Genomic DNA, 92325 nt, shown 5'->3' with positions numbered 1-92325 from the left:
CACCACCGTCGAAAGCGGCTGGCCGGTCGCGTTCTCGTTCAACGCGGCGCGACCGTTCAGTTCGACGTTCATCGACTTGACTTGCGTGGTGAAGAGCCACTCGGCTGCGCTTACCGTGCTGTCCTTCGTGGCCTGCCACGCGCCGCAGCCGGCGATCGAGAGCAGACTGGCCGTGGCGAGTGCGGTCGTTGCGCTTCGCATCAGGCGGCCCGTGATGGAAGCATTCGAGTTGTAGTGATGCATGGTCGGTCCTGCCCTGCTTGATTTATTCGGCTGCGCCATCCCAGCGCCCCAGATGCACGCGCGTAGTGCGCGCAGGCTCGTCCGTCGGGGCCGAGCGGTCGAACAGTTGCGTCGTCAATCCCAGACTGGTTTGCTTCGGTTTCAGCACCGGATCGGGCATCAATTCGGGCCGAACGTGCATCTCCAGATGCGCCTCGGCCTCGTAGCCCAGATAGAAGCGCAACAGCGCCATCACCTCCCGATGCGCATGCCCGCCTGGCGTCAGATCGAGCACCGTCTCGCGTGTATCCGGCGTGATGATCACGCGTACCGCGTTCGAGCGATCGTAGAACCCGCGCCCCAGCAGACACTGCTCGCCGAGGGCGGCCGGTTCATAGTCGTTGACCTCGCGCCAGACCGGATGGAACTCCTCGACCGCAATCGACGCGTCCGGCACCGCGTGCTGCAGCACGCCAGCGAGCCCTTCCGCCGTGCGTGTCTTCTGCGCGGTGATGCCCAGCATCGACATCAGCTTGCGCGGATCGATTCTTGATGAGACCGCATGCGGCTTCGCGCTGAATCCCAGCCCGGCGAAGCTCAAAAGACACCGCGACACCGCATCGCTGCCGCCCTCACGATAGCCGACCGGATAGCGATACTTGCGCCACACGCGATAGTGCTGCGTCAAAATGCGGTGGTGGAATAGATCCAGAAACGCCGAGAGCGGCTCGGCGCCATCGCGGTTCTGCGCCACCTCGTCGACGAAGTAAGACGGCATACGTGCGTCCACGCCGTAAAGGCCAAGGAAGGTCGTGCGTACGGTCGGCGGTGCATCAGGGTGGTCGTCGTCATATTCGACGCTATCGATCTCACGGCTCGGAAAACCGAGCCGTCCACGCGAACGGAACCGCACCGGCTCGGTCATCGGTGAATCGGTCGTACCGATGGGTGCGGCATCGGGTGCGGCCAGCTCGATCAGCTCGCAAAAACGATAGAAGTTCATCCGTGCCGCTTCATCGAGCAGCGTTTGCAGCAGCGTTCGCTCGGCCCCAGGATTCATTGCGCCAAATACCTTCTCCGGCGCGTTCAAAACGGCGCTCCTTCGCCCTTCGTCTCCGGCCACTCGATGCGCGCGCCCGACGGCTGGGAGATGACGACCAGCTTCGTATAGAGATTCAGCGTCGCGTAGAGCGCAAGGAAGCGATTCAGCATGCCGCCGAACATGTCCAGATCTCCGTCGCCCGCGAAGCGCGTGCTGTCGAGTGTCACGCTCACTTCGACCCCGCGCATCAGTCCACCCTTGACGAGCTTTCGTAGCGGACGATGGCGCACGTCCGTGATCGCATCGATACGCCGGCGATTGAGTTCGCCCTCGGTCCAGTCATAGAGCCCGAGCGAGCCACGCAGAATTTCCGCGTTGAGCAGCGAGAGATAATTCGGCGCGAGATGCGACAGCACTCGCCACTGGAAGCGATCGCCTGTTGGCGGATACACCGGCAATGTCGGCGCAGTCAGGTTGCGCACCGCGCCCACGTTCGTAAAACCGCCACGCATGCGCGTGATGCCCGCCTCGCGCAGCGCCTTGCGCGGCAGCATGCCGTTGGTGCCCGTCACCGTCACCGAAAGCGTCTCCTTCGGCAACGTCTGCGCTTTCTCCCAAGCCTGGCCGCCCAATACGAGCCACGTATCGAAGCGACCGGAGGGGCCGCGCCGCATGCGCGTGTGGAAATAGCGCTCCGGAAGCTCGTGCCGAAGCATCCCGCCGCGATGCTTGAACGCCGCGAACGGCGCATATTCGAAGCGCCGGCCCTTCTCGAAGCCTTCGACGGTATCGACTGAATAGATGTCGACGAGCGACCCATACTGCTCGCGCGCCCGTACGCGGTATTCCGTGTCGAATTGCGTGACCGTAACGGGGTCGGCCGCAATTGGAAACAGATTGATGACCGGCGTGCAGTACAGCCGAACGTTCTCTTCGGTGAAGCGCATGTCGTCGGGATAGGGTTTGTCCAGCACCACTTCGACATCGAACGAGAATGCCGACTTCGGGATCGCCGCCATGTCGAGCCCCAGCAAATCGACGAACATGAACTTCTCGGGGAACGTGAAGTATTCGAGCAGCAGTTGATAGCCGCCAAACGCGTTATCGGCCTTCGGCCACAGGCGCTCGTCGGTGGCGAAGCCCGCTGGTGCAAGGCGCAAGCCTTCCATCGATTGGGGCATGCCCGGACGCTCTTCCGGGAACCCTGGCACGCGAAACTGCAAGGCGATCGGTTTCGCGGTCAACGCCGCATATAGCGCGTGCGCCACCGGGCGGTCCGCGTTCAGGTAGAAGCGCAGCCGTGGCACGCGCAGGCGGTCGCGCTGCGTTTGCGGCTGGATCGCGAAACGAAAGCGAATGACCGAGCGGCCATCCTCACGCGCATAGGCGCCGGCTTCTGAAAGCGTCAGCGGATATAGATCGACCGGCTGCGTGGTGCGATAGACGCATTCGATTTGCGCCTCGTCAGTCCCGTTCAGGCCGGTGGCGATCGGATCGGATGTCGCTTCGAGCCCAGCTTCGACGACTTCGTGCTTTTGCATCGCGCCCGCGTTTGGAGTGAGCTCCAGAATCGACAACGAAGGGATCATCCGAAGATAGTGCGGCCAAAGCATGCTGACCAAGCCTTCGGTGAGTTCCGGCAGTTCATCGTCGAGCTTGTGACGCAAGCGGCCCATCAGGAACGCGAAGCCTTCGAACAGGCGTTCGACGTGCGGATCGCGCTCGCCGATGCGGTCGATATCGAGTTCTCGTGCGCGATCGGGAAACGCCCGGGCGAATTCCTTGCCTGCCTCGCGCAGATAACGCATTTCCGCTTCGTAATAGCGCAGGATTTCGTTGTCCTTGGTCGGGGACGACATCGTGGTGATTTCCTTGTTCTTCTTAAGTCAGCGCCACCGCGCGGGCGCGTCGATTGTGGTCAGATCGGCAGTGAGGCTGTCGATGCGCCGACGACATCACTTTGTGGGCATCCTTGCGGTTGAAACGGCTCTTGGGAATGCGCAGCAGATGGTGTTTCGCTTCGAACGCCAGTGCCGGCTCCCAGCGGTTGATCTGGAAACGTTCGATGTCTGCATCGAGTGCGCCGAGCAGCGGCAGCGCCGTGTCGGCGCGCTCCGCTCGCTCGCCGTATTCGACGACGTCGATGTCGCATCGTTCTCGGATGGTGACTCAATGCGACCTTCGAAACGCCCGAACAAAGGCGCGAGCACCGGACGCGCATCTTCCGGCCACGACTCGATGCGGTCGGTGATCAACGCCAGCGCCGACAGCGCGCGTTCGAGCAGCGGCCCGTTGAATCCCTGCACGGCATCGAGCCGATCGGCGAAGGTGCTGCCGCACAGCCATTCGAACGCCGCACGACGCGAACCGGCGCGCGCGGGCAAGAGCGTGTCGTCGAAACGCTCGACCAGCGCCGCGAGCATTTCGAAACCGGCGGCGAGGCCTTCCGCGCCCTCGCGGCGCAGACGGCCATAGACGTAATACACCGCGAACCGCACATCCTTCGCGCGGGACTTGATGAGCCACTCAGCCGCGTCGATGATCAGCGCGTCATCGACATTCGAGAGCTTGGCGACTTCATCCTTGATGGCGAGAAAATCGTCGTCGTAACCGGGGTAGTCACCGACGGGCGCATCGGCGCGAATCGGCAGGAGCCAGTCGTCCCATTGCGGCAGCGCTTCGATCGCGCGATCGGACGGCTTGCGTGCGCCGAACAGCGCGTTGAGTAGATGGGTGAACATAAGAAATCAATGTGTGGATTGACCGCTTTTGCCAAGCGTATCGGCGAATCAGCGTGGGGCCACCGGAGCAAGGTCCGGACGCTCGAATTTATAGCGTTCCTCGGCCATTGGGTAACGGCGTTTCAGCTTGCTTGGCCGCCTCGATCGCGGCCTTGGGCAGCGGCGGCGGGCCATCGGTCTTCGTATTGCGCCCGGCCGTCTCGCGCTTCACGAAGATGCGCGTGGGCAACGTGAAGCCGCGCAGATCCAGCAGCTCCAGCGGCCCCTTGCCCACATCCGTGCGCAGCATGTAGGTGAGCGGATACGCCATGTCGGCGGGCGCCGGTGCAGATGGGCCGTGCGCGTTGAGCGCGTCCTGATCGATTGCTTCGTTCGTCTTCGCAAACTTGGTGCGCGTGTCCTCGAATTGCGCCTTCGCCTGCCACGTCACCTGATACGTCGCCGTGTCGATCGGCTCGACATGCGCGCGCTCCAGCATTCGAACGAACGCCCAGCGACCGGCAAATTCGAAGCGCTTGTTGGTGCCCGCCGTTTCGGTTTGCCACTCCAGACGCGTGCCGGCGCTTTGCGGGTCGCTCGTCGGCCACGCCATGCCGCTCCACGTTTCCATCTGGTTGTAGTAATGCAGCTTTTGCGCGTCGATCGTGAGCAGCGTATCGGTGATGCCCGGGGTCGGCACTGGCTTCAGTTCGAACCGGTACGACGGCTCGCCCTGAGCGAGCAGATGGGCCGCGATGCGTTGCAGCGTATTGATCGCCTTCAGGAACGCCGGATCGACGGCGCGTGCGGCGCTGCTTGTACCGGTGGCGGCTGGCACCGGCACCCATTGGTCGCCCTGTAACTGGATCACGCCCGCGAGTTGCGTGGCGAGGAACGTGTCGATGAGCCCGCCTTGCGGACGCAGAAAACGCGCGAGTTCCGGCAACGAGGCGTCGTTGACGGTACTCGCGAACGGATAGCGTCCCGCGAACGAGCGGTTCCAGTTTGCGACGATGGTGTCGTTCCACGCATCGTTCAGACTGGCCTGTGCCGGTTCGAGCACGGTTTGCGTCGCTTGCGACACGGGGCGCACGAACAACTCCGCGCCCATGCCAGCCCATTGCTCGCCGAGACTCGCGGCGATCAGTTGCGCGTAGGCGAGCGTGTCGGCCAGATCCGAACCCTTGCCGAGAAGGAGCGACTGCGCCACCTGTCGCGCCTGCTCGTCGGAGTCGGGGCTGTCGCTGATCTGTTGCAGCTTCAGGCGCAGGCTCGTGATGCGTTCGGTGAAGCGTTCCAGGCTCAGGTCGCTACGGGCACTTGCGCTAACGTTTGCGTTCGATTGCGCAACGAGGCGCAGCACCGGACCGAACGTTGAGCCCAAGGGTCCCGCCGGATCGGGTTTGGCGGCTTGCGGGGCGTCGTCCTTCTTGCCGAGGATGTTCTGCGCCTTGTTCACCAGCGTATCCGAGAGCGAGTCGCGCTGTGCGCCTGCCCCGCCCTGATAGTCGAGCGCCTTCATCAACGCGATCAGGGGCGACTGACGGGCATCGGCGATCAGCTTCAGTTGGCTGATGGCTGCGGGCAACGTCGTCGCCGAATCACAGCGCAGGCTGTTCATGAACGACTGCCAGTGCTCGGCGTAGTCGGCGAAATAACGGGCGCGCAAGGCGGTGCGCAGCGCTTCGGGCGTTTGCGCCGATGATGTCTTGTTGCCCTGGCTGACATTGCCCAACACCCAATCGCCCGCCACGCCGTTGTGTTTGGCGGCATCGTCGATGGCGTTTTCGATCGAGCCTTCCCACGCCTGACGCGTGTACACGCCCGGCACCGCGGCGGCCGTGCGGAACAGGCCGCGAGTGTCGGTGCCGGCGGTAAGCGTGGCAAGCGTCTGGTCCGGATATTTGTGACCGACCGAGGCGAGTACGTTCTGGTAGACGGTGTCCTCGGAGTTTTTCACCCCAATCACCGCGAGCAACGTCTGACGCGCGACGGCGACTAGGTCCTGGCGCGGCTGGATTCGCCAGTCGGGATGCGACTTTAGATGATCCGCCCAAAAGCCGAGCAGATGCTCCGACAGGTCGATCTTCTCGCCGGCCGTGAGACTGGCGGCGGTGTTCCAGAACTTAGGAAGTTGTTGGGTGAGGAAGCCTGCGTCCGCACGCTGCGGATCGGCCATCATCAGATATGTTTTGAGCGCCCCTTGACCGTCCTGTGCTACGTGCGTGAGTTGATCGTCGACCTGCGTGGTCGGCATCTGGCCGAGATCGACCAACCGCGCCTCGAGGTCCTGTTGTATCGGGGCGGCAAGCAGCGCACGGCTTTCGCGGGCGTAGGGCGTCCAGAGCGCTGCGAGCGCTTCGCGGTCGTGGTTCAGGCCGAAGCGGGAGAAGAGCGGTGCGTGATGCTGCGTGCGGTATTCGTAGAACTCTATGCGTTGCTGAAGGGCGCGAAGTGCGCGCAGGCGAGCGGCGGTGTCGGGCGTTTTAAGCGCGGCGAGCGCTTCGTGGGTCTGCACGATCTGATGCGCGTTCGACACGCCCGAGACGAACATGCCGGAACTCCATACGCCGAGCGCGCCAAGCGCCACGGCGCAGAACACCGTGACCGGATGAAGACCCGTTCTGCGGCCGCGCCGCACTCGGGTGGCTTCCGCAAAATAGCGCCACAGCGGCAGATCGACGCCGTGGCCTGAATCGGACGTTTGTGTATCGATAACCGGCCACGGCGCGAAGAACGCACCGGTCACCGGCAGCGGACGGCGCTGCCACATCGACAGATCGGTTATCCACTGCGCGAGCGCCGGGGCGCGCGTGTCGAGCCGCGCCGACAGTTCGGATGCGAAGCGGTCGCTGCGGTCTTGTCCCAGCCGCTTCGTGCCCAGATCGGCCAGACGATCGCGCAGCGTGAAGAGCGCCGCTTTGAGGGAGGCGGTGTCCGCTGCGTCCGCGAATTCGCTGCCCATGACCGGCGTGATGCCCTTCGCGCTGACGTTGCCGTCGAGGTCCAGCAAATAAATCGGCGCAGACCATCGCAATTCGCCAGCGATGCGCGCGAGCGTCGTGCCCCATCCCATATCGCCGCGTGAGGTGCTCGGTAACGCCGCCGCGCCATCGAGCGCGAGGACAATCGCATCGACGGGGCGGCTGCCGCGCATTCTACTGACCTGCTTGAGCCACGCCTGAGCGGCGCCCTCCGATGCGTCCTCGCCCCACAACAGCACCGCGTGATCGGTGATCTGCCAATACTGCTTGATGAGCTCCGGATGCAGGCGCTGCACGCACGCGGCATCGCCCGTCACGAGCAGCCACGGACGATCATAGGCCCAGCGAAACCAGCGCATTTGTCGAAGCTGAAAGCGCAGCGCTTGGGCCCGATCGGCAGCGCTTGCGTTGCGAATTTGTTCCGCCTTCTGTGCCTCATCGATGCCCGCGGCCGGCGCCAAGGCCTGTTCCTCGACGGCGCGACGAACACCGTCGCGCGCCTGCTTTCGTCGTTGCAGAACGACGAAAAGCGAGGCCGCAATGAAGAGCGCGCAGCCAATGATGACTGTCTTATATTGGGTGAACCATGCTGCGACATTGCCTGTGCCAATGAACAAGACGACGCCCGCCGCCACGATGGCGAGTACCGCGGTGACGGACAGCCACCGGCCCCGAATTTGATCTCTCACTTACCTTCCTCGACCTGCTCTTAATTTGGGTACGACGATGAAAACGTTTCTGCGACATCCCTACTGGTTAGGGAACACAGCCCCCCGCCCGAGCGGCCATGCATCAATAAAACGTCTCACGAAACGTTCGCGTGTCGTGCTCCCGATCGAAGAACGCCAAGCCGGCCTGAAACAGGATGAGCACCATAACTCCGATACATAGCCAGATCGTGAAATCAACACTCATCACGCTCGGCGCGATTTTGTGCAGGCACAACACGAAGCCTGACAGGAACATCATGCCCAACGCCCACACCACGGACAGCAGCGGCACATCCCGATCCTGCGGATACGGCACGGGCGGCGGAGCGACGCTCACCAGGTTCAGCGCCACGCCGCCGCGCTGTGGCGTGGCCACGAGCTGCGCACCCTGCCCGTGCTGAACCATCTCCGCTGCCAGCGCTTGAATGAGCCAGCCGGTGATCGGTCCGGGCTTGCCGATCGCCCGATCCAGATCCTGCTCGCGCACCTCGAGTTCCGCATCGCGTGCGGCGGCGGCCGTGGAGTTTTTCTCTAGGCTATTTAATCGGCTGAACCACAGATTGCGGATCTTCTTTTGCGGAACCTGTTCCGCACGCAGCAGGGTGGCGACTGCGGCACCCACCGTATCCGGCTCGGCGAAGATCGGCCGCAGAATGCATGCGCGTGCCTTGTGATTCTTGCTATGCGCGAGGACTGAAGGCCTCGTGAAGAGAATGGCGACGGCTGCTTCCGAGAAAGCCGGCACGTCCTCGCCCTGATGTAGCTGCAAGGCGATCAAGAGCCGATAGTCCGGCACAGATTGACCGGCGAACCATTTCCCTAGAAGGGGTGACTCATCGTCGAACGAAAGCCAAGTAACGTCGGGCAACCCCGGTAATCCGAGCTTACGCCAAGCACGCTCAATCGATAGCTTGTGCGCTTCGTCAGATGCGTGGAGCATCACATCGATCTTGCCCGCCTGTGCAGCAAACTTAATCGAATCAACAAGCGAAGCCATCAAACGCTCTATGAGTTGTTCTTGCCTAGTCTGGCTCATCGATGCATCAATCCCTGCGAGTTGCAGCGCTTTTTCCGGATTGATCGGTACAGACGGGGCGAGACCAAGCATCCGCTGCGCGAGTTCCTTCTCCGGCGTCAGCACGGCGCTATCGAGCAAGACAAGGTGGGCGCGCGCCCAACGTTGCCAGTCACAAAATCGCGTTCCGCAAAGAAGATTCCACCATTGGGCTTTGCTGCGCGAATCCTCGAACGCTCGGCTGTAGTATATGCAGCACAGTGCAAGCCAGATCAGGACCGGCGCCACGACGATCTCAAGTAGGAACTCGGCCGACGCTGTAGGTTGCCCTCTAGGCCATACCCAGATCGTCGCGACAACGGCAATGAGTTCCACGACCACGTACAGCAGTCCATAAACCCAGATGGAGGGCGGCTGGGCCACCGCCCGTTCCCGCACGTTTGACATGCTCCATGTCATGCTCATGCGATGCTCATTCCTGTAGCACTGGCGATCACAAGGCTGCCGCACTGCGTACGGCCGTGGTGAACGACCCACCCACGTCCGCTCTCGCTATAGCCCGTTGCGCATTCAACGATTGGATTGTCCCCATGCTCGGGGCACCAGACAATATCGTTCAACAAGGCGACCTTTCTGCCATCAAGCGAGAAAGCCGAGGAGGCGGTTTTCACATACCCCCTATGTGTGGTCGCGTCACCGAGGCAGACCAGATGTTTCATGCTTGCTTCCTTAGTTGAGTGGCGCATCAGGGTTGGTCGGACGAACAGAAGCGTTACACGTGATGCGGTCTTCTCCCGACGGTGACCGAAGCCCCTCTGGAGGGGCTACACCGTACTCAATCTTGCGTCCTCCTGGAAACGGACCTTGCCCGTACGAGTACCCTTCTACGAGTGGAACTTTCTCCGTGAGCGTGTAACGTTGGTGCCGCTCCTCCACGTAATAAGCGTCTGACGTTACAGTAACAGCATAACGCTTTGAGTCTTCGAACGGATTGAAGCTGTGCTGATTATATGTAATTCCAGAGAATCTTCTGCCACTATCGGTCGAGTAAAGCAGACCCATTCCGCAGCCTCGATCACTGCAGGCAAACCGGGGCGGCGATGCACTAGGAATCACGATGTTTTTTCCTGTCGTATCCGCGTTAACTATGCGCCCCTGATAGTTTCCAACCTTTGCACGCCCGAGTGCGCTGCGGATTCCCTTCCTAGTATCGTTATAAAAATCCTCACCGTAGTTGCAATCGCGATAGTTCTCAAGCGATACGAAACAATTATCATCGATCTTATAAATTTGAGGGGCCGCGTCGTATGGGAGCTTGTTTGCCGCCGCGAGATCGGCATACGTGAACGGCTGCTCGTGTTTTGCAGCCGGAACCTGGACCGTACATGCCTGCAACATAAAAAGAACAACTCCAATCTTCATGTCACGAGGTCATTTGAGAGGGGCGTTGGGATTGGTGGGGCGAATCGAGGTGTCGCACGAGAAACGCTCCTGGCGGGATGGCGAGTAAAGTCCGCTTGGCATAGCGACGTTAGATTGGATCTTGTTGTTATCCGGCAACGTATCCCGTCCGTACTTAAACCCGCTGAGCAGAGGGAACCGATCGACAGATACGGCAGTCTCATCGATCTTCTTCCCCACAAAGTAAGCATCTTTTGTAACAGCAACTGTGTAACGTTTCGTGTCATCGAATGGATCAAACGAATGTATGAAACGAGTACCGTCAAATGTCCGTCCACTATCGGTTGAATAGAGTAACGAAACCGTACAGCCCCTGTCCCCGCACACGAGATGAGGAGGTGCTGACGAAGGAATAACAACGTTCTTCTCTGTCTGATCTGCAATGATGAGCCGTCCTCCATAACTCTCGATTCCACCTCGACCAAGATAAGTGCGGATCGATGCCCTTGTGTCGTTATAGTACGTGTCCCCATGATTACAGTCGAGATAGCGTTCGAGCGTAATGAAACGGTGGTCATCAATGCGATAGATCACTTGTGGTGGCGAATCGTACGGTAAAACCTTAGCGTCCTTGAAGTCTGCATATATGAAAACCGCCGATGCAGCAGGTTGCCCAGCGCATCCCGTTAAGCATGCCATAAGTAACACGGCGAAGAAGGAAAACCTTATCATGGCCTCGCATATCCCTCTTCGATTTTCTTAGCGTCCTCGATATTCACCTCGTCGCGGACTGTATGCCAATCAATCAATGACGGCTTCTCCACTGGATCGAATCTTCCCGTATTGAAATACCCGTCGAATCCTTGCGTCCAATCCGCCCTCAAAATTAGAGAAGCCCAGAACTCTAAGTCATCGTAGGCATCGCAGAAGCCGATCGGTAGGTCGTAGGCAACCACGCGTTCCATGAACGCAATACACTTCGGTATGGTGCTGTGGTTGGTAGGCTCGGGATGATAATTGTTCAGGAAATCCTCCTTTTCCTCTTCCGTTTCCAAGCTAAAAACCCGTCCATTTGTGTAGGGTTCTTGAGGGCGCTCTAATATTCGGTGCCGGTCTACTGTCGAGGCTAAATACGGGTAGGAACGATCTCGATAGAGACCCGTTTCTGGGTCGATGTCACCCTGCTTTAAAGCGTCTTTTCTTGACTCTTCAAAATCTTTCATTTCGTCCGGAGTCAGGGGCTTCGGCACCGCTTCGGCATTGATCCGGACCATCTGATCTTTCGGAGGGGTCACCCACAGATCGAAAGGACGTCCACGATTCCCGTTCCAAAACTCGTTCGGTTTGACTCCATCAACTGGCTTTTGAATTGGTGGCAACGTACCAAAAGATTTGACGCTCGGATCATCACCCACTGCTGTTCCGCGCGCGAGCATCCGCTGCTTGACTGTATCCTCCAACTCGTCAAGCAACTTGGGTTCAACACCCTGCCAACCAATGCTCTTGAGTGGCGTCGTCCCCATCACACGATCGTGCGGCGTGAAATAAACGTAGAGGCGTCCATGGTTATCGCGCTCTGGAAAATCGTGCGCATATAGGTGCGAATCAGGTCGCCAGAAATTCAAATCTTTTGTTGCGCCGACGTGCAACTGCTCCATTAACGCGTCGTCGAACGTGGCCTTGTCCTCTTTGATGCGTTTGGCTATCTTCCGGAATGTATTTGCCCTTGCTTCCTGCGTCGGCCGCTCGGTGCCACACGCCGCGGCGTCTAAAAACTTGTCCTCGAGCGAGAATGGTGAATTCATAACAAACAACGCATCGGGGGCGCGGGTCTTGCAGAGCGTCGTCGCGGCGAGCGCGATCATGGTGCCTTGACTGTGGGACATGATCGTAATAGTGTCGCGTGGCGAATGCGCTCGCACTTCATCAATTAGATCGGCAAGGCGCTTTGCAGCGTGCGAATAATAGCTACGGGGCGGTGCATCCTGAAGATATCGATCAGCCTCCGTATTTAACCACTGCAGATCAACGCCATACGCGTGCCGACTCAGACCCTTGTCGCTCCAGAGTTGTTGAATATTGTTTGTTCCATTCTGGAAAGGCCCACCACCCCAATACCACGGCCCTTTTTCGTGATTCAAGTCGGATTTCCAAACGTCGGCACCCTCAATGTTGCGAAGGGCCACGCGCCACTTCTTTTCGTTGCCGTCCGCAGCACGGTAGCCCCAATAGAATCGGATCACAGGCGAACGACCTTGGTTCTTGATCATGCGTCGACGCCCCCCTTTTCCACTGCTATCCAAGTCTACGTATTCGTTTGGACGCAGTTTGTGCTCACCGGTTAAGTTGAGACGGGCGCTCAATCCTTCACATAGTCCGGCTTCAGCGTTTTCATACCACTCTCCCTCGGAGTTCACCCCGTGCACGAAGATAATGACACCCGGTAGGTGCGGTCCGAGCTTCGCCTGAGCCCAGACCCGATAGCTATCGGGCGTCATATAAGACTCCCAGTAGGGGCGTCCGAAGGCGTCAGTCTGCCTCGGCACCTCACGCATCGCCTGCTGCGGTTGGCCGTTCGTTTCGGTCGACTGTTTGTTCTGCATCTGGTCTGTTCCCTGCGTCATTCCTAGATCCCACTCGCTTTCTTGAGCCGCAAAATCATGCCCTGCGCGACTTGATCCTGGGTCACCAACGTTTCGCCCATCTTGTTCGTCACACCCTCAATGATCTTTCCGTCGGGAAGCTTGATGAAGTACGCGCGGCCCGCAAGTGGCCGATCAGTCAGCTCATCGGTCAAAACAAATTTCTCGTTGTTGGCTATGTTGGTCTGATTGAACTTAGGCAAAGGCATCGACAGCGCCCCAGGGCCTTCCTTCTGAATCTCGATAATCTTCAGGATCAAATTCCCCGCCCCACCAATCTCCACGTTGTCGCCTTGCACCTTGATGTAGGCACTGCCGCCGCCACTGATCACGACGCCGTTCGCCGCGTTCGCAGTCATCGTCCCAGCCGCGCTGCACAGTTGCATGTTCTGCTGCGCCACCAACTCCATCGCATCCGATTGCGCCTGAATGCGCACCGGACCGCGCGCACTGTAGATTTTGACGCCGAGCTTTTGCGCAAACAATGACAGCGCGTCGGTCGCCGCCATCACCACGTTTTCCAGGGCGCTGACGTTAAAGCCCGCGCTGGTCGCCACGTTCACGTCCTTGCCAGCCCCAATCGTCACACGATCGGGTGTCGCCATTGCAATGCCCTTCGGAGAAGACAAGAGCATGACCGCTTCTTTAAGCTCGTTCACGCTGCTCTTGAGCCACTGGTTCTCAGCCTTCAGATCGGCAATTTCGGCGTTCGCGACCGCCGCCGCCTGCGCCAAGCCATCTGCCTGTGCGTTCACAATCTCCAGTTGGTTCATCGCCGCGGTCACGTCGAGCTGTTTGCCCTCGGCACGCTCTTGCTTGTCGGTTGACACGAGCATTCCCGAACCAGCGCGAAGTGCCCCGTGGCCATCGCTTCGAAGCTCGTATCCCGCACCTCTATGCTTCAAATTGGAATCGACAAGGTGCCCTAGACTAAGCTGCGACTTGCCCGAGTGCTCGGTGCTGAGCTTGATGCCCTCCTCTCCAGCCCAGTCTTCCATCCGCAGCTTGTTATTGCTCTGCGTGCGGATGACATTGCGCGACAGCCATCTGCGGTCATTCGTGATGTGATCGACCGCCTGACTGTTGTGATGGAAGCCCAATAGCTCTGGCTTGTCCGGATCGCCGTCCCGGAAGCCGATTACCACCTCGGTATCGTCCAGCCCGGGAAAGTGAAACCCTGTCTGCAACGCGCCCGCGAACGGCTTGGCGAGACGCAACGGCACACTTTCACCGCCTTTGGGCCACTCGTCGAAATCCACATCGAAACGGACCGTGTAGTAGCCGGCGGCCGTCAAATACGCATATTTGTATTTGTCAGGACTTGTCACGCGACCGCTGAGCGTACCCGCAATCTTCGGCCACTTCGATTCGTCGATCTTCAAACGGAAACGTCGGCTAGCCGGAATCGCCTTGAAGGTATTGCTATACGCCTTGTCTCGCGCACCGCCATGCGTCACTTCGACGACCACTAGGCCGTCTTCCGCATCCGGCAACTCGGCATCCGTACGGAAGACACGTCCGCAGCGAAGCTCCTGCACATTGCTCCGGCCTTCGAATACCACCTGCCAGCAAATCGCTTCCTCGTGATACAACTGCGCCTTGCGCTGGGCTTCCGCCTGATCGAGATGCGCCGTGCCGTAGATATAGGGCTTGCCATACGTGGTCGGATCCTGTGGCGCTACGTTCTCCTCCGCCTTGAATCGTTCCCAGGCCTTGTCCGGGTTATAGTCTGCGACGACCATCGCTTGCGGCACGACGAATGTGCGGCACGCCAGTTCGTACACCGACTCAATCGACGCTTCCATACCCGCGTTCTCCCGATACGGGACAGCGCGATCGGGATCGTAAATGTAGTGATCGATGTCATCCGCAAAGACGATTCGATCGCCGTACTCAGTTTCCTCTACATACAAGTAGATGCCCCACTTCGTCATGAGCATCTGGAGGTACGCCAGGTCATCCTGAGCATACTGAAAGCGGAACAGCGTCTGTGGATACACGCCCCGCAACCGAAAAAGGTACTGGTGCGGTTTGAACTTGTGACGAACCAAGATCGCCTCGAGGATTTGAGGGATCGTCTTGTGCTGATAGATTTTGGTGTCGCGAATGCCCTGCAGGCGCGCGAGATGAGATTTGACAACAATCTCATAGCTCACGAAGTCGTTTGTCGTCTTGATCTTTGAGAATGACGAGATGAACCCAGACCACTTACGCGTGGTACCGTCATCGGCGGTCAGCGAAAAGCTCGCCTCCTGGTTCAGATAGTCGCGACGGGAAATGGCACGGGGGTGGGAGACGAGGACCGTCAAGACCACTGGCTCGCCCATCTTCTCCGAGATATGATGCGCCGTCACTGACAGGAGCGCCGCACTGTCTGCGCTCGGCACTTCAAGGTGCTGCGACTGACGCCCCGTCACCAGGCTCGTGATCCGCTCTGCTGCGTCCAATAAGCTGGACATGGTCATACACTCCTTTCTCTGCAATGCTATCGATGCTTGCCAGAAAGCAAGCGGTGATCAGTCTTCGCATGGATGCGCCATTGGCATCGGACCATAGCTCATTGGCAATCGATCTGTAAGAGGGAAATGTCTTAGTTATCCGTATTCCTGATCTTTCTCAAAGCGCGATAGCATCTCACGTTCGGACGTGATATACGTTGCCGCCTCATCGAATTAACGGCACGCGGTCTCGCCTCTAGGGCGATTGCTCTCGTTACCGCGCTTAAAGCATATTCAAGCATGTTGGTGCATATTCCGTCCGATTCTCGACACCTCACTTCGCACGCGGTCATTGACGCGTCCGATCGATCTGCCTCCGCGCCGCAGCGATCATCCGAATTGCACATCGACATGGAGATCGCGAGTGTCGATCAACGGCTCGGCGATCAACTCGATGCGATCCTGCATCACCCCGACTTCCAGCGGCTCGAAGCGGCCTGGCGGGGCTTGAAGTTTCTGGTCGACCAAACAGACTTTCGCAAGAATGTGCACATCGAAGTGCTCGACGTCGACAAGGAAACGCTGCGGCGGGATTTCGAAGACGCACCCGACGTCGTTCAGAGCGGCCTGTTCCGACACACCTACACCGAGGAATACGACACACCGGGGGGCCAGCCGATCGCTGCTCTGATCTCAAACTACGCATTCGATCGCAGCCCGCAGGATATGGCGCTGTTGCGCGACATTTCGAAAGTGTCCGCCGCCGCACACATGCCGTTCATCGGCGCGGTGTCGCCTGAATTCTTCGGCAAGGCATCAATGGAAGATGTCGTCGCAATTCGCGACCTGCGCGGCCATTTCGAACGCGCCGAATATTTTCGATGGAACAGTCTGCGCAAGACGGACGATGCGCGTTATCTGGGTCTGACGCTGCCGCGCTTTCTGGCGCGTCTTCCGTACGGTGCTGATACGACACCGGTGCGCTCATTCAACTACACCGAGGCGGTGAACCATTCGAATGGCGCCGGATATCTCTGGGCGAACGCGTCGTTCGCTTTCGCCACCAATCTCGTGCGAAGCTTCGTGCGCAACGGCTGGTGCATCCAGATCCGCGGGCCGCGCGCGGGCGGGATCGTCGAGAACCTGCCCACGCAACTGTACGCGCTCGGCGCCGGCAATCTCGCCAAGATTCGCACCGATGCACTCGTGCCCGAGACGCGTGAGTTCGAGTTCGCTCATATCGGTCTGATCGCGCTGTCGCATTTCCAAAATCACGATGACGCGTGCTTCTACTCCGCGCACTCCGTTCAGAAGCCCGAGGACTTCGACACCAAGGAAGCGAGCGCCAACAGGCGCGTCAATGCCCGCTTGCCTTACATCTTTCTGCTCTCGCGAATCGCGCATCATCTGAAGATGATCCAGCGCGAGAACATCGGTACGACCAAGGACCGGCGGCTGCTGGAGCTCGAGCTCAACACCTGGGTCAAGACGCTCGTCACCGAAATGACCGCGCCTGGCGACGACTTGCAGGCCTCGCACCCGCTGCGCGAGGCGCGCGTGGAGGTGGAAGACATCGAGGACAACCCGGGGTTCTTTCGCATGAAGCTCTTTATCGTGCCGCATTTCCAGATCGAGGGCATGGACATCGGTCTCTCGCTCACTTCGCAGATGCCCAGGGCGAAGAATTGAACCCGTTCAATCCGGCGGAAGCGTGTCGAAACGCGCTCCCGGCGACATCAAGACCTTCAACCTTATGAAAATAACGAGACCCCTATGGGCACAAGGCGTCTTTATGACGCCGCAGCACTTCCAGCAACAAGCGTTGTGGGAGCAGTTCGCGAACGCGCGCATCGCCGAGATGGCGAGCCCCGATCCTTGGGGCGTGATCGACGTGGCAGTCGACAAACAGGCGCTGGGCATCGATCGTGTGCAGTTCACCAAGCTGGTACTGCGCTTGCCCGATGGGACGCTCATCGACAGCGACACGTCCGACTGGCTCCCGGCCGCGCGCAGTCTCGATGAAGTCGGCTCGCAATACGATGCGATAACGGTGCTCGCGGGTGTGGCGCTCGTCGATGCGCAAGGCGGCAACTGCATCGAGCCTGGGGCGAAACCCGCCCGGCCACGCCGGTTCGTGCGGGAGTATCTGCACGTCGCTGATTTGTACGGCGAAGGTAAGGAAGAAATCAGCGTCGAACGCCACGCCGTCTCTTTGCTGTTCGATTTCGAGGCGGGCGGCGATTACGTGACGTGCCCGGTTGCGCGCTTTATCCGCAATGCGCAGGGACGCTTCGAACTCGATGCGGCCTTCGTGCCGCCGTGCCTGTTCTTGTCGGCCCATACGATGTTGACGACACGCATGAAGCGCCTGTCGGAAATCCTCAGCGCGAAGAGCGCGAGCCTGGCGGTGCGCCGGCGCGAACGTTCGGACCAGATCGCCGACTACGCGGTCGCCGACGTCTCGCTCTTCTGGCTGCTGCACAGCGTGAACTCGTCCTGGCCGGAACTCGCGCGGCTGGTGCAGGCACCGAATCAGCATCCGGAGCGGCTCTATGCGCTGCTTTCGCGGCTGGCGGGTTCGCTTCTGACTTTCTCCACGACGGAGACGTTGCAGGCGCTCCCCGCCTACGACCATCGCGCACCGGAGCCCGTGTTCGCGGAGCTGGAGTCGCTCATTCGCAATTTGCTCGATACGGTCATCCCATCGCGCGTGGTGCCGATCGCACTAGAGCGCGTGCGCGGCACGGTCTGGACCGGCCAGATCGAAGACGAGCGGCTCGTCGAGGATGCGGATTACTACCTCTCGGTGCAGGCCGCGCTGCCCGCTCATGCACTCATCGAGCAGTTCCCGAGACTCTGCAAGGCGGGCGCGCCCGATGAAGTCGAACAGATCGTCAATTCGGCGCTCTCCGGCATTCCGATCAAACCCATGGCGCGTCTGCCCGCGGCGATTCCGGTACGCATCGAGAACCAGTACTTCGCGCTCGATGCATCGCACCCGGCTTTCAAACGCATGATCGATGCGCGCGCGTGTCGGTTCTACGTGCCTGCCTCAATTCCCGATGTTTCGCTCGAACTTTATGCGGTGCTACCGACGTGAACAGCATGACATTGAATGTCGACATCGATCTGCTGCCGGTGGCGCTGCGCGACACGGCGCTCACGGTCGCGGATTTTGCCGACGAAAGCATAGAGAAGTCTGCGGACGATTTGAAAACGACGTGCAAAGCTCAAATCGATGCCCTGACTGCCGAACTCAAAGCACGAGGGTATCCGCAAGACGTGATCGAGGACGCCCGATACGCCCAGTGCGCGCTGCTCGACGAAGCGGCCTTGAACAGTCTAAGAGGCGATGAACGCGAGGACTGGGAACGCCGACCGTTGCAGTTGGAGAAGTTCGAGACCAACGATGCCGGCGAAGAACTCGTGCGGCGAATCCGAGAGCGGCTGCGGGACCCCAGACCGGTGCTTGCGCTGCTCGCGATCTTCGGCGCGGTGCTGGATCTCGGTTTCACGGGGAGACTCGCCCTCGAAGGCGACGACGCGAAAATTCGCCTCCGACGGGCCATCGATGCTCAGCTTCGTGTCGAGCAGAGGCAGCAGAAGGATGATGGCTCCGTCATCGTCAAAGCGCCAATTATGCGTGCGTGGACGCAGCGAATCTCTCCGCTCGCCGGCATCGCAGTCGCTTGCGTAGTGGTCGGGCTGATCTGGTTTGGAATCAATGCGTGGCTGGATGCGTCCGTTGCCCGCATGACGCAATGAAAGGAGCGCAGGCATGAAACACGAGGTCAAACGATGATGCGCGCGGGACCCGGCCTCTTCGAGCGGATCACCGGACACTTCGCGGACGGAACGGCGATCATCGATCACTCGCCCGAAGAGCAGACTTTCTATTCGGTGCGGGACAACATCCAGCGAATTCTCAACAGCCGTCGCAAGGCGCTCGCGCATTTGCCCGGGTATGGGCTCGACGATCTGTCCGAGATATACCGGCACTTGCCGGCTTCCGCGCATAAGTTGAAAACCGAGATCGAGTCGACGTTGCTCGAGTACGAGCCACGCCTGAGGGCGATCGACATCGAGATCAACAAGCCCGAGCCGGGCATGCTATTGAGCTTCACGATGGCGTGTCACCTACGACGCGAGGGGCTTGTGCGCTTCGGCACGGACTTCATGCCGGATGGCAGGACGCGGTTGAGGATGCTTCAGCAGGCCCTCGATGAGTGAGCGTTCGACTGAGGTTCCCCTCGAATCGATGTCGTGGCTTCCGCAAGGAGCGATTCATTTCTGATCGCGCGTCCGAGCGCTGCACGCATCAGGCCTTTAGTTGGCGAACGGGTGGTAGAAGCCGCAGGCCTTTCGCTGATCCTTGATGCGACTCGGGCGCGCACGAGCGCGGTTCTGGCCGCGCGATTGACAAGGTGTATTTGCATTGAAAAGACAGACAACAAAAAACCCGCTCAAAGGCGGGTTTGATGGTGTGACGGCTTGCCGATATTGGTTGCGGGGGTAGGATTTGAACCTACGACCTTCGGGTTATGAGCCCGACGAGCTGCCAGACTGCTCCACCCCGCGTCCGTCGAAGAAAAGATTATACGTCATCGCTTACTTTGCCGCAACACCCTATTTTCTAAAACAATCAATCGATGCGTCCCATCCCTCGCGAAGCGCCTACAAACGCGCATGGCATAATCGCTCGTTCATCATCGTCCATTTATCGGCATGCATCACTTGCGTCGGGGCATCATCGGGAAGATCGGCGGGTTCGCTGCGATATGCGCGATCCTGCTGCTCTCGCTCGCGCCCGTCGCATCGCAAACGCTCGAACATGCGCGCATCGAATCGTTGCTCGCGTCCGTGTGCGCAACCGATGCCCAGTCATCGCGCGACACGCATCCGCAAAAGCATGACACCGTCGATCATCTGCAGGCCTGCGCTTATTGCGATCTCATCGCGCACGCGCCCACGCCGACCGTATCGCCGCATCGCGCGGCCGCCCTTCTCCCGCCGCGCGAAACCTTCGTCGCAAATCATCGCACCGACGCGCCTCGCCGAGCATCGCTCACCGCCGCACAACCGCGCGCCCCGCCCGCCTTCGCCTGATTCGCATCGGCAAACACAGACTTCGTTCATCGCCTCAAACCCCAACGGTTTCGGGCACGCAAGGACACATCATGCTTTCATCATCGTTGATGCGCAGCGCACTCGCGCTCGCGTTCATCGGCTCCGCGCAACTCGCATTCGCGCATGCATTGCCGAAGCTGCAACAACCCGGCCCCGGCGCGACCGTCAGCGCCCCGCACGAAGTTGCGATCGACTTCGGCGAAGCGCTCGAACCGACCTTCAGCAAGCTCATCGTCACCAATGCGCAGGGCAGGCAAGTCAACACCGAGAAATCCACAGTCGATGCACGCGACAAAAAGCACATGAGCGTCGCGCTCCCCGATCTCGCGCCGGGCGTCTACAAGGTCCAATGGAGCGCGTTCGCGGCCGACGGGCATCGCACGCAAGGCCACTACAACTTCACCGTCAAGTGAGGACACAATGAAAAAAATCGCTGTACTCGCGAGCGCGCTCGTCTGCGCATCGTTCGCTCAGGCCGCGACGCTCGAGGCCCGCGATTGCTGGGTTCGTGCGATGCCGCCGAACCTGCCGTCATCGGGCTACTTCACCGTCGCCAACAACGGCGACAAACCCGCGACCCTCACGGCCGCGGAAACGCCCGCGTTCGGCATGACGATGATGCACAAGTCGGAAAGCAAGAACGGCACGGCGACGATGTCGGCGGTCGATTCCGTCGATGTCCCCGCGCACGGCACCTTGAACTTCGCGCCGAAGGGCTATCACCTGATGCTCGAAGAGCCCGGCAAGCCGCTCAAGGTCGGCTCGACGATTCCGCTCACGCTATCGTTCGCGGACAAGTCGACGCTCAAGGTGAACTGTGACGTGAAGTCGGCAGCGACGGTCGGCCACTGAGTTTCGCGCCCCCCAAAGAAAAGCGCGCCGGATTGTGAAGTCCGGCGCGTTTTTTTATCGCTAGTGCTTGCTGAACAGATCCATGATCTGCTTGCGCTCGTCGGTCGTAACCTGCGGCGCGGGCGGCGCCTGCATGCCCGCCGGACCCACGCCGCCCATCGTGGTGGCATCGCCCGCCATCGGATTGGCGTTATCCAGCCCGATGCTCGCGACGAATCCCGCGCCCGGCGTCCGGTCGGCGTAAAAGAGTTCGCCATCGACCGTGGTGATGCCGTCCGGCCGCTCCATCTGCTCCTGCGGAATGCCACGCAGCGCGCGTCCCATGTACTCGACCCAGATCGGCAACGCGAGCTGCGCGCCGAACTCGCGGCTGCCGAGCGTCTTCGGCTGGTCGTAGCCCATCCACGCGACCGCGACGAGCTGCTTCTGATAGCCCGCGAACCAGCCATCCTTTGCGTCGTTGGTCGTGCCGGTCTTGCCTTGCAGATCGTTGCGCTTCAACACGTTGGTGCCCGAGCCCGTGCCCTGCGTCGCGACGGTATGCAGCAGGCTGTTCATGATGTACGCGTTGCGCGGCTCGAGCGTCTGCGGCGCGTTGCTCCCCGCGATCAGCGGATTGGCGCGCGAGATCACGGTGCCGCGCGCATCGGCGACCTCGGCGATCAGATACGGATTAATGCGATAGCCGCCGTTCGCGAACACCGAGTACGCACCGCTCAACTGCAACGGCGTGACGAGACCCGCGCCGAGCGCGAGCGGCAGATAAGGCGGCGTCTTGTCCTTGTCGAAGCCGAACTTCTGCGTGACGAAGTCCTGCGCGTAGCCCGTGCCGATATACGAGAGGATGCGGATCGACACGAGGTTCTTCGACTTCTGCAGGCCGACGCGCATCGACATCGGGCCGTCGGGCTGGTCATCGTCCTTCGGCTCCCACGCATCGCCGCCGCCCGCCGCGGGGAAATACAGCGGCGCGTCGTTGATGATGGTCGCCGGTCCGAGACCCTTGTCGAGCGCCGCCGAATAGATGAACGGCTTGAAGCTTGAACCCGGCTGACGCCATGCCTGCGTAACGTGATTGAACTTGTTCTTGTTGAAGTCGAAGCCGCCGACGAGCGCGCGGATCGCGCCGTCCTGCGGCGTCATCGAAACCAGTGCGCCTTCGACCTGCGGCAACTGCGTGATCTGCCAGTTGCCCTTGCCGTCCTTCGTGAGACGCACGATCGAGCCCGGCTTGATCGCGAGCGCCTTCGATGCGTTGTTGCGCAGCGCCGCCGCCACGAAGCGCAGGCCGTCGCCCGCGATCGTCGCAGTATCCCCGCCGACGAACTGTGCGCTCACCTGCTTCGGGCTCGCGGCCGTGACCACCGCCGCGACGAGCTCGCCGTTGTCCGGATGATCGACGAGCGCGTCTTCGATCGCCTCGGCGCGGTCATCCGCGTTCGACGGCAGATTGACATTGCCCTCCGGCCCGCGATAGCCATGCCGGCGCTCATAGTCCATCACGCCCTTGCGCACGGCTTTATACGCGGCGTCCTGATCGGCGGAATCGATGGTCGTCGTCACCGTGAGGCCGCGCGTGTAGGTCTCTTCCTTGTATTGGGCGTACATCATCTGCCGGACCATTTCCGCGACGTATTCCGCATGCACGCCGTATTCGGTGCCCGAGGACTTCGTGTGAATTTCCTCGGCGCTCGCCTGAGCGAACTGTTCGCGCGTGATGAAGTTCAGATCGAGCATGCGCTTCAGGATGTACTGCTGACGCACCTTCGCGCGCTTCGGATTGACGACCGGGTTATACGCCGACGGCGCTTTCGGCAGGCCCGCGAGCATCGCCGCTTCGGCAAGCGTGATGTCCTTCAGGTCCTTGCCGAAATACACGCGCGCAGCAGCCGAAAAACCGTACGCGCGCTCGCCCAGATAGATCTGGTTCATGTACAGCTCGAGAATCTGATCCTTCGTGAGCGCGCTCTCGATCTTGTACGCGAGCAGCATCTCGTAGATCTTGCGCGTATAGGTTTTCTCGCTCGACAGGAAGAAGTTGCGCGCGACCTGCATCGTGATCGTGCTCGCGCCTTGCGATGCGCCGCCGTGCATCAGATCGGTCACGCCCGCGCGCAGGATGCCGACGAAGTCGACGCCGCCGTGATCGTAGAAGCGGTAATCCTCGATTGCGAGCACCGCCTTCTTCATCTGATCGGGAATGTCCTGAAAGCGCACGAGGCTGCGGCGCTCCTCGCCGAACTCGCCGATCAGCACGTGATCGGCCGTATAGACGCGCAGCGGCACCTTCGGACGATAGTCGATGAGCGCATTGAGCGACGGCAGATTCGGCCCCATGACGACGAGCGCATAACCGACGATGAGCGCGCCGATCACCACGCCGATGGCCGCGAGTCCCGCGAACCAGAGCGCGATGCGTGCGAGCGGAGAGCGGCCCCGGCCGCCGCGGTCATTGCGATCGTTGCGGTCATTGCGGCCGCCACCGCCGTTGCGCCCGCCGCCGTCGCGGCCGCCCGAGTCATTGCGTGAGTCGTTGCGAGAGTCGTTCCAGCGGGGTTCGCGATCGTAGCGCGAGGAATTCGAGGAGTCGGGTCGTTTGATGATAGGCATGACTGGGTTCGTTCGGCGCGCCATGAAGCGCGCCCGCTGCCGCGCTGCGATGCGCCGAAAAACGACGCGACTGCCAAGACGGGACGAGCGAATGTGCAGGCCGGATCCGGCCGGAGGTAACAGCGCATTTTAAAGAATTCGCGCGGGCCACCACAAAATGCGCAGGATTTTTTTGTAAGTAAATTGCCGCGAGCCCGCCAGATGCGCGCCAATGTTGTGTTACCCACAGAAAGTGTTGAGAGCCTTGTGGACAACCGTATGAGAAAATGCACAAGTCGTTGATCGCGCGCCGTTTTTGCGCAACGCTCACCGCGTGTGATGCGAGGCCATTCACACGCACGGCCGCGCGCAAACCGATATGATGGATGAATGGATCGCGGGTTCCCGAAACGGCTCTCGCGAGCCTGCAATAACGATGTCGTGCAGTTTGATGAACCGAAGCCGCGGTCGTCCCCGTAGTCCGGTTACGATCGCCTTACTGTTTGTGAGCCGCCCATGACGACCAAACCCAGCGAACGCATCGTTGTTTTCGTGACTCCCGCGCAGAAGCTGGCCATCAGCAATACAGCGGACTCCCTCGGCATCAGCGTGAGCGAGCTCATGCGGCGCGCCGTGCTGAACTTCAACGCGACGAGCGAGCAGATCAAGGTCGCGGGCATCGTCGATCGGCTGCGCGCGCCCAAAGCGCCCGATGCGCTCAACGCCGCGCTGAAGAGCGTCGCTGCGAAAGCCGCCGCACGCGAAGCCCGCGATGCCGCCGCAAGCGCGACCAAACGCGCAGCGCAGGCGCGCACGCTTGCGCAGGCGCATCCCGAGCCCCCCGCATCCGAAGACGCACTCGAGCATGACGCCGATGAGGGCGACGACGCCTCGCTGACCGACGACACGCACACCGAGCGCTAGCCACCGGCGCCCTGCCTGCCTTTTCCGGCAAGGCGCGCCGTTACACTCCTTAACCTTCCGTTAAGTCCCGGTTAAGCCGCGGCATGATCTAATGAGCGGGTAAACCCGGCGTGCACGCGAAGCTCGCGTGCGCTTGCAATCCCGCGCATTGCGCCTCACATTCGAGCCGCGCGGCGCGTGGATCGAGTGAACGCCGCCGTCTTCCTCCAGGAGAAATACATGTCGCTTTTCGATTCCATCACGCGCACGGTCAAAGGCCTCTTGAACGACGCCGCCGACACCATGCAGGACCCTTCGCGCGACGCTCGCCAGATCGTGCGCGAACTCGACGACAGCATCGCGAAGGCGGAAAACTCGCTCATCGAGATCGAAGCGCAGGTCGCGACGCAGCAAAGCAAGCGCGACGCCGCCGCCGACAAGGCGAAGAAGTACGAAGACGGCGCGAAGCGCGCGCTGCAGTCCGGCGATGAAGGCCTCGCGCGCGAAGCCCTCGCGGCGCAGGCGAACGCCGAAACCGAACGCGACGCGCTCGCCGCGGAACTGCAGACGCTAGTGCCTTCGGTCGATCATCTGAAGCAGCAGATCACGGACATGCGTCAGCGCCGCAACGATCTGAACGCGCGCTCGAACATCCTTCAGGCGAAGCAGCAGATCGCGCAGGCGAAGGACACCGCGGCCACGGCGCTGGGCGGCATTGGCGGAAAGAATCTTTCGGAGGACTTTCAGAAGCTCGAAGACAAGGTTCAGCTCGCCAACGCCCGCTCGGATGCGCGCCTGAATTCGGCGGACCAGAAGTCCGGCAAGGCGCTCGATGACAAGCTCGCCGCGCTCAATCGCGGGCCTTCCGTCGAAGACCGTCTCGAAGCGCTGAAGAAGCAGTTGAATCCGCCGGCGCAATAAGTGCTGGCGAGTGCATGCGTGGCGAGCCGCCGGGCAAGCCACGCGTCGCACGAATATGCGTTACCTTGAGCAGTACACGATTGCATCGACAGGAGACGGACGTTCATCGCGTCCGGCCCGCATCATGAAAAAGTTCTTGACGGCTCTGGCGTTGTCGCTGTCGCTCGCATCCCCGCTCGCGTTCGCGTTGCCGACCGCGCAGCAGGTCGAGCAGTCGATGACGCAGGGCCACTGGCAAAAGGCCGACTCGCAACTGAGCGAAGTGCTTGAGGCGCATCCGAAGAACGCGCACGCGCATTATCTCTACGCGCAGGTTCTCGACCGCGAAGGCCGTTACAGCGACGCCCTTTCGCATCTGCAACAAGCGAAATCGCTCGATCCCGCATTGAGCTTCACCGATCCTTCGCGCTTCGCGGCCACGCAGGCCCGCATTCAGGCCGATGCGACGCGCGCGAGCATCTCGCCGCGATCGGACAACGGCGCGACTACGTCGAGCGCACAGAATCCCTTCAATCAGCAACAAGCCGCGCCCGCGCCGCAGACGCACGGCATCGGCATGGGCGCGTGGATCGGTTTGGCGATCCTGATCGCGGCGATCGCGCTCGTGCTGCGCTGGGGATTGCGCCGTGCGCGCTCACGCGACGACGGTCAGGCCGAGAACGATCGCCGTTCGCAGATCAAGCGCGCAACCGAACTGCTCAACGAAGTGCGCACGCTCAAACTAGACGTGCGGCTCTCCACCGCGCCGGGCCATGAAGCGCTGCTGAAGGACGTCGAAGGCGCGGAAACGCAGTTGCGCGAGATGGTCGAATCGCTGTCGAACTCGAAGAATCCGGTACCGCCGTATGCGATCGAAGATCTGGAGAATCAGGTTGCAAGCCTGAAGGCGCGCGCCGAAGGCCGGCCCGATCCGAACGCGAACAACTATGCGCAAGCCGGCGCGCCGAACGGCTCGCCATATGCGCAGGAAGCCGAGCGTTTCGGACGCGGCCAGCCGCAGTATCCGCAGCAAGGGCCGTATCCGCCGCAGCAAGGGCAGCAGCCGCCCGTCATCATCCAGCAAGGCGGCGGCGGGTTCGGCGGCGGCATGGGCGGATTGCTTACCGGCGTGCTGCTGGGCGAGGCGCTCTCGCATGGGCGCGATCGCGTGATCGAGCGTGAAGTCCCCGTCGATCGTCCGCCGCAGAACGATAACGGCGGTCTCGACTTCGGCAACGACAACGGCGGCGGCCTCGATTTCGGCAACGGCTCGAACGACTGGAACGATGGCGGCGGGGGCGGAAACCTCGACCTCGGCAGCAACGACGACAGCTGGCGCGATTCCTGATCTGCTCGCGTACGAAAAACAAGGGCTCCGTTTCGCGGAGCCCTTTTCGTTTCGTCGTGAAGATCAGCGCATCAACCGCCGCCGAGGAAGCGCAGCAGGCCCCAGAGAAACTTGAAGAAGCCGACGATGAATTCCCAGATGCGCTCGAGCTGATCCCAGCTCGCGACGCGCAGGATGGCATGCAGGATCATGCCGTCGGCGCCACGCGGCCTTGAAGAGGCGCGCGTTCATGCGTGAAAGATACGGCCATCGTGGAAAAAAGAAGGCGGCTCCCGCCGCCTACTGTCGCTATCGCAAAAACCAGATGATAACCGCTCGCGCGCCGGACCCCGCCGACGCGAGCCTCAACTCGCCTCGCCTTCAGGCGGGACTTCGTCCGTCAGCGCTTCTTCCAGCCGCTTGAAAATGCGCTTGGTCGCGCCGCGCGGCTGAAGCGCAAACAGGAGCAGCGAGCGGCCCGTCACCTGATACACATCGTCCGCGCCGAACTCCGGCAATTCCTCGCGAATCGGCGCGTTGGTGTCGATGAGACAGATCCACTCGTCGGGGCCCGGAATGTCGGGCAGCGTGAAATCGACCACGTCGTGATACGCGTTGACGATGAGCAGCAGCGTCGCATCCGATGCCGGCTTGCGGATGCCCGTCGCCTGCGCGCGCCCGTCCATCACCACGCCGAAGCAGCGCATGTTCGGATCGTCCCATTGCTCCTGCGTGAGTTCGTCGCCGGTCGTGCCGAGCCACCGGACGTCGGCGACCTGCAGGTCCTCGTTGTATTCGCCGGTCAGGAAGCGCTGGCGCCTGAGCACCGGCAGCGTGTGACGCAGCGTCGTCAGCTTGCGCACGAATTCCGTGAGCGCGCGGCCATCGTCGTCGATGTCCCAGTTCACCCAGCTGATGTCGTTGTCCTGGCAATACGCGTTGTTGTTGCCCTTCTGCGTGCGGCCGAATTCGTCGCCGGCGAGCAGCATCGGCGTGCCTTGCGAAAACAGCAGCGTCGCGAGCATGTTGCGCTTCTGGCGCTCGCGCAGCGCGCGAATCTCGGGGTCGTCGGTCGGACCTTCGACGCCGCAGTTCCACGATTTGTTGTCCGAATGGCCGTCCTTGTTGTCCTCGCCGTTTGCCTCGTTGTGCTTCTCGTTGTACGAGACGAGATCGTTCAGCGTGAAGCCGTCGTGCGCGGTGATGAAGTTCACGCTCGCCCACGGACGGCGCCCGCGCTTGTTGAACTTGTCGCCCGATGCGGTGATGCGCTTGCCGAGCTCAGGCGACACGCCTTCGTCGCCCTTCCAGAATTCGCGCACGGTGTCCCGGTAACGATCGTTCCATTCCGCCCAGCCCGGCGGAAAGCCGCCCACCTGATAGCCGCCCGGACCGCAATCCCACGGTTCCGCGATGAGCTTCACGCTCGAGAGAATCGGGTCTTGCCGGCAACTGTCGAGGAAGCCGCCGCCCTCGTCGAAGCCGTAGGGCTCGCGGCCGAGAATCGTCGCGAGATCGAAGCGAAAGCCATCGACGTTCATCTCCGTCACCCAGTAGCGCAGGCTGTCGGTGACCATCTGCAGGACGCGCGGATGCGACAGGTTGAGCGTATTGCCGGTGCCGGTATCGTTGATGTAATAGCGCGATTCCTCGGGCATCAGCCGGTAGTACGACGCATTGTCGATGCCGCGAAACGACAGCGTCGGCCCGCGTTCGTTGCCTTCGGCGGTGTGGTTGTACACGACGTCGAGGATCACTTCGAGGCCGGCCTCGTGCAGCCGGTCGACCATTTCCTTGAACTCGGCGACGACGCCCGGCCCGCGCGCGAAGTAGCGCGGATCGGCGGCGAAGAAGCCGATCGTGTTGTAACCCCAGTAATTCGTGAGGCCCTTGTCGAGCAGATAACTGTCGTTGACGAACGCGTGGATCGGCAAAAGCTCGACCGACGTCACGCCCAGGCTCTTGATGTAATCGACCACTTCCTTCTGTCCGAGCCCCTCGAAAGTGCCGCGCATGTGCTCCGGAATCGCCGGATGCAGCTTCGTGTAGCCGCGCACGTGCGTCTCGTAGAAGATCGTGTGCTCCCACGGCACGCGCACGCGCGTCGCATGCGTCCACGAGAAGTCCTGATCGACGACCTGGCACTTCTGCATGAAGGGCGCGCTGTCGCGTTCGTCGAAGGTGAGATCGTCGCCTTCGGCGTTGAGCGTATAGCCGAACACGGCCGGGTCCCACTTCAGTTCGCCGACGTGCGCCTTCGCGTACGGATCGAGCAGCAGCTTGTTGGGATTGAAGCGATGTCCGGCTTCGGGCTCGTACGGTCCATGCACGCGATAGCCATAGACCGCGCCGGGTTGCAGGCCGTGAACGTAGACGTGCCAGACTTCATCGGTGTATTCGGGCAGTTCGATGCGCTGCGTTTCCTTTTCGCCCTTCTCATCGAAGAGACACAGCTCGACTTTGGTCGCGTTCGCGGAAAACAGCGCGAAATTCACGCCCTGTCCGTCCCAGGTTGCGCCGAGCGGAAACGGGGAGCCTTCGGCAATGCGGATTTCGTTGGGCATGAGATGATGTGTTCGAAAGATTGACGCGAAGTGCGTCGGGATCGTGCGTTGGCATTGCGCGGCTTCAAGCCGATCGTAAAGAGCATATCCCGTGCCCGTGGCCCGGCCCGGCGTGCAGCTTGCTTCATGCGGTTCGCGCCATCGAGACGCACCCGCGTCATGCGCTGCGCGTGTAAAACCTTCCCGCCGGGAGCGCCGAATGCTCTGCGTTCGACGAACGCTCGACACGCCCTTTTATCGCCGAAGGAGAACGCGCCTTGTCCACCCGCCCTGGTTCCGCTTCGACGAATACACCCATCAACGGCGCGGCCGAGCAAAGCCGCGCCATGGGCCGTTCACTGCGCGACGCGGTTCCGTTCGACGCGCACGGCGCCTGGTCGCCCGAGCCGGACCGGCCCGATCCCGTCGAACGCGTGCTCGCGGGCAACGCGGGCCGGCAGGAGCGGCTCATTCCGCTGCGGATGCAGCGCATGGCCGAGTCGCCGTTCGCGTTCCTGCGCGGCTCCGCGACGGTGATGGCGTGGGATCTGGCGAAGTCGCCTTCGATCGGCCACAACGTCATCATCGACGGCGACGCGCACGTCAATAATTTCGGCCTTTTTCGCACGCCGCGCCAGGACGTCGTGTTCGATCTGAACGATTTCGACGAAACGCTCGTCGGTCCGTGGGAATGGGACTTGAAGCGTCTGACCGCGAGCATCAACGTCGCGGCGCGCGAAAATGGCGTCGATGCCGCCGGGCGCGAAAGCGCCGTGCGTTCGGCGTGCGCCGCGTATCGCACGACGATGGCCGGACTCTGGCAAGTAAGCCCCTACGATCTCTGGCAGATGCGCTCCTACGCGAGCGCGCTGCACATGGACGCGCCCACGAAGCTCGATTCCGACGAGAAGGCGACCATAGGAAAAACCGTTGAACGCGCGATGAAGCGCTCGCACGCGACGATGCTCGCGAAAGTCGCGGAGCCCGTCGGCAAAAGCTATCGCTTCAAGGCCGATCCGCCGATCCTGACCGCGCTCGACGCCGCCGAGAAAAATCATGTGATCGATGGCCTGAAGGCTTATCTGGAAACGCTCGCCGGCGAATGGCGCATGATGCTCGAACGCTACGACGTCGTGGATGTCGCGCATCGCGTCGTCGGCGTGGGCAGCGTCGGCACGCGCGCGTATCTCGTGCTGATGCTCGGCCGCGCGCTCGGCGATCCGCTCTTCATTCAGGTGAAGGAAGGCATCGTGCCGGCCGCCGCGCCGTTCGTGCCGCCGCTCCCGGAGCCGTATCGCCATCAGGGACGGCGGGTCGTGCACGGTCAGCGTCTGATGCAGAGTTCATCGGATGCGCTGCTCGGCTGGACGACCATTTCCGGCCGCGACTTCTACGTGCGCCAGATGAAGCAGATCCGCGGCTCGATTCCCGTCGACTGGCTGCACGGCGCGACCTTCGACTTTTACGCGTGGTGCCTCGGCCTCCTGCTCGCCCGCGCCCACGCGCGCACCGGCGATGCCGCGCTTATCGCCGGGTATTGCGGCAACTCCGACCGGCTCGACGCCGCCTACGCGATGTGGGCCGAGCGCTATGGCGCGCAGACGGTCGCGGATCACGCGGCTTTTTGCGCGGCGATCAGCGTGGGGCGCGTGCCGTCGGCCTGAGCGAATTCCGGCGCCCCGCGCGAGCCGCAATCGAATTGACTATCATTGTCGGTGCCCGCAACGAAACGCGCCGCGCCCGGCGTTTCGCGCGGGTTCCAACGGCATAGCCCTTGCTGCCGCCTTGGCCCGCACAACCGTCTAACGCACACTGGAGGAAGCCGCGCATGAGCATGATCGAAGAATTCAAGAACTTCGCCCTGAAGGGCAACGTCATGGACCTCGCGGTCGGCGTCATCATCGGCGGCGCATTCTCGACGATCGTCAATTCCGTCGTCAAAGATCTGATCATGCCGGTGGTCGGCCTCGCCACTGGCGGCCTGGACTTTTCGAACCTGTTCGTCCGGCTCGGGCCGATACCGCCAACGTTCAAAGGCAATCCCGATTCGTACAAGGACTTGCAGACCGCGGGCGTCGCCGTATTCGGCTATGGCTCGTTCATCACCACGCTGATCAACTTCATCATTCTCGCGTTCATCATCTTTCTGATGGTCAAGTTCATCAACAATCTGCGCAAGCCGGCCGAAGCCGCGCCGCCGCCCGCGACGCCCGAAGACGTGCTGCTGCTGCGCGAGATTCGCGACGAACTCAAGAACGCACCGCGCGTCTAGCCGGGCAAACCCGCTCGCATCGCAGCGGAACCCGCACGGCGCGGGCGGGTCTGCCTGATTGGCCACCCTATCCCCTTGGTGCGTCCACCCGCTTTTTTCTTCATGAAAGCTGTTCGCGTGGGGTGCAGCAGGACTATTATTGAGATAGATGCTCTGAGGGAAGCCAAGCGGGCCGCCAAACGGTCGTCGGCACGAATCGTGCGCCAGGAAGGAGCAGCGGCTCTTGCCGTTGCTAAAAACGAATGGCCCGATTCACCGTGACCTAATCACATCGATGCGCTATAAAAGATCGACGTGCGGCGCGCAAGACGGGAGTGGCCGCATGAGGACGCTGCGTTTCTTGCAATTCTTTTTCAGGCGAGTTTTTATGTCCTTCCCGAAAAAGCGTAAGCGCGTGAAGGCTGATGGCGACGAGTCTTTTCTCGCCGTGCTTCGGCATTTCAAGCCATTTGGTCAGCTAGACACCAAGATCGCCAGGGCTCGCGCCCAGGATGAACCGGTGCTGTACGCACATGTGTTGCCGGGACTCGATGTCCTTCTGTGCAGCGTGCGAGGCGCCCAGCCGCCCTACCCGGCGATCGACGAGCTGCACAGGCGTTGTGTCGAATCCATCACCAACGCGCTCGAACAGCCGCTCGACGGACTCGAGAACGGCGGTTACTGGTACGAGGGGAACGGTTTCGGTTTCCTTGTATTCGCGAGCCGCGCCCGCGCCCAGATCCTGAGCGAATTCGGCGCGACGGTTTCGGCGCGCAGGCGTCGCGGCACGCGCCGTCAGGACGCAGGCGACGCCGCTTCGCGACCGCTGCGCTGATCCTGCGCGGACCTCCCTGGTTCCTGCCGATGCACGCGGGCCTCGCTGACGAGGCTCGTGCGCCGAGCGCGCTTCGCGCAAACCCCGACTACTCCCGCACGCGTTCCTGTCCTTTAATGGAAGCCACGCGCGAAAGCGTGATGGCGCGTGCCTTGCTGCATCGGTATTCGAAGCATCTTGCGACGCCACGCGTCGCATCGCTCTGACCGATCCACCACACTACAAGGAGAACACCATGTCGGAACACGTCTACAAGCAGATCGAACTGACCGGCTCGTCGCCGCAATCGAGCGATGACGCCGTGCGCGTCGCGCTCGAGAAGGCGTCGAAAACGCTGCGCAACATGCACTGGTTCGAAGTGGTGGAAACGCGCGGGCACATCGAGGACGGCAAGATCCTGCACTGGCAGGTGACGATCAAGGTGGGACTGCGTATCGATTGATGCGCGTGGCTCATCGCATGAAAAAACCGCGCTTCGTTTTGCAACGAAGCGCGGTTTTACATTGCGGCGAGCGAACGATGCGTGCTTACTTCGGCAGCGAGCCGTCCACGCCTTCGACATACCAGTTGATGCGCTGCAGTTCCGGGTCGGTCAGCGTCTTGCCGGCCGGCACCTTCTCCGCGCCCGACTGATCCTTGATCGGACCGCTGAACACATCCCACTTGCCTGCGTGCAACTCGTCACGCTTCGCGGAGATCGCCTGCACTGCCTTCGCGGGAATCGCGCCGGTATTCAGGTCTTCGAGATCCACGGCCTTCTGCGGAATGCCGAGCCATACCGGATCGTTCTTCCACTTGCCGTCGATCACCTTCTGGATCACGTCGTTGTAATACACGCCCCAATGCGCGACGACCGAGCCCAGATGCGCGCTCGGGCCGAACTTCTTCATGTTCGAATCCCAGCCGAACGCGAAGACCTTCTTCTCGGCGGCGGTGTTGAGCGTCGCGTTCGAATCGGTGTTCTGCAGCAGGACGTCGGCACCCTGGCCGATCAGCGTCTCGGCTGCCTGCTTTTCCTTGCCCGGATCGAACCAGCTATTGATCCAGATGACCTTCGTGTGGACCTTCGGGTTCACGGAGCGCGCGCCCATTGTGTACGCGTTGATGTTGCGCACCACTTCCGGGATCGGCACCGACGCGACGAAGCCGAGCGTGTTCGTCTTCGTCACGTAGCCCGCGGCGACGCCCGCGAGATACGCGCCCTGATACATGCGCACGTCATACGTGCCGAAGTTCTTCGCCTTCTTGAAGCCGGTGGCCGTCAGGAAAATGGTGTCCGGAAAATCCTTCGCGACCTTCAGCGCGAAATCCTGATAGCCGAAGCTCGTCGCGAAGATGACCTTGTTGCCCTTGTTCGCGAGATCGCGGAACACGCGTTCCGAGTCCGCCGATTCCGGCACGTTCTCGACGCGCGTGATCTTGATCTTGCTGCCGTACTTCGCTTCGGCCTCCTTGCTGCCGGCGTCGTGCGCGAAGGTCCAGCCTGCATCGCCCGGATTGCCGAGATAGACGAACGCGACGCCCGGCGCATCCGCCGCCTGCGCGCTCAAGGCCGCGACGGTGGCGGACAGTGCGACCGTAGCGGTGATCGCCTTCAGCCATGGTTTATTCATTGTGATTCTCCTGGTCGATGTTGTGTGTCAAACGAATTGCTTTGACCCGCATCAGTGTGGTCGGTCAAAAATGAGAACGGAACCGCGATGCTGCGCGCGAACAACAGCGGCATCAGCTCGCCGCGAAGAACGGCTTGCCGAGCGATGCGGGCGCGTTGAGCCTGATCGTGTTCGGGTTACGCGAGATGAGCACGAGCACGACGATCGTCGCGATATACGGCAGCATCGCGAGAAATTGCGTCGGCACCGGGACGCCGATCGCCTGCGCGTAGAACTGCAGCGCCATCACCGCGCCGAAGAGCAACGCGCCGATGAGCAGCCGGCCCGGGCGCCACGTCGCGAACACGACGAGCGCGAGCGCGATCCAGCCGCGCCCCGACGTCAGTTGCTCCTGCCAGACGTGCAGATAGACGATCGAGTAATAGCCGCCCGCGATGCCGGCCATCGCGCCGCCGAAGAGCGTCGCGCCGTAGCGCACGCCGACGACCGGAAAGCCGACCGAATGCGCGACCGCCGGCGATTCGCCGACCGAGCGCAGCACGAGCCCCGCCCGCGTCTTGTAGAGGAACCAGCCGATCACCGCGAACATGATGAACGCGAGATAGCCGAGCGGCGTGAGCGAGAAGATCGCCGGGCCGAGCACCGGAATGCTCGACAGCCCGGGAATCGGCATCACGTCGATGGTCGAGCGCACCGCCGCCGACGTATAGGGCTTGCCGACATACGCCGAAAAGCCGATGCCGAAGATGGTCAGCGAGAGGCCCGTCGCGACCTGATTCGCGAGCATCGTGATGGTGAGAAAGCCGAAGAGCAGCGCCATCGCGAGCCCGGCGAACACCGACGCGACGATGCCGAGCCACGGGCTGCCCGTGATCGCGGTGACGGCGTAGCCGGTGACGGCGCCCATCAGCATCATGCCTTCGACGCCGAGATTCAGTACGCCGGATTTTTCCGCGACGAGTTCGCCCGCGCCCGCGTACATCAGCGGGATGGCGGCGATCACGGCGCTCGAAGCGAGATTGCTGGCTTGATTGATGTCCATGTTTTTCTCGACCTCGTTAAGCGGCGTGATGTGCAGGCGTCCTGCGCTTGATGCGGAAATTCACGAACAGATCGCAACCGAGCAGGCAGAACAGCAGCAAGCCCTGAAACACGCCCGCGAGCGCTTGCGGCAATTGCAGCGACGTCTGCACCGCTTCGCCGCCGAGATAAAGCAGCGCCATCAGCAGACTGGCGAGCACGATGCCGACCGGATGCAGACGCCCCACGAACACGACGATGATCGCCGTGAAGCCGTAGCCCGGCGACCAGCCCGCCTGAAGCTGGCCGATCGGACCGGCCACTTCGCCCATGCCCGCGAGACCCGCGAGGCCGCCGGAAAGCAGGAGCGAGGTCCAGATCGTCTTCTTGTCGGAGAACCCGGCGTAGCGCGCGGCGAGCGGCGCGAGACCGCCGACGTTCATCCGGAAGCCCGCGAAGCTCTTGCGCATGAAGAGCCACACGCAGGGAATCGCGATCGCCGTCAGAAACACCGACGCGTTGATGCGCGTGCCCTTCAGCCATGTCCAGTGCCAGTCGCCGTAGAGACGCGGGAAGAGCGCGTCGTCGCCGAACATCGCCGAGATCGGGAAGTTCATGCCTTCCGGATCGCGCCACGGACCGCTCACGAGATAGATGAGCAACTGCGTCGCGACGTAGGTGAGCATCAGGCTCGTCAGGATTTCGTTCGTGTTGAAGCGGCTCTTGAGCAGCGCGGGAATGCCCGCCCACACCATTCCGCCGACGATGCCGCCCACCATCATCAGCGGCAGCGTCCACCAGCCGGAAGCATCGCCGACATGGACCGCGATGCCGCCCGCGACGATGCCGCCGAGCAGCATCTGCCCTTCCGCGCCGATGTTCCACACGTTCGCGCGATAGCCGACCGCGAGCCCGAGCCCGATCAGGCACAGCGGCGACGCCTTGAGCACGAGCTCCGACCAGCCGTTGATGCTGGAGAGCGGCTCGATGAAGAACGCATGCATCGCGCGCAGCGGATCCTGTCCGACCAGGCTGAAAATCAGAAAGCCGATGACGAGCGTCGCGACGGCGGCGACCACCGGCACCGCGAGCTGCATGACGCGCGAGGGCGCCGGACGCGCTTCGAGTCGATAAGGGAAGATCATCGTTCTTTTAGTGCTTCTGAAGAGAGTCGGATTCGACGGCGGGCGCGGGCTTGCCTTCGAAGAGGCCGGCCATGAAGAGGCCGATCTCCTCCGCATTGGTTTCGCTCGTCTTGCGCACCGGCGAGAGCTTGCCGCGCGCGATGACGGCGAGCCGGTCGCAGATATCGAAGAGTTCTTCCAGTTCTTCCGAAATCACGAGAATCGCGACGCCGCGCGCGGACAGATCGAGCAGTTGCTGGCGGATGAAACCCGCCGCGCCGACATCGACGCCCCAAGTCGGCTGCGCGACCACGAGCACTTTCGGCTCCTGAAGAATCTCGCGTCCGACGATGAACTTCTGCAAGTTGCCGCCGGAGAGACTTTGCGCGAGCGCATCGCTGCCGCCGCAACGCACGTCGAACGACTTGATGCAGCGTTCCGCGAATGCCTTGACCGTGCCCGCCTTGATCCAGCCGCCGCGCACCATGTTCTCGCGATGCGCGGTCAGCAGGCCGTTATCGGCGAGCGACATCGCCGGGACCGCGCCGCGGCCGAGCCGCTCCTCCGGCACGAACGCGAAGCCGAGCCGCCGGCGGCCGCCCGCGGTGAGACGCGCGGCGGGCTTGCCGCAGATCGACACGGCATCGGCGGCGACGTGTTTATCGCGGATTTCGCCCGATAGCGCCGCGAGCAACTCCGCCTGTCCGTTCCCCGACACGCCCGCGATCCCGAAAATTTCGCCCGCGTGCACCCCGAACGAGACGTTGTCGAGCGACGTGCCGAACGGGTCCGGACTCGCGACCGACAGATTTTTCACCGCAAGGCGCACGTCGCCGGGATTGTGTTCGCGGCGCGTGTAGTCGGGCAGCGAATGGCCCACCATCAGTTGCGCGAGCGACGCATGCGTCTCCTTGCGCGGATCGACGTTGCCGGTCACGCGACCGCCGCGCATCACGGTGGCGTTTTCGCACAGCGACTGTATTTCGTCGAGCTTGTGACTGATGTAGAGAATGCTGCAGCCCTCGGACGCGAGGCGGCGCAGCACCTTGAAAAGCTTCTGCACGGCTTGCGGCGTAAGGACGGACGTCGGCTCGTCCATGATGAGCAGCCGCGGATTCTGCAGCAGGCATCGCACGATCTCGACGCGCTGCCGTTCGCCGACGGTCAGGCTGTGGACGTGGCGCTGCGGATCGACATCGAGGCCATAGTCCTTCGACACATCGCGGATGCGCTTGCCGAGCGCCTTCATGTCGAACTTTTCGTCGAGCGCGAGCGCGATGTTTTCGGCGACGGTCAGCGTCTCGAACAGCGAAAAGTGCTGAAAGACCATGCCGATGCCGAGCTTGCGCGCGGCGGCCGGGCTGCCGATCTCGACCGCCTCGCCCTGCCAGCGGATCTCGCCTTCATCCGGGCGCACCGCGCCGTAGATGATTTTCATCAGCGTGGATTTGCCCGCGCCGTTCTCGCCGAGCACGGCGTGGATTTCGCCCGGCATGACGACGAGATTCACGCCGTCGTTCGCCTTGACCGACGGATACTGCTTGCTGATACCGGACAACGCCAGGCGCGGTGGCGTCGTCGACGTGGAGATGGCGTCGCCCATTGAGATCCAGAGATGCGCCCGGCCACCGAGCAGGCCGGGCTGGAAAAAGTTACCGCTCGAGAGCGCAAGACAGCGTGATGTCGCACGAACTCATATCGCGGGCAGAATTTACAGAAATCGAGACGCTAAGTCGATAACTCAAAATTATGTGTTGCGCCCCGCAAACCCAGTCATCGCGGGTAACTCACATCTTGACGAATTTTTTGCAACATATTAAAAACGATATGTCGCACCCCTGCGTCGATCAGCCAGAACATATAGTGGAGATAACATGAGTCAGCAACGCGAGGCGATCGATACTTACTTATTGCGCGTCTTGCATACCCTCCTGATGGAACGCAGCGTGACGCGTGCGGCCGTCAAGCTCAATCAGTCGCAACCCGCCATCAGCGCTGCCTTGCGGCGCTTGCGCGACATCACCGGCGACCCGCTTCTCGTGCGCGGCAAGTCCGGCATGGTGCCGACCGAATATGGCCTGCGCCTGCTCGAACCGACGCAGAACGCGCTGCGTGAAATCGAGCGCATCAAGGTTCAGCAGCATAATTTCGACCCGTCCACTTCGGTGCGGTGCTATCGGATCGGCTGTCCGGATTATCTGAACGTGCTGTTCGTGCCGACTGTCGTCGAGCGCTTCAGGCAGGCCGCGCCCAACGCCACGCTCGAATTTCATTCGCTCGGTCCGGCGTTCGATTACGAACTCGCGCTGGAGGACGGCAAACTCGATATCGTCGTCGGCAACTGGCCGGAGCCGCCCGAGCAGTTGCATCTTTCGAATCTGTTCGTCGACAAGATCGTGTGTCTCGTCAGCAATACGCATCCTTTCGCGAAGCGCGGCGGGCTTACGCTCGATCAGTACCTGAACGCGCCGCATCTCGCGCCGACGCCCTATTCCGTCGGGCAGCGCGGCGCGATCGACGTGCATCTCGCGCGGGAACGGTTGAAGCGTCATGTCGTCGTTACGTTGCCGTACTTCAATCTCGCGCCTTACGTGTTGATCAAGTCGGATCTCGTGTTCACGACGACGCGGCTGTTCGCGGACCATTACGCGCGGTTCTTGCCGCTGGCAGTCGTGCCCGCGCCGCTCGATTTTCCGCCGATGCAGTATTACCAGTTGTGGCATGAGCGGTGTCATTATTCGGATGAAGTGCGATGGTTGCGGGGGCTCGTCGCCGAGGCGACGCGGTCGTTGATCGATCAGCCTTAACGCTTTCCTTGCTCGTTCGTGAAACCTGTGTTCGCGTCGGTCTATTCGCGTTGCCCCGGTGCGAAAAGACCGACGCGAACACAGGTTTCACGCAACGCCCCCAAGAAAGATCAAGAGCCCGAAGAAGCAGCCTGAACCAAGTCCCGCGCCAGACGATTGTGGCGCTCCACGACCGCGCCTAGATCCACCGTCGCAAGCACCCCATCCTTCACCACGATCTTCCCGTCGATAACACTGGTCGACACCTGCGACGGAGCACAGAACACCAACGCAGCGACAGGATCAGAAAGCCCCCCGGCAAACGCGACCTGCGAGAGGTCGAAGGACACGAAATCCGCCGCCATTCCCGGCGCAAGCGCCCCGATATCATCGCGATTGAGCACCCTCGCGCCCCCGAGCGTCGCAATTTCCAGCGCCTCACGCGCAGTCATCGCATCCGGCCCGAACCCAACGCGTTGCAAGAGCAAAGCCTGCCGCACTTCCGCGACCATCTGCGCGCCATCGTTCGACGCCGACCCATCCACGCCGATACCCACCGGCACGCCCGCATCGCGCATCGCGCGAATCGGCGCGATCCCGGACGCGAGCCGCATGTTCGAGCACGGGCAATGCGCGACACCCGTCCCTGTGCGCGCAAAAAGCTCGATGCCCGCCTTGTCGAGCTGCACGCAGTGCGCGTGCCACACGTCATGCCCGACCCAGCCGAGATCCTCCGCATATTCCGCCGGCGTCATGCCGAATTTCTCGCGGCTATACGCGACATCGTTCACGTTCTCGGCCAGATGCGTGTGCAGCGACACGCCGTATTCGCGCGCGAGCAGCGCCGCATCGCGCATCAATTCGCGGCTCACCGAAAACGGCGAACAAGGCGCGACCACCACGCGCAGCATCGCGTAACGGCCTTCGTCGTGATACGTCTCGATCAGGCGTTGCGAATCCTTCAGAATCGCATCCTCCTTTTCGACGACCGAATCGGGCGGCAAGCCGCCATCCTTTTGTCCGACGCTCATGCTCCCGCGCGCCGCGTGAAACCGCATGCCGATCTCGCGCGCCGCCGCGATGCTGTCGTCGAGCCGGCTGCCGTTCGGATAGATATACAAGTGATCGCTCGACGTCGTGCATCCGGACAGCAGCAGTTCGGCCATCGCGGTCTGGGTCGAGACATGGATCATTTCGGGCGTCAGATGCGCCCAGATCCTGTAGAGATTCGTGAGCCAGCCGAAAAGCTCGGCGTTCTGCGCGGCGGGAATCGCGCGCGTGAGGCTCTGATACATGTGATGGTGCGTGTTGACGAGGCCCGGAATCACGAGATGACCGCGCATGTCGAGTACGTCGTCGGCGGATTGCGGAAGTTCGCTCGTCGGCCCGACCTGCACGATGCGATTGCCCTCGATATACATGCCGCCATCGGCGATTTCGCGGCGCGCTTCGTCCATCGTGAGGAGCATGTGGGCGTTCTTGACCAGAAGACTGCGTGGCATAAGCTAACTCTCTCCAGAGACAGTTGGGAAACCAGTGAAAAGCCCCGGTTACCCAGCGTCTGCCGCCGTCTTCGGGACGCGGCAAATATCCATGGATATTGCGCGCACCGCTACTGTCCGCAGCCAAAAAATCGGACGCAATCAAGCGGCAGTCATAGTCATCTTCACGGCGGCAATATATTCCCGATTATTGGCGCGGGTAGCATCGGCAAAAAGCGATTCCGAGCGCGTGCGTCTTGCTTACGCGACGCTGTCATGCGTCAGGCATTATCTTTCCTATCGCGGCCGCACAGCGCGTCTCGAATTCCTACAATGCTGTACACGGCGCGCATCTGAAACGCCGACGGGTATGTAGCCACTGACGTGGAGCCTCGATCCGCCGCAGACGCACCTCGAGTAATCAGGTGCCGAATTTCGGATCGATGCGCAAAGCCGGATCTCGCACAACTCAAGGAAACTGCGAATGGGCAAGCTCACTACCCACGTCCTCGACACCGCGCACGGCCGCCCGGGCGCGAACCTCAAAGTCGAGCTGTTCGCGCTCAACGGCGACGCCCGCCGCGCGATCAAGACCATCCACACGAACGACGACGGCCGCGCCGATGCGCCGCTGCTCGAAGGCGCCGACTTCGAAACCGGCGAATACGAACTCGTGTTCCACGCAGGCGATTACTTCGCCGCGCTCGGCGTGAAAGTGCCCGAGCCGCGCTTCGTCGATCGCGTCGTGCTGCGCTTCGGCATCGCGGATGCTTCGTCGCACTATCACGTTCCGCTGCTCGTGTCGCCGTGGGCGTACAGCACCTATCGCGGAAGCTGAGCGGCAGCCAAAACATCGCTTGAACCCCACAAGCACATAACGAATCGGTAGTGGAGGAGTACATGGAAGGCTTTGTCACCGACTGGCTCAATCTCGTATTGCGCTGTCTGCACGTCATCGTCGCGATCGCGTGGATCGGCGAATCGTTCTATTTCGTCGCGCTGGACAACAGTTTGAAACCGCCAACCGACCCGAACGCGCGCCGACGCGGCGTGTTCGGCGATTTCTGGCACGTTCACGGCGGCGGTTTCTATCACATGCAGAAGTATTCCGTCGCGCCGCAGGACATGCCGGAAAACCTGCACTGGTCGTTCTGGCCGTCGTACACGACGTGGATGTCGGGCTTCGGCCTCTTCTTCGTGCTGTATCTGATGGCGCCGAGCACGTATCTCATCGACAAGAGCGTGCTCGACATGGGTCGGGTGGTCGCCGTATCGACCGCGCTCGGCTTTCTGATAGCCGGCTGGATCGTGTACGACACGCTGTGCCGCGTGCTCGGCACCAACGACAAGCTGCTCGGCATCTGCGTCGGCATCTATGTGCTGATCGCTGCGTTCATCGCGTGCCATGTGTTCGCGGGCCGCGCGGCGTATCTGATCACCGGCGCGATGATCGCGACGATCATGTCGGCGAACGTGTTCTTCGTCATCATTCCGGGCCAGCGCAAGATGGTCGCCGCGATGCTCAAGGGCGAAACGCCGAACGCGATCTACGGCAAGCGCGGTAAGCAGCGCTCCGTGCACAACACGTACTTCACGTTGCCGGTGGTGTTCGCGATGCTGTCGAACCACTACGCGATGACCTACACGCACAAGTACAACTGGCTGATCCTCGTGCTCATCATGCTGGCGGGGGCGCTGATTCGCCAGTTCTTCGTGATGCGCCATCGCGGCCAGGTGCTGTGGTACATGCCGGTCGCGGGTCTCGTGCTGGTGCTCGGCGCGTTCGCGTGGACGATGCCCGCACCTTCGGTGCCCGTCGCCCAGGCCGCAGGCGCGCCGACGATCAAGGTCTCCGACATTCAGCCGATCATCCAGCAGCGTTGCGCGACGTGCCACTCCGCGCATCCGACGATGATGGGCAGCGCACCCGCCGGCGTCCTGCTCGATACGCCCGCGGAAATCAAGCAGAATGCGCAGCGCGTGCATCAGCAGGCCGTGACGCTGAAGGCGATGCCGCTCGGCAACGTCACGCAAATGACGGATGCGGAGCGTCAGAAGGTGGCGGCGTGGTTTGCAGGCGGCGCTGTCGAATAAGCTTGCCGCTGCGCGCAATGAAATGCCCCGCTTCGTTCGGAAGCGGGGCATTTTTCATTCGACCTTCAACGTGCGAAGTAATCCTTCACCGCGCGAACGACCGTGTCGATATCGGCGCGCGACACATCGCGATGCGTGACGAAGCGCGACGCATAGAGCATCTGCGTGAGGATGCCGCGCTCCTTCAGAAAGGCTTCGAGCCGCGCGCAATGCGCCTCGGGAATCTGCGCGAAAACCATGTTCGTCGCGTGCGACTGAATCTTGATGCCATCGATCTGTGCGAGGCCGGCGGCGAGATGCGCGGCGTTGTCGTGGTCTTGCGCGAGGCCATCGACGTGATGATCGAGCGCATACAGACACGCCGCCGCCAGCACGCCCGACTGGCGCATGCCGCCGCCGAGCACCTTGCGCCAGCGGCTCGCGACATCGATCAATGCCTTCGATCCGACCAGCACCGAACCGACCGGCGCGCCCAGCCCCTTCGAGAAGCAGACGGAAACCGAGTCGAACGGCGCGCACAGTTCGCCGACTGGTTTGTCCGATGCCACCGCCGCATTGAATACGCGCGCGCCGTCGAGATGCGTCGACAGACCGCGACTGCGCGCGAGTTGCGTCGCCTCCGCGACATAAGACGCCGGCAGCACCTTCCCGCCGATGGTGTTTTCGAGCGCGAGCAGACGCGTGCGCGCGAAGTGATTGTCGATCGGCTTGATCGCCGCCGCGATCTTGTCGAGCGGCAAGGCGCCGTCGGGCGCGTTTTCGATCGGCTGCGGCTGGATGCTGCCGAGCACCGCCGCGCCGCCGCCTTCGTACTTGTACGTGTGCGCCTGCTGGCCGACGATGTATTCGTCGCCGCGCGCGCAATGCGCCATCAACGCCGCGAGGTTGCTCTGCGTGCCGCTCGGAAAGAACAGGCCCGCTTCCTTGCCCGTGCGCTCCGCGAGCCTGCCTTGCAATTCGATGACGGTCGGGTCGTCGCCCCAGACATCGTCGCCGACTTTGGCCGCGGTCATCGCGGCGAGCATCGGCTGACTGGGACGGGTGACGGTGTCGCTGCGAAGATCGATCATGCGTGGTTCCTTGTTTCAGGCTCGTCTGGGCCGACTATCTTAGCCGTTCGATAAAGAGCGCGCCCCGAAACGCGAAAGGCCGGCGCGCCCGCACCGGCCTTTCGATACGCGATAACGACGCGCCGCTTACGGTTCCACGACGTTGAAGTCGTTGTCGACCTGTTCGAGCGCGCCGAGCAGCGACTTGAACGCGTCGAGATCGCCCGTGACGCGGATCTGACCTTCGCGCAGTGCGCCCGCGAAGCCGGTTTCGCCGCAGAGGATCAGATTCAGCGTCTCGCGCGTCATGTCGATCTGCGCGTGCGGCGGCAACGCACACGGCAGCGCGGACCACGTCAGCGCGCCGTGCTGCAGATTCACGGAGAAGCGCTTGTCGACATCGCTGAAACGCCAGTCGAAGCGCGCAGTCAGATTCTGTGCCTTCAGCCCGTCGATACGCACCGCCAGATAGTCGAAGAACATGTCTTCGGTGATCGCGCACACCATGTCGCGGCTGCGGCTCGCGAACTGCGTCGCCGCGCGATGCCCTTCCCGCAACTCGCGCGCACCCAGAAGGAACGCATTGCGCCACGTCGCCGATTCGGCCTGATAGCCCATCTGCTCCAGCGCCGCCGCGCCCAGTGCGCGCGCTTCGAGCAACTGCGGCTGCGCGAACACGAGATGATTCATCACCTGAGCGACCCAGCGATATTCGCCCTTGCCGAAATCCCGGCGCGCGCGTTCGAGCACGGCATCCGCGCCGCCCATGTACTCGACGTAGCGCGGCGCCGCCAGTTCCGGCGGCAGCGCGTGCAGATTCGACGGATTGCCGTCGTACCAGCTCAGATACTGCTGATAGATCGCTTTCACGTTGTGCGACACCGTGCCGTAATAGCCGCGCGCGTGCCACAGCGCGTGAAGCGAATCGGGAAGGCGCATGACCTCGGCGATCTCGGCCGCGTTCATGCCGCGATTCATCATGCGTACGGTCTGATCGTGCAGATACTTGTATAGATCGCGCTGTGCTTCGAGATATCCGGCGATACGCTCGCGGCCCCAAGTCGGCCAGTTGTGCTGCGCGAACACGACATCCGCGTGGCGTCCGAAGCGCTCCAGCGACTCGCCCAGATAGCGCGCCCAGCGTTGCGCATTGCGCACGTTCGCGCCGCGCAGCGGACACAGATTGTGCAGCGAGCGCGTGCCGTTCTCCGCGAGATTGAGCGCGCGCTCCTGCGGGAAGTAAAAATGCATTTCGGCGGGCGCTTCGCTTTCCGGCGTCAGCTGGAAAACGATCTCGACGCCGTCGATGACATGCGTCTCCAGCGGCTCCCGAATGAGCTGCGTCGGCGGAATCAGCGTGATCGTGCCGCGCGGCATGGTCTTGCCCATGCCGGCATCGATCTGGCAGCACGCGTTGCGCGCGAGCGTGTGGCCGAACTGGAACTGCGCGCGGCGCGCCATCGCCGGGCCGGCCATCACGTTTTCCGACACCGCCTCTTCCATGAACCCGGCCGGCGCGATGATCGCCGTGCGCCCGGCCTGCACATCCGCGTCATTCGTGACGCCGCGCACGCCGCCGAAATGATCCGCGTGGCTATGGCTGTAGATGACGGCCACGACCGGACGCTTCGGCCGATGCGCGCAATAGAGCGCGAGCGCGGCCTCGGCGGTTTCCTTGCATGTCAGCGGATCGATGACGATGAGCCCGCTGTCGCCCTCGATGAACGTGACGTTCGAGACGTCGAAACCCCGCACCTGATAGATGCGCTCCGTCACCTTGAAAAGGCCGTGCAGCGAATTGATGCGGGCGTGACGCCACAGCGACGGATGCGCGGTGTCGGGCGCCTCGGGCTCGTTCAGAAACGCGTAGTCCGCGAGGCTCCAGACGAGCTGGCCATATGCGCCGCGCACCTCGGCGTCCGGCACCGTGCCGATGAATCCGCGCCGCGCGTCCGCTTCCTCGTCGGGATCGTCGGGAGGCAGTTCGTGCAGCGCGCGCTCGTGCTCCGCGCGCGTCGCCGCGGTCGCCGGCAGCGACGGCGGATAAGGTTTCGGCAGCGCCTGTGTGTCACCGTTTTGCATGCGATGTTCCCTGCTGAATTAGATTGCCTCGACGCGCGTCTCGGTGGAGACGGCGGCACGAATGAGATCCGCGGCCTTCTCCGCGATCATGATGGTCGGCGCGTTCGTGTTGCCGCCGATGATCGTCGGCATGACCGAGGCGTCGGCCACGCGCAGACCATCGATGCCGCGCACGCGCAGGTCGGGGTCGACGACCGCGAGTTCATCGACGCCCATCTTGCATGTCCCGACCGGATGAAAGAGCGTGTCCGCATGCTCGCGGATGTAAGCGCGAATGGCGCGCTCATCGCCCTCGCCGGGGCCGAAATCGTCGGTCATGAGCTCGCGCCCGCCCGCTTGCGCAAGCGCGGGCTGCGAGAAAATCCGGCGAATGAGCCGCACGCCGGTCACGAGGTTGTCCATGTCGGATTCCACGCTCAGATAGCGCGGATCGATGAGCGGCGCATCGCGCATGTCGCACGACTTGAGGCGAAGCACGCCACGGCTTTTCGGGCGCAGGTTGGTCGCGTGACAGCTGTATCCCGGCGGCGCTTTCCTGCCCGCGCCGTCGCCACGGCTGCCCACGAGCGCGAGAATGAACGCGAACTGCAGATCGGGTTCCGCGAGCCCTTCGCGGCTGCGCGTGAAGCCGCCCGCCTCGATGATGTTCGATGCGAACATGCCTGTGCGGTCGCGCCTGTAGCGCATCAGCTCCGGAATCATGCGCGCGATGTTGCGCCACGAGTAGCCGTAGAGATCGGCGGTCGGCACGGCCTTCTTGATCGTGATGTCGATGTGATCCTGCAGGTTCTCGCCGACGCCCGGCAGATCGTGCACGACATCGATACCCATCTCGCGCAGATGCGCGGCCGGGCCGATTCCCGATGCCAGAAGCAGTTGCGGCGAATTGAACGCGCCCGCGCACACGATGACCTCGCGACGCGCACGCAGGCTGCGCTCGACGCCATCGCGCACGACGCGCACGCCGGTCGCCCGCTTGCCGTCGAACTCGATGCGCAGCGCGATCGTGCCGGTCATCACCGAGAGCGAGTCGCGGCCGCCGCAGAGCGATGCATCGGCTGCGTCGCCGCGATGCAGATACGCGCGCGCGGTGTTCCAGCGCTCGCCGTTGTACTGCGTGACCTGATATAGCCCGACGCCTTCCTGATGCTGCCCGTTGAAATCGTGATTGAGCCGCATGCCCGCCTGCAACGCGGCGTCGATGAAGCGCTGACTGAACGGATTGAGCGTGCGCTGATCGCAGACGTGCAGCGGGCCTTGCGCGCCGTGGAAGGCGTCGTCGAGACCATTGCGGATCCGGCCGTTCGACTCGGCCTTGCGGAAGTACGGAAGGACTTCTTCGTAGCTCCAGCCGCGGCATCCGAGTTGCGCCCATCGATCGTAATCGTTGCGATGACCGCGGACATACAGCATGCCGTTGATCGACGAGCTGCCGCCGAGTCCGCGGCCGCGCGGCTGAAACGACACCCGGTTGTTCAGCGACGGTTGCGGCAGCGTGTGATAACCGTAGTTGCGCACATTTTCCTTCACCGCCAGCTTCGCCACGCCGACGGGCGCCCACACCGTGTAGTGATGATCGTCCGGGCCGGTCTCCAGCAATGCGACCGTGACCCCTTGCTGGTCGGCAAGGCGGCTCGCGACCGCGCATCCCGCCGATCCTGCCCCGACCACTATGTAGTCATACTGATCGTTACCGCTTACGCTCGCGCGCCTCCTGGCCGAATCGCTCATGCTGTCTCCGTATTTATTAGTGCGGCACCGGACGGTCCCGAGGCGGACGCTGGCCGGATGCAAGCCGTCCGTCAAGGGTAAGGGGCGGGTCTGTCCCGTTCAACGGAGATTTCGGGTGGGAAGGCGGCGATATCGGGTGGTGTGGGCGGCGCTGTGACGAAAAAAAAGACCGGAGGTGCGTTCCGGTCTTTCGTCACTGCGCGGGTGCTGCTTTCGATGCGCCTATCGCAGCGCGTCTTCGGTCAGCCAGAGCGATTCCTTCAGATCCTGCTCGTTGAGGTTGTGCCCTTCGCCGCCGCCGCGATCGACGACGATGTAATCGCTCACCTTCCCCAGCGCGAGCAGCGGGTGATGCCACACGCCTTTCGCATAGTTCACACCCTGCCAGCCGCGCGTGACGAAGGCGCGGATCTTCGATTCGTCGAGATCGCCCGCGGGCGCGACGACGACGAGATACGGCCGGTCATCGAGCGGAATGAACGCCTGGCTGCCGAGCGGATGACGCTCCATCATCTTGCATTCGAACGGCAGCGTGCGCGGCTGGCCGCGAAACAGATTGACGATCGCGTGGCCGCCGCCGTCCGTCACGTCGACGTTGCACAGATCGTGGAAGCGGATCGTGGTGCCGAGGTTGATTGGAATCTGCTTGGCGCCATCGAGTTCGATGACATCGCCATAAGGCTTGAACGCTGCGCGCGTCAACGGTTCGATAGCGAGTTTCTTCATCATGCAAGGGTTCCGAGGAGACGAAGACGCGACACGCCGCCGTCAGGATAAATATTGAAGCGCACGTGCGTCACCGGGCCGAGCGCGGCGAGTTCGGACTCGAAAAAATGCTGCTTGTCCATCTGCAGTTTCTGTTCGCCGAGCAGCATCGGCCAGAACATCGCCTGCGTGACGAGCGAGCTGTCCGTGCCGCCCTTCACGTATGCCGCCTGAAGCGAGCAGCGGTCGGGGAAATTGCCCTTGAAGTGCGCGGTATCCACTTCGACCTTCTTGATGACGCCCGGCTGCGCCAGCGCGACGATACACCAGTCGTTGCCCGGCTCGCGACGCCGGCGCGTTTCCCAGCCGTCTCCCATGTTCACGCCGCGGCCCGGCATCAGCAAGGTCGATGCGAGACCGAAGTGCTGATTGTTCGTGCCGACCATGTACGCGCCGTTTTCCATCGCGGCGAGATCGACGAGCGCATGCTTGTCCGCGTTGCTCCAGTCGAGTTGCGGCTGGCCATAGACCCGCAGACGCGCGATGCCGCCATCCGGATAGATGTTCACGCGCAGATGCGTGAACGGCTGCTGGACCTCGACTTCGAGATAGTGATGGCTGTTGCCCTGCAGCGTCGTCGACGGGACGATCTCCGTCCATTGCGTCGACTGATTCGGTGCGCCGTCGGCGACATGCGCCCCTTCGATCGACGCCGCCGGCGGGAAGTTGCCGGTGAAGTGGCTCGTGTCGACATCGATGCCCTTGATGACGCCCGGACGCGCGAGCTTGACGATGCACCAGTCATAGCCCGTCGTGCGCTTGCGGCGCGTTTCCCAGCCGTCCATCCACTTGCCGTGATCGTCGTACTTGCCGGGAATGAACACCGCCGGCTCGGGATTCAGCATGCGTTCCTTCGGCGCGAAGAAATCGTCGCTCGCCTCGAGTGCCTGCGCGCCCAGACGCGGGTCCGCCAGGTTCACATAGCGGCGCGTGAAGTCGGGCGCATTGGGATCGAGTGTCGGGATTGCCATTTGTTTCTGTCCTTCTTTTCGTTCGTTTACGGTTGTTTGCGGATTACGCCGCTTGAATCAGGTCGTTCAACCTGAAGCCCGCGATCCGGTAAATCTGGTCGAGACTCGTGCGCAATTCTTCGGCGCGGTCGTGATTCACGCGCGCTTCGAAGTTCGCGATGATGCCGTGACGGTCATAGCCGCGCACCGCGAGAATGAACGGAAACCCGAATTTCTCGCGATACTGCGCGTTCAGCGACTGAAGCCTGTCGAACTCTTCCTGCGTGCACAGATTCAGGCCCGCGCCGCTTTGTTCGCGCGTCGATTCGGCGGTCAGCTCGCCGCGCACCGCCGCTTTGCCCGCGAGCTCCGGGTGCGCGTTGATGAGCGCGAGCTGCCTGTCTTCGCCGGCCTCTTCGACGATCTGCGACATCGCGCGATGCAGCGCGTCGATGTCCTTGAACGGGCGCTGTTGCGCCGCTCTTTCCGGCACCCACGGCGAGTGCTCGAAAATGCCCGCGAGCACCGTCACGAACGTGTCGGCGGGCATGGTGTTGAGTTGGTCGAGTGTGTAGTGCATCGCCTTCATGCCGCCGTCCCGTTGTTAGCTTTTTCGAAAGGATGTTGCTCGCGCCAGTGACGCGCGATGTCGACACGCCGCGTAACCCACACGCGATCATGCTTCTCGATGTGATCGAGGAATTTCTGCAGGCCACGAAAGCGCCCCGGCCGGCCGAGCAAGCGGCAGTGCATGCCGATGGACAGCATCTTCGGCGCTTCGTCGCCTTCTTCGTAGAGCACGTCGAACGCGTCTTTCAGGTACGTGAAGAAGTGATCGCCCGTGTTGAAGCCTTGCGGCGTCGCGAAGCGCATGTCGTTGGTGTCGAGCGTGTACGGCACGATCAGATGCGGCTTCTTCTCGCCGCCCGTCACTTCGACTTCGGTCCAGAACGGCAGGTCGTCGCCGTAGTAGTCCGAGTCGTAGAGGAAACCGCCGTATTCCGCGACCAGCCGATGCGTATTCGGGCTATCGCGCCCGGTATACCAGCCGAGCGGCCGCACGCCCGTCACGCGCTCGATCGCTTCCATGCCGAGGCGCATGTGTTCGGCTTCCTTCTCCGGCGACATGTCCTGATAGTGAATCCACCGATAGCCGTGACACGCGATTTCATGCCCCAGTTCGACGAACGCCTTCGCCACTTCGGGATGCCGCTCAATCGCCATGCCGACGCCGAAGATCGTCAGCGGCATGCCGCGCTTCTCGAACTCGCGCAGGATGCGCCACACGCCCGCGCGCGAACCGTATTCGTAGATCGACTCCATGCTCATGTGACGCGACGGATACGCCGCCGCGCCCACGATCTCCGACAGGAACTGCTCGGAGCCCGGATCGCCGTGCAGCACGCAATTCTCGCCGCCTTCTTCGTAATTGAGCACGAATTGCACGGCGACGCGCGCCCGTCCCGGCCAGTTCGCCTGCACCGGGTGGCGGCCGTAGCCGATCAAATCGCGTGGGTAGTTCGGATCGAGTGACATGGCTGGCGTTCTGCTCAAGCGTTGAAAAAACGGGATTGTCGACGATTCAGTGTAGCTAAAAGACCCGGACGCGCCCATACATCAGGGCGCATAATCCGGGTCACGTCATCGGTATGTGTCCGGCGAAAAGGCTATCGGCGCGGGCTGAAATCCGACAGCACGCCGTCGTACCGTTTCGCGAGCGGGCGCGCGTAGTCGCCGCGTTTCGCCGTGTGCAGCTTCAGCGCGATGAGCGCCTCCGCCCATTTCACCGCGGCCGTCACGCCCTCAACCACCGGCGCGCCGATCGCGTCCTCCACTTCGCGGCAGAACTCCGCCATGCCCGCGCAGCCGAGCACGATGGCGTCCGAGCCGTCTTCGTCGAGCGCGCGCCGGCATTCGTCGATGATCGTCCGACGCGCCGGCGACCCCGGCACATCCAGTTCGAGCACGGGGACGTCTGTCGCGCGGACGTTTTTGCAGAAGCGCTCCATGCCGTAGCGCTCCGCCAGATGCCAAGCCATGCCGACGGTACGCTGCAACGTCGTGACGACGGAAAATCCCGGCGCGATGACGCTCGCGGCATGCATCGCCGCCTCCGCGATGCCGATCACCGGGCCGCGCGCCAGTTCGCGTGCGGCGTAAAGGGCCGGATCGCCGAAGCACGCGATCACATAGCCGTCGAAGCCCTGCTTTTCGCCCGCTTCCACTTCGGCGAGCAGACCGAGCGACGCGACCGCCTCGTCGTAATAGTCTTCGATGGACGGCGGGCCCATCGTCGGGCTGACGGCGACGATCTCCGTGCCGGGCGCGGCGACCTCGCGGGCGCAGCGGCCCATCGAGTCGGTCATGCGCTGCGTCGTGTTGGGGTTGATCAGTTTGATGCGCATTGCTGTCTCCACACTGCCTTTGAAAAATTCTCTCAGGTTCCAGCTATCGTTTTAGACTCCGCGCTTGCGATCCGCGAGGAAGTAATAGAACACCGCGCCGAGTCCCGCACCGATGAACCACGAGAAGTTCGCAGCGGCTTCGAGCGCCGGCACCATCACGCAGAGCGTCGCGAGCACGGCGGCCGGCACGAGCGCCATCACCGCGCGGCGGTTCACGCCCTTCGTGTACCAGTACTTGCCCTGTTCCGACACCGTGTAGAGATCGTCGACCACCAGCTTGCCGCGTTTCACGAGATAGAAGTCGAGGATCAGCACGCCATACAGCGGTCCGATGAAGCTGCCGAGAATATCCAGCGTGTAGTGGATCACGGCCGGGTTGTTGAACAGGTTCCACGGCGTGATGAAGATCGACGCGACCGCCGCCATCATGCCGCCCATGCGCCAGCTGATGAGCTTCGGCGCGACGTTCGAGAAGTCGAAGGCCGGCGACACGAAGTTCGCGACGATGTTGATGCCGATGGTCGCGATCGTGAAGGTCAGCGCGCCGAGAATCACAGCAGACGGATGGTCGATGCGGCCGACGGTTTCCACCGGATCCGTGATGAGCTGGCCGAAGACCGGCAGCGTCGCCGCAGTCGTGATGACGGTCACGACCGAGAACGCCAGGAAGTTGACCGGCAGGCCCCAGAAATTGCCGCGCTTCACGCTGCGAAAGCTCTTGCCGTAGCGCGAGAAGTCGCCGAAGTTGAGCATCGGGCCGGAGAAGTACGAAACGACGAGCGCGATCGCGGTGATCATCACGGGAATCACTTCCGTGCCGTGATACTTCACCCCGCCGAGGTTCAGGCCGATATTGTCGATGCCCGCGCGCCACACCATATAGCCGGCGAGAATGAACATCACGACGTAGACGGCGGGACCGGCGAAGTCGATGAACTTCTTGATCATCTCCATGCCGCGCCAGAACACGACGGCCTGCAGCACCCAAAGCAGCATGAAGCCCGCCCAGCCGAGCGCCGAAAGCCCGACGAAGCCGTACTTGTGGACGTCGGCATAAGGCATCAGCGACGGCACGAACTTCAGCACGACGATGACGAGCGCGCTCGACGCCAGATATGTCTGAATGCCGTACCACGCCACCGCAATGAGCCCGCGGATCACGGCCGGAATGTTCGCGCCGAGCACGCCGAACGTGGCGCGGCACGCGACGGGATACGGCACGCCCGCCACCTGGCTCGGTTTGGCGATCAGATTGCACAGCACGTTCACGAGCCCAATGCCGATCAGCAGCGATACCAGCACCTGCCAGCTCGTCAGGCCGAGCGCGAAGAGACTTCCGGCGAACACATAACCGCCGACGCTGTGCACGTCCGACATCCAGAACGCGAAGATGTTGTACGCGCCCCAGGTCTGATTCTTGAGCGGGGCGAGGTCCTCGTTGTAAAGCCGGTCGCTGTAACCGGCGGGCAGATGTTGCTCTTCATACTCGTTGTCGAGCGGCGGCAGGGTTGAGCTGCCGGATGCACTGAACTGGGCCATGACGTCTCCTTCATTGGCTGCTTGCGTGATGAGAAAACTGCAAATGCTCGGGGTTCAAGCTTCGATCGGATGCCTTCGCTGACGTGTCGGATGTCTCCATCCCGCGCGGCATTCTTCGGATTTGCGTTTTCGCCTTCGGGCATGAGGCCGAGAGCGCGCGAGGCATCGGCCCGGCACGCCCGCCCTGCGGCGGCTTTCATTTCACGCTCACACGAGCGTCCTGTTCGGTGCGATACACGCTACGGATTTTCAAAGCGTGCGACTCTCCACGCGCCTTCGCGCGAAGCGCGAGGCACGGTCTCCAGTTATTTAGTCCTGCTTGATTCAGCCGATGGCAGATAGTCCGATCTGCCGTCTGTCTGCCTTACATATCGAGCGCTCGTTCGCGCTCGGCGGGCTTTATGAACACTTCCTTCAGATCGACCGCGCCGCGTGCCGGCCGCTCCAGCATCTTCAGTTCGACGTCGCGCAGATGTTGCGCCATCAACACGCCGGCTTTCGCTGCATCGCCTGCATCGAGCGCGGCGAGAATCGCTTCGTGATCTTCGAACGAACACGAACTCTTGCCGAGCGATTCATACAGCGCCGAGATCAGCGTCGAACGCGCGACGAGTCCCGACAGGCATTCGCACAGCACCGTGTTGCCGGTAAGCGCCGCGAGTTCGGTGTGAAACTCGCCGGAGAGCCGGATCCACGACGAAAAATCGTGGCTTTCAAAAGCGCGGCGCTCTTTTCCGATCGTCGCGCTGATCGACTTCAGCCGACGCACGCCGTGCCCTTGCGCAATTCGGTCCACCACGGCCAATTCGATGATGCGGCGCATTTCGAACACTTCATGCACTTCCTGCAACGACGGACTCGCGACGAACGCCCCGCGATTCGGCTCCAGATCGACGAGCCGTTCGTTCGACAGTTGCGCGAGCGCCTGGCGGACGGTGCCGCGCTTCACGGCGAACACCTCGCATAACTGCGCTTCGGTCAGCTTCGCGCCCGGCGCCAGCCGATGCTCGAGGATCGCGGCGCGGATGTTCTCGGCGATCGACTCGGCGTTCGCCCCGTTGGGAGCGGAATCTGCAGCGTTCGGTGCAGCACTACGCTTGGTGTCGGACATGATGTGCTCGCTTGCATGTTAAGCATCTTAGAATCGACATAAAGATTGTCAACAATTCATTTTTAGAATTATCGGTTACCGCGCGTTTTTCGAGTACCGCGTTTTGCTGAGGCCCAATATCGGCGGGCATCGCAGCAGATTCCACAAGTTTTTGTCAGCATTGTCGCCTCTTTTTTGTCGACAATTCTAGCGCCGACGTGGTGCACGCAGTTGTCGCGGACGGTGCATGAACCGACAGTTAGTTGCAGGGCCGAGCTAAAAATAAGGCGCTCGCTTGAGCGCCTTGCCACGCGGACTCAAGCCAGATGCGGGTAATCGGAAAGTTTCAGCGTGAAGCCCCGCTCGCTCGCGATAAGGTGCGCCGCCGCACCGAAAGGCAGCGTCAGCAGATTTTCGACGTGTCCGAACTGCAATCCTGTCACCACCGGAATGCCCGTCACCGACCTCACCTGCTCGATCATCGCGTCGAGCGAATAGCCGTTGTCGTAGTCCGACAGACGGCCGCCGGAGAACTCCCCCATCACGATCGCCTGCTGCCGACCGAGCACGCCCGCCTGATACAGCTGATAAATCATCCGCTCGATGCGAAACGGATGCTCGTTGACATCCTCGATGTACAGGATTCCGCCCTCGACCGGCGGCAGATACGGCGTGCCGACGAGCGACGCCAGAATCGCGAGATTGCCGCCCCACAGCATGCCGGTCGCGTCGACGGTCTGTTGCTGCGGCGTATGGCTCGTGATGGTGAAACTCGGTCGCGAGATCGCGTTCCAGAAGTGCTGCATCGTGAACGAACTGACCTGCTCGGCGCCGAAATCGCCCGCGAACATCGGTCCGCCGAAGCTTTTCACACCGGCGTGCGCGAACAGCGCGCACTGAATCGCGGTGAAATCGCTGTGGCCGACGATCGCCACCGGCTGATCCGCGAGCCTGCGCAGCCCGGTGTAGTCGAGGCCGTGCAGGATGCGCGACGCGCCGTATCCGCCCCGCACCGCAAGTACGATGTCAGGTAACGGACGCGATGCATCCGCAAGACGATTGAGATCGGCGGCGCGTTCCGCATCGGTGCCGCCGAAGCGCTGGAAGCGTCGGCGCGTCGCGTCGACGTTTTCGAGCCGATGCCCTTCCCTGCGCAACCGTCCGATGCCGCGCTCGACGGCCGCCGGATCGTGTGGATAGCCAGAGGGCGCAACGAGGTCGATGGTGCGTGATTTCACGATGTTGTTAGTCGATCAGATGAATCGGCGGCGGGTTGCCCGGCTTCGCGCGCGCGGCGCGCATCGCGTTCGTCGCGCGCGAGGCGGCGGCGCTCGGCGAAAAAATTCTTGAGCGCATGCCCGCATTCATCCGCGAGCACGCCGCCCGTCACGGTGGTGTGGTGATTGAGCTGCGCATTCGCGAACATGTCGACGACACTGCCGCACGCGCCCGTTTTCGGGTCCGTGGCGCCGTAGACGACGCGCGAGATGCGCGCGTGCATGATCGCGCCCGCGCACATCAGGCAAGGTTCGAGCGTCACGTAGAGCTCGCAGCCCGGCAAGCGGTAGTTCTGGAGCGATTGGGCGGCGGCGCGCAGCGCGGCCATCTCGGCATGCGCGGACGGATCGTGTCCGCGAATCGGATGATTGAAGCCGGTGGCGATGACTTCGTCGCCGAGCACGATGACCGCGCCGACGGGCACTTCGCCCGCGCGACGGGCTTCGTCGGCGGCGCGTTGCGCGAGCGCCATGAAGCGGCGATCGCGTTCGCTGGAAGGATCGGCGATTTGAGCGCTGGGCGCGGGATCGGCCGCATCCGGCAGGCCGGTCACTTGACGTCCACCGCCACGCGCGACTGCGCGCGCTCGGACAAACGCTCCGCGATGCGCCGGCGATATTCATGCGGCACGCAGCCGCCGCCGCGCAGCGACTCGAGCGCCATGTCGAGCGCGAGCATCTTGGCTTGCAGCTGGCAACGGGCCGCGGGGTCCGTCACCTTGTCGAACTCTTCCTGAAGCCCGCGCAGCGCGCGAAGCTGTTCGACTGCCGGCGGGACGAAGCCCGCATTCTTGAGGATTCGATTGGCGACGCGCACTTCCTCGGGCACGAGGGTGTCGTCGTCGAAGTGAAGCGGTGCGCCCGCGCCCGGCAGGTTGTTGAACTCGCCACGCGCAGCGGCTTCGTTGATCCGCTGTTCGACCAAAGCATCTAGCAATTTCATCGGGGATTACGACCGGTTTTCACCCGCGAACGGGCGCGGTCTGTCACGATTTCCGTTGGTTAGCTCGAAGTCGGAAGGCAGCCGGAAAACCACGCTCGCGCGTTGTTCGGCACGTCTCGACAATCCAGCGCACATTCTATCAGCGGCGGCGGCACCGGTTTCGTCGAAGACAAGCCGGCCCGCCGCGCGTCGTCGTATACCGGGCTTATCGCCGTGCTTATGCGTCGTTCGCGCAACATCCATTGACCGCGTCATGACGATTGTGCTTGTACGACGACTACGCGTTCTGTCGCGTGTAGCCTTCTGTCGCGAGCAGAAGCCGGCGCGTGTACTCGTGCGTAACGTCGCGCGAACGCACGGCATCGACGCCCAGTTGCTCGACGATTTCGCCGTTGCGCATGACCGCGACGCGCTGGCAAAGAAAGCCGATCACGGCGAGATTGTGGCTCACGAGGATCATCGTCAGCTTGCGCTCGCGATGCAGGCGGCGCAGCAGGTTCAGGATTTCCGCCTGGACGGAGACATCGAGCGCGGAGGTCGGCTCGTCGAGCAGCAGCACGCGCGGCTCGACGATCAACGCGCGCGCGATCGACACGCGCTGGCGCTGCCCGCCCGACAACTGATGCGGATAGCGAAATCGATACGCCGGACCGAGCCCGACTTCGGCGAGCGCGGCGAGAATGCGCGTGTCTTCGTCGCCGATGCCGTTGATCGCGAGCGGCTCGCGCAAGGTCTTGTCGACGGTGAAGCGCGGATGCAGCGCGCCGTAGGGGTCCTGGAACACCATCTGCACGTCGCGGCTTCCAGGGCGCGATCCGATGCTTATCCTGCCGCCCGACAGCGGCGTCAGCCCGGCGAGCGCGCGCAACAACGTCGACTTGCCGCTGCCCGATTCGCCGACGAGTCCGAAAACCTCGCCCTCTTCCACGCGCAGCGAAACGTCGCGCGCGGCGTCGACGTGACCGCTCTTCGTCTTGAAGCGGATGAGCGCGCGCTCGATTTCGATCATCGCGCGATGCCTTCATCGAGCCACGCGGGGTCGCGGCGCAGCGCCGGCAACTCGTCGGGCGGATTCACGAGCGGCGGATTCGCTTCGAGCAGCCCGCGCGTGTACGGATGCGTCGCGTGAACGAGATCGCGCGCCGCGCACGTCTCGACGACGCGACCGCCGTACATCACCGCGACGCGGTCGCAGAACGACATCACGAGCGGCAAATCGTGACTGATGAACACGAGGCCGGTGTCGTGGCGCGCGATCATCTCGTCGAGCACGGCAAGCACCTGCATCGATACGAGGACATCGAGCGCGCTCGTGGGTTCGTCGGCGATCAGAAGGCGCGGGCCGGCCGAGACCATCATCGCGATCATCACGCGCTGGCCCATGCCGCCGGACAGTTCGTGCGGATACGCATCCGCGACACGCTGCGGATCGCGGATATGCACCGCTTCCAGCGCTGCGACGATGCGCTCGCGCAACGCGCGCCGGCCTTCTTTCACGCCCTGCCGCACAAAGGTTTCGCGCATCTGCTGCGCGACGGTCATCACCGGGTTCAGCGAGAACTTCGGATCCTGCAGGATCATGCTCATGCGCGTGCCGCACAGGCGGCGGCGCGCTTTCGGGCGCATCGCGAGCAGGTCCTGCCCTTCGAAACGCAGCGCCTTAGCCGACCATTTCGCCTCGGGCGGCAGCAGGCCGAGCAGCGCGCGCCCCGTCAGCGATTTTCCCGATCCCGATTCGCCGACGATGCCGAGCCGCTCGCCGCGCCGCACCGTCAGCGATACGCCGCGCACGGCGGGCATGAGCACGCCGTCATGGCTCGCGAAGGCCACGTCCAGTCCGTCGATTTCAGCCAGCGCATCGGGCATGTCAGCCTCCGTGACGCGGATCGAAGACGTCGCGCAGACCGTCGCCGAGCAGGTTGAAGGCGAGGCTCACCGCGAGGATCGCGAGGCCGGGAATCGTCGCGACCCACCACGCGTCGAGCAGCACGTTGCGGCCCGCCGCGACCATGTAACCCCATTCCGGGCTCGGCGGCTGCGCGCCCAGTCCGAGAAAGCCGAGACCGGCGACGGCGAGAATGATGCCGGCCATGTCGAGCGTCGCGCGCACGATCACCGACGACGAGCACAGCGGCACGATATACCGCAGCAGAATGCGCAGATGCGAAGCGCCTTGCAGACGCGCCACATGGATGTAATCGGCCTGCGCGAGCCGCAGCGACTCCGCGCGCGCGAGACGCGCATACGGCGGCCACGCGGTGATCGACAGCGCGATCACCGCATTGAGCACGCCCGGCCCGAGCGCGGCGGCGAACGCGAGCGCGAGCACGATCTTCGGAAATGCGAGCGCGACGTCGGTCAAGCGCATCAGCACCGTATCGACGATGCCGCCGCAATAACCCGCCACCGTGCCCATCAAAAGCCCGACCGGCACCACGAGCACGACGACGAGCATCGCGATCGCGAGCGTCAGGCGCGAGCCGTGCACGAGCCGCGAAAGGATGTCGCGGCCGAGTTGATCGGTGCCGAACCAGTGCGCCGCGCCGGGCGGCGTCAGACGTTCGGCGAGCACCTGCTGCAACGGATCCTGCGTGACGAGCATCGGCCCGAACGCCGCGACTACGATCAGCAGCAGCAGGATCGCGAGTCCGAGCATGCTCAACGGATTCGACGAGAACCGCCGCCAGCGCCGATACGCGCGCCCGAGCGCGGCTTGACGCGGCGACGCGGGCGTATCGGTCAGGAGCCACGCGCGCGAGCCCGTTCGCGGCTGTTTCATCTGCGCAAGATCCTCCATGTCAGCGCGCACGCGGATCGAACACGCGATACAGCGCGTCGGTCAACAGATTGAGCGCGATGAACGTCGCGCCGATCACGAGCGTGCTGCCGAGCACGGCGTTCATGTCGGCGTTCAACAGCGCGCCCGTCAGATACGAGCCGATGCCCGGCCACGCGAACACGATCTCCGTCAGCACCGAGCCTTCGAGCAGATAGCTGTATGCGAGCGCGATCACCGTCAGCAGCGGCACCGCGATATTGCCGAACGCGTGCCGCCAGATCACGCGGCGCTCGGGCAGCCCTTTCGCGCGCGCGGTCGTCACGTATTCCTGGCTCAGTTGTTCGAGCATGAACGAGCGCGTCATCCGCGACAGATACGCGATCGAATAGAACGCGAGCACGCTCGCCGGCAGCGCGATATGCGAGAACGCGTTCTCGAAGACATCCCATTCGCCGGCGATGAGCGAATCGATGAGCAAACTGCCCGTGCGGGTATCGACCATGCCGTCGTAAAGCGGATCGATGCGTCCCGGCCCGGACACCCAATGCAGCCGCGCGTAAAAGAGCAGCAGGCCCATCAGCGCGAGCCAGAACACCGGCACGGAGCTTCCGGCGAGCCCGATCACGCGCGCGATGTGATCGACGATGCGATTGTGCTTCACCGCCGCCGCGACGCCGAGCGGCACGCCGATCGCGATGCCGATGAAGGTCGAGAGCGTCGCGAGTTCGAGCGTCGCGGGAAAGACGCGCTTGATGTCGTCGATGACCGGATTTGCCGTCAACAGCGAAATGCCGAGATTGCCGTGCAGCACGTCGCGCGCGTAGATCAGGAATTGCTCGATGAGCGGCTTGTCGAGACCGAGCCGCAGACGCGCGGCGGCATAAGCCGTCGCGGACGCGCGATCGCCGAGAATCGCGAGCACCGGATCGATCGGAATCTTGCGGCCGATGAAAAACGTGATCGCGAGCAAGCCCGTGAACGTGATGGCGAGCATCGCGATCCAGCGCGCGAGCGCCAATGCGATGCGCGCGCCGCCGCGCCGCGAGCCGATGAGCGTGACCGTGTTCACTGCTTCTTGATGTTGCGATACGACACGAGATCGTTGATCGGCCCGACTTCGAGACCGGTCACGCCGGGCCGCGCCGCCACCTGCGACACCTTTTGGAACATGATGACGAACGGCGATTTCGCGAGCACTTCACGCTGCATCTTCTCGTACCGCTGCGCGCGCTTTTTCGTATCGCTTTCGGCGAGCGCCGCGTTGGTTTCCTTCGTCAGTTGTGGAATGTCCCACGCGTTGCGCCACGCGAGCATCTTGTAGCTCGATGCATCCGAGTTGTCCGGATTCCACACGAAGCCCTGCGCGTTACTGTGCGGATCGATGTAATCCGCCGACCACTCGCCGATGTAGATATCGTGGGCCCGCGCGCGATATCGTCCGAGCGTCTGCTTGTTGTCGCTCGGCACGAGTTGCACCTTGATGTTGGCGAGCGCGAGATTCGCCTGCACGGCTTGCGCGATCTCGCTGTACGGATAATCGTTGCGCACGTCCATCTTCACCGTGAAGCCGTTGGACAAGCCCGCTTTCGCGAGCAGCGCCTTCGCCTTCGCGACATCCTGGTGATACGGGTTTTCGTTCAGCGCGCCGAGAAAGCCTTCGGGGAGAAACGCTTCGTGAACCTTGTAGGTCGTGCGGATCACGTTCTTCTGAATGCCCTGATAGTCGATGAGCCACTTCATCGCTTCCCAGACTTCCGGCTTCGCGAGATTCGGATTCTTGTTGTTGAGGCCGAGATACATGAGTGTCGCTTGCGGCACGGCCGTCGCCTTGATGACGCCGTTCTTCGAGAGCGTGTCGAGATCGTCGGGCGAGAGGTCGCGCGCGACGTCGATGTCGCCGTTCTGGATCATCAGACGCTGGCTCGCCGCTTCCGTGACGTGACGCAGCACGATGCGCTTCATCGCGAGCGGAATGCGATAGCCGTCGAAGCGTTGCAGCACGATGCTGTCGTTCGCGGTCCATTTCACGAGCTTGTACGCGCCCGAACCGGCTTCGTTGGTCTTCAGCCACTCGTTGCCGTAGTCGTTGCCCTTCGCGTGCGATTCGACGAGCTTGCGATCCACCACCGACGCCGGCCACGAACCGAGCACGTTGAGCACGAAGGTCGGCGCATAGCGCTGATCCGTCGTGATCGAGACGGTCGTATCGTCGATCTTCTTCACGTTCTGCAACGCGTTCGCCTTCGTCAGCCCGATGCCCGCAAGCACCGCCGCCGCGCCCTTGTCGAGCAGCGCGGTGCGCTGAATCGACCACGCGACGTCATCGGCGGTGAGCGTATTGCCGGAATGGAACTTGAGTCCCGGCCGGATCTTGAACGTGAACGTGAGGCCGTCCTGACTCACCGTCCACGATTCGGCGACATCGCCATTGAATTTCGACGGATCCTTCAGATCGACGCGCACCAGACGGTCATACGTGTTCGCGACGTATTCCTCCGGCACCAGTTCGTAGATTTCGCCGGGATCGAGCGACGTGAATTCATCGAGCAACGTGGCCATGACGAACATGTCTTTCGGCGTCGCGGCGCTTGCCGGCGGCGCGCTCATCAACGTGAGCATCAGCGCCGTGATCAGTGCAGTCAGTTTCATGTCGAATCCCCGATTACATGAGCCGCAGCGGGCCGCATTCTTCGTTGTCGATCAGAGCAAGTTCGCGCGAGCCGGGTAATTCGTAATGCCACCACTCGCTTTTGATGTGCGTGAAGCCCGCGCCGTGCATGACGCCCAGCAGCAGCGTGCGGTTGCGCTGCACATGCTCCGGCAAGCCGAAGTGAAAGTGCTCGGATTCGGCGACCATCGCATCGAAACCGGTGCCCATGTCGAGCTCGTTGCCGTCGCGATCGACGAGCGTCAGGTCCACCGCCGTGCCGCGGCTATGGTTCGAGCCGCGTCCGAGTTCGGCGATGAAGGTCGGATCGGGCAGGAAATCCCACAGCACTTTCTGCGCTTGCGGCGGACGATAGGCGTCGAAGATCCTGAGCGTCATGCCGATGCTCTTCGCGATATCGACGGCTTTACGCAATGCCGCTTCGGCGGGCTCGAGCAGCAGGCAGTGCTGCGCCTTGTAGATGGGCTTGCCGGTGAAATTGCGATCGGTCGCGTAGACGAGATCGATCTGGACGTGGTGGGTGTCGGGCGTGATGTGCAGCAGGCGGGATCGGGTCATGTAAGCGCTTCGTCTCGATTCATTCCGATACACGCACCTTAACGCGTTAGAAAAATCCGCGAAACCTTTTATTGCGCGTGGTTCCGCCGATTCACGGCACGAGCGGCCAGCGCGCGAGGACTTCGTGTTGCGATTTGCCGAGCCGGCTGCGCACGAGCGCGAACTCACGCACGGTCCATGCGATGGGTTCGATGCGCTCACGCGCGACGCGGTGTTCGTCGTAGAGCAAGGTCACATGAGGCGTGAAACGGGGATGCCGCTTCAGTGCGATGCCTGCCGCTTCCAGCGCCGTGCCGAGCGTTCGTTCGAGCGCGTCGAGCGGCTCGGTGACATCGCCGGAAACGACGAGCGGGCGTCTCGCGCGACGGCCGGAAAAGCTTTCGATACGGTCGAGCGTCACATCGACGGGCGGCAACGCGATTCGGGATGCTGCGGCGCAAGCGTGCGCGGCCACATCGGCGGGAACGCCTGCGAAGGCGCCGAGATAATGCAGGGTGACGTGAAGGCGATCGGCGGGAATCGCCCTCGCCTTCAGCGTGTGCTCGATACGCAGCCGCGCCGCCAGTTCGGCGATGCGCGCGGCGGCGACTGCGTCCGGATAGATCGCGAAGAAGAGCGAGTCGGTGGGGCGATCGGACGCGGAATCAGTCATGCCCCCTCGCAATCAGACGCGGCTCACTCCCACTCGATCGTCGCAGGCGGCTTGCCGGAGATGTCATACACCACCCGATTGATCCCGCGCACTTCGTTGATGATGCGATTGGAAACATGCCCGAGCAGATCATGCGGCAGATGCGCCCAATGCGCGGTCATGAAGTCGAGCGTCTGCACGGCGCGCAGCGCGACGACGTATTCATAGGTGCGCCCGTCGCCCATCACGCCGACGCTCTTGACCGGCAGGAACACCGCGAACGCCTGGCTCGTCAGGTCGTACCACGACTTGCCCGTTTCCTTGTCGATGGTGTTGCGCAGCGTCTCGATAAAAATGGCATCGGCGCGGCGCAGCAGGTCCGCGAATTCGCGCTTCACTTCGCCGAGAATCCGCACGCCGAGACCCGGACCGGGGAACGGATGGCGATACACCATCGCGGGCGGCAGACCGAGCTTCACGCCGAGTTCGCGCACTTCGTCCTTGAAAAGCTCGCGCAGCGGTTCGAGCAGCTTCAAGTTCAGCGTCTCCGGCAAACCGCCGACGTTGTGATGGCTCTTGATCGTATGCGCGCCCTTCTTGCCCTTGCCCGCCGATTCGATCACGTCCGGATAAATCGTGCCCTGCGCGAGCCACTTGGCATCGGTGAGCTTGTCCGATTCGTTGTGAAACACTTCGACGAACTCCGCGCCGATGATCTTGCGCTTCGCCTCCGGATCGGTCACGCCCGCAAGCTTCTGCAGGAATTCCTCGCTGGCATCGACGTGAATCACCTTCACCCCCAGGTGATCCGCGAACGTCGACATGACCTGCTCCGCCTCGTTCTGACGCAGCAAGCCGTGATCGACGAACACGCACGTCAGCTGGTCGCCGATCGCGCGATGCAAAAGCGCCGCCGCCACCGACGAATCCACGCCGCCCGACAAGCCGAGAATCACGTGCTCATTGCCGACCTGCGCGCGGATATTCTCGACCGCCTCGTCGATGTAATGGCCCATCTCCCAATCGGCCTTCGCGCCGCACAGCTCCAGCACGAAACGGTCGAGCATCGCGCGGCCCTGCACCGTATGCGTGACTTCCGGATGCCATTGCAGGCCGTAGAAGCGCCGGTCGTCGTCGGCCATCGCGGCGATCGGGCACGACGGCGTCGAGGCCATCAGCTTGAAACCCGCCGGCAGATCGACGACCTTGTCGCCGTGGCTCATCCAAACCTTGAGCATCGACTCGCCCTTGTCGCTGGCGAAATCCTGAATGCCTTCCAGAAAGCCCGTGTGATTCAGCGCCTGCACTTCCGCATAGCCGAATTCGCGCACGTTGCCGAGTTCGACCTTGCCGCCGAGCTGATCGGCCATCGTCTGCATGCCGTAGCAGATGCCGAGCACCGGCACGCCGAGATCGAAGACGATCTGCGGGGCGCGCGGCGACTTCGCCTCGGTGACGGAGTTCGGGCCGCCGGACAGGATGATGCCCTTCGGCGCGAATTCGCGGATGAACGTCTCGTCGACGTCGTACGGATGGATTTCCGAGTAGACGTGCGACTCGCGGATGCGCCGCGCGATCAGCTGGGTGACTTGGGAGCCGAAATCGAGAATCAGGATTTTGTCGTGCATGGCTGCGGCCAAAGGCTAAGTGAACGAATGATGTCGGTGCTGCCGGAGCGCGGCCTCGCGCCCCGGTCTGCAAATAAATCGACGGCCGGCGCAAAGGCCGACCGTGCTTGTCCTGCGTGTTTCCGTTGCTGCGCGTGCGTGGCTCGTAGCATGCGCTTCACGCCTTCAGCGAGGCGCGCGGCCCGCGTCGGGCGCGAGCGGATCGGCTCTTCGACCCGTCGCCGGATCGATCTCGCCGCTGATGACGGGCTCGATGCGCTTGCCGGTGACCGGATCGACCGCGCGGCCCGTCAGCGGATCGAGCGTGCCGCCGGTAACGGGATCGACCGCGCCGTCCGGGTGCGCGCGAACCGCGCCGGCCGGCGAGACGGGATCGAGCGTGCGGCCCGATACCGGATCGATGGCCGTCGCGCCGGGTGCGCGCGCTGCGGGACGCGCCGCGAGATCGACCGATTCGGCGCGCGCCGACGATGCCGCGTTGCTCGCGGAAAACTCGTCACGCTTTTGCGCCGCCTTCTTTTCCGCGCGCTGCGCCGATACCGCGCCGGCCGCCGCCGCGCGCTCGCGCCGACGCACCGCCGACGACAGTCTCACGCTGCCCAGACCGAGCACCAGCAGCACGGCGCCCACGACGGCCGCGCTGATCTGCCCGAAGCCATCGATCTCAGGCGTATGCAGTCCGAGCAGCCAGACCAGCACCACTACACCCGACAGCCACTGCACGTGTCCCGACACGCGCGCGGCGCGAGCCGTCAACGCGCCGTCGACGGCTGCGTGAAACGCAAGCCACGACAGCCCGATGAGCGCGATACCGAGCAACTGCCCGGCGAACGCCGGCTGAACGCGGATCGAATCCAGTTGCAGCGCGCCGTACAGGCCCGCCCACGGCGTCAGCAGAAACAACAGGCCGAACGCCAGAAAAATCAGGGCATTGATGACGAGCACGACCCGCAGCAACGGTTTCATGATCAGTCCGCTCGATCAGTCGACGTGATAGTTGGGCGCTTCCTTCGTGATCTGCACGTCGTGCACATGCGATTCGCGCATGCCGGCCGCCGTGATCTGAACGAATTCCGCCTTCTCGTGCAGCTCGGAAATCGTGCGGCAACCGCAGTAGCCCATGCTCGCGCGCACGCCGCCGACGATCTGAAACAGGATCGCGTTGACCGAGCCCTTGTAGGCCACACGGCCTTCGATGCCTTCCGGCACGAGCTTGTCGATATTCGCCGAGTTGTCCTGGAAGTAGCGGTCCGCCGCGCCGTCCTTCATCGCGCCGACTGAACCCATGCCGCGGTACGACTTGTACTGGCGGCCCTGATACAGGAACACGTCGCCCGGCGATTCTTCGGTGCCCGCGAGCATGCTGCCCATCATGACGACGTTCGCGCCCGCCGCGAGCGCCTTCGACACGTCGCCCGAGAAGCGCACGCCGCCGTCCGCGATGACCGGCACGCCGGTGCCGCGCAGTGCTTCGGAAACATTCGCGATCGCCGTGATCTGCGGCACGCCGACGCCCGCTACGATCCGCGTCGTGCAGATCGAGCCCGGGCCGATACCGACCTTCACCGCGTCCGCGCCGTACTCGACGAGCGACTTGGCTGCCGCCGCCGTCGCGATATTGCCGCCGATGACCTGCACGTGCGGATAATTCTGCTTGACCCAGCGCACGCGCTCCAGCACGCCCTGGCTATGGCCGTGCGCGGTATCGACGACGATCACGTCGACGCCCGCCTGCGCGAGCAGCTCGACGCGCTCTTCATTGTCCGGACCGACGCCCACGGCCGCGCCCACACGCAGCTTGCCGTCTTCGTCCTTGCAGGCGTCCGGGTTTTCGGTCTGCTTGGTGATGTCCTTCACCGTCATCAGGCCGCGCAGCTCGAACGCGTCGTTCACCACGAGCACGCGCTCCAGGCGATGGCTGTGCATCAGCGCCTTCGCCTCGGCGAGCGACGTGCCTTCCTTGACCGTCACGAGGCGTTCGCGCGGCGTCATGATGTTGCGCACCGGCTCATCGAGCCGTTCTTCGAAGCGCAGGTCGCGATTGGTGACGATGCCGATCAGTTGCGCGCCTTCGACCACCGGGAAACCCGAAATGCCGTGCTGCTGCGTCAGCGCGATGACGTCGCGCACGCGCATTTGCGGCGGAATCGTGATCGGATCGCGCACGACACCCGATTCGAAGCGCTTCACTTTCGCGACTTCGCGGGCCTGTTCCTTGGCGGTGAGATTCTTGTGGACGATGCCGATGCCGCCCATCTGCGCCATCGCGATGGCGAGCCGGCCTTCGGTGACCGTGTCCATGGCGGCGGACACGAGAGGCATGTTCAGGGAAATATTGCGAGTCAGCTGGGATTTCAGGCTGGTGTCGCGCGGGAGAACGCTGGAGAAGGCGGGCACGAGGAGCACGTCATCGAACGTGAGTGCTTTCTGGATCAGACGCATGGCAAATCCTATGGGCGCAAAAGCAGATTATACCGATAGTTCCCTGCATTTTCACTGCCCGAACAGCAGCTTAGCCCATTCGGACGCAAATTCCGGACCGCTTTCGCCCGTCTGCCGGGCGTCCGCGTTGTTGCAGTTTTAGACAAGACGGCCGCCCGGGGCCACATGCTACGCTTCGCGCCGTCAGTTGAAATTTCGGCAGGAGTCGGACGATGCAGCGCGGTGTGATGTACGGAATGGCGGCGGGAGCGATCTGGGGTTTCATCTTTCTCGCGCCACGGCTCTTGCCGGATTTTTCGCCGCTGACGCTCTCCGTCGGGCGCTATCTGATGTACGGCGCGGTTTCGCTCGCCGTGGCGCTGCCGTTCGCCCGGCGCCTCGCGGCCAAGCTCACGCGCGCCGATTTCATCGCGCTCGCGAAGCTCGCGCTGGTCGGCAACCTGCTGTACTACATGCTGCTCGCGAGCGCGGTGCAGCTCGTGGGCGTCGCGCCTTCGTCGCTGATCGTCGGCATTCTCCCCGTGACCGTCACGCTCGCCGGACGGCGGGATCACGGCGCGGTCGACCTGAAAAGGCTCATCGGGCCCCTCCTGCTCGTGCTGGCCGGCATCGCGTGCATCAATCTCGATGTATTCAGCGACGCCGATCACGCGACGAGCGTGCTCACGCGCCTCGCCGGACTCGGATGCGCGCTCGGGGCGCTCGCTTCTTGGACGTGGTACGCGGTCGTCAACGCGCGGTATCTGCAATCGAATCGCCATTTCGACGGCAACGAGTGGTCCATCCTGTGGGGCATCGTGACGGGTCTGCTCGGCGTCGCGCTCGGCGCGATCGTCTGGATGCTGCCCGCGGGCACGGTGCAGGCGAGCGTGCCCGCGTCGCGCTGGCATCTGTTCTGGATCGTTTCTTTTGCGCTGGCCACCGGCGGCTCGTGGCTCGGCAACATGCTGTGGAACGCGGCAGCGAAGCGCCTGCCGCTCACGCTGTCAGGGCAGATGATCGTGTTCGAGACGCTCTTCGCCCTGCTCTACGCCTTCGTCTACGACGGCCGCTGGCCGCGCTCGCCCGAAGTGCTCGCGATCGTGCTGCTGCTCGCCGGCGTAATCTGGTCGGTCAGGCAGCACACGCTGGAGCCGGCGCCCGCCGCGGCGAAAGAAGCGCCCGCGCATTGAATTCGCTCAGCGCGAATCCTTCGACTGCCACTTGCGCCCTTCGATCGAACCCGCCTTGCGCGCCTTGTCCACGCGGCGCTGGCGCGCGGCCTTCGGATCCACCTTCAGCGGCCGATAAATCTCGACGCGGTCGAAATCGGCGAGCGCCGCGTCGAGCGGCTTCGGCTTGCCGAACACGCCGACCTTCTGCGTCGTCAGATCGATGTCGCGATGCGCGAGCAGCACGCCGCTTGCGTCGATCGCATCGCGCACCGTCGCGCCCTCGGGCAGGTCGACGCGCTTCAGGAACGCGCCATCGGGCAGGCCGTAGCAGACATCGATATGCATCATGGCTTGCCGTAGCGCTGGTCCGCGCGCTTCACGAAGGAATCGACGAACGTGTTGGCGATATGGCTGAACACCGGCCCGATGATCTTCTCCAGAATCACGTTCGAGAATTCGTAATGCAGCGCGAATTCGATCTTGCAGGCGTCCGCGCGCAGCGGCGTAAAGTGCCAATATCCGGTGAATTTCTTGAAAGGGCCGCTCAGGAACTCCATATCGATATTGGTCGGCCGCTTTTGCACATTGCGCGTCGCGAAATGCTGCTTGATGCCCTTGAAGCTGATGTCGATCTTCGCTTCCATGCCGTTCTCGTCGTGGCGGCCGATTTCGACGCCGCCGCACCAAGGCAGGAAATTGGGGTAGTCGGCGACATCGGTGACGAGGTCGAACATTTCTTCCGCTGAATGGCGGATCAATACGGTTTTCTGGACGTCTGCCATATAGGGCGCAGCGGTGGCTGAATTGGGCGGCAACGCGCAAGAGAACGAGGCATCGGATCGAACGCATGCCGGCGCGCTGCTAAAATCAGAATTTTAAACGAGTTGGGCACTTTCCATTCATGAGCATCATCGACAACAGAAAAGCCTTCTTCGATTACTTCGTCGAAGAGCGCTACGAGGCCGGTCTCGTGCTCGAGGGCTGGGAAGTCAAGGCGCTTCGCGCCGGGCGCGCGCAGATCAAGGAAGGCTACGTCGTGATCAAGAACGGCGAGCTCTTTCTGATCGGCACGCATATCAGCCCGCTGCCCGAAGCATCGAAATTCGCTAACCTCGATCCGGTGCGCACGCGCAAGCTGCTTCTCCACCGCGAACAGATCGACAAGCTCATCGGCAAGGTCGAGCAGCGCGGGCACACGCTCGTGCCGCTCAACTTCCACTACAAGGATGGCCGCGTGAAATGTGAAATCGGCCTCGCGAAGGGCAAGAAGTTGCACGACAAACGCGAGACCGAAAAGAAGCGCGACTGGGAACGCGAACGCGGGCGTCTGATGCGAACCGCCTCGCGTTAAACCGTGAAACGAATCGGGGGCGCTTTTTAGCGCCCCCGATTGCTTCAGCTCTTCCTGATTATGCCGCTGCCCTCGCCTTTCACGATCGACAACGCGGACGCGATCATCGTGCTCATGTCGGACATGTTGCCCGGCACGATCAGCGTGTTGCCCTGCTTCGCGAGATTGCCGAACGCGCCGACATACTGCTCCGCAACCTTCAGATTCACCGCTTCCATGCCGCCCGCTGTCTGAATTGCAGTGCCGATCTTCTCGATGGCTTGCGCGTTCGCTTCCGCCACCGCGAGAATCGCGGCGGCTTCGCCCTGCGCCTGATTGATCGCCGCCTGCCGTTCGCCTTCCGACTTCTGGATCGCGGCCTCGCGCGCGCCCGATGCCAGATTGATCTGCTCCTGCTTGCGCCCTTCGGACGCGGCGATCAGCGCGCGCTTCTCGCGCTCGGCGGTGATCTGCGCCTGCATCGCGTGAAGGATTTCCTTCGGCGGCGTGAGATCCTTGATTTCATAGCGCAGCACTTTCACGCCCCAGTTCGACGCGGCTTCGTCGAGCGCATTCACGATGCTCTGGTTGATGAAGTCGCGCTCCTCGAACGTCTTGTCGAGCTCCAGCTTGCCGATGACCGAACGCAACGTCGTCTGCGACAGTTGCGTGATCGCGAACACGAAGTTGCTCGATCCGTACGAAGCCTTCATCGCATCCGTGACCTGGAAGTACAGCACGCCATCGACCTGAAGCTGCGTGTTGTCGCGCGTGATACAGACTTGGCTCGGCACTTCGAGCGGAATCTCCTTCAACATGTGCTTGTAGGCGATGCGATCGATGAACGGCAGCACGATGTTGAGGCCCGGCGTGAGCGTTGCATGATAGCGGCCGAGGCGTTCCATGATCCATGCGTGTTGCTGAGGGACGATCTTGACCGTTTTCGACACGATGACGATCGCGATGACGAGCACGATGAGCGCAAAGTACATTGACATTATTTTTCTCCTTATAGGACTACCGTTTGGCCGCGACGATCAGGCGATTGCCGTCGAGCGCCGTGATGCGATAAAGCCGTGCGCCCTCCGTTTCGCCCGGTGCGAGCTCGACATCCCACTGCGCGCCGCGATACATTGCGCGCGCGTGGCCGTGATGCCATTGATCGACTTCCAGGGTCGCGCCGATATCGAGATTCACGGCCGCATCGCGCGAGGCGTCGTCACGCCGCTTCCAGCTGACGAAGCGCGAGCGCCGCAGCACCGCCACCGCGATCAGCGCGATGACCGCGGCCGCGCCCATCTGTACGTGCGGCAACGCGCCGAGCACATGAGCGACGCCGCCCGCGATCATCCCGAGCGCGATCATGAGCAGATAGAACGTTCCGGTAAACAATTCCGCGACGATCAGCGCGCCCGCAGCGACCCACCAGATCAACCCGCCCGTTTCCATCATCGGTCTCCAAACGAAAACACCCCGGAAAAGTCCGGGGTGTTTTTTATATCACGCTGCACCAATCCGAAAGCAAGTGGAAAGGTGTGACATCGACTTATTTTGACAAGGTCTTCGCGAGCTGCTGCCACGTATCGATGATCGTGTCCGGATTAAGCGACATCGACTCGATGCCCTGCTTCGCGAGCCACTCGGCGAGATCAGGGTGGTCCGACGGGCCCTGACCGCAAATGCCGACGTACTTGTTCAGCTTCAGGCACGTCTCGATCGCGCGCTTCAGCATGAACTGCACCGCTTCGTCGCGCTCGTCGAAGTCCGCCGCGAGCAACTCCATGCCCGAGTCGCGATCGAGGCCCAGCGTCAACTGCGTCAGGTCGTTCGAACCGATCGAGAAGCCGTCGAAGCGCTCCAGGAACTGCTCGGCGAGAATCGCGTTGGACGGCACTTCGCACATCATCACGAGCTTCAGGTCGTTCTTGCCGCGTTCGAGACCGAACTTCTTCAGCAGCTCGACCACGCGATCCGCCTGCTTCAGCGTACGCACGAACGGCACCATGATCTGCACGTTGTCCAGGCCCATTTCCTCGCGGACCTTCTTCAGCGCGATGCATTCCATGTGGAACGCCTCGGCGAAGTCTTCCGCGATATAGCGCGACGCGCCACGGAAACCGAGCATCGGATTTTCTTCATCCGGCTCGTAGCGCGAACCGCCGATCAGCTTCTTGTACTCGTTCGACTTGAAGTCCGACAGACGCACGATGACGGGCTTCGGATAGAACGCCGCTGCAATCGTGGCGATGCCTTCGGTCAGCTTGTCGACGTAGAACGCTTTCGGCGATGCATGGCCGCGCGCGACGCTTTCAACCGCCTTCTTCAGATCGGCATCGACGTTCGGGTACTCCAGAATCGCCTTCGGATGCACGCCGATGTTGTTGTTGATGATGAACTCGAGTCGCGCCAGACCGACGCCCGCGTTGGGCAACTGCGCGAAGTCGAACGCGAGTTGCGGATTGCCGACGTTCATCATGATCTTGACCGGAATCTTCGGCAGTTCGCCGCGCTGCACTTCGGTCACTTCGGTTTCGAGCAGGCCGTCGTAGATCTTGCCTTCGTCGCCTTCCGCGCACGACACCGTGACGAGCGCGCCGTCCTTCAGGATGTCCGTTGCGTCGCCGCAGCCGACAACCGCCGGCACGCCCAGCTCACGCGCGATGATCGCCGCGTGGCACGTACGGCCGCCGCGATTGGTCACGATGGCCGATGCGCGCTTCATCACCGGTTCCCAGTTAGGGTCCGTCATGTCGGCGACGAGCACGTCGCCCGGCTGCACGCGTTCCATTTCCGACGGATCGTGAATCACGCGCACGGGGCCCGCGCCGATCTTCTGGCCGATCGCGCGGCCGGTCGCCAGCACGTTCGACTGCCCCTTCAGCTTGAAGCGCATTTCGGCCTTGCCCGACGCCTGGCTCTTCACCGTCTCCGGGCGCGCCTGGAGGATGAACAGCTTGCCGTCGCGGCCGTCCTTGCCCCACTCGATGTCCATCGGACGCTGATAGTGCTTCTCGATGATGACCGCGTACTTCGCGAGCTCGATCACGTCTTCGTCGGTGATCGAGAAGCGGTTGCGCTGTTCGTGCGGCACGTCGACGGTCTTCACGCGGCCCGGCTCGCCCGGCTTCGTGAATTCCATCTTGATGAGCTTCGAGCCGATCGAGCGGCGGATGATCGGGTATTTGCCCTGTTCGAGCGTCGTTTTGAAGACGTGGAACTCGTCCGGATTCACCGCGCCTTGCACGACGGTTTCGCCCAGGCCGTAGCTCGACGTGATGAAGACGGTTTCCTTGAAGCCCGATTCGGTGTCGATGGTGAACATTACGCCGGCCGCGCCGACGTCGGAGCGCACCATGCGCTGCACGCCCGCCGACAACGCGACTTCCGCATGCGTGAAGCCCTTGTGGACGCGATAGGAAATGGCGCGGTCGTTATAAAGCGACGCAAACACGTGCTTCATGCGATCGAGCACGTCCTCGATGCCGACCACGTTCAGATAGCTTTCCTGCTGGCCCGCGAAGGATGCGTCCGGCAAGTCCTCGGCCGTCGCCGACGAGCGCACGGCAAACGAAAGCTCTTCGGGCGAGCTGGCTTGAAGGACTTCGAAACCGCGGCGGATTTCGTCTTCGAGGCGCGGCTGCATCGGCGCGTCGACGATCCACTGACGGATTTCCTTGCCGGCTTCGGCGAGCGCTTTGACGTCGTCGACATCGAGCGTCTCGAGACGTTTGGCGATGCGGTCCGTCAGATTGTTGTGATGGAGGAAGTCGCGGAATGCGAGCGCAGTCGTGGCGAAGCCCGTCGGCACGCGAACGCCGGCTTCGGAAAGCTGGCTGATCATTTCGCCGAGCGACGCATTCTTGCCGCCGACGATTTCCACGTCGGTCATTCGCAACTGCTCGAATGGAACTACATACGCCTGATCCTTTGCGACATCTTTCGCAACATTGACTGCGTTAGTCATACAAGCCCCTAAGGTGGATGGAATTCACGATCGCACGAGTGGGCTCATATGCGAGCGCGCTCATTGGAAGCGCGCACGCATCTCGTACAACCTGTTTGATAAACCTTCGGGGACACGCGCCCGCGAGAACCGGGGCACGTCAAAAAGAAGCGGGGTACGTCTGAAATCTGCTCGAAAACGTGGACTGACGTAACGAAATGCCACGAAACGACCGCGATTTGACGAAAATCCGATTCAATTTCTCCGCAATTGCTTATCGAACAGGTTGCCGCTATTCTACCTTGCCGTATTTCAAAATTGTTTCGGCCGGGCAGTCGTTCCACGGCAAAATCGAGGTCTTTAACGCCTGATCGTGGGCTCACCCACACCCCGGCGCTCACGCCCGGTTCACTGCCTGCCAGCGGTCAGCTACCTTAACACAGGTTTTTACGGCGTCCGTGCTTTCGCGCTAGCCACGGTTCAGCGTTTGAGCATCGTCGCCCCAACTCGTTCCCTCTTTCGCCGATGCCGCCTTCCGTATTCATCGTTTCCGACGGGACCGGGATCACTGCCGAAACCTTCGCGCATTCGATCCTCGCCCAGTTCGATCAAAAATTCCGGCTCGTGCGCGTGCCGTTTGTCGACTCGATCGACAAGGCCTACGCGACCGTCGAGAAGATCAACGAAGTCGTCGCGCTCGATGGCCGCCGGCCGATCGTGTTCACGACGCTCGTCGACAGCGCATCGAATGAAGTGGTCAAGGGCTGCAACGCGCTCGTGCTCGACATGTTCCAGACCTTCATCGAGCCGCTCGAGCACGAACTGGAAATGAAATCGACGCACGCGATGGGCCGCGTGCACCAGAACGCCGACACGGAGGAATACAAGAATCGCATCGAGGCGATCAATTTCTCGCTCGCCCACGACGACGGCCAGTCGAACCGCAATCTCGCCGACGCGGACGTCATTCTCGTCGGCGTATCGCGCAGCGGCAAAACGCCGACGAGCCTTTATCTCGCGATGCAGTACGGCGTGAAGGCGGCGAACTATCCGCTGATTCCCGAAGATTTCGAACGCGGCAAGCTGCCGACGCCGCTGCTCGAGCATCGGACGAAGATGTTCGGTTTGTCGATCGATCCGCAGCGGCTGGCCGAGATCCGTAACGAACGCCGTCCGGGCAGCAAGTACGCCGCACTCGAAAACTGCCGCTACGAGATCAACGAGGCGGAAATGATGATGAAGCGCGAAGGCATCAAGTGGCTTTCGTCGACGCACAAGTCGATCGAGGAAATCGCCACGACGATCCTGCAGGAGGTCAAGCCGGAGCGGCCTTCCTACTATTGACGGCTGTCAGCGCTGCTGGCGGCACTGCTCGAAGAGACAGATCGCCGCCGCGGCCGCCACGTTCAGCGATTCCATGCCGCCCGGCTGCGGAATCGTCACGCGATGCGTCACCGCATCACGCCAGATTTGCGACACGCCCGCGCCTTCGTTGCCGAACACCCAGGCGAGCGCGCCCGACAGGTCGCAATCGTAGAGCGCGACGGCACCGTGCGAATCGGTGATCGTCACGGGTGCGTCGAGTCGCGCGATGAGATCGGCCGGTTCGACGTCCTCGAAAATATCCAGCAGAAAATGCGCGCCCATGCCCGAGCGCAGCACTTTCGATGACCACGCGTATGCCGTGCCCGGCGCGCAGAATACGCGCGTGATGCCCGCCGCCGCCGCGCTGCGCAGAATCGAGCCGACATTGCCGGCGTCCTGAACGCCATCGAGAATCACGCAGGTTTGTGCGACGCGCGCGGGCAATTCTGCATCGATCTTTTCGACGAGCAACAGCATGCCCACGCCGTGAACGACGCTCGACAACTGCCCGAAAAGCGCATCCGGCAACACGACGACGCGCTTCTCTTCGATGCGCGCGACGATCTCGCGCGCTTCCTCGTGCGTGAGCGCGCCTTCAGTGACGACGCACGTTTCCGGCTGGCCCGCCGCGTCGAGATACGCTGACGCCAGATGCAGGCCTTCGAGCAGCGCGTGGCCGCTTCTGCGCTGCTGCGCCGTCGACCCGGCGAGCGCCTTCATGCGCTTGTAGAGCGGGTTGTCCCGCGAAGTGATGGATTTCACGTTGATTCGGTTGACGCTCAGAAGGCGAGCGCGTCGGGATCGTCTTCGATCGTCGATGCGACCTGAAGCACTTCGGGAGCGATCTCGGGCAACACAGAACCGAACACGAGCGCGTGCGCCTCGCGCACCGGCGCGAACGACCGCCGATGATGCTCGCACGGCCCATGTTCGCGCAGCGCCTTCAGATGCTGCGGCGTGCCATAGCCAGAATGCGTGGCGAAGCCGTACATCGGGAAAAGCTCGTGCAGATCGACCAGCATGCGATCACGCGTGACCTTTGCGAGAATCGACGCCGCCGAGATCTGCTTGACGAGCGCATCGCCGCCGATCACGGCTTCGCTGCGGATGGACAAGGTCGGGCAGCGATTGCCATCGACTTTCACGAGCGTCGGCGCGACCGAGAGGCCTTCCACCGCGCGCTTCATCGCCAGCATGCTCGCGTGCAGGATGTTGATGGTGTCGATTTCCTCGACGCTCGCCGACGCGATGCAGTACGCGAGCGCGCGATCGACGATCTTCTCGTACAGCTCTTCGCGCCTTTTGGCAGAGAGCGCCTTCGAATCGTCGAGGCCGTTGATGCGCGGCTTCGCCGGATCGAAGATGACCGCCGCCGCCACGACCGGACCGGCCAGCGGACCGCGCCCGGCCTCGTCGACGCCACAAACGACGTCGAACGGTGAGCTGAAATCGAGTCCGGCTTGCGCCGATCGTCTAGCGGCCATTACCGCGGCCTCCGCGTGTCGAGCACCCGCGCGACGGCCTCGGCCGCTTTCTGCGACGTATTCTGGCGCAGCGCGATGTGCATGTCGGTGAATATTTCCGTCAGGGTACGGCGGTTGGCGTCGTCGTTCAACTGTTTCAGCGTGGCGTCGGCGAGCGCTTCGGGCGTCGCGAAGTGCTGCAGGATTTCCGGCACGACGAAGCGGCCCGCCAGAATGTTCGGCAAGCCGACATACGGCAGATAACCCTGACGCTTCATGATCTGACCCGTCAGCCAAGGCACCTTGTACGAGATGACCATCGGCTTCTTGAGCAGCGCCGCTTCGAGCGTCACCGTGCCGCTTTTCACGAGGATCGCATCGGCGGCGGTCATCGCGCGCTGGGCGTTGCCGTCCGTGATCGTCAGCGACAGATGCGGATGCGCGTCCACGAGCGGCCGCAGCAGTTCGCGCAACGCCGGATTCGCCGCAGGCATCAGGAAGCGCACATTGGGCTCGCGAAGCTGCATCAGTTCCATCGCGTCGAAGAAGGTCGGGCCGATCAGCGAAATCTCCGAGCGACGGCTGCCCGGCAGGACCGCGATCACCGGACCGCCTTCCGCGATGCCGAGTTCGCGGCGCGCGCCCGCGACGTCCGGCTCGAGCGGAATGTCATCGGCGAGCGGATGGCCGACGTAGCTCGCGGCGACGCCCGCCTTTTCCATCAGCGCCGTTTCGAACGGAAACACGCACAGCATGTGATCGACCGCTTTCACGATCTTCTTGATGCGGCCGCCGCGCCACGCCCAGATCGACGGACAGACGAAATGCACGGTCGGAATGCCCGCTTCGCGCAGCGGCTGCTCGAGGCCGAAGTTGAAATCGGGCGCGTCCACACCGATGAAAACCGACGGCGGCTCGGCAAGCAACTGACGCTTGATCTCGTTGCGGATGCCGAGAATCTCGGGAATGTGCTTCAGCGCTTCGACATAGCCGCGCACGGTCAGCTTGTCCATCGGCCAATGCGCTTCGAAGCCCTCGGCCGTCATGCGCGGACCGCCGATGCCGCTATAGCGCGTGCCTTCGGGCAGCGTGCGCCGCAGGCCTTTGAGCAGCGATGCCGCGAGCAGGTCGCCGGACGGCTCGCCCGCGACCATCGCGATGCGTGGCGGGTTGGTGATCAGGGTCATCGGACAGCGTGTCAGCGGATGATGCCGCGCTGCGACGCCGCGATGAAATCGGAGAATGCCTTGACGGGCGCATCGCCCTCGCCGCCTGCCGTGCTCAGCTCCTTCAGCTGCGCTTTCGCCTCTTCGAGCGACAGGCCGCTCTTGTAGACGATGCGATACGCGGAGCGCAGCGCCGAAATGGCGTCGGGCGTGAAGCCGCGGCGGCGGAGACCCTCGACGTTGATGCCGTGCGGCTCCGCCTTGTTGCCTGCCGCGATGACGAACGGCGGCACGTCCTGCACGAGCGCCGATGCGCCGCCCAGCATGGAATGCGCGCCGATGCGCACGAACTGATGCACGCCCGACATGCCGCCGACGATCGCGTGGTCTCCGACGATGACATGTCCCGCCAGTTGCGCGTTGCTCGACATGATGACGTTGTCGCCGAGCCGGCAGTCGTGACCGACGTGCACGTACGCCATGATCCAGCAGTCGCTGCCGATCGACGTGAGGCCCTGATCCTGCGCCGTGCCCGTGTGCAGCGTCGTGAATTCGCGGATGGTGTTGCGGTCGCCGATTTCGAGGCGCGTCGGCTCGCCCTTGTACTTCATGTCCTGCGGACGGCCGCCGATCGACGCGTAATGGCCGATGCGGTTATCGCGGCCGATCGTGGTGTGGCCCTCGATCACGCTGTGCGAGCCAATGGTCGTGCCCGCGCCGATCACGACGTGCGAACCGACGATCGCGTACGGCCCGACTTCGACGGACTCGTCGAGCTGAGCGCCCGGCTCGATGATCGCGGTTGGGTGAATCTTGCTCATGCGCTTTTCGCCTATGCTGTTCGTGCTGCTTGTTACGTTGAACGCGGTGTGAACGCGAAGGCGCTCAGGCGTCCGTGCTCTTGACGGTACACATGAGCTCGGCTTCGGCGGCGGTCACGCCGTCCACTTCGGCGCGCGCCTTGAACTTCCAGATGCCCCGCATGTACCGCTCGAACGTGACGTTGAGAACGAGCTGATCGCCCGGCTCCACCACGCGCTTGAAGCGCGCGCCGTCGATGCCGACGAAGTAATAGAGCGTGTTGGACGGATCGTGCGGCTCTTCCGCGAACGTCAGAAGCGCGGCCGTCTGCGCGAGCGCTTCGAGAATCAGCACGCCGGGCATCACCGGGCGCGTCGGGAAGTGGCCCTGGAAATACGGCTCGTTGATCGTCACGTTCTTGATCGCTTTGATGCTCTTGTGCGGCTCGAGTTCGAGCACGCGGTCCACGAGCAGGATCGGATAGCGATGCGGCAGCAGCGTGAGAATCTTGTGGATGTCGAGATTGATTTTTTCTGTGCTCATGGTCGTTCTGCTCACGCGCGCGTCGGGCGCGGAAATTTGGATGGCGGGCCGTATCGGACGCCCGCCCGGGATTGCCAGCTCGCTTCGGCGGCTTGAACCGGCCCGCTCTTGCTTGTGGTTCGTTCTTCGTTCGAACGAGCCCGGCGCTTATGCGCCGCCGCTCGTCTCGTCGCGCTTGCCTGAATCGGCGAGCGCGGTCTCGAGCGCCTTGATGCGCTCGCGCATCTTGTCCAGATTGCGCATGATCGCCGCGCTCTTGTTCCAGTCTGCATGCGGCACGGCCGGAAACGCGCTCGTGTACATGCCGGGCTTCAGGAGCGACTTCGACACGCCGGATTGCGCGGTGACGATCACGTAGTCCGCGAGCGTCACGTGCCCCGCGATGCCCACCGCGCCGCCGATCATGCAATGCTTGCCGATGCTCGTGCTGCCCGCGATGCCCGCGCAGCCGGCGATGACCGTGTACGCGCCGATGCGGCAGTTGTGGCCGATCTGCACGAGATTATCGATCTTCACGCATTCCTCGATGACGGTGTCCGCCATTGCGCCGCGATCGATCGTCGTGTTGGCGCCGATTTCCACGTCGTCGGCGATATCCACCGCGCCAACCTGCGGAATCTTCACCCAGCTTCCGGTGCGCGCATCGCCCTCGCCGACGAAATCCGGAGCGAAGCCGAAACCGTCCGCACCGATCACCGCGCCCGCGTGCACGATCACGCGCGCGCCGAGCTTGCAGCCGTGATAAACGGTGACGTTCGGATACAGATGAACGTCGTCGCCTAGCGTAACGCCGCGCCCGACGACTACGCCCGCATCCAGCTTCACGCGCTCGCCGACGACCGCGCCCGCCTCAACCGTCACGTGAGGGCCGATCACGGCGCTCGCCGCAACCTTCGCGTCCGGATCGATGTAGGCGCTCGGATGCACGCCAGGCTTGGCCTTGGGCGTCGCCAAGTCGATGAACGCCTGAGCCACGCGAGCGAAATAAGCGTAAGGATTCGGCGTGACGATGAAATTACTGCCCGCGCGATTCGTCACCTTGTCGAGGTCGGCCGGGGAAATCAGCACGGCGCCGGCGCGCGTCGTCTCGACTTGCGGCAGATACTTCTGATTCGCGAGAAACGCGAGCTGCGCGGGGCCCGCCTTGTCGAGCGGCGCGAGACTGCCGACCGCGTGCGCGCCGTCGCCGACCACCTCGCCGCCGAAGCGTTTCACCAGCTCGCCGAGGGTGATCGTCATGCCTGATGCCATCTCGTCTCAGTCCTCGTCAGTTCGGGTTCGTGAGCGAACCCGTGCCGGTCGCGCCCGCCGCCAGCGCCTTCAGCACCTGATCCGTAATGTCGATGCGCGGGCTCACGTACACCGCTTCCTGCACGATCAGGTCGTAGTGCTGCTGCTCGGCGATCTGCTTGATCACCTTGTTCGCGCGGTCCAGCACCGCCGCGAGTTCCTCGTTACGGCGCTGGTTCAGGTCCTCGCGGAACTCGCGCTGCTTGCGCTGGAAGTCCGCGTCGAGCTGCGCCAGATCGCGCTGACGGGCCGCGCGGTCGGTCGGCGACATCGAGGCACCGTTCTTGTCGATGTTGTCCGACATCGCCTTCAGGCGCTGCGCCATGTCCTGCAGCGCCTTGTCGCGCTTGGAGAATTCCTGCTCGAGCTTCGACTGGGCGGCCTTCGCCGCGGACGATTCGCGCAAGATGCGGTCCGAATTGACCGCCGCGATGCGCGCTTCCTGAGCACTGGCGGACATCGCCGTGCCCAGGCCGAGAACCATCGACAACGCAAGCGCCAGCGCCCTATGTTTCGAATGCTTACCGGTTCCCAAAGTGTTCCTCACGTTACGTCGAAAAAAATGAAGTTCGCGTTCATCGGCGGGCTGCTTAGAACGCCGTACCGATCTGGAACTGGAACTTCTGATACTGGTCGCCCTCATGCTTCTGCAGCGGGAAGCCGAGGCTCAGCTTGAGCGGGCCGATCGGCGAGATCCACGCGAGACCCAGACCGTAACCGTAGCGCAAGCCGTTTGCACCGCCGCTCGTACCGCCTTGACCCGGATCGCCCCAGACGTTACCGGCATCGAGGAAGGTGAACACGCGCAGCGTACGATCGTATCCCGTCCCCGGCAGCGGGAACGTCAGCTCGATATTGCCGACCGCCATGCGCGAGCCGCCGATCGGGTCGTTGGTCTTCGCGTCGCGCGGACCCAGCGAGCTCGGCGAGTAACCGCGCACCGAACCGATACCACCCGCGTAGTAGTTCTTGAAGATCGGGTACGTCTGCCCTTGCAGGCCCTTGCCGTAGCCGCCCTGCAGATTGAAGCCGAGCACGAAACCGCGCGCGAACGAGTAGTAATACTGGAACTGCGCGTCGAACTTCGCGTACGTCGTGTTGCCGAGCGGCGTGCCGTATTCTGCGTTCGACTGAATGTAGTAGCCGCGGCTCGGGACGAGCGCGCTGTCGCGATTGTCTCGCGACCAGCCCGCGGTCAGCGGATAGTTGTTCACGACACGGCCGAACTCGTTCACGTAGTTCTTGTAGGACTGCGGCGTGTTGCTGTCCACGTCCATCGTGTTCTGTTCGGCTCCGACGCCGAAGAACACCGTGTCCTGCTCCGAGAACGGGATGCCGAACTTCGTGTCCGCGCCCATCGTGATGATCTTGAAGCTCGAATCCGTCGAGTAATACAGCGGCTGATACGTGCGGTAGTAAGCGTCGGTGATGCGCTTGATGCCGTCGATCGTGAAGTACGGATCGACCTGCGTCACGGTCAGCGTGCGATAGGTTTTCGCGGTGTTCACGTTGACCGCGAGACTCGTGCCCGAGCCGAACACGTTGTCCTGCGACACGCCCGCCGAGAGCACCACCTTGTCCGTCGACGAGAAGCCCGCGCCCAGCGTGATCGCGCCGGTCGGCTTTTCGGCCACCTTCACGTCGACGTCGACCTGGTCGTTCGTGCCTTCCACGGGCGTCGTAGTGACGTCCACGTCGGTGAAGTAGCCGAGACGGTTGATACGGTCCTTCGACAGCGCCAGGCGGCTCGAATCGAACCACGAGCTTTCGAGCTGGCGCATTTCGCGGCGCACCACTTCGTCGCGCGTGCGCGTATTGCCGACGATGTTCACGCGCCGCACATACACGCGACGGCTCGGATCGACTTGCAGCGTGAGCGCCACGGTGTGGTTCGCCTGATCGATCTGCGGCTGCGCGTTGACCTGCGCGAACGCGTAGCCGTATTCGCCGAGCTTGTCGACGATCGCCTTGGTCGTCGACTGCAGCTTTTCGGCCGAGAAGCGCTCGCCCGGTTTGATCTTGATGAGCTTGTTGAGCTCGGCCTGACGGTCGAGCAGATTGCCCGAAAGCGTGATGCTGCTGATCTTGTACGGCTCGCCTTCGTGCACGGCGATCGTCAGATACATGTCCTTCTTGTCCGGCGAGATCGACACCTGCGTGGAGTCGATCGCGAACTCGAGGTAGCCGCGGTTCAGATAGTACGAGCGCACGTTCTCGAGGTCGCCCGTGAGCTTTTCCTTCGCGTAGAGATCGCTCTTCGTGTACCACGAGAACCAGTTCGGCGTGGAAAGCTGCATTTCGCCGAGCAGCGTACTGGAACTGAACGCCTTGTTGCCGACGAAGTTGATCTGGCGAATCTTCGCGCTCGGACCTTCCGCGACGGAGAACAGAATCTGCACGCGATTGCGGTCGACCGGCGTCACGGTGGTCGTGACTTCCGCGGCGTAGTAGCCGCGCGTCAGGTATTGGCGCTTGAGCTCCTGCTCCGCCTTGTCGACGAGCGCCTTGTCGTACGAGCGGCCTTGCGACAGGCCGACGGAACGCAGCGCCTTCGTGAGGTTGTCCTTGTCGAACTCGTGCAGGCCCGCGAAATCGATGGCCGAAATCGCCGGGCGTTCCTGCACCTGAACGATCACCACGTTGCCTTCGGTGGCAATCTGAACGTCGTTGAAGAAACCCGTTGCGTAGAGTGCGCGAATCGCTTCGGAGGCCTTGTCGTCGGTGAAGGTGTCGCCTTGCTTGATCGGCAGATAAGCGAACACGGAGCCAGGCTCGATGCGTTGGAGACCGTCGATCCGAATATCCTGCACGACGAACGGCGTGGTGGCGTGCGCCGCCATGCCCGTTGCGGCGAGCGCCGCGGCCACAGCCGTCTTAGGAACAAAGCGATGAGGTTTGAACAACGTGCTTCCCCAGTATTTAAAGCTGCATTCGTTCCGGCGGTCGCTCGAAAGACGCCGCCAGAAATTGTCAAAGTGGATCAAAAACGAATCAGACGCGCGAGGTCATTGAACAGCGCGATCATCGACAGAGCGACGATGCAGACCAGGCCCGCCCTTTGCAGAACAAGCTGCCAGCGATCGGATACTGCCTTGCCGGTAACAGCCTCAACCAAATAATATAACAGATGCCCACCGTCCAATACCGGAATCGGTAACAAGTTCAACACTCCGAGGCTGATGCTCACGAGTGCCAGAAACGAAATGAAGGCCGTCGCGCCGAGCCTTGCGCTCTTGCCCGCGTAGTCGGCAATCGTGACCGGCCCTGACAGATTCTTGAGCGACGCCTCGCCGGTGATCATCCGCCCGAACATGCGCAGCGAGTACACGCTGATATCCCACGTGCGGTTCACGCCGAGGCGCAGACTTTCGAGCGGCCCGTAGCGCACATCCACCGTCGGCAGTTGATTCGCGAGCGCGGCGCCGATACGCCCGATGTCCTTGCCCGTCGACGCATCGCGCTTCACGTCCGGCACGATCTGCACGGAATCGCGCTGGCCGTTGCGCTCGACCACGAGCGTCACCGGCTTGCCGCCGTGCGCCTTCACGTAGTCGATGAAGCTCGTCGCGTTGTCGACGCTGCGGCCGTCGATCGCGCGCAGCATGTCGCCCGCCTTCAGCCCGCTCTTCTGCGCCGCGCTGCCCGCCTCGACGCCCGCGACCGTCAGCGTGCCGCCGCCCGGCGTGAAGCCGAGCTTGTCCATGAAATCCTGATCGGCTTCGGAATCGGTGATGCCCGTGACCGTCACCGGAAAGTCGAAGGTGCCGTCGTGCGTCTTCGCCGTCAGCACGATGCGCCGATGATCGAACGATGCGTCGAGCATCTTCCAGCGCAGGTCGGACCATGAGCGGATCGGATGCGTCTCGCCGCCTTCCGCGTCACGCATCGAGAGAATCGTTTCGCCGCCTTCGAAGCCCGCTTGCGCCGCCGCCGTATCGGAAGCGGGCTGCGAAACGATCGCCGCCGGCTCGGTCACGCCGCCCGCGAACACGGCGGAAAACAGCACGATTGCGAGCAGGAAATTGGCGATCGGCCCCGCCGCGACGATCGCGATGCGCTTGCCCACGTTCTGACGATTGAACGCGCGCGGCAGGTCTTCAGCGGGAATGGTCGTGCCGCTCTCGGGATCGACCTCGCGTTCGTCGAGCATCTTCACGTAGCCGCCGAGCGGCAGCGCGGCGATCGTCCATTCGACGCCCGTCTTCTTGCTGACCCATCGCACGAGCGGCTTGCCGAAGCCGACCGAGAACCGCAGCACTTTCACGCCGCACAGTCGCGCGACGCTGTAGTGACCGAATTCGTGGACGACGACGAGTACGCCTATCGCGACAACGAAGGCGACGATTTCGGTCAGAAAGTTCATGACGGCCTCAATGGGCGATGGGTTCGGCGCCCGGCGCGCTCGCGGTGAGCTCTGCGACGAAACGGGACGCCAGACGGCGCGCGTCGGCATCCGCGGCGAGAACGTCGGCCAAGGTCGCGGCGCTCGTATTCGGCAGCGCGTTCAGCACGCGATCCACCACGTCGCCGATCGTCATGAAGCCGATGCGGCGATCGAGGAACGCCTCGACGGCGATTTCATTGGCCGCGTTCAGCGCCGCGCTCGCGATGCCGCCTGCTTCCAGCGCGGCAATCGCCAGCGCGAGACACGGGAAGCGCGCGAAGTCGGGTTTTTCGAATGTGAGCGTCGCGATCTGCGCGAGATCGAGCGGCGCGACGCCCGAATCGACACGCTCAGGATACGCCAGTGCATGCGCGATCGGCGTACGCATGTCCGGATTGCCGAGTTGCGCGAGCACCGAGCCGTCGGCATAGGACACCATCGAATGAATCACGCTCTGCGGATGGATCAGCACCTCGATGCGCGAGCCGGGCAGATTGAAGAGCCAGTGCGCCTCGATGACTTCGAGGCCCTTGTTCATCATCGTCGCGGAATCGACCGAGATCTTGCGGCCCATCGCCCAGTTCGGATGCTTCACGGCCTCTTCGGGCGTGACGTTCACGAGCGTCGCGGGCTCGCGCGTGCGGAAAGGACCGCCGGACGCCGTCAGGATGATCTTCGAGACGCCGCCGTGCAGCTTCGCTTCCTTGTCTGCGCAAGGCGGCAGGCACTGGAACACCGCGTTGTGCTCGCTGTCGACCGGCAGCAGGATCGCGCCGTTGTCGCGCACCGCATCCATGAAAATCTGGCCGGACATCACGAGCGCTTCCTTGTTCGCGAGAAGGATGCGCTTGCCGGCGCGTGCGGCGGCGAGCGTGGGCGCCAGGCCCGCCGCGCCGACGATGGCCGCGACGACCGTATCGCACTGCGCCGCGCGCGCGACTTCGACGAGCGCCTCGGGCCCGTGCGTCACTTCGGTCTTGCAACCCTGCGCGCGCAACGCAGCCGCGACGCGTACGGCGGTTTCGGCGTCGCCGACGACCGCCACTTCGGGCTGAAACTTCAGACATTGCGCGACGAGTTTGTCGCCGTTGCGGTGAGCGGTGAGCGCGTAGACCGAGAAACGGTCCGCATGCCGCGCCACGACGTCGAGCGTGCTATCGCCGATCGAGCCCGTGGAGCCGAGCAGTGTGAGACGTGTTTGCATAAATTCTTCTCTAGCCGATCAGCCAAGCATGAGCAATGCGATCGGCAATACAGGCAACAATGCGTCGATGCGGTCGAGGACGCCGCCGTGACCCGGCAGAAGGCCGCTCGAGTCCTTGACACCCGCCTGGCGCTTGAGCAGCGACTCGAACAGATCGCCGACGACGCTGAACGCGACCAGCACGGAAAGCGCGACGAACGCGCGATCCCAGCCGAGCTGTCCGACGAAGGCGGTGAATACGGTGGGCGCGTAAAAGCCGGTGGCGGCGGCGAGCGCGCCGATGACGATAACGGCGAGCCACCCGCCGATGGCGCCCTCCCAGGTCTTGCCCGGGCTGATCGACGGGGCGAGCTTATGGCGGCCGAGCGCTTTTCCGGCGAAGTATGCGCCTATATCAGCCAGCCAGACTACTAGCAGAAGCGATAGCACGAAGGATACGCCTCGCGTGCGCGCGTCGACGACCGCGTGCCAGCAGGCCAGAAACACGACGATTCCGGCGAAAAGCAGGAACGCGCGCCAGGCGTGCGCGGCCAGCGTGGGCTTGCGAAGCAATGCGTAAGGCCCCGCCAGCACCCAGAAAATACCGGCCATCTGGTAGAGCGGCGTGGCTTTGATCCCGAGGAACGTGCTCAGAACGAGCGCGATGCCCGCGACGAGCGCGTAGGCGACCGGCCCCGCCCCGTTCAGCTTGAGGAGCCGTCCCCATTCCCACGCCGCGAACACGACGACGAACCCGATCAACGCTCCGAATGCGCCGATCGGCGCAAACAGCGTGATCGGCACGAGTACGGCGAGCAGGACGATTGCCGTGATGACACGGGTTCTTAGCATGAAAGGGTGTCGGCCTTCTGCGATTGGGAAGCGAGTTGCGCGCTGGTGCGCCCGAAGCGGCGTTCGCGGTCGCCGTAGGACGCGATCGCGCGGTCCAGGGCGTCGGCGTCGAAGTCGGGCCAGTAGGTGTCGGTGAAGTAGAACTCGGTGTAAGCGAGCTGCCACAGCAGGAAGTTGCTGATGCGCTGCTCGCCGCCCGTGCGGATGAACAGATCCGGCTCCGGCGCGTAGGCCATCGCGAGATGTTCGGCGAACGATTCGTCGTCCACGCGCGCGGGCACGCCCGACTCGAGAGACTCCGCGATGAGCTTCTTCGTCGCCTGCATGATGTCCCAGCGCCCGCCGTAATTGGCAGCGATGGTCAGCGTGAGTCGCGTATTGCGGGCTGTCTTGGTTTCGGCGCGTTGGATGAGCGCGCGGATGCGGTCGTCGAACATGGAAATGTCGCCGACGACGCGCAGACGAATGCCGTTCGCATGCAGCTTGCCGATCTCGCGTTCGAGCGCGGTCACGAACAGGCGCATCAGGAAGGACACTTCGTCGGTCGGACGGCGCCAGTTTTCGGAACTGAACGCGAAGAGCGTGACGAATTCGACGCCGCGCCGCGCGCAGCTTTCGACGGTCGCGCGGACCGCATCGACGCCGCGCGTATGACCGGCGACGCGCGGCAGACGCCGCTCGGTCGCCCATCGGCCATTGCCGTCCATGATGATCGCGACGTGACGCGGGACAGCCGCGACATCGGGCACGGCAACGGTGGAGCTGGTATAGGTCATGGCCGCTGAATCTGGGAATCTGAAGAAGTGAGAGCCAGCCCGGAGCTTGCACGTCCGGGCTTGGCAGGACCGTCTCTACGGCCTCACACCGTCATGATTTCGGATTCTTTGGTCTGAACGAGCTTGTCGATTTCGGCGACGAACTTGTCGGTGAACTTCTGCACTTCGTCGCTCGCACGGCGCTCGTCGTCTTCCGAAATCTCCTTGTCCTTCACGAGTTTCTTCAGTTGATCGTTCGCATCGCGGCGCAGATTGCGCACGGCGACCTTGGCGGTCTCGCCTTCGCTCTTCACGACCTTCGTGAGTTCGCGACGGCGCTCTTCGGTCAGCGCGGGCATCGGCACGCGGATCAGGTCGCCCTGCGTGGCAGGGTTCAGGCCGAGATCCGATTCGCGGATCGCCTTCTCGATCACGGCGACCATCTTCTTTTCCCACGGCTGCACGCCGATCGTACGGGCATCGACGAGCGTCATGTTCGCGACTTGCGAGATGGGCACGTTCGAACCGTAGTAGTCGACCTGGATGTGGTCGAGCAGCCCGGTATGGGCGCGGCCCGTACGGATCTTGGCGAGATCGGCCTTGAACGCTTCGATCGACCGCTGCATCTTCTGGTCGACGCTCTTCTTGATGTCAGCCACACTCATTTTGAACCTCCAAACCTAAGTTTTACCGGCGATAGCGGCGCTCTGTCGCGCGAGGCTTGCCGCCCCGCTGCGCGGCGCCTGATACCGCGAGAGTTTACACGTGGACGAGCGTCCCTTCGTCGTCGCCCTGCACGATGCGCTTCAATGCGCCCGGCTTCGTGATCGAGAACACGCGAATCGGCAGCTTCTGGTCGCGGCACAGTGCGAACGCGGTGGCGTCCATCACCTGAAGATTCTTGCCGATCGCCTCGTCGAAGCTGATCGTGCTGTAACGCGTCGCATGCGGGTCCTTCTTCGGGTCGGCGGAGTATACGCCATCGACCTTCGTCGCCTTCAACACCACTTCGGCGCCGATTTCCGAGCCGCGCAGCGCGGCGGCCGTATCCGTCGTGAAGAACGGGTTGCCCGTGCCGGCCGCGAAGATCACGACCTTGCCCTCTTCCAGTTGACGGATCGCGCGGGGGCGGATGTACGGCTCGACCACCTGATCCATGCGCAACGCGGATTGCACGCGCGCTTCGATGCCCGCGTGGCGCATCGCGTCTTGCAGCGCGAGCGCGTTCATCATCGTGGCGAGCATCCCCATGTAGTCGGCCGTCGCCCGGTCCATGCCGGCCGCGCCGCCCGCGACACCGCGGAAGATGTTGCCGCCGCCGATCACGACGGCCAGTTGCGTCCCGATCCGCACCACCTCCGCGACATCCGCCACCATCCTTTCGATTGTTGCGCGATTGATGCCGAAAGCATCGTCGCCCATCAGGGCTTCGCCGGAGAGCTTGAGGAGTACGCGTTTGTAGGCTGTGGGCATATGAGGTTCCGATCGCGCCGAGGAGGGTTGCAACAACGTAGAACTGTAGGGGTGAAACATTACTTACCGCAAGCGGGCCGGATCGGGCGGCGGGCGCGGCAGGTCAGGGTTTTCCCTGATCTGCCGCGCCCGCTCTTCGTGCGAACCGGATCGCTGAATTCTTGCGGCGGGACGATCCGCCGCGGTACTGCGGGCCCGACGCGCGGCCGCGCCATGACAGCACACGCGTCTTAAACGAGCCTTAGCGTGCCTTAGGACTGCTTGGCCGCCGCGACTTGCGCCGCCACTTCGGCCGCGAAGTCGTCCTGACGCTTCTCGATGCCCTCGCCAACCACGAACAGCGCGAACTTCTGCACCGATGCGCCGGCCGCCTTCAGGTACTGCTCGATCGTCTGCTTATCGTTCTTCACGAACGGCTGGTTCAGCAGCGACACTTCCTTCAGGTACTTCTGGATCGAGCCGTCGACCATCTTCGCGACGATCTCGGCCGGCTTGCCCGACTCGGCAGCCTTCTGCTCGGCGATGCTGCGCTCCTTGGCGATCAGATCGGCCGGCACTTCGTCCGACGACAGCGAAACCGGCTTCATCGCGGCGACGTGCATCGCGACGTCCTTGCCGACTTGCTCGTCAGCGCCCGTGAATTCGACCAGAACGCCGATGCGCGTGCCGTGCAGGTACGACGCAACCTTGTTCGCGGAGTCGAAGCGCACGAAGCGGCGGATCGACAAGTTTTCGCCGATCTTGCCGACGAGCGCCAGACGCACTGCGTCGACCGTCGAGCTTTCGAGCGGCAGCGCCGACAGCGCGGCCACGTCGGCCGGGTTGTTCTTCGCGACCAGTTCAGCAATCGTCTTGCCGAAAGCCAGGAAGTCGTCGTTCTTCGCGACAAAGTCGGTTTCGCAGTTGAGCTCGACGAGCGCGCCCACGCCGCCTTCGACGTGCGCCGTCACGATGCCTTCAGCCGTCACGCGCGATGCCGCCTTGCTCGCCTTGTTGCCGAGCTTCACGCGCAGCAACTCTTCCGCGCGCGCCATGTCGCCGTCGGCTTCCGTCAGCGCCTTCTTGCATTCCATCATCGGCGCATCGGTCTTCGCGCGCAGTTCTGCCACCATGCTTGCGGTAATTGCCGCCATCATTCGCTCCTTGAGTCTGTTTGATACGTGCCGCCGGCTTTACAGCCCGCCCACGGCAGGAAAATTGGCATTTCTATCGCGCCGACTAAAAAAAAGGGGCCTTTCGCAAAGCCCCCTTTTTTGTCGGCCACAGGGCTCGATTACGCCTCTGCGTTGACCTCGACGAACTCGTCGCCTTCGCCGTTACGGACAGCTTGCACAACGTCGTTCACCGCGTTCGCGCGGCCTTCGAGGATCGCGTCAGCGACGCCCTGAGCGTACAGCGCGACGGCCTTGGATGCGTCGTCGTTACCCGGGATCACGTAGTCGATGCCTTCCGGCGAGTGGTTCGTGTCGACCACGGCGATGACCGGAATGCCGAGCTTCTTCGCTTCGGTGACAGCAATCTTGTGGTAGCCGACGTCGATGACGAACATCGCGTCCGGAATGCCGCCCATGTCCTTGACGCCGCCGATCGACTTTTGCAGCTTGACCATTTCGCGCTCGAACAGAAGCGCTTCCTTCTTGCTCATCCGCTCGGTTTCACCCGATTCCAGCGCTGCTTCCATGTCCTTCAGGCGCTTGATCGAAACCTTCAGCGTCTTGAAGTTGGTCATCATGCCGCCGAGCCAGCGGGCGTTGACGAAAGGCATGCCGGCGCGCGCTGCTTCCTGCGCGATCGTGTCGCGCGACTGACGCTTCGTGCCGACGAAAAGGATCGTGCCGCGATTGGCTGCCAACTGGCGCACGTACTTCAGCGCGTCGTTGTAGAGCGGCAGGGTCTTTTCGAGGTTGATGATGTGAATCTTGTTGCGATGACCGAAGATGTACGGGGCCATCTTCGGATTCCAGAAGCGGGTTTGGTGACCGAAGTGGACACCGGCTTCCAGCATTTGACGCATCGTGACTGCCATGAAAATTCTCCGCGAGGGTTGGGTCTTAAGCCGGCTGCCGCATCCCGCGCCCGGTTATCTTTGCTTTCCGGACGCCGGACACCCTGGGTGCGCCGGCTTGCGTATCGACTTGAACAGACTGGAACAACTAACACTAAGTCGCGTTTCACACCTGCAGACACGATTGTCTTATGAAATCGTGACGACAATATGGATTACGACTTAGCCTGCGAGTATAGCATGTGAGGATTGGTCGGCTCAAGCAGCACGACCGATCCGAATTGCGCGCGCGTTTCGTGTTTCGCGGCCGCCCGCCTCGAACTATCCGGGTGCGGCGCATTTCCTAAGGTGCGATAATGCCGCTTTCGCGGCTCACTGCCGCATTGACGCATTCCGGGCCAAGTCATGTCCATTACGCTGAAAAACGAACACGATATCGCACAGATGCGCGTCGCCTGCCGGCTCGCCAGCGAAGTGCTCGATTTCATCACGCCGCATATCGTTCCCGGCGTGACCACCGAAGAACTCGATCGCCTTTGCCACGAATATATGGTGAAGGAACAAGGCACCGTTCCCGCACCGCTCAATTATCAGCCGCCCGGCTATCCGCCGTACCCGAAGGCCACGTGCATTTCCGTGAACGACGTGATCTGTCACGGCATCCCCGGCGAGAAAGTGCTGAAGAACGGCGACGCGCTCAATATCGACATCACCGTCATCAAGAACGGATATTTCGGCGACACGAGCCGCATGTTCATCGTCGGCGAGGGCTCGATTCTGGCGAAGCGCCTCGTGCAGACCACGTTCGACTGCATGTGGCTCGGCATCGATCAGGTGCGCCCTGGCGCGCATCTCGGCGATATCGGCGCGGCGATCCAGAAGCACGCGGAGTCGCAAGGCTACAGCGTCGTGCGCGAATATTGCGGCCACGGCATCGGCCAGGTGTTCCACGAGGAGCCGCAGGTGCTGCATTACGGCCGCGCGGGCACGGGCATCGAACTGGAGGCGGGCATGATCTTCACCGTCGAACCGATGATCAACGCCGGCCGCCGCGAAATCCGCACCATGCCGGATCAGTGGACCGTCAAGACGCGCGACCGCAGCCTCTCGGCGCAATGGGAGCACACGGTGCTCGTCACGCCGACGGGCTACGAAGTGCTGACCGTCTCGGCGGGCACGCAGGCGCCGTCGCAACTGATCGCGGCAACCGCCTGATTCTCCGTCTCCGCGCGCGCCCGCTTTCCCGCCGGCGCGCCCCCACCTCCTTTTTGGTCGATCCATGAGCGTCACCGCCGCTGTCGCCACGCCCTGTGAATCGTTGCGCGCCGCCTACAAGGTGGCGAAGGCGGCGCTCATCGAACGCTTTCAGTCCGGCTCGAACGTCGAACCGCTGATGCGCGCGCTCGCCCGCGCCACCGACGACGCCCTCAAAGGCGCGTGGTCCGCCTGCGACATGCCGGAC

At 62.8% G+C, this 92325-nt stretch carries 83 protein-coding genes, 1 tRNA gene and 2 pseudogenes (1 of these 86 cut by a window edge); 23 read left to right on the top strand and 63 right to left on the bottom strand.

The window, feature by feature from the left end; genetic code table 11:
- From QCE49_RS05900 to QCE49_RS05880, 6 genes and pseudogenes are all read right to left on the bottom strand, one after another.
- Positions 1 to 243: pseudogene (locus QCE49_RS05900) on the bottom strand (hypothetical protein); the annotation flags it as partial.
- Positions 244 to 265: 22 nt separating this feature from the next.
- Positions 266 to 1282, bottom strand: a complete 1017-nt coding sequence (tssG, locus tag QCE49_RS05895; RefSeq protein WP_250456550.1) for a type VI secretion system baseplate subunit TssG — start codon at positions 1280 to 1282, stop codon at positions 266 to 268.
- 26 nt (positions 1283 to 1308) lie between these two features.
- A complete protein-coding gene (tssF, locus tag QCE49_RS05890; RefSeq protein ID WP_175980011.1) occupies positions 1309 to 3123 on the bottom strand; it encodes a type VI secretion system baseplate subunit TssF in 1815 nt (604 codons plus the stop codon).
- Positions 3124 to 3145: 22 nt separating this feature from the next.
- Positions 3146 to 3355 (bottom strand): hypothetical protein, encoded by a 210-nt coding sequence (locus tag QCE49_RS34520; RefSeq protein WP_350029563.1) that lies wholly within the window; start codon positions 3353 to 3355, stop codon positions 3146 to 3148.
- 257 nt (positions 3356 to 3612) lie between these two features.
- A pseudogene (locus QCE49_RS34515) lies at positions 3613 to 4005 on the bottom strand (ImpA family type VI secretion system protein); the annotation flags it as partial.
- Between the two features lie 88 nt (positions 4006 to 4093).
- Entirely contained in the window at positions 4094 to 7327 is a 3234-nt protein-coding gene (locus QCE49_RS05880) for an ImcF-related family protein (protein ID WP_250456383.1), read from the bottom strand.
- Between QCE49_RS05880 and QCE49_RS05875 the strand changes: the two genes are divergently transcribed.
- A complete protein-coding gene (locus QCE49_RS05875) occupies positions 7328 to 7681 on the top strand; it encodes a hypothetical protein (RefSeq protein WP_250456384.1) in 354 nt (117 codons plus the stop codon).
- A 79-nt stretch (positions 7682 to 7760) separates the two neighbouring features.
- Here the strand turns inward: QCE49_RS05875 and QCE49_RS05870 are convergent, their stop codons facing one another.
- The 5 genes from QCE49_RS05870 to QCE49_RS05850 all read right to left on the bottom strand — a co-directional run bounded on the left by QCE49_RS05870 (position 7761) and on the right by QCE49_RS05850 (position 15195).
- Entirely contained in the window at positions 7761 to 9158 is a 1398-nt protein-coding gene (locus QCE49_RS05870; RefSeq protein WP_250456385.1) for a hypothetical protein, read from the bottom strand.
- Positions 9155 to 9412 carry a PAAR domain-containing protein gene (locus tag QCE49_RS05865; RefSeq protein WP_250456386.1) on the bottom strand — a complete coding sequence of 86 codons (258 nt, stop codon included), beginning with the start codon at positions 9410 to 9412 and terminating at the stop codon, positions 9155 to 9157. Before QCE49_RS05865 ends, QCE49_RS05870 begins: the two co-directional genes overlap by 4 nt.
- Positions 9413 to 9422: 10 nt before the next feature.
- Positions 9423 to 10115, bottom strand: coding sequence for a hypothetical protein (locus tag QCE49_RS05860; protein ID WP_250456387.1), 693 nt, complete (start codon positions 10113 to 10115; stop codon positions 9423 to 9425).
- 707 nt (positions 10116 to 10822) lie between these two features.
- Positions 10823 to 12697: a hypothetical protein gene (locus QCE49_RS05855; protein WP_250481528.1), complete on the bottom strand. Its 1875-nt coding sequence runs from the start codon at positions 12695 to 12697 to the stop codon at positions 10823 to 10825.
- Between the two features lie 23 nt (positions 12698 to 12720).
- Positions 12721 to 15195 (bottom strand): type VI secretion system Vgr family protein, encoded by a 2475-nt coding sequence (locus QCE49_RS05850; RefSeq protein ID WP_250456389.1) that lies wholly within the window; start codon positions 15193 to 15195, stop codon positions 12721 to 12723.
- A 279-nt stretch (positions 15196 to 15474) separates the two neighbouring features.
- On the opposite strand from QCE49_RS05850, the gene tssC reads away from it, so the two are divergent.
- The 4 genes from tssC (at position 15475) to tssE (ending at position 19404) form a co-directional block, all read left to right on the top strand.
- Positions 15475 to 16863 (top strand): type VI secretion system contractile sheath large subunit, encoded by a 1389-nt coding sequence (gene tssC / locus QCE49_RS05845; protein ID WP_284508272.1) that lies wholly within the window; start codon positions 15475 to 15477, stop codon positions 16861 to 16863.
- Positions 16864 to 16927: 64 nt separating this feature from the next.
- On the top strand, positions 16928 to 18274 hold the full coding sequence (gene tssK, locus QCE49_RS05840; protein WP_175980007.1) for a type VI secretion system baseplate subunit TssK: 1347 nt from the start codon (positions 16928 to 16930) through the stop codon (positions 18272 to 18274).
- A gap of 5 nt (positions 18275 to 18279) precedes the next feature.
- The gene (locus QCE49_RS05835) at positions 18280 to 18939 is read left to right on the top strand and encodes a DotU/TssL family secretion system protein (protein ID WP_244808039.1); all 660 of its coding nucleotides are present in this window, start codon (positions 18280 to 18282) and stop codon (positions 18937 to 18939) included.
- Between the two features lie 36 nt (positions 18940 to 18975).
- On the top strand, positions 18976 to 19404 hold the full coding sequence (tssE, locus tag QCE49_RS05830) for a type VI secretion system baseplate subunit TssE (protein ID WP_244808114.1): 429 nt from the start codon (positions 18976 to 18978) through the stop codon (positions 19402 to 19404).
- A gap of 271 nt (positions 19405 to 19675) precedes the next feature.
- Here the strand turns inward: tssE and QCE49_RS05825 are convergent.
- Positions 19676 to 19752 (bottom strand) — tRNA-Met (locus QCE49_RS05825).
- A gap of 147 nt (positions 19753 to 19899) precedes the next feature.
- Here QCE49_RS05825 and QCE49_RS05820 point away from each other — a divergent pair.
- From QCE49_RS05820 to QCE49_RS05810, 3 genes are all read left to right on the top strand, one after another.
- Positions 19900 to 20280, top strand: coding sequence for a DUF2946 domain-containing protein (locus QCE49_RS05820; protein WP_034473600.1), 381 nt, complete (start codon positions 19900 to 19902; stop codon positions 20278 to 20280).
- 71 nt (positions 20281 to 20351) lie between these two features.
- Positions 20352 to 20714, top strand: a complete 363-nt coding sequence (locus QCE49_RS05815; protein ID WP_250456391.1) for a copper resistance protein CopC — start codon at positions 20352 to 20354, stop codon at positions 20712 to 20714.
- A 7-nt stretch (positions 20715 to 20721) separates the two neighbouring features.
- Positions 20722 to 21153, top strand: coding sequence for a copper chaperone PCu(A)C (locus QCE49_RS05810; RefSeq protein ID WP_008349971.1), 432 nt, complete (start codon positions 20722 to 20724; stop codon positions 21151 to 21153).
- Positions 21154 to 21213: 60 nt separating this feature from the next.
- On the opposite strand, the gene QCE49_RS05805 is transcribed toward QCE49_RS05810, so the two are convergent.
- Positions 21214 to 23763, bottom strand: coding sequence for a penicillin-binding protein 1A (locus QCE49_RS05805; protein WP_244808038.1), 2550 nt, complete (start codon positions 23761 to 23763; stop codon positions 21214 to 21216).
- Between the two features lie 495 nt (positions 23764 to 24258).
- On the opposite strand from QCE49_RS05805, the gene QCE49_RS05800 reads away from it, so the two are divergent.
- The 3 genes from QCE49_RS05800 to QCE49_RS05790 all read left to right on the top strand — a co-directional run bounded on the left by QCE49_RS05800 (position 24259) and on the right by QCE49_RS05790 (position 26893).
- Positions 24259 to 24666, top strand: a complete 408-nt coding sequence (locus QCE49_RS05800) for a plasmid mobilization protein (RefSeq protein WP_008349975.1) — start codon at positions 24259 to 24261, stop codon at positions 24664 to 24666.
- 219 nt (positions 24667 to 24885) lie between these two features.
- A complete protein-coding gene (locus QCE49_RS05795) occupies positions 24886 to 25566 on the top strand; it encodes a PspA/IM30 family protein (protein ID WP_008349976.1) in 681 nt (226 codons plus the stop codon).
- 124 nt (positions 25567 to 25690) lie between these two features.
- A complete protein-coding gene (locus QCE49_RS05790; RefSeq protein WP_250456392.1) occupies positions 25691 to 26893 on the top strand; it encodes a tetratricopeptide repeat protein in 1203 nt (400 codons plus the stop codon).
- 344 nt (positions 26894 to 27237) lie between these two features.
- Here the strand turns inward: QCE49_RS05790 and glgX are convergent, their stop codons facing one another.
- Entirely contained in the window at positions 27238 to 29436 is a 2199-nt protein-coding gene (gene glgX / locus QCE49_RS05785; protein ID WP_008349981.1) for a glycogen debranching protein GlgX, read from the bottom strand.
- 257 nt (positions 29437 to 29693) lie between these two features.
- Between glgX and QCE49_RS05780 the strand changes: the two genes are divergently transcribed.
- From QCE49_RS05780 to QCE49_RS05765, 4 genes are all read left to right on the top strand, one after another.
- Complete coding sequence (locus QCE49_RS05780; RefSeq protein WP_250456393.1) at positions 29694 to 31079, top strand: DUF2252 domain-containing protein; 1386 nt, start codon at positions 29694 to 29696, stop codon at positions 31077 to 31079.
- A gap of 164 nt (positions 31080 to 31243) precedes the next feature.
- Positions 31244 to 31687, top strand: a complete 444-nt coding sequence (mscL, locus tag QCE49_RS05775) for a large conductance mechanosensitive channel protein MscL (protein ID WP_008349984.1) — start codon at positions 31244 to 31246, stop codon at positions 31685 to 31687.
- A gap of 322 nt (positions 31688 to 32009) precedes the next feature.
- The gene (locus QCE49_RS05770; protein ID WP_008349986.1) at positions 32010 to 32501 is read left to right on the top strand and encodes a hypothetical protein; all 492 of its coding nucleotides are present in this window, start codon (positions 32010 to 32012) and stop codon (positions 32499 to 32501) included.
- Positions 32502 to 32736: 235 nt separating this feature from the next.
- The gene (locus QCE49_RS05765; protein ID WP_008349988.1) at positions 32737 to 32943 is read left to right on the top strand and encodes a dodecin; all 207 of its coding nucleotides are present in this window, start codon (positions 32737 to 32739) and stop codon (positions 32941 to 32943) included.
- Positions 32944 to 33028: 85 nt separating this feature from the next.
- Here QCE49_RS05765 and QCE49_RS05760 read toward each other — a convergent pair whose 3' ends face one another.
- The 4 genes from QCE49_RS05760 to QCE49_RS05745 all read right to left on the bottom strand — a co-directional run bounded on the left by QCE49_RS05760 (position 33029) and on the right by QCE49_RS05745 (position 37861).
- A complete protein-coding gene (locus tag QCE49_RS05760) occupies positions 33029 to 34114 on the bottom strand; it encodes a BMP family ABC transporter substrate-binding protein (RefSeq protein WP_008349990.1) in 1086 nt (361 codons plus the stop codon).
- 112 nt (positions 34115 to 34226) lie between these two features.
- Positions 34227 to 35156 carry an ABC transporter permease gene (locus tag QCE49_RS05755; RefSeq protein WP_008349992.1) on the bottom strand — a complete coding sequence of 310 codons (930 nt, stop codon included), beginning with the start codon at positions 35154 to 35156 and terminating at the stop codon, positions 34227 to 34229.
- A gap of 16 nt (positions 35157 to 35172) precedes the next feature.
- The gene (locus QCE49_RS05750) at positions 35173 to 36279 is read right to left on the bottom strand and encodes an ABC transporter permease (protein ID WP_008349994.1); all 1107 of its coding nucleotides are present in this window, start codon (positions 36277 to 36279) and stop codon (positions 35173 to 35175) included.
- Positions 36280 to 36286: 7 nt separating this feature from the next.
- Positions 36287 to 37861: an ABC transporter ATP-binding protein gene (locus QCE49_RS05745; RefSeq protein WP_008349995.1), complete on the bottom strand. Its 1575-nt coding sequence runs from the start codon at positions 37859 to 37861 to the stop codon at positions 36287 to 36289.
- Positions 37862 to 38132: 271 nt separating this feature from the next.
- Between QCE49_RS05745 and QCE49_RS05740 the strand changes: the two genes are divergently transcribed.
- Positions 38133 to 39065: a LysR substrate-binding domain-containing protein gene (locus QCE49_RS05740; protein WP_008349998.1), complete on the top strand. Its 933-nt coding sequence runs from the start codon at positions 38133 to 38135 to the stop codon at positions 39063 to 39065.
- Positions 39066 to 39175: 110 nt separating this feature from the next.
- Here QCE49_RS05740 and QCE49_RS05735 read toward each other — a convergent pair whose 3' ends face one another.
- On the bottom strand, positions 39176 to 40546 hold the full coding sequence (locus QCE49_RS05735) for an 8-oxoguanine deaminase (protein ID WP_250456394.1): 1371 nt from the start codon (positions 40544 to 40546) through the stop codon (positions 39176 to 39178).
- 463 nt (positions 40547 to 41009) lie between these two features.
- Between QCE49_RS05735 and uraH the strand changes: the two genes are divergently transcribed.
- Positions 41010 to 41363, top strand: coding sequence for a hydroxyisourate hydrolase (gene uraH, locus QCE49_RS05730; protein WP_008350002.1), 354 nt, complete (start codon positions 41010 to 41012; stop codon positions 41361 to 41363).
- Positions 41364 to 41425: 62 nt separating this feature from the next.
- On the top strand, positions 41426 to 42619 hold the full coding sequence (locus QCE49_RS05725; protein ID WP_309805788.1) for a urate hydroxylase PuuD: 1194 nt from the start codon (positions 41426 to 41428) through the stop codon (positions 42617 to 42619).
- A 65-nt stretch (positions 42620 to 42684) separates the two neighbouring features.
- On the opposite strand, the gene ltaE is transcribed toward QCE49_RS05725, so the two are convergent.
- The 23 genes from ltaE to guaB all read right to left on the bottom strand — a co-directional run bounded on the left by ltaE (position 42685) and on the right by guaB (position 67156).
- Positions 42685 to 43689 (bottom strand): low-specificity L-threonine aldolase, encoded by a 1005-nt coding sequence (ltaE, locus tag QCE49_RS05720; RefSeq protein ID WP_008350005.1) that lies wholly within the window; start codon positions 43687 to 43689, stop codon positions 42685 to 42687.
- A 126-nt stretch (positions 43690 to 43815) separates the two neighbouring features.
- Entirely contained in the window at positions 43816 to 45750 is a 1935-nt protein-coding gene (locus QCE49_RS05715; protein ID WP_250456396.1) for an alkyl/aryl-sulfatase, read from the bottom strand.
- A gap of 18 nt (positions 45751 to 45768) precedes the next feature.
- On the bottom strand, positions 45769 to 47481 hold the full coding sequence (locus tag QCE49_RS05710) for a GMC family oxidoreductase (protein WP_250456397.1): 1713 nt from the start codon (positions 47479 to 47481) through the stop codon (positions 45769 to 45771).
- A 222-nt stretch (positions 47482 to 47703) separates the two neighbouring features.
- Positions 47704 to 48207 carry an ureidoglycolate lyase gene (locus QCE49_RS05705; protein WP_033537260.1) on the bottom strand — a complete coding sequence of 168 codons (504 nt, stop codon included), beginning with the start codon at positions 48205 to 48207 and terminating at the stop codon, positions 47704 to 47706.
- Complete coding sequence (gene alc, locus QCE49_RS05700) at positions 48207 to 49217, bottom strand: allantoicase (RefSeq protein WP_250456398.1); 1011 nt, start codon at positions 49215 to 49217, stop codon at positions 48207 to 48209. The genes QCE49_RS05705 and alc overlap by 1 nt, the downstream gene beginning before the upstream one ends.
- Before the next feature lie 43 nt (positions 49218 to 49260).
- Complete coding sequence (uraD, locus tag QCE49_RS05695; RefSeq protein ID WP_008350016.1) at positions 49261 to 49785, bottom strand: 2-oxo-4-hydroxy-4-carboxy-5-ureidoimidazoline decarboxylase; 525 nt, start codon at positions 49783 to 49785, stop codon at positions 49261 to 49263.
- Positions 49782 to 50732 carry an allantoinase PuuE gene (gene puuE / locus QCE49_RS05690; RefSeq protein WP_008350018.1) on the bottom strand — a complete coding sequence of 317 codons (951 nt, stop codon included), beginning with the start codon at positions 50730 to 50732 and terminating at the stop codon, positions 49782 to 49784. The genes uraD and puuE overlap by 4 nt, the downstream gene beginning before the upstream one ends.
- A gap of 131 nt (positions 50733 to 50863) precedes the next feature.
- Positions 50864 to 51601, bottom strand: a complete 738-nt coding sequence (locus tag QCE49_RS05685) for an aspartate/glutamate racemase family protein (RefSeq protein WP_250456399.1) — start codon at positions 51599 to 51601, stop codon at positions 50864 to 50866.
- A gap of 51 nt (positions 51602 to 51652) precedes the next feature.
- The gene (locus QCE49_RS05680; protein WP_175979998.1) at positions 51653 to 53140 is read right to left on the bottom strand and encodes an NCS1 family nucleobase:cation symporter-1; all 1488 of its coding nucleotides are present in this window, start codon (positions 53138 to 53140) and stop codon (positions 51653 to 51655) included.
- Positions 53141 to 53504: 364 nt separating this feature from the next.
- Entirely contained in the window at positions 53505 to 54251 is a 747-nt protein-coding gene (locus QCE49_RS05675; protein ID WP_250456400.1) for a GntR family transcriptional regulator, read from the bottom strand.
- Positions 54252 to 54547: 296 nt separating this feature from the next.
- The gene (gene ldcA, locus QCE49_RS05670) at positions 54548 to 55471 is read right to left on the bottom strand and encodes a muramoyltetrapeptide carboxypeptidase (protein ID WP_174447754.1); all 924 of its coding nucleotides are present in this window, start codon (positions 55469 to 55471) and stop codon (positions 54548 to 54550) included.
- Complete coding sequence (tadA, locus tag QCE49_RS05665) at positions 55465 to 56061, bottom strand: tRNA adenosine(34) deaminase TadA (RefSeq protein WP_409017153.1); 597 nt, start codon at positions 56059 to 56061, stop codon at positions 55465 to 55467. The genes ldcA and tadA overlap by 7 nt, the downstream gene beginning before the upstream one ends.
- Complete coding sequence (locus QCE49_RS05660) at positions 56058 to 56450, bottom strand: DnaJ family domain-containing protein (RefSeq protein ID WP_033537251.1); 393 nt, start codon at positions 56448 to 56450, stop codon at positions 56058 to 56060. Before QCE49_RS05660 ends, tadA begins: the two co-directional genes overlap by 4 nt.
- A gap of 277 nt (positions 56451 to 56727) precedes the next feature.
- Positions 56728 to 57459 carry an ABC transporter ATP-binding protein gene (locus QCE49_RS05655; protein WP_250456401.1) on the bottom strand — a complete coding sequence of 244 codons (732 nt, stop codon included), beginning with the start codon at positions 57457 to 57459 and terminating at the stop codon, positions 56728 to 56730.
- Positions 57456 to 58316 (bottom strand): ABC transporter ATP-binding protein, encoded by an 861-nt coding sequence (locus QCE49_RS05650; protein WP_250456402.1) that lies wholly within the window; start codon positions 58314 to 58316, stop codon positions 57456 to 57458. The genes QCE49_RS05655 and QCE49_RS05650 overlap by 4 nt, the downstream gene beginning before the upstream one ends.
- A gap of 1 nt (position 58317) precedes the next feature.
- A complete protein-coding gene (gene nikC, locus QCE49_RS05645) occupies positions 58318 to 59229 on the bottom strand; it encodes a nickel transporter permease (RefSeq protein WP_008350036.1) in 912 nt (303 codons plus the stop codon).
- A 19-nt stretch (positions 59230 to 59248) separates the two neighbouring features.
- Positions 59249 to 60223 carry an ABC transporter permease gene (locus QCE49_RS05640; protein ID WP_235366356.1) on the bottom strand — a complete coding sequence of 325 codons (975 nt, stop codon included), beginning with the start codon at positions 60221 to 60223 and terminating at the stop codon, positions 59249 to 59251.
- A gap of 71 nt (positions 60224 to 60294) precedes the next feature.
- The gene (locus QCE49_RS05635) at positions 60295 to 61878 is read right to left on the bottom strand and encodes an ABC transporter substrate-binding protein (protein WP_250456403.1); all 1584 of its coding nucleotides are present in this window, start codon (positions 61876 to 61878) and stop codon (positions 60295 to 60297) included.
- A gap of 13 nt (positions 61879 to 61891) precedes the next feature.
- Positions 61892 to 62455: a D-alanyl-D-alanine dipeptidase gene (gene ddpX / locus QCE49_RS05630; RefSeq protein WP_034473567.1), complete on the bottom strand. Its 564-nt coding sequence runs from the start codon at positions 62453 to 62455 to the stop codon at positions 61892 to 61894.
- A 91-nt stretch (positions 62456 to 62546) separates the two neighbouring features.
- Positions 62547 to 63107, bottom strand: a complete 561-nt coding sequence (thpR, locus tag QCE49_RS05625) for an RNA 2',3'-cyclic phosphodiesterase (protein ID WP_034473566.1) — start codon at positions 63105 to 63107, stop codon at positions 62547 to 62549.
- A gap of 23 nt (positions 63108 to 63130) precedes the next feature.
- Positions 63131 to 64714, bottom strand: coding sequence for a glutamine-hydrolyzing GMP synthase (gene guaA, locus QCE49_RS05620; RefSeq protein WP_008350045.1), 1584 nt, complete (start codon positions 64712 to 64714; stop codon positions 63131 to 63133).
- Between the two features lie 165 nt (positions 64715 to 64879).
- Entirely contained in the window at positions 64880 to 65680 is an 801-nt protein-coding gene (locus QCE49_RS05615) for a hypothetical protein (RefSeq protein ID WP_250434599.1), read from the bottom strand.
- Positions 65681 to 65695: 15 nt separating this feature from the next.
- A complete protein-coding gene (guaB, locus tag QCE49_RS05610) occupies positions 65696 to 67156 on the bottom strand; it encodes an IMP dehydrogenase (RefSeq protein WP_008350049.1) in 1461 nt (486 codons plus the stop codon).
- 212 nt (positions 67157 to 67368) lie between these two features.
- Between guaB and QCE49_RS05605 the strand changes: the two genes are divergently transcribed.
- Positions 67369 to 68328 (top strand): DMT family transporter, encoded by a 960-nt coding sequence (locus QCE49_RS05605; protein ID WP_250434598.1) that lies wholly within the window; start codon positions 67369 to 67371, stop codon positions 68326 to 68328.
- Positions 68329 to 68334: 6 nt separating this feature from the next.
- Here QCE49_RS05605 and QCE49_RS05600 read toward each other — a convergent pair whose 3' ends face one another.
- A complete protein-coding gene (locus QCE49_RS05600) occupies positions 68335 to 68658 on the bottom strand; it encodes an RnfH family protein (protein ID WP_008350051.1) in 324 nt (107 codons plus the stop codon).
- Positions 68655 to 69092 carry a type II toxin-antitoxin system RatA family toxin gene (locus QCE49_RS05595; protein WP_008350053.1) on the bottom strand — a complete coding sequence of 146 codons (438 nt, stop codon included), beginning with the start codon at positions 69090 to 69092 and terminating at the stop codon, positions 68655 to 68657. The genes QCE49_RS05600 and QCE49_RS05595 overlap by 4 nt, the downstream gene beginning before the upstream one ends.
- A 119-nt stretch (positions 69093 to 69211) precedes the next feature.
- Between QCE49_RS05595 and smpB the strand changes: the two genes are divergently transcribed.
- A complete protein-coding gene (gene smpB, locus QCE49_RS05590) occupies positions 69212 to 69661 on the top strand; it encodes an SsrA-binding protein SmpB (RefSeq protein ID WP_008350055.1) in 450 nt (149 codons plus the stop codon).
- 44 nt (positions 69662 to 69705) lie between these two features.
- On the opposite strand, the gene QCE49_RS05585 is transcribed toward smpB, so the two are convergent.
- The 3 genes from QCE49_RS05585 to ppsA form a co-directional block, all read right to left on the bottom strand.
- Positions 69706 to 70632 carry an SPFH domain-containing protein gene (locus tag QCE49_RS05585; protein WP_008350056.1) on the bottom strand — a complete coding sequence of 309 codons (927 nt, stop codon included), beginning with the start codon at positions 70630 to 70632 and terminating at the stop codon, positions 69706 to 69708.
- A gap of 25 nt (positions 70633 to 70657) precedes the next feature.
- Positions 70658 to 71089: an NfeD family protein gene (locus QCE49_RS05580; protein ID WP_008350058.1), complete on the bottom strand. Its 432-nt coding sequence runs from the start codon at positions 71087 to 71089 to the stop codon at positions 70658 to 70660.
- Between the two features lie 97 nt (positions 71090 to 71186).
- Positions 71187 to 73604 (bottom strand): phosphoenolpyruvate synthase, encoded by a 2418-nt coding sequence (gene ppsA, locus QCE49_RS05575; protein WP_244808026.1) that lies wholly within the window; start codon positions 73602 to 73604, stop codon positions 71187 to 71189.
- 504 nt (positions 73605 to 74108) lie between these two features.
- Between ppsA and QCE49_RS05570 the strand changes: the two genes are divergently transcribed.
- Entirely contained in the window at positions 74109 to 74927 is an 819-nt protein-coding gene (locus QCE49_RS05570; protein WP_008350062.1) for a pyruvate, water dikinase regulatory protein, read from the top strand.
- A gap of 6 nt (positions 74928 to 74933) precedes the next feature.
- Here the strand turns inward: QCE49_RS05570 and QCE49_RS05565 are convergent, their stop codons facing one another.
- From QCE49_RS05565 to rpsB, 16 genes are all read right to left on the bottom strand, one after another.
- Positions 74934 to 75710: an RNA methyltransferase gene (locus QCE49_RS05565; RefSeq protein ID WP_008350064.1), complete on the bottom strand. Its 777-nt coding sequence runs from the start codon at positions 75708 to 75710 to the stop codon at positions 74934 to 74936.
- A 17-nt stretch (positions 75711 to 75727) separates the two neighbouring features.
- Positions 75728 to 76432: a ribonuclease HII gene (gene rnhB / locus QCE49_RS05560; protein WP_008350066.1), complete on the bottom strand. Its 705-nt coding sequence runs from the start codon at positions 76430 to 76432 to the stop codon at positions 75728 to 75730.
- Complete coding sequence (gene lpxB, locus QCE49_RS05555) at positions 76432 to 77598, bottom strand: lipid-A-disaccharide synthase (RefSeq protein WP_008350067.1); 1167 nt, start codon at positions 77596 to 77598, stop codon at positions 76432 to 76434. The genes rnhB and lpxB overlap by 1 nt, the downstream gene beginning before the upstream one ends.
- A gap of 11 nt (positions 77599 to 77609) precedes the next feature.
- Positions 77610 to 78398, bottom strand: coding sequence for an acyl-ACP--UDP-N-acetylglucosamine O-acyltransferase (gene lpxA, locus QCE49_RS05550; RefSeq protein WP_008350069.1), 789 nt, complete (start codon positions 78396 to 78398; stop codon positions 77610 to 77612).
- A 64-nt stretch (positions 78399 to 78462) separates the two neighbouring features.
- Complete coding sequence (fabZ, locus tag QCE49_RS05545) at positions 78463 to 78921, bottom strand: 3-hydroxyacyl-ACP dehydratase FabZ (RefSeq protein WP_008350071.1); 459 nt, start codon at positions 78919 to 78921, stop codon at positions 78463 to 78465.
- Positions 78922 to 79068: 147 nt separating this feature from the next.
- Positions 79069 to 80160, bottom strand: coding sequence for a UDP-3-O-(3-hydroxymyristoyl)glucosamine N-acyltransferase (lpxD, locus tag QCE49_RS05540; protein WP_250456404.1), 1092 nt, complete (start codon positions 80158 to 80160; stop codon positions 79069 to 79071).
- A gap of 28 nt (positions 80161 to 80188) precedes the next feature.
- The gene (locus QCE49_RS05535; RefSeq protein ID WP_008350075.1) at positions 80189 to 80695 is read right to left on the bottom strand and encodes an OmpH family outer membrane protein; all 507 of its coding nucleotides are present in this window, start codon (positions 80693 to 80695) and stop codon (positions 80189 to 80191) included.
- Between the two features lie 106 nt (positions 80696 to 80801).
- Positions 80802 to 83114: an outer membrane protein assembly factor BamA gene (gene bamA / locus QCE49_RS05530; protein ID WP_008350077.1), complete on the bottom strand. Its 2313-nt coding sequence runs from the start codon at positions 83112 to 83114 to the stop codon at positions 80802 to 80804.
- A 77-nt stretch (positions 83115 to 83191) separates the two neighbouring features.
- Positions 83192 to 84574, bottom strand: coding sequence for an RIP metalloprotease RseP (gene rseP / locus QCE49_RS05525; RefSeq protein WP_008350079.1), 1383 nt, complete (start codon positions 84572 to 84574; stop codon positions 83192 to 83194).
- A 7-nt stretch (positions 84575 to 84581) separates the two neighbouring features.
- The gene (locus QCE49_RS05520) at positions 84582 to 85799 is read right to left on the bottom strand and encodes a 1-deoxy-D-xylulose-5-phosphate reductoisomerase (RefSeq protein ID WP_250456405.1); all 1218 of its coding nucleotides are present in this window, start codon (positions 85797 to 85799) and stop codon (positions 84582 to 84584) included.
- A gap of 18 nt (positions 85800 to 85817) precedes the next feature.
- Complete coding sequence (locus tag QCE49_RS05515; protein WP_034471983.1) at positions 85818 to 86630, bottom strand: phosphatidate cytidylyltransferase; 813 nt, start codon at positions 86628 to 86630, stop codon at positions 85818 to 85820.
- Complete coding sequence (uppS, locus tag QCE49_RS05510; RefSeq protein ID WP_034471985.1) at positions 86624 to 87406, bottom strand: polyprenyl diphosphate synthase; 783 nt, start codon at positions 87404 to 87406, stop codon at positions 86624 to 86626. Before uppS ends, QCE49_RS05515 begins: the two co-directional genes overlap by 7 nt.
- An 83-nt stretch (positions 87407 to 87489) precedes the next feature.
- Positions 87490 to 88050 carry a ribosome recycling factor gene (frr, locus tag QCE49_RS05505; protein WP_008350085.1) on the bottom strand — a complete coding sequence of 187 codons (561 nt, stop codon included), beginning with the start codon at positions 88048 to 88050 and terminating at the stop codon, positions 87490 to 87492.
- A gap of 94 nt (positions 88051 to 88144) precedes the next feature.
- Complete coding sequence (pyrH, locus tag QCE49_RS05500) at positions 88145 to 88858, bottom strand: UMP kinase (RefSeq protein ID WP_008350086.1); 714 nt, start codon at positions 88856 to 88858, stop codon at positions 88145 to 88147.
- A 251-nt stretch (positions 88859 to 89109) separates the two neighbouring features.
- Positions 89110 to 89991 (bottom strand): translation elongation factor Ts, encoded by an 882-nt coding sequence (tsf, locus tag QCE49_RS05495; RefSeq protein WP_008350087.1) that lies wholly within the window; start codon positions 89989 to 89991, stop codon positions 89110 to 89112.
- Between the two features lie 140 nt (positions 89992 to 90131).
- Positions 90132 to 90884 (bottom strand): 30S ribosomal protein S2, encoded by a 753-nt coding sequence (gene rpsB / locus QCE49_RS05490; protein WP_008350088.1) that lies wholly within the window; start codon positions 90882 to 90884, stop codon positions 90132 to 90134.
- Positions 90885 to 91268: 384 nt separating this feature from the next.
- Between rpsB and map the strand changes: the two genes are divergently transcribed.
- Both map and QCE49_RS05480 read left to right on the top strand, forming a co-directional pair.
- Entirely contained in the window at positions 91269 to 92078 is an 810-nt protein-coding gene (gene map / locus QCE49_RS05485; protein ID WP_008350089.1) for a type I methionyl aminopeptidase, read from the top strand.
- 64 nt (positions 92079 to 92142) lie between these two features.
- Positions 92143 to 92325: the beginning of a [protein-PII] uridylyltransferase gene (locus QCE49_RS05480; protein ID WP_250456406.1), read on the top strand. The gene runs 2403 nt beyond the window's last position; only the first 183 of its 2586 coding nucleotides appear in the window; the start codon lies at positions 92143 to 92145; its stop codon lies off the right edge, out of view.

The sequence above is a fragment of the Caballeronia sp. LZ008 genome (assembly GCF_031451435.1).
Taxonomy (GTDB): Bacteria; Pseudomonadota; Gammaproteobacteria; order Burkholderiales; family Burkholderiaceae; genus Caballeronia; species Caballeronia zhejiangensis.
This window is presented reverse-complemented; position numbering and strand designations above follow the sequence as displayed.

Coding starts and splice junctions, on each gene's coding strand:
- tssG (WP_250456550.1), bottom strand. CDS start 1,282: ATGAATCCTGGGGCCGAGCGAACGCTGCTGCAAACGCTGCTCGATGAA.
- tssF (WP_175980011.1), bottom strand. CDS start 3,123: ATGTCGTCCCCGACCAAGGACAACGAAATCCTGCGCTATTACGAAGCG.
- QCE49_RS05880 (WP_250456383.1), bottom strand. CDS start 7,327: ATGCGCTGGTTTCGCTGGGCCTATGATCGTCCGTGGCTGCTCGTGACG.
- QCE49_RS05870 (WP_250456385.1), bottom strand. CDS start 9,158: ATGAGCATGACATGGAGCATGTCAAACGTGCGGGAACGGGCGGTGGCC.
- QCE49_RS05865 (WP_250456386.1), bottom strand. CDS start 9,412: ATGAAACATCTGGTCTGCCTCGGTGACGCGACCACACATAGGGGGTAT.
- QCE49_RS05860 (WP_250456387.1), bottom strand. CDS start 10,115: ATGAAGATTGGAGTTGTTCTTTTTATGTTGCAGGCATGTACGGTCCAG.
- QCE49_RS05855 (WP_250481528.1), bottom strand. CDS start 12,697: ATGCAGAACAAACAGTCGACCGAAACGAACGGCCAACCGCAGCAGGCG.
- QCE49_RS05850 (WP_250456389.1), bottom strand. CDS start 15,195: ATGTCCAGCTTATTGGACGCAGCAGAGCGGATCACGAGCCTGGTGACG.
- tssC (WP_284508272.1), top strand. CDS start 15,475: ATGTTGGTGCATATTCCGTCCGATTCTCGACACCTCACTTCGCACGCG.
- tssK (WP_175980007.1), top strand. CDS start 16,928: ATGAAAATAACGAGACCCCTATGGGCACAAGGCGTCTTTATGACGCCG.
- QCE49_RS05835 (WP_244808039.1), top strand. CDS start 18,280: ATGACATTGAATGTCGACATCGATCTGCTGCCGGTGGCGCTGCGCGAC.
- tssE (WP_244808114.1), top strand. CDS start 18,976: ATGCGCGCGGGACCCGGCCTCTTCGAGCGGATCACCGGACACTTCGCG.
- QCE49_RS05820 (WP_034473600.1), top strand. CDS start 19,900: ATGCATCACTTGCGTCGGGGCATCATCGGGAAGATCGGCGGGTTCGCT.
- QCE49_RS05815 (WP_250456391.1), top strand. CDS start 20,352: ATGCTTTCATCATCGTTGATGCGCAGCGCACTCGCGCTCGCGTTCATC.
- QCE49_RS05810 (WP_008349971.1), top strand. CDS start 20,722: ATGAAAAAAATCGCTGTACTCGCGAGCGCGCTCGTCTGCGCATCGTTC.
- QCE49_RS05805 (WP_244808038.1), bottom strand. CDS start 23,763: ATGCCTATCATCAAACGACCCGACTCCTCGAATTCCTCGCGCTACGAT.
- QCE49_RS05800 (WP_008349975.1), top strand. CDS start 24,259: ATGACGACCAAACCCAGCGAACGCATCGTTGTTTTCGTGACTCCCGCG.
- QCE49_RS05795 (WP_008349976.1), top strand. CDS start 24,886: ATGTCGCTTTTCGATTCCATCACGCGCACGGTCAAAGGCCTCTTGAAC.
- QCE49_RS05790 (WP_250456392.1), top strand. CDS start 25,691: ATGAAAAAGTTCTTGACGGCTCTGGCGTTGTCGCTGTCGCTCGCATCC.
- glgX (WP_008349981.1), bottom strand. CDS start 29,436: ATGCCCAACGAAATCCGCATTGCCGAAGGCTCCCCGTTTCCGCTCGGC.
- mscL (WP_008349984.1), top strand. CDS start 31,244: ATGAGCATGATCGAAGAATTCAAGAACTTCGCCCTGAAGGGCAACGTC.
- QCE49_RS05770 (WP_008349986.1), top strand. CDS start 32,010: ATGAGGACGCTGCGTTTCTTGCAATTCTTTTTCAGGCGAGTTTTTATG.
- QCE49_RS05765 (WP_008349988.1), top strand. CDS start 32,737: ATGTCGGAACACGTCTACAAGCAGATCGAACTGACCGGCTCGTCGCCG.
- QCE49_RS05760 (WP_008349990.1), bottom strand. CDS start 34,114: ATGAATAAACCATGGCTGAAGGCGATCACCGCTACGGTCGCACTGTCC.
- QCE49_RS05755 (WP_008349992.1), bottom strand. CDS start 35,156: ATGGACATCAATCAAGCCAGCAATCTCGCTTCGAGCGCCGTGATCGCC.
- QCE49_RS05750 (WP_008349994.1), bottom strand. CDS start 36,279: ATGATCTTCCCTTATCGACTCGAAGCGCGTCCGGCGCCCTCGCGCGTC.
- QCE49_RS05745 (WP_008349995.1), bottom strand. CDS start 37,861: ATGGGCGACGCCATCTCCACGTCGACGACGCCACCGCGCCTGGCGTTG.
- QCE49_RS05740 (WP_008349998.1), top strand. CDS start 38,133: ATGAGTCAGCAACGCGAGGCGATCGATACTTACTTATTGCGCGTCTTG.
- QCE49_RS05735 (WP_250456394.1), bottom strand. CDS start 40,546: ATGCCACGCAGTCTTCTGGTCAAGAACGCCCACATGCTCCTCACGATG.
- uraH (WP_008350002.1), top strand. CDS start 41,010: ATGGGCAAGCTCACTACCCACGTCCTCGACACCGCGCACGGCCGCCCG.
- QCE49_RS05725 (WP_309805788.1), top strand. CDS start 41,426: ATGGAAGGCTTTGTCACCGACTGGCTCAATCTCGTATTGCGCTGTCTG.
- ltaE (WP_008350005.1), bottom strand. CDS start 43,689: ATGATCGATCTTCGCAGCGACACCGTCACCCGTCCCAGTCAGCCGATG.
- QCE49_RS05715 (WP_250456396.1), bottom strand. CDS start 45,750: ATGCAAAACGGTGACACACAGGCGCTGCCGAAACCTTATCCGCCGTCG.
- QCE49_RS05710 (WP_250456397.1), bottom strand. CDS start 47,481: ATGAGCGATTCGGCCAGGAGGCGCGCGAGCGTAAGCGGTAACGATCAG.
- QCE49_RS05705 (WP_033537260.1), bottom strand. CDS start 48,207: ATGAAGAAACTCGCTATCGAACCGTTGACGCGCGCAGCGTTCAAGCCT.
- alc (WP_250456398.1), bottom strand. CDS start 49,217: ATGGCAATCCCGACACTCGATCCCAATGCGCCCGACTTCACGCGCCGC.
- uraD (WP_008350016.1), bottom strand. CDS start 49,785: ATGAAGGCGATGCACTACACACTCGACCAACTCAACACCATGCCCGCC.
- puuE (WP_008350018.1), bottom strand. CDS start 50,732: ATGTCACTCGATCCGAACTACCCACGCGATTTGATCGGCTACGGCCGC.
- QCE49_RS05685 (WP_250456399.1), bottom strand. CDS start 51,601: ATGCGCATCAAACTGATCAACCCCAACACGACGCAGCGCATGACCGAC.
- QCE49_RS05680 (WP_175979998.1), bottom strand. CDS start 53,140: ATGGCCCAGTTCAGTGCATCCGGCAGCTCAACCCTGCCGCCGCTCGAC.
- QCE49_RS05675 (WP_250456400.1), bottom strand. CDS start 54,251: ATGTCCGACACCAAGCGTAGTGCTGCACCGAACGCTGCAGATTCCGCT.
- QCE49_RS05660 (WP_033537251.1), bottom strand. CDS start 56,450: ATGAAATTGCTAGATGCTTTGGTCGAACAGCGGATCAACGAAGCCGCT.
- QCE49_RS05655 (WP_250456401.1), bottom strand. CDS start 57,459: ATGATCGAAATCGAGCGCGCGCTCATCCGCTTCAAGACGAAGAGCGGT.
- QCE49_RS05650 (WP_250456402.1), bottom strand. CDS start 58,316: ATGCCCGATGCGCTGGCTGAAATCGACGGACTGGACGTGGCCTTCGCG.
- nikC (WP_008350036.1), bottom strand. CDS start 59,229: ATGAAACAGCCGCGAACGGGCTCGCGCGCGTGGCTCCTGACCGATACG.
- QCE49_RS05640 (WP_235366356.1), bottom strand. CDS start 60,223: ATGCTCGCCATCACGTTCACGGGCTTGCTCGCGATCACGTTTTTCATC.
- QCE49_RS05635 (WP_250456403.1), bottom strand. CDS start 61,878: ATGAAACTGACTGCACTGATCACGGCGCTGATGCTCACGTTGATGAGC.
- ddpX (WP_034473567.1), bottom strand. CDS start 62,455: ATGACCCGATCCCGCCTGCTGCACATCACGCCCGACACCCACCACGTC.
- thpR (WP_034473566.1), bottom strand. CDS start 63,107: ATGACTGATTCCGCGTCCGATCGCCCCACCGACTCGCTCTTCTTCGCG.
- guaA (WP_008350045.1), bottom strand. CDS start 64,714: ATGCACGACAAAATCCTGATTCTCGATTTCGGCTCCCAAGTCACCCAG.
- QCE49_RS05615 (WP_250434599.1), bottom strand. CDS start 65,680: ATGAAACCGTTGCTGCGGGTCGTGCTCGTCATCAATGCCCTGATTTTT.
- guaB (WP_008350049.1), bottom strand. CDS start 67,156: ATGCGTCTGATCCAGAAAGCACTCACGTTCGATGACGTGCTCCTCGTG.
- QCE49_RS05605 (WP_250434598.1), top strand. CDS start 67,369: ATGCAGCGCGGTGTGATGTACGGAATGGCGGCGGGAGCGATCTGGGGT.
- QCE49_RS05600 (WP_008350051.1), bottom strand. CDS start 68,658: ATGATGCATATCGATGTCTGCTACGGCCTGCCCGATGGCGCGTTCCTG.
- QCE49_RS05595 (WP_008350053.1), bottom strand. CDS start 69,092: ATGGCAGACGTCCAGAAAACCGTATTGATCCGCCATTCAGCGGAAGAA.
- smpB (WP_008350055.1), top strand. CDS start 69,212: ATGAGCATCATCGACAACAGAAAAGCCTTCTTCGATTACTTCGTCGAA.
- QCE49_RS05585 (WP_008350056.1), bottom strand. CDS start 70,632: ATGTACTTTGCGCTCATCGTGCTCGTCATCGCGATCGTCATCGTGTCG.
- QCE49_RS05580 (WP_008350058.1), bottom strand. CDS start 71,089: ATGGAAACGGGCGGGTTGATCTGGTGGGTCGCTGCGGGCGCGCTGATC.
- ppsA (WP_244808026.1), bottom strand. CDS start 73,604: ATGACTAACGCAGTCAATGTTGCGAAAGATGTCGCAAAGGATCAGGCG.
- QCE49_RS05570 (WP_008350062.1), top strand. CDS start 74,109: ATGCCGCCTTCCGTATTCATCGTTTCCGACGGGACCGGGATCACTGCC.
- rnhB (WP_008350066.1), bottom strand. CDS start 76,432: ATGGCCGCTAGACGATCGGCGCAAGCCGGACTCGATTTCAGCTCACCG.
- lpxB (WP_008350067.1), bottom strand. CDS start 77,598: ATGACCCTGATCACCAACCCGCCACGCATCGCGATGGTCGCGGGCGAG.
- lpxA (WP_008350069.1), bottom strand. CDS start 78,398: ATGAGCAAGATTCACCCAACCGCGATCATCGAGCCGGGCGCTCAGCTC.
- fabZ (WP_008350071.1), bottom strand. CDS start 78,921: ATGAGCACAGAAAAAATCAATCTCGACATCCACAAGATTCTCACGCTG.
- lpxD (WP_250456404.1), bottom strand. CDS start 80,160: ATGACGATCACCCTCGGCGAGCTGGTGAAACGCTTCGGCGGCGAGGTG.
- QCE49_RS05535 (WP_008350075.1), bottom strand. CDS start 80,695: ATGGTTCTCGGCCTGGGCACGGCGATGTCCGCCAGTGCTCAGGAAGCG.
- rseP (WP_008350079.1), bottom strand. CDS start 84,574: ATGAACTTTCTGACCGAAATCGTCGCCTTCGTTGTCGCGATAGGCGTA.
- QCE49_RS05520 (WP_250456405.1), bottom strand. CDS start 85,799: ATGCAAACACGTCTCACACTGCTCGGCTCCACGGGCTCGATCGGCGAT.
- QCE49_RS05515 (WP_034471983.1), bottom strand. CDS start 86,630: ATGCTAAGAACCCGTGTCATCACGGCAATCGTCCTGCTCGCCGTACTC.
- uppS (WP_034471985.1), bottom strand. CDS start 87,406: ATGACCTATACCAGCTCCACCGTTGCCGTGCCCGATGTCGCGGCTGTC.
- frr (WP_008350085.1), bottom strand. CDS start 88,050: ATGAGTGTGGCTGACATCAAGAAGAGCGTCGACCAGAAGATGCAGCGG.
- pyrH (WP_008350086.1), bottom strand. CDS start 88,858: ATGCCCACAGCCTACAAACGCGTACTCCTCAAGCTCTCCGGCGAAGCC.
- tsf (WP_008350087.1), bottom strand. CDS start 89,991: ATGGCGGCAATTACCGCAAGCATGGTGGCAGAACTGCGCGCGAAGACC.
- rpsB (WP_008350088.1), bottom strand. CDS start 90,884: ATGGCAGTCACGATGCGTCAAATGCTGGAAGCCGGTGTCCACTTCGGT.
- map (WP_008350089.1), top strand. CDS start 91,269: ATGTCCATTACGCTGAAAAACGAACACGATATCGCACAGATGCGCGTC.